Source organism: Nonomuraea phyllanthi (assembly GCF_006334985.2).
In the GTDB taxonomy this organism is placed as follows: Bacteria; Actinomycetota; Actinomycetes; order Streptosporangiales; family Streptosporangiaceae; genus Nonomuraea; species Nonomuraea phyllanthi.
Map to the genome: position 1 here is coordinate 400,071 of NZ_VDLX02000003.1, position 115,343 is coordinate 515,413.

The window sequence follows — 115,343 nt, forward strand, 5'->3', positions numbered from 1 at the left end:
AGGGCGGGCAGGGCGGGCGGCACGAGCACCGCGGACTCCTCGTCCGTCACCGGCCGCTCGACCTCGGCGAACGCGCCGTCCGGGCCGCGCACGATCACGCCGGTCTCCACCCCGTGGGTGAGCGTGTGCCGGTCGCGGGCCTGCAGGCCGAGGCAGATCCGCCGCGCGATCACGAACCCCAGCACGGGCCCCGCCAGGACCAGCACCCGGAAGATCCAGGTGGTGGTGTACAGCGAGATGTGGAAGGCCGAGGCGAGCACGTCGTTGCCGCCCGCCATCCAGAGCACGCCGTAGTAGACGATCCCCGCGACCCCGAGCCCCACCCGCGACGGGACCTCGCGCGGCCGGTCGAGGAGGTGGTGGATGGCGTGGTCGCGGGTGATCCACCGCTCCAGGAACGGGTAGAGGGCCAGCCCGGTGAACAGCAGGCCCGGCGCCGCCAGGGCGGGGATCAGCACGCTCATCGTCACCGTGTGCCCGAATACGGTGAGCTCCCACGGCGGCATGATCCGCAGCGCGCCCTCCAGGAAGCCCATGTACCAGTCGGGCTGGGAGCCCGCGCTGATGGTGCTGGGCGCGTACGGGCCGTACAGCCAGACGGGGTTGATCTGGAACACGGTGGCGAGACCGGCCACCACCGCAGTCACCCACAGGAAGAACACCGTCGTCTTCGCCAGGAACGCCGGGAAGAACGGCGCGCCCCGCACCACGCCGTCGTGCAGCCCCTTCGCCCTGAACTGGGTGTGCGTCTGCCGCCAGGTCAGCACCACGGCGTGCAGCGGCAGGAGCAGGAGCAGCAGGCCGGGGATCAGCAGGACGTGCAGGCTGAAGAGCCTCGCTATGATGTCCGCGCCGGGGAACTCGCCGCCGAACAGGAACATCGCGAGGTACGTGCCCACCAGCGGGACCGAGATCGTCACCCCGTGCAGGATCCGCAGCCCGGCGCCGGACAGCAGGTCGTCGGGGAGCGAGTAGCCGAACAGCCCGTTGAACATCACCAGCACGAACAGCGCCACGCCGATCAGCCAGTTGAGGTCGCGGGGCTTGCGGAAGGCGCCGGTGAAGAAGTTGCGCAGCAGGTGGATGACGATGGCGCCGAGGAAGACGAGCGTGGCCCAGTGGTGCATCTGCCGCATCAGCAGGCCGCCGCGCACCTCGAAGGTGATGTCCAGGGTGGACGCGTACGCCTCGCTCATCTTCACGCCGCGGAGCGGGGCGTAGGCGCCGTCGTAGAGGACCTCCTGCATGCTCGGTTTGAAGAAGAAGGTGAGGAAGACCCCGGTGATCAGGACGATCACGAAGGCGTACAGGGCGATCTCCCCCAGCAGGAAGGTCCAGTGATCAGGGAAGACCTTGCGCATCGCCTTCTTGAGGAACCCGGCTCCGCCGAGCCGGTCGTCGAGTGCCTTGGCCAGTGAGCTGCCCTTCATCGCCATCCCGCCTACGCATGGTTCGTCATGTCACCCACATGACGAAATGCGATGAGGATTTGTGACGTCAGGCGAAGCGTTCGACGGTGACCGGGATCGGGCCCCGCTCGCGTACGGCCTGCCGGTGGTGCTGCAGCAGATTCCCGAGCGCCGGGCCGGCCTCGTGGGCGGCGGTCACGTCCACGCACCACGCGATGCCCGCGCCGATCCGGCGCAGCTCCCAGGTGCAGCCGCCGCCCGACGCCCGGCCGGGCACGCGCGGGTCGCCGGTGGGCTCCAGCCGCAGGGCCGCGCGGGCCTGGGCCAGCCCGTCCCCGTGGAAGTCGCCGGCGAACAGGATGCGGTAGCGGCGCGCGTCCGGCGTGGTGCCGAGGTCGAGCGGGGCGGACGCGGGCAGGGCCTGGCGGTGGCGGAAGTGCGCGCGCAGGTGCTCCTCGGCGGGGAGTTCGCCGCCGCCGAGCCGGGCGTACGCCCGCGCCGCGGCGCTCCGGTCCACCGCGCTCACCCGCGCGCGGAGCGCCGCGTCGGAGCGCACCTCGCGGCTCAGCCCGGGCGCGCTGGACCAGGGGACGTCCGGGGCCCACACGGCGCTGTCGATGCCGGCGGCGGTGTGGTCGTCGTGGAGCACGAACTCCTCCACCAGGATCCGGGCGTCTGAGATCAGGTAGTAGTCCACCCGTCCCATGATGGCGGCGGGCCGGCCGTTCCTTTGCATGGCCGTGGCAGTTCGGGGCAGAAGCCCTCGGGATCACCAATCGACGGTCTAGTCTGAAATCTACCTATTTGTCAGGCACGGGAGGCATCGGCGATGCGGAACGGCCGGACCATACTCGTCAGCACGTTCACGGCGGCGCTGCTCCTCGCCGCCGGATGCACGTCGGGTGGCACGGGCACCCCGGACGGCTCGGGCGCGCAGCCCGGGAAGACCCAGGAGCAGGGCCCGGTGGCCAAGCTGTCGATCACGCCTGCCGACGGCGCGGAGAAGGTCCGCCCGGACACCGGGATCAGCGTCAAGGTCACCGGCGGCAAGGTCACCGGGGTGACCGTCGAGGACGCCAAGGGCCGGAAGGTGCGCGGGAGCGCCGGCGCGGACGGGACCTGGCGGCCCCGGTGGCCGCTGCGGCCCTCGACCGCGTACACGGTGAGCGCGCAGGCCACCGGCACGGACGGCAAGCAGGTCACCGCGCGGTCCGCGTTCACCACGCTCAAGCCGAAGCGGGTGCTGGAGAGCGGCATGGCGCCGCTGGACGGCGAGAAGGTCGGCGTCGGGATGCCGGTCCAGCTCCTGCTGTCGAAGCCGGTGACCGACCACGACCACCGCGCCGCGATCGAGCGGGCGCTGGTCGTGCGGATGTCCGAGCCGGTCGAGGGCGCGTGGAGCTGGGTGAGCGACCGGCAGGTCCAGTTCAGGCCGCGCGAGTACTGGCCGGTCGGCGAGAAGGTCACGGTGGTCGCGCACCTGGCCGGGCTGCGGGCCGGGCGCGACCTGTGGGGCACCAAGGACCGCAGCCTGACGTTCACCGTGGGCCCCGAGCACATCACCAAGGTCAGCAACGCCACCCACCAGGCCGTCGTGCGGGAGAACGGCAAGGTCGTCAAGACCATCCCCGTCAGCCTGGGCAAGCCGGGCGACGACAGCTACTCCGGCATCATGATCGCCCAGGAGAAGTCCGAGGAGACCATCATGGACTCCGCCACCATCGGCAAGCCGGGCGAGTACCGCATCCGTACCAAGTGGAACGTCCGCATGACCTACAGCGGCACGTTCTTCCACGCCGCGCCCTGGTCGACCGGCGCGCAGGGCAGCCGCAACGTCAGCCACGGCTGCGTGAACGCCAGCCCGGCCAACGCCCGCTGGTTCTACGAGTTCACCCAGCGGGGGGACATCATCGAGGTGACGGGGACGTCGCGGAAGCTGCAGTTCGGCAACGGGCCGACGCCGTGGGCCAAGTCGTGGGAGGACTGGCTGGCGGGCAGCGCCCTGGGCAAGCCGGTGAACGGGTAGGCACCGGGTGAGTCCCGGCGTCCTCGCTCGTCGTGACGCAGACTGAAGGTGTCATCGCCGTCGAGGGAAGGCGTCGTGATAGAGCGTGCCGAATGACGGAACCGGGCGGGGGCTGATCCGGCTGCCCGCCGTGGCCCTGTGGCTGCTGGTCTGGGTGCTGAACGTCTACGAGTTCATGCTGACGTTCTAGCCCGCTCCGGCAGCCCGCGCGTCGCGATGCCGCCGTGGCACGCGCCCGATGATCACTCGCCCGAGGAGGGCGATCCGGAAGCCTCGCCGCCCAGGCCGGCGAGCCGGGCGAAGGACTCCTCGACCACCTCCGGCAGCCTGGCCGGGTCGTCGGCCACCCGCATCGCGGTGTAGAGGCAGGCCAGCGACACCTGCGTGGCCAGCGTCGCCGCCTCCGGGGTCGCGCCGTGCTCGGTCAGCACGTCGACGATCATGGCTGCCTCCTGCTGCTGTTTCAGCAGCAGCCGCGCCATCAGCTCGGGATGGCGGCGCAGCAGCCGGGCGTGCACGGCCGACCGCTCGGGCGCGGCCGTCCAGCCGGTGAGGCCCTCGCGGGTGGCCGCCCTGATGGCGCCGAGCGCGTCGGCCAGCGAGTCGCCGATGGGCGCCCGCCGCTCGGCCTCCCGCCGCAACGTGCCGACCAGCGCCGCGATGGTCCGCTCGTCGTCGGCGAACACGACCTCCTGCTTGTCGCCGAAATAGCGGAAGAACGTCGTGCGCCCGACCTCGGCCCGCTCCGCGATCTCCGTCACGGTCACGTCGTCGAACCCGCGCTCGCCGAACAGCTCGTAGGCGGCCGCGATGATCGCGTTTCTGGCCTTCTGCCGCTTGCGTTCCTGGAGTGACTCGGCCGGCATGCCGCCAGTCTATCCCGATGGAACTCGATACAGTATGGTACTCAGTACCTACAGGAACCGAGTTCGGCAAGAGACGTGCCGGGGACCGGTGGCCGGGCTGCCGCCCCGAGGCATGAGCCAAGGAGGCTGACACATGGAAGAGCAGTCACAGGACGACGGAGTGTCGCGCCGCGGCTTCCTGCTGACCTCCGCCGCCGCGGCGGCGCTGGCGGCGACCGCGGAGAACCCGCGCCCGGCGGCGGCCGCCGCCACCGCCGCGCCCGCAGAGGTCGTGGAGGTCGCTCTGGAGGTGAACGGCAAGGCGCGCACGCTCGCCCTCGACCCGCGGGTCACGCTGCTGGACGCGCTGCGCGAGCGGCTCGACCTGACCGGCACCAAGAAGGGCTGCGACCGCGGCCAGTGCGGCGCGTGCACCGTGCACGTGGACGGACGGCGGGTGCTGTCGTGCCTCACGCTCGCGGCCGGCCTCGGCGGCAAGGCCGTGACCACCGTCGAGGGGCTGGCCGAGGGGGACCGGCTGCATCCGGTGCAGCGGGCGTTCGTGGCGTGCGACGGGCTCCAGTGCGGGTTCTGCACGCCGGGGCAGGTCATGTCCGCCGTCGCGCTGATCGAGGAGGGGCACGCGGGGTCGGAGGCGGAGATCCGCGAGTACATGTCCGGAAATATCTGTCGTTGCGGTGCGTATCAGCAGATCGTGCAGGCGGTGCGGATGGCGAAGGAGGAGGCGTGATGCGGCCGTACACGTACGCCGCCGCGCGCAGCGTGGGCGAGGCGCTGGAGCGGGCCGGAGACGGATCCGCCTACCTGGCGGGCGGGACGACGCTGGTCGACCTGATGAAGCTGGAGGTGGTCAGCCCCGCGCACGTCGTCGACATCACCGCCGTGCCGCTGCGCGGCATCCGGCGCGGTCCCCGGGGCCTGTTCATCGGGGCCATGGAGCGCATGGCGGACGTGGCCGGGCACCACCTGGTCGCGGAGCCGTACCCGGTGGTGGCCGAGGCGCTGCGCCAGAGTGCCTCCCCGCAGATCAGGAACATGGCCACCATCGGCGGCAACCTGCTGCAGCGCACCCGCTGCGGCTACTTCCGCGACCCGGCCACCCCCTGCAACAGGCGCGAGCCCGGCTCGGGCTGCCCGGCCGTCGACGGGCACAACCGCTCGCACGCCATCCTCGGCACCAGCGACGCCTGCGTCGCCACCCACCCCAGCGACCTGGCCGTCGCGCTCACCGCGCTCGACGCCCGGCTGTCGCTGCGCGGCGCGGGCGGCGAGCGCACGCTACGGCTGGCCGACTTCTACCGGCTGCCCGGCGGCACCCCGCACCTGGAGAACGAGTTACGGCCCGGGGAGCTGATCACGGGCGTGACCGTGCCCGCGCTGCCGTGGGCGCGCAGGTCCACGTACGTGAAGGTGCGCGACCGCCGATCCTACGAGTTCGCGCTGTGCTCCGCCGCCGTCGCCGTGCACGTGAAGGGCGGCGTGATCCGCGAGGCCCGCGTCGCGGCGGGCGGCGTGGGCACCAGGCCGTGGCGGCTGCCCGCCGTCGAGGAGGCGCTGAGGGGCCGCCCGATGCGGACGGAGACGTTCGAGGCCGCGGTGGCGCACGCCGCCGACGGGGCCAGGCCGCTCGCCCGCAACGCCTTCAAACCGGCGCTGCTGCGCCGCACCATCGTCCGCGCACTCGTCCACCTGGCAGGCTGACATGGCACGACCTTCGATGGACCGGATCGACGCCCGCGCCAAGGTCACCGGCGCGGCCAGATACTCCGCCGATCACAAGCTGCCCGGCATGGTCCACGGGCACCTGGTGACCAGCACGATCGCCAGGGGTCGCGTCGTCTCGATGGACCTGGACGCCGCCCGCGCCGCCGGAGGCGTGGTCGAGATCTACACGCCCGACCACCGGCCGGCGTTCCAGGGTGCGCTGACCGGGCTCGCCGCCGTCTTCGCGGAGACCCGGCCCCCGCTGGCCGACCGCGAGGTCCACTACCACGGCCAGATCGTCGCGCTGGTCCTCGCCGAGACCGTCGAGCAGGCCCGCGACGCCGCGGCGCTGATCAGGGTGACGTACGAGGCGCAGCCCCCGAACTCCTCCTTCGAGGACGCCAAGGAGCACGCCGTGAGCCCGCCCAGCGTCCCCGGGCTGCCGCTGGGGGTGCCGATCAAGGAGCCGGAGAACGTGGACATCAAGGCCGCGCTGGCCGCCAGCGAGGTCACGATCGAGCGCACCTACGAGATCCCGCCCAGGCACCACTCCATGATGGAGCCGCACGCGGCCGTGGCGGTCTGGCAGGACGGCAGGCTGACGATCTACAGCGGCACGCAGGGGCCCGCCGCGCACGCGATGGAGCTGTCCGGGGTGCTCGGCGTGGAGCAGGCCGACGTGCACGTGATCAGCCCGTACGTGGGCGGCGGCTTCGGCGGCAAGGCGTTCACGTGGGCGCCCGCCATGCTGGCCGCCGCGGCCGCCAGGGAGCTCGGCCGCCCCGTCAAGGTGGTGACCGGCCGCGAGCAGCTCTTCACCGTGACCGGGCACCGGGCGGCGTCCTCGCAGACGTTCGCGCTCGGCGCGCGCAGGGACGGTCGGCTGAACGCGATCGAGCACGCCACGATCAGCCAGAGCCTGGGGGAGGACCCCGGCTACCGCACCACCCCCAAGTACTACGCCGCGCCGAACGTCCACATCAGCATGAAGATCACCCCGGGCCTCGACCTGCCCACCGCCACGATCATGCGCGCACCGGGAGACGAGTCCGGCTCCTTCGCGCTGGAGTGCGTGATGGACGAGCTGGCCGAGGAGCTCGGCATGGACCCCATCGAGCTGCGCATGCGCAACTACCTGGAGTCGACGCTGAAGGGGAAGCTGCCGTACTCCAGCAAGCACCTCGACGAGTGCTACCGCGTGGGCGCCGAGCGCTTCGGCTGGAGCCGCCGCGGCGAGCGCCCGGGCGCGGTCACCGACGGTGAGTGGCAGGTCGGCATGGGGATGGCGACCGCCGTCCTGGACGCAGGGCGGGCGCCCACGACGGTGCGGGTGGCCTTCCGCCCGAACGGCACCGCCACCGTGGGCAACGCCACCTCCGACGCGGGCACCGGCATGTGGACGGTCATGGCCATGACCGGGGCCCGCGCCCTGGGGCTGCCCGCCGACCGGATCAGGCCCGCGCTCGGCGACTCCGCGCTGCCCTTCGCCGGTTCCAGCGACATCTACGGCGCGGTCGGCTCGGCCGCCACCGCGACCGTGACGCCCGCGATCCTGACGGCCGCGCGGGAGGCGATCGCGAAGCTGGCCGAGCACGCCGCCACGGCTGAGGGCTCGCCGCTGCGCGGCGCGGACGACGTCCGGTACGCGGAGGGCAGGCTGACCGGAGGCGGGAAGGCGGTCACGTTCGGCGAGCTGCTCACCCTGACCGGGACGGCGGAGGTCGGCGCGCAGGGGACCAGCGCGGATCTGGACACGACGCACGCCTACGCCTCGTACGCCGCGCACTTCTGCGAGGTCAGGGTCAACCGGTGGACCGGCGAGCCGCTCCTGTCGCGGTTCACGACCGTGGTGGACGCCGGCGCCATCCTCAACGCGAAGACCGCGCGCGGCCAGATCACCGGCGGCGTGCTGTTCGGGCTGGCCGCGGCGATGTGCGAGGAGGGCCGGGTCGAGGGCGCCACCGGCCGGATCTCGAACGCCAACCTCGCCGACTACCTGCTGCCCGTCAACGCGGACACGGTCGAGTTCGACGTGCACTTCCTCGACCACCCCGACACCCGGCTCAGCCCGACGGGGGCGCGCGGCATCGGCGAGCTCGGCACGGTCGGGGCCGCCGCCGCCTTCGCCAACGCCGTCCACAACGCCACCGGCAGGCGCGTCAGGACCCTGCCCATCACCCCCGACAAACTGCTCGCCTGACCCGATAGGGGAGACTCTCACCAGACTCGTCTGATGAGAATGAGGAGCAGGCATGCACATCGTACGGTTCGTCAGCCCCCTGACCGACGCGCCCGCGGTCGGCGTGGACGACGGCGAGCGGGTGGTGGAGCTGACCGGCGTCACCACCGTGGCCGAGCTGCTGCGGCTGCCGGTCGAGGGGCTGCGGGAGCGGGTGGACGGGGCGGACGGTCCCGAGCACCCCTCCGGGTCCGTGCGCAAGCTCGCGCCCGTGGACGGGCTGACGGAGGTCTGGGCGGCCGGGGTGACGTACCGGCGCTCGCGCGAGGCGCGGGTGCTGGAGAGCGAGCGCGCCTCCGACGTGTACGAGCTGGTCTACGACGCCGAGCGGCCCGAGCTGTTCTTCAAGTCGGTGGCCTGGAAGGTCTCGGGCCACGGCGGGCGCATCGCGGTGCGCTCCGACTCGGAGATCGACGTGCCCGAGCCGGAGCTGGGCCTCGTGCTGAACGCCGCCGGCGAGATCGTCGGCTACACGGTGGTCGACGACGTCAGCTCGCGCACGATCGAGGGCGTCAACCCGCTCTACCTGCCGCAGGCCAAGATCTACCTGGGCGCGTGCGCGGCGGGCCCGGCGATCAGGCCCGCGTGGGAGGTGCCCGACCCGTACGCGCTGGACATCACGCTCAGCATCGCCAGGGACGGCGAGACGGTCTGGGACGGCAAGGCGTCCACCTCGCAGCTGAACCGGCGTCTGGACGACCTGGCGGGCTACCTCTTCCGCGCCGACGTCTTCCCCGACGGCGCGGTGCTGGCCACCGGCACCTGCCTGGTGCCCGACCTGCCGTTCACGCTGCGGGACGGCGACGCGGTGACGATCGGCATCTCCGAGATCGGCACCCTGACCACCACCGTGGTCAGGGGCCTGGAGGCGATGCGCGGCTAGCCCCGCTCCGTCACGGCCATCTCGCCGAGCTCGGACCAGCCCTCCTGCGGGACGGTGGTGTTGACGATGCGCGGCGTCTCGGCGAGGTGGGGCGGCAGCGTCTGCTGGGCCTGCTTGAAGTGGTCCGACTGCACGTGCGCCGCCCCGGCCGCGTCGTCGCGGAACGCCTCCACCAGGACGTATTCGGCCGGGTCGTCGAGGCTGCGCGACCAGTCGAACCACAGGCAGCCCGGCTCCGCCCGGGTCGCCGCGGTGAAGTCGGCGGTGATCTCCGGCCAGCGGTCGGCGTGTTCGGGCAGGACGCGGAACTTCGCGGTAATGAAGATCATCGGGCTTGACTCCTTGGGTGCGTGTAGGCCGACTCTATCGATGCGGCCGCCGTACGAGGTCCATGGCAAAGTGGTGGGGGAGGCTCTCCGGAGCCCGGGCTTTCCAGAATTTCCTACCAAATGCGTGGGACAATGGGAGGGTGAGTCTGGACAGGATCCGCGCGTCGAGCGCCCGAGCCGATTCCCCGCTGGCCGCCGCCGTCCTGGCGGGCGAGTGGATCCGGTCCGCCGCGGCCGACGACGAGCACGGCAGGCGCTGGGCGGCCAATCCCGACCGGCGCGACGGCTCGGCGGTCACCCCCGAGCCCTGGTCGCTCTACTCGGGGGCCTCCGGCATCGTCCTGTTCTTCCTGGAACTGGCCGCCGCCACCGGCGAGGAGGCGTACCTGGAGGACGCCGCCGCCGGGGCGCGCCGGCTCGCCGCCACCTGGCGCGAGCAGGGCGACCTCAGCCTCTACCACGGGCTGGCCGGCACGATGCTCGCGCTCATGGAGGCGGGCTGGGCGCTCGGCGAGGGCGGCTTCGAGTCCGAGGCGGCGGCCATCGCCGACCTGATCGTCCGCAGGGGCCGCGAGTCCGGCACCGGAAGCGTCGGCTGGTCGCGCGATCCCGCCCAGCGGGGCGAGGGCGGCATCATCCTCGGCCTGCTGCGGGCCGCCGCCCACCTCGGCGTGCCCGCGTACGAGGAGGCGGCCGTCGAGGCCGGGCTGCGCATCGCCCGGCTGCCGGTCCCTGGCCACCAGTTCGGCGACTGCGCCGACCTGCCCGTGGACGCCGTCACGCCCGGCTTCCTGGCCGGCACGTCCGGGACGGCGTTCCTGCTCGCCCGCCTGTACGGAGTGACCGGCGACGAGCGGTTCCTGCTCGCCGCGCGCAGCGGGGCGGCCTTCGTCCGCGAGGTCAGCGTCGTGACCGGCGGCTGCGCCGTCGTGCCGCACCACGTGCCGCACGCCCGCGGGCTGCACTACCTCGGCTTCTGCTCCGGCTCGGCCGGTGTGGCCAGGATGTTCTACGAGCTGCACCGCGTGGGCGGCGACCCCGGTGACCTGGAGTGGGTGGAGCGCCTGGCCCGCGGCGTCGTCAAGAGCGGCGTGCCGCGGCGCCGCACCGAGGGCTACTGGGACGTGGCCTGCCAGTGCTGCGGCACCGCGGGCCTGGTCGAGCTGTTCGTGGGGCTGTGGGCGGCGACGGGGGAGCGCGACCACCTGGAGTACGCCCGGCTGCTCGCCACCGACCTGATCGGCCGGGCCACCGGCGATGACGGGCGCGGCTACCGCTGGTACCAGGCGTACCGGCGGCTGCGGCCGCGCGAGGTGAGCGCCGACACCGGCTACATGGTGGGCGCGGCCGGCATCGGCGCCGCGCTGCTGCACCTCGACGCGGCGGGCCGGGGCGACCGGCCGCGCCGCGTCATCCTGCTGCCCGACAACCCGTTCCCGGTCATCCCGCTGCCCACGTCCGCGCTGCGCTGAACCCCGTCCGCCCGCGCCGTCGTCCACCCATGAGTGATTCATGTATATCTGGTAGGAAATATTGACTTCATGGCCCGGGGATCGTAGTTTCGTGGTCATGGGCCTCCACCTGACCACGCGCCCGCACGTGGACTTCGGTCACGTCGCCAGCGCGCAGTGTCGCTGATCACGTATCGCTGACCCGCTCTCCCTCCCTCCACCAGAGGATCATCGTGATCAAAATCAGTCATGCCCTCCTGGCCGTCGTGCTGTCCGCCGCGCTGGCGGCCTGCGGCGCCGCCCGGGCCGAACCGGGACAGGGCGAGGTGAAGGTGCTGCGCTACCAGGGCAGCGCCGGCAACGTCACCTTCCCCGAACTGGCCGAGGAGCTCGGCTACCTCGGCGACGTCAAGCTCAAGTGGATCGGCAACACCACCTCGGGCCCGCAGGACATCCAGGCTGCGGCCACCGGCCAGACCGACTTCGGCGGCGCGTTCGACGGCGCCGTCGTCCGGCTCAAGGCCGCCAGAGCCCCGATCAAGGCCGTGATCGGCTACTACGGATCCGACAAGGACACCTTCAACGGCTACTACGTCAAGGACGACAGCCCGATCAGGACCGCCCGCGACCTCATCGGCAGGAAGATCGGCGTCAACACCCTCGGCGCCCACCACGAGGCCGTCATCAAGGAGTACCTGCGGCGCCAGGGGCTGACGCCCGAGGAGATCGAGCAGGTCCAGCTCGTCGTCATCCCGCCGGTCAACACCGAGCAGGCGATCCGCCAGGGCCGGCTCGACGCCGGCACGCTCGGCGGGGTGCTGAGGGACAAGGCGCTCGAACGCGGCGGGCTGCGGCCCCTGTTCACGGACGTGGAGCTGCTCGGCCCGTTCACGGCCGGCTCCGTCGTCCTGCGCGAGGACTTCATCGCCGCCAACCCCGGCACCGTCAGGACCTTCGTCTCGGCGTACGCCAGAGCCATCGAGTGGGCGCAGACCCGCTCCCGCGACGAGGTCATCGCCACGTTCCGGCGGATCATCGCCAAGCGGGGCCGCAACGAGAGCGACGACAACGTGCGCTTCTGGAAGAGCACCGGCATCGCCGCCAAGGGCGGCGTCATCTCCGACCAGGAGTTCCGGACCTGGATCGGCTGGCTGGAGCGCGAGGGCGACATCGAGCCCGGCCAGGTCGAGCCGGACGACCTCTACACCAACCAGTTCAACCCCTTCGCCGCCGGGAGCGGGTCATGACCAAGATCAGCATCCGTGACGTGAGCAAGACGTTCCAGGTCAGGGACGACCCCGAGCCGTTCACCGCCCTCGCGGGCACCGACCTCGACGTGCGCGAGGGCGAGTTCCTGACGCTCGTCGGCCCGAGCGGCTGCGGCAAGTCCACCCTGCTCGACCTCATCGCCGGGCTGACCGCGCCGACGTCCGGCGAGATCCGCATCGACGGGACGCCGGTCACCGGGCCAGGGCTCGACCGCGGCGTCGTCTTCCAGCAGTACGCGCTGTTCCCCTGGCGTACGGCCCAGGCCAACGTGGAGTTCGGGCTGGAGGCCAAGGGCGTGCCGCGCAAGGAGCGGGCGCGGCGGGCCCGCGAGCACCTCGCGCTCGTGGGGCTGGCCGGGTTCGGCGAGCGCTACCCGCACGAGCTGTCCGGCGGGATGCGGCAGCGGGTCGCCATCGCCCGCAGCCTCGCGTTCGACCCGGACGTGCTGCTCATGGACGAGCCGTTCGCCGCCCTCGACGCGCAGACCCGCGAGTCCCTCCAGGAGGAGCTGCTGCGCGTCTGGGAGCACACCGGCAAGACCGTCGTGTTCATCACGCACGGCATCGACGAGGCCGTCTACCTCGGCGAGCGGGTCGCGGTGATGACCTCGCGGCCCGGCCGCGTCAAGGAGGTCGTCGACGTGCGCTTCGACACGCGGGAAGGCGACCTGCGGGCGCACCCGGCCTTCGGCGAGTACCGGCACCACGTGTGGAGCCTGCTGCGCGAGGAGGTCGCGGCGGCGCAGGTCCAGGAGCGGGAGGTGGCGACCTCCCATGGCTGATCAGAAACTGCTTCCCGGGGACGTGCACTGGTACGACCTCCCCGACGAGGCCGCCGACGCCCCCGACGACGCCGCGAACCTGCCCGGCGGGGCCGCGGACGTGCCGGAGGAGCGGCCGCGCCGGCGCCTGCCCGGCCGCTGGCTCCGGCGGGCGGCCACGAACTCCACCGCCATCCTGCTCCTCCTCGCCGCCTGGGAGGCGCTGCCCCGGCTCGGCGTGCTGGACCCCGTCTTCGTCCCGCCGCTCTCCGAGGACCTCGTCGCCTGGTACGACCTGCTCGTCACCGGCCGGCTGCCCGAGCACCTCGGAGCCTCCGTCGCCCGCTCGCTGGCCGGCTTCGGCCTGGCCATCGTGCTGGCGATCCCGCTCGGCCTGCTGATCGGCTGGTACCGGCCGGTCGCCGACTTCCTCACCCCGCTGCTGGAGCTGTTCCGCAACACCTCGGCGGTGGCGCTGCTGCCGGTGTTCACGCTGATCCTCGGCATCGGGGAGACCACGAAGGTCACGTTCGCGCTGTACGCGTGCGCCTGGCCGATCCTGCTCAACACCATCAGCGGCGTGAAGACCGTGGAGCCGCTGCTCATCAAGTCGGCCAGGTCGATGGGCCTGGGCCCGGCCGGCCTGTTCCAGAAGGTGATCCTGCCCGCCGCCGTGCCGACCATCTTCACCGGGGTGCGGCTGGCGGGCGCGCACTCGATCCTCGTCCTGCTCTTCGCCGAGATGGTCGGCGCCAAGGCCGGGCTCGGATACCTCATCCTCGACACCCAGTCCAGCTTCCGGATCCCCGACATGTACGCCGGGATCATCACGATCTCCGCGCTGGGCGTGCTGTTCAACCTGCTGCTGGTCGGCGTCGAGCGCCGCTTCTCCACCTGGAGGACCACATGACGAGAAAGCTCCACCTCAACGCCTTCCTCATGGGCGTCGGCCACCACGAGGCGGCCTGGCGGCACCCGCGGACCGAGCCCGCCCGCCTCACCGACGTCCGCCACTACCAGGAGCTCGCCCGGATCGCCGAGCGCGGCACGCTCGACTCGGTCTTCCTCGCCGACGGCGTCGCGCTCAACGGCAACGTCGGCCACAACGCGCTCGGCGGGCTCGAACCGCTGACCCTGCTGTCGGCCCTGGCCGCCGTCACCGACCACATCGGGCTCATCGCGACCGTGTCCACGACGTACAACGAGCCCTTCCACGTGGCCCGCAAGTTCGCCTCGCTCGACCACATCAGCGGCGGCCGGGCCGGCTGGAACATCGTCACCTCCGCCGGCGAGGCCGAGGCCCGCAACTTCGGCGTGGTGCGGCCCTCCCACGCAGACCGGTACGCCAGGGCCACCGAGTTCCTGGACGTCGTGCGGAAGCTGTGGGACAGCTGGGAGGACGACGCGATCCTGGGCGACCGCGCCGCCGGCCGCTACGCCGACACCGGCAAGATCCACCCGATCGACCACGCCGGCGAGCACTTCGCGGTCAGCGGGCCGCTCAACACGTCCCGCCCGCCGCAGGGCCACCCGCTCCTGGTCCAGGCCGGGTCGTCGGAGGACGGCAAGGAGTTCGCCGCCCGCCACGCCGAGGCCGTGTTCACCGCGCAGCAGACGCTGCGGGAGGGCCAGGAGTTCTACGCCGACCTCAAGCGCCGCCTCGCGTCCTACGGCCGGCGGCAGGAGGACCTGCTCGTCCTGCCGGGCATCTCGCCGATCATCGGCTCGACCGAGCGCGAGGCGCTGCGGCTGGAGAAGGAGCTGGAGGAGCTCATCGTCCCGGCGTACGGGCTGGCGCAGCTGTCCACCATGACCGGCATCGAGCTGGACGAGGACGCGCTGGACAAGCCCCTTCCCGACGTGCCCGCCGAGACGGAGGGGGCGCAGAGCCGCCGCAAGCTCGTCGTGGATCTCGCCAGGCGCGAGAACCTCACGGTCCGGCAGCTCATCGGCCGCCTGGCGGGCGGGCGCGGGCATCGCGTCGTCGCCGGCACGCCGGAGCAGATCGCCGACCAGTTGCAGGAGTGGTTCTTCTCGGGGGCGGCCGACGGGTTCAACGTCATGCCGCCGATCCTGCCCGCCGGGCTGGGCGACTTCGTGGACCACGTGGTGCCGGAACTGCGGATCAGGGGCCTGTTCCGGCACGAGTACGAGGGCCGTACCCTCCGCGAGAACTACGGCCTGGCCAGACCCGCTTCCCGGTACGCCTCCGGGCGGGAGGCGGTGGTGGCGCGATGAGCATCGTGACGCTGGCCGGCAACCCGCGGCCCGGCTCCCGCACGCTGTCGGCGGCGGTCGCGGCCGCCCAGGCGGTCGGCCGCCGCCTCGGGGCCGGACCCGGCTCGTACGGCGTCGTGGACCTGTCGGGCCTCGGGCCGCACCTGCTCGCGCCTGGCACCCACGCGGACCTCCAGGAGGCCCTTGACCTGGTCGCCGGGGCCGCCGTGCTGGTGGTGGCGAGCCCCACGTACAAGGGCACCTACACGGGACTGCTGAAGGCGTTCCTCGACCGGCTGCCGCCGGGCGCGCTGGCGGGCCGGGCGGCGCTGCCGCTGCTCGTCATGGGCGACGCCAGGCACGCCCTGGCCGTGGAGGTGCACCTGCGGCCGTTGCTGGTGGAGCTGGGCGCCGCCGTCCCGACGCCGGGGCTGGCGCTGCTGGAGTCGCAGCTTCCGCAGGTCGAGGATGTGCTGGCGGAGTGGGCCGACCGGGTGGCCCCGCAGGTGGCCGGCGTGCTGAAGGAAGAGGCGCTCTCATGACGGCGACCGCGGACGCCGGCCAGGTGAACTCCGGCAGGGCCCGCGCCAGGCGGGCGGGCGCGGGCCGGGCGAAAGCCGGGCGGGTGGACACCGGGCGGGTGGACGCGGGGCGGGTGGACGCTGACGGCTTCCGGCGCGCGCTCGCCGTGCACGCCGCCGGCGTCGTCATCGTCACCGCCCAGTCCGGCGGGATCCCCGTCGGGCTCACCGCCACCTCCTTCTCCTCCGTCAGCCTGGAGCCGCCGCTGGTCTCCTTCTACGTCGACCGCTCCTCCACCACCTGGCCGTCGCTGCGTGCGGCCGGCCACTTCGCGGTCAACGTCCTGGCCTGCGACCAGGCCGACCTGGCCGCCAGGTTCGCCCGCAAGGACGTCGACCGGTTCGCCGAGCCCACCCGCTGGCGCCCCGGCCCCCTCGGCGCGCCGCTGCTGCAGGACGTCTCCGCGCACCTCGTCTGCCTGCCGTACGAGACGGCGGACGTCGGCGACCACATCCTGGTCGTCGGGCTGGTCGCCGAGGCGAGGGTGCACGGCCCCGGCCGTCCCCTCCTCTACCACCAGGGCCGCTTCGGCCGCTTCATCGCCCACCCCTGAGGTCGCCACGGAACACGGCTGAGGCCCGGTGCGCGCGCACCGGGCCTCAGCCGAGAGTTCCAGGAGATGTCCTAGTAGATGCGGTACTTGCGGCCGCAGTTGTCGAACTTGCCCGCCCAGCAGGTGAACGTGTACACCTTGCGGATCCCGCGCCCGTTCCAGGCCCCGACGACCTTGCCGTCGAACGAGCGGTTGAACCGGTGCCAGGAGCCGTTCTGGTAGTACTCGAACCACACCCAGCCCTTCTTCCCGCCGCGCCTGTCGACGCCGTACCACTTCGTGTAGACCTTGCCGCCGCTCTGCCACGTCCTGCCGAAGGTGTACGCCTTGTGGTCGCTGGAGAAGACCTTGCCCCAGCTGTGGCCGGTGGAGTTCGTGGCGGCCTGCGCGGCCGGGGTGAGCGCGATGCCGGTGAGCGCCATCGAGCCGGCGAGGGCGGTGATCGCGAGGGTCTTGCGCATTGGGAATCCTCCCCGTTGTCGGTGCGCCGGGTGGTCCGGCACCAGGGACGTTACGGAGAGCCGGGACGATTATCTGTGGACAAATCCGCACCCGGGATGTGATTGATGACGTACTCCCATCGGGGCAGGTCCCGCACGCGTGAGGGCGGGCCGGGGAGCGCGGATCCCCGTACGGGTACGCTTCATTACCGGCCCGTACGCCACGAGGAAAGGACACCGCCGAATGCCACACGCGGCGCGGCCCACGGTCACGCTGCACGACGTGGCGGCGGCGGCCGGGGTGTCGGTCTCCACGGCCTCCAGGGTCCTCGGCGGCAGCACGCGGAAGGTCGCGCCCGAGTACGAGGCCCGGGTGCTGGCCGCGGCGGCTGCCCTGCGGTACACGGTGGACGCCTCCGCCAGGGCGATGCGCCGGGCGAGCGACTCGATCGCGCTCATCGCCGACGACCTCACGACGCCGTCCATGGCCATGATCGTGGCCGCGATGGAGCGCGAGGCCCGCACGGCGGGCGCCTTCGTCACGGTCTCGTCCACGATGGCGGCCTCGGAGCGGCAGTTCGAGACGGTCCGGCTGCTGCGCGCGCTGCGGCCGCGCGCGCTCGTGCTGACCTCCAGCCGTGCCATGGCCAACGCCCTCGGCGGGCGGCTGCTGAAGGAACTGGTCTCGTACGAGCGCGAGGGCGGGCGGGTCGTCATCGTCGGCGAGACCGACATGCCGTTCGACGCGATCGGCGTCGACGACCACGGCGCCGGTGAGGTGATGGGCGCGTTCGTCGCGCGGACCGGGCACCGGCGGGTGGTGATCCTCGGCGGGGTCCCGGAGTCGCGCAACATGCCCCTGCGCACCGCCGGGTTCGTGGCCGGGCTGCGCGCCGGCGGGCTCGCCGAGCGGGACATTCGCGTCGTCCACGGCGAGACCAGCCGGCAGGCGGGGTTCGACGCGGCGCGACGGCTCGCCGAGGAGGGGCTGGACGGCGCGGAGGCGGTTCTCGCGGTCAACGACATGGTGGCCATCGGCGCGATGTCGGGCTTCCGCGCGGCCGGCCTGTCGGTTCCCGGGGACGTCTCCGTGACGGGGATCGACGACATCCCGCTGGCCGGTGACGTGACGCCGCGCCTCACCACCGTGGCGCTCCCGCTGGCGCGGGCGGGGGCCGAGGCCATCCGGTTCGCGCTGGAGAAGACCGGCACGGGCAGGCGGCTCACGCTCGAAGGCCGGCTCGTCGTCCGCGACAGCACGCGGTAACGGCGCTCCCTCACCCCGCGCGCCGCGATCCCTCCTGTCGCGGACGTCGCCGGCCCCGGCTCGGGTCGCCGATCCTTCCGTGCGGGCCCGCTCGGGCGGGTCACAAGTCGGTCATATCCGGGGCCGGCGCTCTTGACGCCTCCGTAACGGCCGTGCCAACCTGCGGAATACGTTTTCCCATGGAATACGTTTTCCCGCCTCGACGACAGGAGGTCATGTGTGAGCGCCATCGGCGAGCTCCAGCGCATGCGCAAGGGCAGCCGCGGACCCCTCGGCGGAGGAAGGCGCGACAACAAGGCCGCCTTCGTGTTCCTGGCCCCGTGGTTCGCGGGCCTGCTGTTCATCACGGCGGGCCCGATCGCCGCCTCCTTCGTGCTGGGCTTCACCGACTACAACCTGATCCAGCCCCCGACGTTCAACGGCCTGGACAACTTCGCCCGCATGCTCACCGACGCCCGCCTGCACAAGGCGCTCGGCGTCACGCTGATCTACGTCGTCGTCTCCGTCCCGCTGCAGCTGGGCGCCGCCCTGGGGCTGGCGCTCCTGCTCGACAAGGGGCTGCGCGGGCTGGCGTTCTACCGGTCGGCGTTCTACCTACCGTCGCTGCTCGGCTCCAGCGTGGCCGTCGCGGTGCTGTGGCGGCAGATCTTCGGCGCCGACGGCCTGATCAACCAGCTGCTGGGCATCGAGGGGCGGGGCTGGATCTCCGACCCCGACACGGCGCTGTGGACGCTGATCATCCTGAACGTGTGGACGTTCGGCGCCCCGATGGTCATCTTCCTGGCCGGGCTGCGCCAGATCCCGAGGATGTACTACGAGGCCGCGGCCACGGACGGGGCGGGGAAGTGGACGCAGTTCAGGAGCATCACGATCCCGCTCCTGTCACCGATCGTCTTCTTCAACCTGGTCCTGCAGATCATCCACGCCTTCCAGTCGTTCACGCAGGCGTTCGTGGTCTCCGGAGGCACCGGCGGGCCGTCCGACTCCACCCTCTTCTACACGCTCTACCTGTACCAGCGCGGTTTCGGCAACTTCGACATGGGCTACGCCTCGGCACTCGCCTGGCTGCTCCTGGTGATCATCGCCGGCATCACCGCCGTCAACTTCTGGGCCGCGAAATTCTGGGTCGTCTACGATGATTGAACTCCGCAAGCTGGTCAAGCACGTCGGGCTCATCCTGCTCGCACTGGTGATGCTCTATCCGGTGCTGTGGATGGTGGTCAGCTCGCTGCGCCCCGACAACGAGATCTTCCGCCGCCCCGGCCTCATCCTCGACGGCCTCCAGGTGCAGAACTACGGCACCGGCTGGACCGCGCTGGTCTCGCCGTTCGGCCACTACCTGCTCAACTCGGCGATCCTCGTGCTGGCCTGCATCATCGGCAACCTGGCGTCGTGCTCGATGGCGGCCTACGCCTTCGCCCGGCTCGACTTCACCGGTAAGCGCCTGTGGTTCGCCATCATGCTCGGCACGATCATGCTGCCGATCCACGTGATCATCGTGCCGCAGTACATCATGTTCTCCCAGCTCGACTGGGTGAACACGTTCCTGCCCCTGGTCGTGCCCAAGTTCCTGGCCACGGACGCGTTCTTCGTCTTCCTCATGGTGCAGTTCATCCGCGGGCTGCCGCGCGAGCTGGACGAGGCGGCCAGGATCGACGGCTGCGGCCACGCGCGGATCTTCCTCCGCATCATCCTGCCCCTGATGCTCCCGGCCCTCGCCACGACGGTGATCTTCACCTTCATCTGGACCTGGAACGACTTCTTCAGCCAGCTCATCTACCTGACGGACCCGGAGATGTACACGGTGCCGGTGGCGCTGCGCTCGTTCGTGGACGCGACCGTCTCGACCTCATGGGGCTCCATGTTCGCCATGAGCGTGGTCTCCCTGGCCCCCGTCTTCCTCGCCTTCCTCGTCGGCCAGCGCTACCTCATCCGGGGCATCGCGACCACCGGCGGCAAGTAATCCCCCGTAGAGGAGTCATCATGCGACGCACAGCCCTCGCCATGGCGGCGGTGTTCGCGCTCAGCGCCTGCGGCAGCGGCGGCAGCGCGAGCCAGGAGCTCTCGAAGGACCCCGTCACGCTCCGCTTCACGTGGTGGGGCGCGGACGAACGGCACAAGCGCACCCAGCAGGTCATCGACCTGTTCGAGAAGAAGTACCCGAACGTCACCGTCAAGGGGGAGTTCAAGGACTGGAACGGCTACTGGGAGAGCCTCGCGACCACCGTGGCGGCGAACGACGCGCCGGACATCATCCAGATGGACGAGCTCTACCTCTCCTCGTACGCCGAGCGCGGCGCCCTGCTCGACCTCGGCACCGCGTCCAAATACCTGAAGACGGCCGACTTCGACAAGTCCGCGCTGGACACGGGCGTGGTCAAGGGCAAGCAGTACGCGCTGCCCGTCGGCCTGGCCACGTACGCGATCGTCGCCAACACCGACCTGTTCGACAAGTTCAAGATCAAGCTGCCGGACGACAGCGCGTGGTCCTGGGAGGACCTGAAGAAGGTCGGCGACGAGGTGTCGAAGGCGGGCGGCGGCAAGGTCACCGGCTTCCAGTCGCTGGGCTTCGACGCGGGCGGCATGAACATCTGGATCAGGCAGGCGGGCGCGTCCCTGTTCGACGAGAGCGGCAAGGTCGCCGTGCCGCCGGAGGTGCTGACCTCGTACTGGACCTATGTCAGGGACCTGGCCAAGCAGGGGGTCACGCCGCCGCCGTCGGTCACCATCGAGCGGGCGAGCGCCTCGCTCGACCAGTCGGGCACGGCCACGAACACGTCGGCGCTCGCCACCTGGTGGAACACCCAGCTCAGCTCGCTGGCCACGGCGAGCGGCTCCAAGCTGAAGCTGCTGAGGATCCCGGGCGAGGCGCAGGCCACGTCGCCCGGCGCGTACTTCAAGCCCTCGATGTACTGGTCGGTCTCGTCGCGCACGCAGCACCCGGCCGAGGCGGCGCTGTTCGTGGACTTCCTGGCCAACAGCGAGGAGGCGGCGAACATCATGCTGACCGACCGCGGCGTCCCCGCGAACAAGAAGATCCGCACCGCCATCACCCCGAAGCTCACGGAAACGGATAAAGCCGCTGCGGAGTACCTGGACACCACCAAAGTGGGCCCGGCCCCTAGAGTGACCCCGAACGGCGCCAGCAACCTCGAAGCCATCATCAAGCGGCACACCGAAGAGGTGCTGTTCGACCGGCAGACGCCGGAGCAGGCGGCCACCTCGTTCATCGCCGAGCTGCAGGCCGAGATCGACGGCGCCTGACGTACCCCCACAGAGGAGCATCATCTTGACACAACGCAACTACCGGGCCGCGATCGTCGGAACCGGCGCGATCGCCCACGCCCACGCCCAGGCCGTCCTCGGGTCCGGGCGGGCGGAGGTCGTGGCCGTGGCCGATGTGGACGCCGGCCGGGTGAGCGCGTTCGCCGAGAAGTACGGCGTGCCGAGCGCCCACGCGAGCCTGGACGACCTGCTGCGCAAGGAGGAGGTCGACCTCGTCCACCTGTGCACGCCGCCCAAGCTGCACACGCCGCTGGCCGTCGCGTGCCTGGAGGCCGGGGTCACGGCGCTGGTGGAGAAGCCGCCGACGCTCTCGCTCGCCGAGTTCGACACGCTGATCGAGGCCGAGCGCCGCTCGACGGCGCACGTCGCGACCGTGCTGCAGCACCGGTTCGGGGCGGGCGCGCTGCGGCTGCGCCGCCTCCAGGAGGCGGGGGAGCTGGGCCGCCCGCTGCTGGCCACCTGCGACACGCAGTGGTTCCGCGACGAGGAGTACTACGCGGTCCCGTGGCGCGGCACGTGGGAGTCGGAGGGCGGCGGGCCCACCATGGGGCACGGCATCCACCAGTTCGACCTGCTGTTCTCGGTGCTCGGCCCCTGGAGCGAGGTCACCGCCGTGGCCGCCCGCCAGGCGCGCCCGGTCGACACCGAGGACGTCTCCATGGCGCTGGTGACGTTCGAGAGCGGCGCCGTGGCCTCGATCGTGAACTCCGTCGTGTCCCCGCGGCAGACCTCCAAGCTGCGCTTCGACTACGAGCGCGCCACCGTCGAGCTGGAGCACCTGTACGGCTACACCGACGACGACTGGACCGTGACCCCGGCGCCGGGCCAGGAGGCGGTGGCCGAGCTGTGGGCGCGCGGGCACGGCACGGCGTCGAGCGGCCACTCCGGCTGGCTCGCCGCCGTCCTCGACGCGCTCGACCGGGGCGAGGCGCCCCCGGTGACCACCGAGGACGCCCGCCGCACGATGGAGTTCATCGCCGCGCTGTTCGCCTCCGCCTTCACCGGCGAGCGCGTGCGGGCCGGGCAGATCACCGCCGACAGCCCGTTCGCCGCGCGGATGGACGGCACGGGCGCACCCTGGGAGAAGGTGAGGAACCCGTGACCCTGCGGGCCACCCATGTGCTCGACCGCTCGATCACCGTCGCGGCGGGCGAGACCGACCTGTTCACCTACGTCTACCGGCCCGACACGCCGGTGCTGGAGTCGCCCAAGCCGTACCTGCACCCGATCCGCACCCTCGGCGGCGCGCCCGTGTCGCTGTTCAGGCCGCACGACCACGTCTGGCACAAGGGCATCGCCTGGTCACTGCCGCACGTGGGGGAGCACAACTTCTGGGGCGGGCCGACGTACGTGCACGGGAAGTTCTACGTGCAGCTCGACAACAACGGCAGCGCGACCCACCGCGAGATGACCGCGCTGTCGGCCTCCGGCGACAGGGCCGAGGTCGCGCACACGCTCGGCTGGACCTCGCAGGCCGGAGCGCCGGTCATCGAGGAGCGGCGCTCGCTGGCCGCGCGGGTGGTGGACGAGGCGACGTGGGCGCTGGTGTTCGACACCGAGATGACGAACGTGTCGGGCGGCTCGCTCGCGTTCGGCTCCCCGACCACGAAGGGCCGCGAGAACGCCGGGTACGGCGGGCTGTTCTGGCGCGGGCCGCGCTCGTTCACCGGCGGGACCATCCAGTCGCCGGGCGGGGCGGGCGGCGACGAGCTGCGCGGCACGCGCGCCGAGTGGTTCGGCTTCCGCGGCAGGCACGACGAGACCGGCGAGCACTCGACGGTCGTCATGGTGGACGCCGCCTCGAACCCGCAGCATCCGCCGCAGTGGTTCGCCCGCAGCGAGGAGTTCGCCTGCCTGTGCCCGGCGCCGTTCTTCAGCGAGGAGCTGGAGCTGCCGGACGGCGAGTCGCTGCGCTTCCGGTACGCGGTCGTGATCGCCGACGGCGACCGCGGCGAGGAGGGCACGGAGCTGCTGGCCAAGCAGGGACGGGCGGTGCTGGCATGACCTTCCCCGGAGGCACCTCGGTCAGCCGGCTGTCGGTCTACTCGGGCAGCCCGTGCGCCGACGGCCTGGAGGGCGGCACGCCGCACCTGCACACGGCCTCCACGGAGGCGTACGTGGTGGTCGGCGGGCGCGGCACGCTCCAGACGCTCGACGTGAACGGGCTGCGCGAGAGCCCGCTCAGCGCGGGGACCACCGTGTGGTTCACGCCCGGCACCATTCACCGCGCGGTCAACCTCGGAGGGCTGGAGGTCGTGGTCGTCATGTCGAACGCCGGGCTTCCCGAGGCGGGCGACGCGGTCATGACGTTCCCGCCGGAGGTCGTCGCCGACCAGGACCGCTACCAGCAGGCCGCCGCCCTGCCGGCCGAAGGGGTGGAGGAGGCCGTCCGGAGGCGGCGGGAGCTGGCGGTCGAGGGGTTCCTGCGCCTCGCCGACGCCGCCCGCCAGGGCGACCTGGACCCGCTGCAGCGCTTCTACGACAGCGCCGTCGCCCTCGTCCGCCCCAAGGCGGCGGCCTGGCGCGCCATCTGGGAGGACACCGTGGCCAGGGAGACCGGCCGCACGGCCGGGATCCTCGACGCCCTGGAGCGCGGCGACGGCGCGCACCTGCGGGGGTCCGCCCTGATGGAGAGCCCGCCGGAGGAGCGGTGGGGCATGTGCGGCCACCTGCGCGCCCACGACGTGGCTCACCCCGTCGTCCACACCCCGTAGCGAATCGCCTCCCGGCGCGCCCGCCTCCGCCTCCGCAGAGGAGAGGCGCGCCGGCACACCCCCCAGGAGCCCGGACATGCCCTCGATCCCGCGCGTGCTCACAGCCGCCGCCATGATCCTGACCCTCGCCCAGCCCGTCGTCGCCGCGCAGCCCGCCACGGCGGAGGCCGGCACCACCTACTACGTCGACGCCACCGGCGGCGACGACTCAGCCTCGGGCCTCGACGAGGCGCACCCCTGGAAGAGCCTGGAGAAGGTGAACGGCACCACCTTCCGCCCCGGCGACCGCGTCCTCCTGCGCGCCGGCCGCACCTGGACCGGCGGGCTGTGGCCCAAGGGCTCGGGCGAGAGCGGCGCCCCCATCACGGTCGACAGGTACGGCGAGGGCGGCAAGCCCCGCATCGACGGCGCGGGCGAGGTCGGCGACGCCGTCCGGCTGTTCAACCAGGAGTTCTGGACCATCCGCAACCTGGAGGTCACCAACGCGGTCCCGCCGACGGGCATCCCGGGCGAGAACCTGCGCGACCTGCGCGGCATCCACGTCTCCGGCGACAACAGCCAGACCCTCGACGGCTTCGTCATCGACGCCGTGGACGTGCACGACGTCACCGGCCAGGTCAACTGGATCGGCGGCAGCACCGACAACAACGCCCCCGGCGTGCGCTTCCAAACCGGCTGGGACGGCTCGAAGAAGACCGGCGGCATCGTGTTCGACACGACGGTGCCCGACATCCACAACCCGCCGGACCGGGCGACCGTGCTGAACGACGTGGTGATCGAGAACTCCACCGTCGCCGACACCTCGTTCGCCGGGATCGTCGTCAAGCAGTACACCGGGGACGGCAGGAACGAGGCGGGCGAGACGATCGCCACGCCCACCGGCTGGGGCACCAGGAAGAGCGCGGACGACCCGGCCTTCACCCCGCACACGAACATCGTCATCAGGAACAACCACATCACCCAGGCGAACACCGCGTACGGGTGCAACGGCATGTACCTCACCAACGTGCGGGGCGCGCTGGTCGAACACAACGTCGTCCACCGCGCGGGCACCTCCGGCATCGAGTCGTACTACTCCGACGACGTGACGTTCCAGTTCAACGAGGTGTACGAGACGCAGCAGAAGGCCGGCGGCGCCGACTCCAACGGCATCGACCCGGACAAGGGCACCACCCGGCACGTCGTGCAGTACAACTACCTGCACGGCAACGGCGACGGCGTGCTGCTGTGCCAGTTCGGCTTCGGCGACGCCGTGGTCAGGTACAACGTGATCGCGAGCAACACCCGCTACCAGATCTACCTGCACTCCGACCGGGCCGCGACCGCCAAGGTCCACAACAACACGATCTACAACGACAAGAGCGACCACCTCATCTACGGGTACGGCAGCTACCTCGAATCCCGCTACGACATCACCGGCAACGTCCTGTACTCCACGCGCCCCGCCACGCTGACGACCAGCCCGACCATCGCCTACGACCACAACCTGTACGGCGGCGCGGACCTCGCGGTGCCGGCCGGCGACGAGGCCGCCGTGGTGGCCGACCCGCTGTTCGTCAAGGCGCCGCTCGACGGCCCGTACGGCACGCCGGAGACGGGGCCGCGCCTCGACACCGCGTACGGGCTGCGCGTCTCCTCCGGCTCGTACGCGATCGACGCGGGCGAGGAGGCCGACGGCAACGGCGGCCGCGACTTCGCCGGCACCCCGCTCTACAACGGCGGCCCGGACATCGGCGCCTTCGAGTACGTCACCGCCGAGGGCGCCACGACCGAGTCCCTGACCGGCACGGTCCGCACCCCCTCGGGCGCCCCCGTCAGCGGGGCGGCCGTCGCGGCGTCGGGCAGGAGCGCCACCACCGGCCCCGACGGCCGCTTCGCGATCAGGGACCTGCCGTTCGCCGAGGACGTCGAGGTGACCGCCACCAGGAACGGCTACGCGCCGGCCACCGCGACCGTGGACGTGCGGCCCGGCAACACCGCGACCGTCCACCTGACCATGGCCTCGACCAGCACCGTCGGCTCCGTCACCGGGCGCGTCCTGGACCAGGCCGCCCGGCCGCTGCCCGGCGCGACCGTCACCGTCAAGGACGGCGACCAGGCGCTCGGCACCGCGACCAGCGGCCCCGACGGCGGGTTCACCGTCGAGGGCGTCCCGGTCGGGGAGGGGTACGCGCTCCGCGCCGCGGCCGGCGGGTACGTGACGGCGGGCCGGGAGGGGCTGGCGGTGGAGGCGGCCACCGCGACCGACGCCGGCGCGCTGCTGCTCGTCCGTCCCGTGCCCGACTACGTGGCCGTGCACGACTTCGACGACCTGCCGACGGGCCCGCTGACCGGCGGCGACGGCCTCACCGTCAGCAGCGCGGGCGGGAGCGTCGAGGTCACGGGAGACAAGAGCTTGAAGCTGACCCGTACGACCAACAGCGGCAGCACCAGCGTCTCCCAGAAGTTCGCGCTCAAGGGCGTCGTGACCGTCGAGGCGCGCGTCATGAGCGAGAAGCCCTACACCTCCGGCAACCACTGGTGGGGCGTCCCCTACATCAGGAACGCCGCCGGCCAGAACGCCGTCAGCATCGCCTTCACCAAGGACTCCATCGTCGCCTACGCGGGCACGACCACCCGCACGGTCGGCGCGTACGAGCCGGGCCGCTGGTATCACGTCGCGGCCGTGATCGACACCGTCAACCAGCGGTTCGACCTGCTCATCGACGGTCGCACGGTGCTCGAGGGGGCCGCGTTCAGGACCGCGATGGACAGCGTGGCGCAGGTCGACTACTACGCCAACAGCAGCAACTACGGCGACATCGACCTCGACGACATCCGGATCGCCCAGGGCGTCGGCCTGGCCCGCGACGACGCCGCCCTGCTCAGCCTCGACACCGACCAGGGCGCGCCGGTGGACGGCGTGCTCGACGTGCCCGCCGGGGTCGGCGAGGTCGAGGTGACGGCCGTGGCGCGCAGCCCGTTCGCCAGATCCGTGGGCATCGCCGGCGAGCGCACCGAGGGCCCCCAGGCCACCCGCACGATCACGCTGGACGAGGAGGGCGCCGAGGTGCCCGTCGTGGTCACCGCCGAGGACGGCACCGAGGCCACCCACACCCTCACCATCCGGCGCGGCCCGCTCGCCCGGGACACCACGCTGACCGCGCTCGTCCCCGACGCGGGCACGCTCGACCCGGCGTTCGACCCCGGCGTGCGCGCGTACGCGCTCACCATCCCGGGGGACCGGGTCGCGTTCACCCCGACCGCGCTCAACCCGAAGTCGGCCATCACCGTGCAGGGCCGGGCGGTCGAGAGCGGCGCGGCGTCCCCGGCCATCCAGGTGCCCGTCGGCGACACCGACGTCGCCGTCAAGGTCGTGTCCGAGGACGGCACGGCGGACGCCACGTACACGATCAGGGTCACCCGCCCCGAGCCCGAGCTGCCGCAGGACGGCGCCACCGCACCGCCCGCGCGGGCGGTGCTCTCGACCACGAGCGGGTGGCGCGACGGGCTGCACGACGGCACGTACGACGTGACCATGAACCTCTGGTACGGCGTCAACGCCGGCGTGTTCGTGCTGTACGAGAACGGCGAGGAGATCGCCAGGCGCGAGCTGACCCCGAAGACGCCGTCGGCGCAGAAGGCGACCGTCGCCGTCACCGGCCGCACGAACGGCACCTACGTCTACACCGGCGAGCTGCTGAACCAGGCCGGACGCACCGCCACCACCTCCGCGAAGGTCGTCGTGACCGACGCGAACCCCGCCGAGCCGGTGCTCAGCTCCGACAACTGGGACGGCGACGGCGACTACACCGTCCGCATGAACCTGTGGTGGGGCACCAACGCCACCTCCTACCGCCTCTACGAGGACGGCGTGCTGATCGACTCCCAGCCGCTCGCCGCCGCCACCCCCGGCGCGCAGAGCGCCGCCACCGTGCTCACCGGCCGCCGGGCGGGTGAGCACACGTACGTGGCCGAGCTGGCGAACGCGGCGGGCGTGACGAGGAGCGACCCGCTCACCGTGGTGGCACAATGACCGCCATGGAGCACGGGTCCACGGCCCCGCCGACCCTCCACGACGTCGCCAGGGAGGCGGGCGTGTCCGTCGCGACCGCCTCCAGAGCGCTCAACGGCAGCGCGCGCAACGTCCGCTCGGAGAACGCCCGCCGGGTGCGGGCGGCGGCGGCCAAGCTCAACTACGAGCCGCACCTGTCGGCGCAGGCCATCGCCAAGGGCTCGACCAGGACGGTCGCGCTGGTGGTGCGCGACGTGGCCGACCCCTACTTCTCCTCCATCGCGGCCGGGGTCGCGCAGGCGGCGGAGGCGGCGGGGCTCATCGTCACCATGGCCGTGGCCGACGGCTCGTCCGAGCGGGAGCTGGAGATCGTCCGCACGCTGCGCGGGCAGCGGCCCCAGGTCATCATCGTCGCGGGCAGCCGGGTCGAGGGCGCCGGCACCAGGGGCGTGCTGATCGAGGAGCTGGAGGCGTACCGGACGGCGGGCGGGCGGGTCGTCATGATCAGCCAGCGGGACCTGCCGTTCGGCACCGTCGCCGTCGACAACCACGGCGGGGCCCGCGACCTGGCGCGGGCCCTCCTGGAGGCCGGCTACCGCCGCTTCGCCGTCCTCCACGCGCCCGGCTCGCTCCGGACGTCGCGGGAGCGCCACGACGGCTTCCGCGCCGGCCTCCGCTCGTGGCCCGGCGCGGGCCCGGCCGGGGTGGCCGAGCCGGTCGCGATCGAGACGGCGTTCACCCGGGCCGGCGGCTACGACGCGGCGCGCAGGCTGGTCGAGCGGGGGATCGAGGACGTGGAGGCGGTGTTCGCGGTCAACGATGTGATGGCGATCGGCGCCATGACCGCCTTCCGCGACGCCGGCGTGATCCCGGGCGCCGACATCGCGGTGGCGGGGTTCGACGACATACCGTCGGCGCTGGACGTCGTGCCCGCCCTCACCTCCGTGGCGGTGCCGCTGCGGGAGGCGGGTCTGAGCGCCATGCGCCTGGCGCTCACGGACGAGGCGGACGCGCCGGACGTACGGCTGGCCGCCCGCGTCGTCCTCCGCGAGAGCACCCCGCCCCGGCAGGCCGGGCGGCGGTAAACGGCGTGCGGGAGGGCGCGGCCGGGCAGCATGATCGTGGCATGGGCTATGAGGAGCTGATCGAGGAGGCGCTGGCCACCCCGTTCGAGGGCTGGGACTGGTCGGCCTTCCACGGCCGCATGACCGGCGCCGACGACCTGCCGTGGGGCTACGAGCGCCTGGTGCGCGAGCGCCTCCCGGGCACGGCCTCCCTGCTCGACCTCGGCACAGGCGGGGGCGAGCTGCTGGCGTCGCTGGCCCCGCTCCCGCCGCGCACCGCCGCCACCGAGGGCTTCCCGCCCAACCTGCCGGTGGCCCGCCGGCGCCTGGAGCCCCTCGGCGTCGAGGTGGCCGAGCACACCTCGGCCTTCCCCGGCGGCTCGTTCGAGCTGATCACCAACCGGCACGAGTCGTACGAACCCGGCGAGATCCGCCGTCTCCTCGCCCTGGGCGGCACCTACGTCACCCAGCAGGTCGACGGGCGCGACATGGAGGAGCTCAACGCGGCCTTGCAGGGGCCGCCCCACGAGGACCGCGACTGGCGCCTCGGCACCGCCGCGGCCGCGCTCGCCGAGGCCGGGCTCGACGTCACCTGGCGCGCGGAGGCGGGCTACCCGGTCACCTTCCACGACGTCGGCGCGCTGGTCCGCTACCTGCGGGTGGTGTCGTGGCAGATCCCCGGCTTCACCGTCACCGCGTACGAGGACCGCCTCCGTGCCCTGCACGACGGCATGGAACGCGGCCGCCCGCTGACGGCGACCGCCCGCCGCTTCGCCCTCACCGCCCGGCACGCCGGGGAGTGAGGGACGGAGGGTGCCAATCTTGCACCCGAGGTCAAGAGATCGACGCCCGCGAGTGACTTTTCCCATCCGGCCCGCACCCCGCGCGGTGGCCCGCCGCCGTCGAGGGATGCGAGGCTGCCCGCGGAACCATCCGCAGTGCACTGGAAGGAGTGCGGCATGACCCAGGACGCCGGCCGTGTCGAGGCCAAGCGGATCAACGATCACGTGGAGCTCGTCCACGCCGACAACCCGGACACGGTGCTGGAGGTCCCGCGCCGCGACTGGGAGCCGTTCATAGCGGCGGTCAAGTCCGGCGCGTTCGACCTCGAGACGCTCAACCGGCAGGCGGCGGAGAGGGTGGCCTGACCTTCCCCGCCGCACCGTAAGGGCGCCCGCTCCCAGCGCAGTGGAGCGGGCGCCCTCGCCTGCGGGCCCCGCCCGTCTAGGGGAGCTGCAGCTCGGCGAACACCCCGCGGTGGTCGGTCCTCGGCACGTCCACGATCTCGACCCGCCGCACGGCCACCCGCCGGTCGGCCAGGACGTGGTCGATGGTGATGAAGGGCTTGATCCCCCGGTTCGGCCAGGTCGGGATCAGCCCCTTGCCCACCTGGTCGGCCGCGTCCACGTAGCCGCGGCCGAGCAGGTCGCGGAAGGCGCGGTGGTCGAGGCTGGCGTTGAAGTCGCCAGCCAGCACCCGCACCGTCGTGGGGGACGGCGAGGGGAGGGCGCGCAGGGCGGTGTTCCACTCCGCTTCCATGCGGCCGAGCGGCGGGTTGGGGTGCACGGCCACGAACTCGACCTTGCCGCCGCCTGGCAACGTCACGGTGGCGGCGGGCATGTTGTGCCCGATCGGCGTGAACAGTCCGGTCAGCTCCGTCACCGGGTGCTTGGAGAAGATGCCGCTGCCGGTCGCGCCGAAGTCGGGTTGCAGCACGCGGTACGGCATGAGCTCCTTCAGCCCGGCCGCGTCCAGCCGCTCCACCTCCGCCCAGCTGAGCTCCAGCGCGCTGAACACCTCGACATCGAGCCTGCGTACCAGGTCGACCACGGTCTGGGCGTCGCCCCTGGTGAACAGGTTGACCGACAGCACCCGCAGCGCCGGGCCCTTCGCCGGCGGCTGCTCCGCGCCGAACGCCCGCGGCGCCACGACCGAGACCATCACGGCGCACACCAGCGCCGCGGCGAGCGCGGCCGGGCGGTTGCGCCTGAGCAGCGCCAGCAGCGCGGTCAGCGCCGCCAGCACGGCCCCGATGGGCGTCACGGTCATGAGCTGGGTCGGGAACGAGCCCGCCTCCAGGCCGGCGACCCTGACGACGGCCCACAGAGCCAGCAGCGTGACGACCGTCCAGGACAGCCAGCGCCTGCGACGCCTGCGCGGCGCCGACGCGGGGCCGTCCGCCGCGGGCGGCTCCTGCTCGACCGTCGCGCTCACTCCGCCGAGTTGATCCACATTTGAACTTTAAACCGCTGTGGAACGTGCCGCAGCGCGCTCTCGGCCCGCTCTCAGCGGGCTCTCAGCTAAGCGGGACGCCGGCGCGCCGGAGCGGATCTCAGCGCTTGCGGCCGACGCCCGCGTACATCCAGGCCGGCGAGTCGGGGAACAGCGGCGTGTCGTGCCACTCCGACACCGCCACCAGCCCCGGCTCCACCAGGTCGAACCCGTCGAAGTAGCGGGCGATCTGCTCGCCCGTCCTCGGCGTCCTGTGCATCGCCTGGCGGCTGGTGGCCGCGAGATAGGCGTCCGTGGTCTCCTTGGGGGCGAGGTCCAGCGTCAGGTGGCTGAGCACGAGGTAGCTGCCCGGGGCCAGGGCGTCGGCGTACGCCTTCACCAGCCCGGCGGGGTCGTCCTCGTCGGCGATGTGCATGAGGATCGCCACCATCACGAGCCCGATCGGCTGGGTGAAGTCGAGCGTGGCGCGCACGTCCGGGTGGTCGAGGACGGCGCCCGGCTCGCGCGCGTCGGCCTCGATGTAGGCGGTCCTGCCCTCCGGCGTGCTCGTCAGCAGCGCCCTGGCGTGCGTCATCACGATGGGGTCGTTGTCGACGTAGACCACCCGGGCGTCCGGCGCCTCCGCCTGCGCGACCTCGTGCGTGTTGCCCTGGGTCGGGATGCCCGTGCCGAGGTCGAGGAACTGGCGGATGCCGAGCCGCGTGAGATGGCGCACCGCCCGGCCGAGGAAGGCCCGGTTGTTCCTCGCGCTCTCGCGCACGCTCGGGACCGCCGCCAGGGTCTGCTCGGCCACCCGGCGGTCCGCCTCGAAGTTGTCCTTGCCGCCCAGCCAGTAGTCGTAGACGCGGGCCGAGTGGGGGATGTTGGGGTTGATGCCGTGGGGTGCGGTCACGTTCACGATCTTATGGCATCGCCTCCGGCCGGGCACGTGCTCCCGAAGGCCCCGAACGGGACCTCCGGGAGATCGAGGACGGACCGGTCAGGTGCCGGTGACGACGTCGAGGCGCCACGCGCTCAGCACCCCGGCCGTGGCGTGCGAGGGGGCGAGGTCGCTCACCCGCAGCGTCCACCCGCCGCCGGCCGGCTGCCCCACCAGCGGCGTCACCGCCGACGGCGGCTCGGTCGCGTACTCCAGCAGCTTCGAGGTGTCCAGCGCCGCGCGGTGCGACAGGACGATGCGCCGCCCGGTCGGCGAGTGCAGCACGATCCGCAGGTCCTCGGGGTGGCTGTGGTCGAGGTCGATGAGGACCTTCAGCGCTCGTACGGTGCCCTCGGCCTCGATCGTGATCGTGTCGGCCACGCCGTGCGGGTCGCTGTCGGGGATGCGCAGCGCCGGGCGCGACACGGAGCCGAACGTGGCGCCGTTCACCCCGGCGGGGCCCGCCCTGAAGCGGACGGTCCCGCCCGGGTCGCTGATCCCCGACAGGGTCAGCCCCGACTCGGCCCCGCTCCACAGGAGGCTGGCCGGCACGGTCGAGTGCGAGAGCGCGGTGCCGTCCACCCGGCCGTACAGGTCGCGGCTGTCGCCCGCGTTCAGGTTGTTCTCCAGGTCGAGATGGCCGTCGGCCTGCAACAGCGCGATCTGGTAGTGGTGCAGCGGCGTGCCGTCCTGCAGCTCGTTGGAGCCGCGCGTGTCGCAGTGGTAGACGGCCAGGCCGGCGGCCGGCAGGTGCAGGTCGAAGCCGAGCTTGGAGCGGTTCTCCACGAGGAAGTACTCCTCGTCCGCGCCGGTCGAGTAGCGGAACACCCTGCGGTAGTCGCCGTGCCCGGCCTCGAACACGCCGCCCCGGTTGAGGTCCACCTTCTCGGTGCACCAGCCGGCCAGGTCGCGCAGGTACGCGCACACGGGCGCGGGCGTCCTGCCGCCGTCGAGGTGGTTGCCGGCGCTCATCAGGCAGTACATGCCGAGCCCCGAGCTGGCGAAGTCGTCGCCGTCGCGGCGGCCGTAGTCGTACAGGTCGGGGAAGCGGCACAGGAGGTGGCCCGCCTCGTGGCAGAACGTGCCGATCGTGAGCTGGTCCGGGCCCTCGCCCATGCTCGTCACCATGTAGAAGTGGGTGCGCATGGCGCCGAACTCCAGCTCGACGACGCTGTTGTGCGGCCACAGGATGCTGTCCTTGACGTACTGCGTCCGGCCGGCGTACATGACGATCAGGGCGTCCACGACCTGCTGGCCGAGCGAGTCGTAGCGGGTGAGGTCGACGCCGGAGTCGACGGCCGCGCGCAGTGCCTCGGGCACCAGCACGTCGTGGTTGTCGGGGTTGGCGTAGAAGGTGATGTCGTGGCTCATCCGGAACGGGCCCACGACGTCGTTGGTGAAGTCCAGCAGGCCGCCCGACACGGTGCGGTAGTACTCGTTGACCGAGCAGGCGTTGCCGTTCTCGTGGTAGCCGGGGGCGTTGAGCAGCGCGTCCACCTGCGGCCGGGTGACCGTGGTGGCCTGGTCGGGGAAGTCGACCAGGATCGTCAGGCCGCGCACGGCGCCGGCGCTGAGCCTGCGGCCCTCCAGCAGCCCGCCCTTCGGGCCGAACGTCAGCTCCGAGTCCCGCGCCGCCTCGGCCGAGAGCGTGCCGGGCCGGCGCCGCCGGTGCGCCCGCGCCATGGCCGGGCCCGGCTCGCGCAGGTGGCGCGGCACGCCGGCGGGCGGCTCGTGGGAGTCGACCCGCAGGCCGGTGGACCGGAACCGCCCGTCCTTCAGGTCGGCGTAGCAGTAGGCGCCGGCGGAAGGGTCGTAGACGGCGGTGTGGCCGTCGGGGGTCTCGTAGCGGGCGTAGTGCTCGTCGCCGTACACGACGAGCCGCACCTGCTCGCCGTCCTCCTGGGTGAAGGTCAGTGTCTCTCCGAATATGGCGCTCATCCGAGGCCTCCCATGTCCGGTGGGGAGATTCCCCCCGATCGTCACGGACCGCCGGGCGCGCCGCCTGAGTACCCCGCTACTCAACCCTTTTCCGCCGTGGGTGAAGTGGTTATGCCGTGGGCGATGCGGGGCTGCCGCCGGTCGCGGCGCGGGGCATGGTGAACGAAGACGTACGGCCTGGAGGAAGGGTGGTGGCACGGGTGATGGCGGTGACGGAGGTCCCGGGGGCGGGGGAGTGGCTGGGTGCGGAGCTGCGCGACGGCGATGCGTGGAAGGTCCGGCTGACGGAGGCGCACCGGCGAGAGGTCCTCGCCGCCGTCCACGAGATCAACCGGACGGGCGGCGCGGGCAGCGAGACCGGTCAGGGCGCGCTCGAAATGTCGCCGGAGAGCTTCCCGCTGCCGGCCCTCGCCCCGATCCTGCACCGGGTCCGCGACGAGCTCATGGACGGCCGCGGCTTCGTCCTGATCCAGGGAGTGCCGGTCGAGGAGCTGACCGAGCGGCAGTGCGAGGCGGCGGCGCTCGGCCTCGCCTGCCACGTCGGCGGCATCGTCCCGCAGGGCGCCGAGCGGGCGCCGCTGATGCACGTGCGCGACACGGGCGCCGACCCGTCGCGGTCACGCACGAAGAGCTTCCAGCACAGCGCCCGCCTCGGCTACCACAGCGACCCCACCGACGTGGTGGGGCTCCTCTGCCTGCGCCCGGCCAGATCCGGCGGGCTCAGCTCCGTCGTCAGCTCCGTGGCCGTGCACAACGAGCTCGTCCGCACCCGCCCCGACCTGGCCGAGCTCCTCTACCAGCCGTGGTGGCACGACCGGCGCACCGGCGACGGCCCCGACAGCTTCTTCACCAAGCCGATCTGCACCCGCCGCCCCGACGGAGGCATCTCCATCGCGTACGGCCCCGACTACCTGCGCTCGGCCCAGCGCGGCGCCGGCGTCCCGCCCTTCACGCCCGCGCAGGAGGAGACCATGGCGCTCCTCGACGACCTGACCAACGACCCCCGCTTCGCCCTCACCATGGACCTGCGACCGGGCGACCTGCAACTCCTCAACAACCACGTGACCCTGCACAGCCGCACCGCCTACGACGACCACCCCGAGCCGCACCGCCGCCGCCACCTGCTCCGCCTCTGGATCACCATGGCTCGAGCAGGTGTCAGCGCCGTGTGCTGTCGAGCTCAGCAGGGTCGAACCTGACCGGGAACGGCTCCGTCAGGTTCGCGACGGTGCCGGCCTTGTATGCGGTCGGCGGGTCATAGCGGTCGCCGTTGAGTTCGTAGGCGTAGAGCGCCGGACCTTCTCCCAGCTCAATTCGCCAATAAGCGGGAATGCCCGCCAATGCGTATGCCGAGGCTTTGAGAGTCCTGTCCTTCACCTGGGTGCTCGGGCTGACCACCTCTATCGCGAGCAGGAGCTCGTCCGGGGCGAACATGAGGTGATCGGTATGCATCGACTCCTCGGTGGCGACGACGAAGTCAGGGATGTAGAAGTCCTTGTCCGTAATTCGCAGATTGACGGTAGACAGGAGCACCAGCCCGGGCGGCGCAGCTTTGTCGAGTATGCGCTGGAGCTGGTAGATGACAAGTTGGTGCAGCTTGGTGGGGGCAGGACTCACCAGTAGGCTCCCGTTGCAGAGCTCGTAGCGGTTCCCGTCGTCCGGGAGCTTGAGGAGGTCGTCGACTGTGTACGGTGGCGCGGGCAGGACAATCGTGCGCCTCGCCGGTTCGATCGTCGCCATCAGGGTCACCCACCAAGTATCGGGAATCTCGCCCTCGCTCACATGCTACTTGCCCGATTTCCGTCACCTGAAGTGACGGAGCCACCACGGCTCCTGGTTGAAAGTTTCAGTTCGGCAAGGCGTGGACTGGAAAGCCCTTTCCGCTGCTCATCCGGGTCGGCGCCGTGACGCTCGACGCCCGCCCGGCGCATTGACAGGACCCGTTATTTGTGCGGACTCGGCCCGTCAGATACCGTCGCGACGCGGAGCGCTCTCATCACCGGACCCCCCGACCGGAAACACGGAGATCGCACTATGCCCCACGTCAAAACCCGTCCCTGGACGCGGCGCGTCCTGGCCCTGCTGCTGGGCACGGCGATGCTCATCACCGTCCCCCTGGCCGGCTCCGCGTCGGCGCACGGCTCGGTCGTCGACCCCGCCTCCCGCAACTACGGCTGCTGGCTGCGCTGGGGAAGCGACTTCCAGAACCCGGCCATGCAGCAGCAGGACCCCATGTGCTGGCAGGCGTGGCAGGACAACCCCAACGCCATGTGGAACTGGAACGGCCTCTACCGCGACAACGTCGGCGGCAACCACCAGGCCGCCATCCCTGACGGCCAGCTGTGCAGCGCCGGGCAGACCCAGGGCGGCCGCTACCGCTCCATGGACACCCCCGGCCAGTGGAAGATGACGAACCTCGGCTCCACGTTCGACATCAACCTGACCGACCAGGCCCGGCACGGCGCCGACTACATCCTGGTGTACATCACGCGCCAGGGCTACGACGCGGTCACCAGCCCGCTGAGGTGGAGCGACCTGGAGCTCGTCCGCGAGACGCCCCGGTACGCGCCCAACGGCACGTACATGATCAACGACGTCAACCGGGGCTCGCGGACGGGGCGCCACGTGGTCTACACGATCTGGAAGGCGTCGCACATGGACCAGACGTACTACTTCTGCAGCGACGTCAACTTCGTCTGAGCCCTGTACGCCCGGGGCGCGCGCGCACGAGTCCCGCCACCTCCCCCGCCCGGCCGCCGATGACAGGCGGCCGGGCGCCGTGCCGGGAGGCGCGGCGCGGTCTACGAGTGCGCTCCGGCCGGGGCGGCGACCGAGGTGGCGCCGACACCAGCGCGTCCAGCGCGCTGACCGTGATGGTCACGAACGTGCGGCTGACCGACGTCGAGCTGCTCCAGGTCGGCCGGCCTGGGACACCGTCCTGCGCGCGGCGGGGTAGCCCGGTGCACGTCTTCCCCGGCCCGCGCGGGTACGTCTCGCCCACCCCGTACGCCACCGACCCGGCCGTGCCGATCCGGGACTACGCGGCCGTGCACGTGACGGGCCCGGGTCGAGCTGATCGTGGACGCGATGGACGTCGTGGAGCGCACGGTCGAGGTGCTGGAGTCGCTCCGCTCGCCGTCCTGGGAGCCGACCCCCCGCGTCGCGCGGGAGGTTCGCCGCCCTGTTGCCGGGGGTAGTGGCCTTTCGGGTGCACGTGCATACCGAGAAGAGCATGTTCAAGCTGAGCCAGGACATCGACGCCGAGCGGTACGCGCGCGTCCGCGCCTCGTTCACGGCCGACAACCCAGGGCTCGCCGACCTGATGGATGGTTCATGACTTTCCCCACCTTCACGTCCACGCAGATCGACCCCCGCGCCCGTGGCAAGGAGCTCGGCACGCTCCGCCGCCGGGCGATCCTCGCCAACCTCACCGGCTACTCCGACCTGTTCGCCGTCGCGGGCGCCACCCCGGCGCAGGTGCGGGCGTGGGGGGAACGAGCGCTCGAACGCAGCGCGGATTGGGCGCCGCACCTGGCGGAGGAGATCGCAGGGATCGCGGCGGGCGCCGGCCTGGAGCCCTGGCAGGTCTCGGTGGTCAACGCGCGCACCGAGATCCTGGCCGCCATCGACGCGACCGGCGAGGGAGAGTGCTCCACCTCCGTAGTGCTGCCCGGCTCCGGGCGGCCGCCCCGCACGGTGCAGACGTGGGACTGGCACGACCACCTGCGCGACGCGCCCATGCTGTGGGAGCTGGAGCCGCGTCCGGGGCACGTCGTGCGCACGTTCACCGAGGCCGGGGCGCTGGCCAAGATCGGCGTCAACACGGCGGGGCTCGGCGTCCACTTCAACATCCTGCGCCACGACTCCGACAGCGCCGACATCGGCGTGCCGGTGCACCTGATCGCCCGCAGGATCCTCGACGACGCCGCCACGGTCGAGGAGGCCGCCGGCATCGCGCGCTCGGCCACGGTCTCGGCGTCCACCGTCATCACGGCGGTGACCGCGTCGGGGGCGGCGTCGATCGAAATCTCCCCGGCCGGCGTGTCCGTCATCCCGCAGGGGGAGGACGGCGTGCTCCAGCACTGCAACCACTTCCTCGACCCCGCGCTGGCGAAGGGCGAGCGGCACGCGACCGACCGGCCCAGCACGTACGCCAGGTTCCAGCACCTGCGTGCCCACACCGAGGCCCTGAGCAGCGACGACCACACCACGAGGGCGCTGGCCATGCTCAGCCACGGCCCCGACGACGCGCCCGTCTGCGCCCACCCCGACCAGACGCAGCCCATCAACCAGCGGTGGGAGACCGTCGCGACCATCGCGCTCGACCTGCCCGCCGCGCGGCTGCGGGTGCACCAGGGCGGGCCGTGCCAGGTCACCGAGGCGACCTGGCAGACGTTCTGACCTGGTGGAACGCGGAGATCCCGGTGAGCGCCTCGACTCAGCCGGGGCCGGGGCTTCGGCTCAGCCGGTGACGACGCGGCCGGCCTGGACGACGTGGCGCAGGCGGGCGGGGTCGGCGAGGACGCCGATGTCGGCCAGCGGGTCGCCGTCCAGCACCAGCAGGTCGGCGTGCGCCCCCACGGCCAGCGTGCCGAGCTCGCCCGCCATCCCCACCAGCTCCGCCGCCCCCACGGTGGCGGCCCGGAGCACGTCGATCGGCCGCTGCACCTCGGCCCGCAGCCGGAACTCGTGGTTCTGGTGCCGGTGCATCCCGCCGAGCAGGTCCGTCCCGTACGCCAGCCGCACCCCGCCCCGGGCGGCCCGCTCCAGCGCGACCAGGCCCGCTTCGAGCACCTCGTCCACCTTGCGCCAGCTCGCCGCGGGCAGCCCGAAGGCCAGGCCCTCCTCCTTGAGCGCCCAGTACGTCACCAGCGTCGGCACGAGGTACGCGTCGTGCCGCAGGAACAGCTCGACGCTCGTGTCGTCGATCAGGTTGCCGTGCTCGATGGAGCGCACGCCCGCCTCCAGCGCCCGGTTGACGGCCCTGGCCGTGTAGGCGTGCGCGGCGACGTACCGGTTGGCCGCGGTGGCCTCCTCGACGGCCGCGCGCAGCTCGTCCATCGAGTACTGGGTGGAGTCGATGCGGTCGGTGGGGGAGGCCACGCCGCCGGAGGCCATGAGCTTGATGTGGTGCGCGCCCTTGCGCAGCTCGTCGCGGGCGGCGGCGCGGATCGCGTCCACGCCGTCGACGACGCGGCCGACGCCCGCGCAGCACGGGTGGTCGTCGAGCAGGTGCTCGCCCCGGCCGCGGAAGTCGGCGTGCCCGCCGGTCTGGCTCAGCCCCTTGCCGCAGAACAGCAGTCGCGGCCCCCGGATCAGGCCCTCCGCCTGGGCGTCGGCCAGCCCGAAGTCGGCGCCGGAGGCGTCGCGGACCGTGGTGAAGCCCCGGTCGAGCATCTCGCTCATGATGCGGGCGCTGTGCGCGGCGACGTACGAGGGCGACATGGAGCGGAGCGAGCCGAGGTCCGCGCTGGAGGCGGTGACGTGCACGTGCGCGTCGATCAGGCCCGGCACCACGCGGGCGCCGGCGACGTCGATCACGCGCGTGTCGTCCGGCGCGCTCAGGCGCGGTCCCGCCTCGACGACGCGGCCGTCCTCGCAGCGCAGGTCGCCCTCGGCGTACTCGCCGCTCGCCACGTCGAGGACCAGGGCGTCACGCAGCAGCAGGCCGCTCACTCGCCACCTCCGCGAAGCGCCGGTACGGCGAGCGGGGCCAGCGACCGGGCCACCGCCACCGAGTCCTCGTCGTAGCTGCCCTCGGCGTCGAGGATGTTCAGCACGCCGAGCACCTCCTCTCCGTGAACCACGGGAACGTTGATGACCGACCCGCAGCCGAGGCTCTCGATCAGCTCGTGGTCGGCGAAGATCTCCCGCACGGCGGCCCGGTCCCTGCCGAGGTACGGCTCGCGCCCCTCGACGCACCGCGCCAGCCAGCCCTGGGCGACCTCCACGGTCTTCTCGCCGCCCACCGGGTACTGCTCGGGATGGCTGCTGTGGACGCGGCGCAGCGCGCGCCGTTCCGGCACCCAGGCCAGGACGGTGAACAGCCGCACTCCCACCTCCCGCCGCACCCGGTCCTCGAGCTCGGTCAGCACGGTCATCGGCTCGCCTCCTTGGCCGGTTCGGTCAGTTCCTCAAGTGATCGCCCGGCCGTGGCCAGGCCGAACGCGACCACGCACACCACCCCGGCCACCAGCACCGCCGTCGTCAGGCCGAACACGCCGCCGAAGCCGAGGCTCGCCGCCGACAGCCCGATGATCGTCGGAGCCAGGATGCTGCCGACCCGCCCGAACGCGCTCGACAGGCCCGTCCCGGTGGCGCGGATCCAGGTGGGGAAGACCTCGGGGGTGTACGAGTAGACGCCCGCGTACGTGCCGTTCAGGAAGAACGACAGCACCGCGCCCGCGAGCGTGATCGTCACGGGGGTGTCCATCTGCGACAGCCAGAACGCGCTGACCGCCGAGCCCGACAGGTAGATCGCGATGGTGTTCTTGCGGTCGAGCCGCTCCGACAGCCAGGCGGCCGAGAAGTAGCCGGGGATCTGCGCCAGGTAGATGATGATGGAGAACTCGAAGCTCTTGGTCACCGTGATGCCGCGCTGCACGAGCAGGGTGGGGATCCACGAGAAGAAGCCGTAGTACGAGAACGTGATCACGAACCACACCAGCCACGTGACCGCCGTGCGCCGGGCCATGACCGGGCTCCACAGGAAGCGCAGCGCGCTGAACAGGTTGACCTTGGCGGAGCTCGCGGCGGGCTCGACGGCCTGCTCGGGCACCGGCGGGAGCGGCAGGCCCGTGGCCCGCTCGACCTTGCGCTCCAGGCCGGCGACCACCGCCTCGGCCTCGTCCACGCGGCCTTGCTGCAGCAGGAAGCGCGGCGACTCGGGCAGCGAGCGCCGCCACCACAGGAGCAGCACGATCGGCAGCGCGGTGACCACCTGCGCGATCCGCCAGCCGCCGTCCATGGTCGGAACCACGAACCGCCCGATCAGCGCCGCCGCCACGAACCCGAACGAGAAGAAGCCGGCCAGCGCCCCGATGAACCACCCGCGCCGGTTGGCCGGCACGAACTCCGACAGGAACGGCGCGATGATCGCGCTCTCGGCGCCCGCGCCCGCCCCGGCCAGCACCCTGGCCGCCAGGAACACCTCGTAGTTCGGGGCCATCGCGGCGATCACGGAGAAGACGGCGTAGAAGGCGAGCGCGTACATCATCACGTTCTTGCGGCCGATGCGGTCGCCGAGCAGGCCCGCGACGGTCGCGCCGAACAGGAAGCCGAACGGGGTCGCGGAACCGATGAAACCCAGCTGGCCGTTGGACAGGTTCCAGGCGTCCTGCGCGCTCGGGAGCAGGAACGCGACCACGGCCGAGTCCATGCCGTCGAAGGTGTAGCCGAGGCCGCCGATGAGGAGGAGTACGTAGTGGGGGCGGCTCAGCGGGAGCCGGTCCAGACGGGCCAACAAGGTCATCAAGAACACCTTTCCCCAGGTCGTGGCCCTTCAAGTCAATTGCGAAGCAACATATAGTGCGAAATATCCGAAATGCAATAGCCTTTGCAGGACGGCGGGAGGACACTTGGAGCGTGAGCCGTGACAGAGCGTGCTACGGACGACTTCGAGGCATGGCTGCGCGCCCGCCTGCCGGCGCGCGGGCTGCGCGGCAAGTCGGCGGCCGTGGTCGAGGTGCTGCTCTCCCAGCCGCGCCGGGCGTCGTTCGGCTCCGCGGGGGAGCTGGCCCAGCTCGCCGGCGCCAACGTCGCCACGGTGACGCGCACGGCGCAGGCGCTCGGATTCGCCGGGTGGCCGGCGCTCCAGCAGGAGCTGCGCGCCCGCTACCTGTCCTCGCTCAGCGCCGGGCAGGTCGCCGCCGAGCACCGGGGCACCGGCACGCCCAGCTCCCGCTCGCTCCGCCGCGACCTGGACAGCCTCGCGCTGCTCAACCGGCGCCTGGACGAGGGTGTGCTGCTGACGATCGCCGAGGCCATCGCCGCCGCCCGCCGTACGGTGATCGTCGCCGACGGCAGCTACGCGGCCGTCGGGCTCGCCCTCGCCCACAACGCGCGCCTGGCCGGCTACCCCGTCACCGCCGTGACCCACGGCGACGCGGAGCTCGCCAACTCGGTGGCCGCCATCGGGCCGGGCGACGTGCTCGTGGCGATCAGCTTCTGGCGGCTGTACGAGAGCACGGTCCTCGCCGCCAACCTGGCCCGCTCGCGCGGGGTGCGGGTGTTCGCCCTGACGGACGCGGCCAGCCCCGCGCTGGCCGACGCGGCGGAGGAGGTGGTGATCGTGCCGGCGGAGGGCGAGGCGTTCTTCCCGTCGCTGACGGCCGGCATGGCGGTCGCCCAGGCCCTCGTCACCCAGCTCGCCGCCGTGGACCCGGTGCGTACGGGCGCCTCGATCGAGGCGGCGGAGGCCATGTGGACCCGCTTCGGCCTCCTGCACCGCCGGCCCGCCGCTCCTCAGACGTGAGCGCTCATTCGCGCCGCGGCACCACCGGGCCGCCTCCGGACTCCAGGTACGGCAGGCCCCTGCCCTGGCCGCCGTCCGTGGTGAACCGGCTCGGCCGTCTCGGACGGGCCGGAGCCCTGCGAGGGGGCCGTCATCGCGGCGTTCGCAGGCGGCCCCGGACTGGGCCTGTCGTCGGCCTTGTCCGCCTGCATGAGCACGACCGACGGCCCGTGGTCACAGCCAGCTGGCGCGGACGCTGTCAGCTCCTTCAGCGTCGCCCGGCACGGTGGCGAGGGTGCCGGAGCGGACGTCGCCGAGCAGGCGGCTCACCGTGTCGACGATCTCCGGGGCGCGCTCCCGCAGGCCCGCCACGTCGGCCGGGCTGACCTCGTCGCGGGAGACCCCGGCCGCGTCGAGGACGCCTTCGAGGTCGGCCAGCCGCTCGCCGAGCCACTTCAGCGGCTCGCCGGACAGCTCCTTGTCGAAGACCCGCCGCCCCGGCTCCCACCCGTGCAGCGAGGGGTGGTGGTGGGTGCGGTCGAAGCTGCCCGGCGTGCCGGTGACCGACTCCAGCAGGTCGACCCGCCACAGCGGCCGATCGACCGTGATGGGGCGGGCCGAGTAGATCGAGCCCTTCAGCTCGCCGGGCTCCAGCCTGCGCAGTTCGAGGCGCACGCCCCGCTCGGCTCCCTCCTGGCCGGCCTCCGGGTTCGGGTCGACGAAGTAGATGTCGCTCACGGCCACGCCGATCCGCTCGAAACCGAAGAGGTAGAGCACCGGGAACCACTTCCTTCGTGTCAGGGTTCGGGAGAGTTCGGGGTGAACGTACCCATCTCAGGCCCTGACCGACCGTGCCGGGCCGCCGTCGCCGCCCGTCCGGTACGGGACCCGCGCCGCCCGGCCGCCCCGGCCCAGCAGCAGCGTGCCCAGCCACATGAGCGCCAGGCCCACGGCGGCCAGGGCGGCCTCCGCGCCGGTGCCGAACACCCCGACGGCCAGAGCCTTCTCCGCGCCCGTGCCGAGCATCCCGGCGATCAGGGCCGTCGCCGCGCCGGCGCCGAACATCGCGGCGGCCAGCACCACCATGCCTAGGGCCGTCACCGCCACGCTCACGACCGTGACCCGCCCCAGCGCGGCCAGGACGACGGCCAGCGCGACCAGGGCGCCGAAGAACGCCTGCGCCGGGATCCCGTACACGACCGCCTCGAATCCCGCGCCCGGCCCGCCGGCCAAGCCCGCGCCCGGCGCGAAGGCGAAATCGGCGCCGGCCGCGACCGGCTCGCCCGCGAACCCGGCGTAGAGGCCGATCCCCAGGCGGGCGACGGTGGCGGCCAGGCCCAGCAGCGCGACCCCCGCCGCCGCCTCCACGGCCACCCGCCGCCATCCCCTCACCGGCCCCGCCAGGCGGCGCAGGCCCACCGTCATGACGCCGAACATGAGGTACCCGGCCAGGCAGGCCACGTACGTGGCGGTCCACCAGGGGCCGCCCACGACGTCGGCGCCGGTGGGGCGCATCAGGAGCCAGCCGGCCAGCAGGGCGGCCGGCGCGGCGGTGAAGGAGAGCTGCGTGAGGCGGTTCATGCGGCCACGATGCCCTCTCGGGCGCAGGCGGCCCATCGGTGATCGTCCCTGAGTTTCCCCTGATCCGTCCCGGTGCGAGGGGCTGCCGGCCCGGGCGCGCCGTCAGGAGAAGTACCGCAGCCAGACGTACGCCCACGCCATCAGGATGCTCAGCGCGGTCACCACGATGCCGTACCGGGTGAACTGCCAGAACGAGATCCGGTGGCCGGTGCGGGCGGCGATGCCGAGCGCCACCACGTTGGCGCTGGCCGCCACCGCCGTGCCGTTCCCGCCGAAGTCCGCGCCCAGCGCGAACGCCCACCACAACGCCTGCCCCACCCCGGGGTCCGGGGCCGCGGCCACGACGCCCTCCACGATGGGGGCGGTCGTGGCGACGTACGGGATGTTGTCGAAGAAGGCGCCCAGCACCCCCGAGCCGAAGAGCAGCGCGGTGGCCGCGAGGAAGTAGTCGTCGCCCAGCGCGCCCAGGGCCCACGTGCCGGCGGCGGCGATGACCCCGGTGTGCACCAGGCCCGCGACCATGACGAACAGCCCCATGAAGAACACCAGCGTGGGCCACTCGACCTCGCGCAGCACCTCCGGGACGTCCGCCCGCGAGACCAGCAGCATGACCCCGGCCCCCACCAGGGCCACGATCGACGGCTCGACGTGCGCCACGGCGTGCAGCCCGAACCCGGCGACGACCCCGCCGAGCACCACCAGGCAGCGGACGAGCAGCCGGGGGTCGGTGATGGCCCGCCGCTCGTCCAGCGACATCACCTCGGCGGCGCGCGCCGCGTCGTAGTGGAACGAGCGGCGGAACAGCACCCGGGTGAACAGGACGAACGCCACGAAAATGACCACCACGATCGGCGCCATATGGACCACGAAGTCGTTGAACGTCAGCCCCGCACGGCTGCCGATGATGATGTTGGGCGGGTCGCCGATCAGCGTCGCGGCGCCGCCGATGTTGGAGGCGAGGACCTCCGCGATGAGGTACGGCTGGGCGGGCACGCGCAGCCGGTCGCACACCATCACGGTGACCGGCGCGACCAGCATGATCGTGGTGACGTTGTCGAGGAAGGGCGAGGCGACCGCGGTGATCACCATGAGCATGACCATCAGCCGGTACGGCCTGCCGCGCGACCGCTTGGCGGCCCAGATCGCGAGGTAGTCGAAGACCCCCGTCTGCTTGACGATCCCCACGATGATCATCATGCCGAGCAGCAGGAAGATGACGTTCCAGTCGATGCCCTCGTGCTCGGAGAAGAACACGCCGGCGCCGGGGACCAGGCCGAGGACCGCCATGAGCCCGGCGGCCACGAGCACCACCTTGACCTTGTCGGCCTTCTCGGTGGCGATGAAGAAGAACGCGACCAGGAAGATCGCGAGGGCGACGGCAGCGCTCATCCGTCACGCCCCGGCGGCCCCGGCGGGGCGGCGGGGCATGAGGGTACGGAAAAGGGTGTGCGAGACACGACGACCTCCGGAGTCGGATCGGAATTCGGCTGGCGAGCCGCCGCTCCGTGACGATCGCCTCGTCGCGCGCGCCGCGCCGGGCCGTTCCTCGTACGGGCGGCGGCTCCGGCCCAGTCTCCTCACCCGGCCGTGAACGGCACCATCGGGTCCAGCACCCATATGGGGAGGGACGGAACATGTACCGGCATCGCGCAGGATGGGGGTCGGGCCGCATGGACAGCGGCACCCGGCGACGAAGAGGCTGGTGAAATGAGCGACGGGGCGATGGCGATGGCGAGGAGGAGGCCGCGGACGCCGGCACAGGGGCTGTTCCGGCGGCTGTTCCTGATCAACGGGCTGGTGTTCACGGCGGGCATGGCCGTGCTGGCCGTCGCCCCCGTCACGGTGTCCGCGCCGGTCCTCCTCACCGAGCTGCCGGTGCTGGTGGTGGGCCTGGCGCTGATGCTCGCCGCCAACGCGATCCTGCTGCGCCGCAGCCTGGCGCCGCTCAACGCGCTGACCACGCTCATGCAGCGGGTGGACCTGCTGCGCACCGGCGACCGGCTCACCGACAGCGGCAACAGCGACCTCACCCATGTGATCGCCACGTTCAACGCGATGCTCGACCGCCTCGAAGCCGAGCGGAGCGAGAGCAGCGCCCACGCCCTGGCCGCCCAGGAGGGGGAGCGTCAGCGCATCGCCCGGGAGCTGCACGACGAGATCGGCCAGAGCCTGACCGTGGTGCTGCTGGGCCTGAAGCGGGTGGTCGACCGCGCCCCGGCCGCACTCAAGGAGGAGCTGCACGGGGTGCAGGAGACCGTACGCGCCAGCCTCGACGAGGTCCGGCAGGTCGCCCGCCGGCTGCGGCCCGGCGTGCTGGAGGATCTCGGGCTGCACGCCGCGCTGAATGCCCTGAGCAGCGACGTCTCCCAGTCGAGCGGGATCCACGTGGCCCGCTCGCTCCAGCACGACCTGCCCGAGCTGGGCGCGGAGGTGGAGCTGGTGCTCTACCGGATCGCGCAGGAGAGCCTCACCAACATCGCCCGGCACGCCCGCGCGACCCGGGCCGAGCTGTCGCTGGCGGCCGAGGGCGGGCGGATGACGCTGCGCATCGCCGACGACGGCCGGGGCGGGGCGCGCCAGGACGGGGCCGGGATCCGGGGGATGCGCGAGCGCGCCCTGCTCATCGGCGCCCGCCTCACGGTCGACTCGCCGGCCGGCGCGGGCACCCGTGTCCACCTGACGATCCCCCCGCCGACCGGCCCCCCGCCGACCGGCCGCGCGTCAACCGGCCGCGCGTCCACGGAAGGGGGACGGGACCGGTGAGCCCCGCCAAGACCCGGATCCTGCTGGCCGACGACCACGCGCTGGTCCGCCGGGGGCTGCGGCTGATCCTCGACGCCGAGCCCGACCTGGAGGTGGTCGCCGAGGCGGCCGACGGCGCCGAGGCCGTCGCGGCCGCCTCCGAGGACACCGTGGACCTGGCCATCCTGGACATCGCGATGCCGCGCATGACCGGCCTCCAGGCGGCCCGCGAGATCTCCCGCCGCGCGCCCGGCATCCGCATCCTGATCCTGTCCATGTACGACAACGAGCAGTACTTCTTCGAGTCGCTGAAGGTCGGCGCCTCCGGGTACGTGCTCAAGTCGGTCGCCGACCAGGACCTGCTGGAGGCGTGCCGGGCCACCATGCGCGGCGAGCCGTTCCTCTACCCCGGCGCGGTCACCGCGCTGATCCGCGACTACCTGCAGCGCTCGCGCGAGGGCGAGCGCATGCCCGAGAGCATCCTCACGCCCCGGGAGGAGGAGATCGTCAAGCTGATCGCGGAGGGCAACTCGGCCAAGGAGATCGCGGAGACGCTCGTCATCAGCGTGAAGACGGTGGACCGGCACCGGGCGAACATCCTGCAGAAGCTCGGCATGCGCGACCGGCTCGACCTGACCCGCTACGCCATCCGCGCCGGCCTCGTGGAACCGTGATCCTCAGCTGGGGGCCTCGGCGCGCTCACCGTTGATCCACACGTTGCGCAGGACGAGGTCCTTCACGTCGCGCACGACGTCCTCCTCGGTCATCTCCTGGAACACGCTGTCCGTCACCCGCACCCCCCTGATGGGGTTGTCGGGGTTGCCGATCAGGTTGAACGCCCGGGGCGCGCGGCCGGCCCGCAGGCGCCGGATGTCGATGTCGCCCACGTCGGGGAAGTACGGTCCCGTGTCCTTGTTCTCGTAGTTCAGCGCCACCTCGATCACCGCGTCGGCCGCCTGCCCGACCTCGATGTCCCTGAAGTAGATGTCCTTGACGTAGCCGCCGCGATCGGGGTTGGTCTTGATGCGGACCGCGCGCTCCAGGCGGGCGCTGCTCATCTCGCAGTTCCAGGCGAAGACCCAGCGCACGCCGCCGGTGGTCTCGCTGCCGATGGTCACGCCGCCGTTGCCGTCCCGCATGACGCAGGAGTCGACGAGCACGTTCTCGGAGGGCGCGTCGACGCGGCGGCCGTCGGCGTTCTTGCCCGCCTTGATCGCCACGCAGTCGTCGCCGGTGTTGAACTCGCAGCGTTCGATGAGCACGTCCACGCACGACTCGGGGTCGCAGCCGTCGTTGTTGGGGCCGTTCGGGCTGTCGACGGTGACCTCGCGGATGGTCACGTTGGTGCACAGGACCGGGTGGATGTTCCACATGGGGGAGTCCTTGACCGTGACGCCCTCGATGAGCACGTTGCGGCACCGGTAGAGCTGGATCAGGTTGGGCCGCAGGTGGTGGCCGTCGCCGAACACCCGCTCGGCCACCGGCACCCCCTCCTCGGCCATGGCCGCGAGCAGGGTCTTGTCGGGCTTCTCAGTGGGCGGCGGGTCGCCCGACCAGTCCCACCAGTGCGTGGCGTCGGCCTGCCCGTCGAGCGTGCCGCTGCCGGTGATGGCGACGTTCGTCCGCTCGTAGGCGTAGACGAACGGCGAGTAGTTCATCAGCTCGATGCCCTCGTACCTGGTGTACACGACGGGCAGGTAGTCGGCCGGGTCGCGGCTGAACCTGATCGTCGCGCCCTCCTCCAGGTGCAGCTCGACGTTGTCGGCCAGGTGGATCGCGCCGGTGAGGTACGTGCCCGCGGGCACGAGCACGCGCCCGCCACCCGCCGCGGCGCACGCCTCGACGGCCTGCCTGAAGGCGTCGGTGCACATCGTGGTGCCGTCGCCGACGGCCCCGTGGCCGGTGACGGGGAAGGTGCGGCGCGGGAATCGGGGCGGCCTGATGCGCCGCCTGATCCGCGGCACCCTGGCCCACGGCGAGGCGCCGGGGCCGAGCGCGGCGCCGGCCGTGGCGCCGGTCGTGGCGCTGCCTGTGGTGCCGGCCGTGGCCGCGTCCGCGCGGCCGGCCAGCTGGGGCGCCAGCACCGCGCCCGCGGCCGTGCCGGCCGCCGCCGCGAGGAATCTCCTGCGGGTCCGGTCCATCGTGTTTCTCCTATCGAGGGGGCTGTCCGTGAGCCATGGAGATGCCGCGCCGCTCGACCAGGGTGTGCTCGCCGACCTGGTACGGCTCGACCCGGCGTACCGCCGTGTAGAAGTGGTGGGGGCGCCCGTCGCGCGAGACGAGCGCGGGCTTGTGCGCGTAGGTGTCGTCGGCGGAGCCGGGCGGCCCCACGTCGATGAGGATCTCGCCGCTCTTGTGCCAGGTGCGCAGGTCACGGGAGACGGCGTAGCTCTCGCGGGCGTGCCCGTCGAAGGAGAGCCCGAAGTAGAACATCACCCACCAGTCGCCGTCGCGCAGCACGCACGGGTCGGAGGCGAACCGCTCGTCGAACTCCCCCTCGCCGCCGTGCGGCACGACGGGCCCCGGCTCCGGGCGCTCCCAGCGTTCGAGGTCGGGGGAGACCGCATAGCCGATCTGCTCGCGCCAGCCGTCGTAGGTGCGGTTCTTGGCGTTGTAGAAGCAGTAGTAGAGGCCGTCGTGGCGCATCAGCCACGACTTGTACAGGCCGCCCCGCTCCCACGCGCCGCCGTCCTGCGGGCGCAGCACCGACCCGACGTCCTCCCAGGTACGCAGGTCGTCGCTGGCGCAGAACCCGATGATCGCCGCGCCCATCTCCATGCCGGGCTCCGGATAGGCGTGGTACGTGCCGACCGCCCGCCCGTCCAGCCACGTCACCTGGCCCGCCGAGCCGAGCCGGTTGTCGCGCACGATCGAGGTGAGCGCCGCGTTGTAGCCCCGGTACGGGTGGCCGGGGTCGCGCGGCAGGATCACCTCGCCGGGGCTCCACGTCACGAGGTCGGCCGAGCGGCTGAGCGCGGTCTGGTAGCCGGTCCCGTCGAAGCCGACGTACGTCATGAGGTACTCGCCGCCGTCGGAGCAGACGAACGGGCAGTCCACGAAGAGGCTGTCGAACCGGCCCGGCTCCCGCGACGGCCCCACCAGCAGCCGCCCGGCCTTGTACGGCGTGCGGATCCGCGCCGGATCGTACCCGCCGGTCATCGCCCCGCCCGGAACGCCCACTGCCCGGCGGGCACCTCGTACGCGCGGGTCCCCAGCCGGACCGCCCCCTCGGGCACCGCGTGCCGGTCGAGCCCCAGGTCAGGCCCCAGATTCGGCAGGCGCACCTCGGCCGACGAGCCCGGAGGAACCGCCACGTCCAGCGCGTACTCCCCGTCGCCGCGCGTCCAGGACACCGCGACCTTCCCGTACGGCGTCTCGGTGCTCGCCCGCACCGACTCCAGGTCGCCCGGCGCGGCCGGCTCGATCAGTAGCCTGCGGAAGCCGTTCGAGCCCGGCGCCTGCCCGATGCCGGCCAGGCCGCGGTAGAACCAGGACTCGATCGCGCCGAGCATGTAGTGGTTCTGCGACAGCCCTCGCGTCGGCCCGTCCCACGCCTCGGTGAGCGCGGTGGCGCCGTGGCGTACCTGGTAGCCGTAGCTGGGATGCAAGGTCGAGGTGGCGAACCGCCACAGCGCGTCGTGCCGGCCCGCGCGGCCGAGCACCCGGAACAGCGCGGGCAGCGCGATCTCGCCGACCGTGATGCCGCCGCCCGCCACCTCCTCGGCGATCCGGTCCAGCGCGGTCTCGTCGGTGGCGACGCCCATGTCGAGCGCGAGGATCTGCGACGCCTGGCTGCCGCTCTCCGGGAACGTCCCGGCGAACGCGGCGGTGATCTGGTCGCACAGCGCGCGGTAGCGCTTGGCGTCGTCGTCGCGGCCGAGCACGCCGGCCACGCGGGCCATCGTGTGCGCCGCCCGCCAGTAGCCCCAGGTCGACACCAGCGGCACGGGCGTGGAGGGGTCGAGGCCGATCCAGTCGCCCAGCCCGTGGCTCAGGATGCCGCCGTCGGCCTTGCCGGTGAGGTAGTCGACGTAGCGGCGCATCGCGTCGTAGTGGGTCTCCATCGCCGACCGGTCGCCGTACCAGCGGTAGAGCTGCCACGGGATGCGGACGATCGCGCCGCCCCAGTTGGGGTCGTCCCTGAACGGCGCGTCGAACACGAGGAACTCGGGCGCGATGTCCGGCACCAGCCCGTCGTCCGTCTGCGCCTCGGCGATGGTGACCAGCAGCTCGCGGTAGTAGGCGGCGACGTCGTAGTTGTAGGCCACGATGTCGAACAGCAGGTGGGTCTGCTCCAGCCAGCCCAGCTTCTCCCGGTGCGGGCAGTCGGTGAGCACGCTGTACATGTTGCCGCGCACGGCCCGGTCGATGATCGTGTGGATGTCGTTGACCAGGCCGTCCGAGGTCTCGAACGAGCCGGTGGGCGGGTTGTCGGCGCGCAGCACCAGCGCCGTCACGGCCTCCGCGCCGACGTGCTCGGGCAGGCCCTGCACCTCGACGTAGCGGAAGCCGTCGTAGCGGAAGCGCGGGTGCCAGGTCTGCGGCCCGTCCTTGGTCACGTACGTGTTGAAGATGGGCGCGCCGGTCGTGGGCTTCGACTGCACCACCCGGCCGTACGCGTCGAGCTGGTCGCCGGGCACCAGACGCAGGTAACGCCCGGCCGGCAGGTCGAGGCTCAGTTCCGCCCACCCGGCGACCACCGTGCCGACGTCGAAGACCGGCGTGCCGTCGGTGGCGACCAGCTTGGCGGTCGCGGGCAGGCGCTCGGTGACCCTGATGGGCGGGCAGGCGCGAGAGCGCAGCACGTCGGGCGCGTCCGGCCGGACGGCGACGGGCCGCCACCCGGCGGGGGCGCGGCGGGCGTCGTGGTCCTCGCCGCCGTACCAGTGCGAGCGCACGGTCGGGCCCTCGGCGGCCCGCCAGTCCGCGCCCGTGACGAACCGGTCGTCCGTGCCGTCGGCGTAGCCCACCTCCAGCTGCGCGATCGCCATGGGGGCGCGCTTGGAGCCGAAGAACTTCATGTAGCGGTCCTGGTGCGGGAACACGTGCGCGATGCCGGGGCCGAGCTCGACGGCGAGCGTGTTCGCGCCGTCCCGCAGCAGGCCCGTCACGTCGTGCGTGGCGTACACGACCCGGCGGGTGAAGTCGGTGTACGGCGGCTCCAGCACGGCGTCGGTGACCGGCGCGCCGTTCACCGTCGCGACGTACACGCCGAGCCCCGCGACGTGCAGCCGGGCGCGGGCGACCGGCTTGGCCAGGGTGAACTCGCCCTGGAGGAGCGGCAGCGGCCGGCCCTCGCCGGCGCGCGGATCGCCCTCGTCGTACCAGTCGGGGTGGGTGATCCAGGCGGCCGTCCAGTCGTCCGGGGCCAGCAGGCCGAGCTCGAAGCGGGCGTCCTCGCTCCAGCCCGACCACGTGCCGTCCGCGTCGCGGACCCGCACCCGCCAGGTCGCGGCCGTGCGGCTGGTCAGCGGCCGCCCGGCGTACGCCACGCGCTGGTCGGCCGACTCCACCTCGCCGGAGTCCCACAGCCCCGGCTCCACCCGCACGTGGTAGGCGGTCTGTGCCCCGGTGCCGGTCAGCTGCCAGCTCAGTGTCGGGCGGGTGATCTCGATGCCGAGGGGGTCGGTCAGGTCGCACGTTCGCAGGTTCGTCACCATGGCATGGGCTCCAGGTCAGGTGATTTTGATCATGTACGCGGCCTTGGTGGGCGGGTCGGGAGGCAGGTCGGCGCGGAGCGCGTCGGCGTCCAGCCGCCAGGTGAGCGGGCCGTGGCCGAGGAGCTCGACCCTGGCCGGGCGGCGCTTCAGCAGGCCCGCGCCGGTGCCCAGGCTCGTGATGACGGCGGTGCGGTCCTCCGGCCAGGCCAGCAGCGTGGCGTACACCGTGTCGCCCCGGCAGGTGAAGCGGACGTCGCCCGGCTGGTAGGCGCGGTCGGCCTCGTTGTAGCCCTCGTAGCCCTTGGTCTCGCCCAGGCCCGTCGTGCCCTCGGCGGCGCGCAGCCAGGGCGTCGTGCCGTACACGCCCTCGCCGCACACGCGCAGCCACTCGCCCACCTCTCCCAGCAGCGCGCGGGCCCGGTCGTCGACGGTGCCGTCGGCGCGCTGGGGGACGTTGAGCAGCAGGCAGCCGTTCTTGCTGACCACGTCGATCAGCGTGTGCAGGACCTGCTGGGACGTCTTGCGCTGGTGGAACATGGGGTTGTCGTCGGAGCAGTCGAACCACTCGCCGTCGCTGGTGTCGAACTGCCACGGGTGGGCCTGCGCGGCGTCGAGCTGGCGGCGCTCGCAGTCGAGCACGACGGCCGTGCGGTCGGCGTCGGGCACCTCCTTGAGGGTCACCAGGCCGCCGGTCGGGCACGTGTTGTAGTAGTGGGCGAGCAGGTCGAGGCCGCCCGTGCTGATCGGTTCCGACTCGACCACGCTGCCCGCGCCGAACGGCAGCCGGCCGTCGTCCAGATAGACCAGGTCGGGGCGGTAGCGGTCGAGCGCCTCGCGGACGCGGGCGTAGAACCGGTCGGCGACCTCGGGCGGGGGCTTGGCGCCCGGCTCGTGCCTGGGCGGGTAGAGCTCGGCCGGGTCGAGGCCCTCCCACCAGGTGCCCGTGCCGTCGCTCCTGGTCAGCACGCCGTCGTGCGGCCGGCCCGTGTCCTGGTCGGTGCCGTGCGCGACGTCGAGCCAGCGCCACGTCCAGTTGTTGTGGAAGCTGAGCCCGAACGGCAGCCCGGCCGCGCGGGCCGCGCGCTCCCACGCGCCGACGATGTCGCGCTCCGGGCCGAGGCGGGCGGCGTTCCAGCCGTGCAGGCTCGAGTCCCACAGGTCGAAGTTGTCGCAGTGGGTGGCCAGGGCGACGAAGTAGCGGGCGCCGCTGCTGACGTACAGGTCGATCAGCTCGCCGGGATCGAAGCGCTTGGCGCGCCAGCGGGGGAAGAGGTCCTTCGCGCCGCCCTGGCCGAAGTAGGCGCGGTGGTGGGCCTGCTGGCGCCCGGCCCGGGTGCGCTCCCAGGGCTCGGACCAGGGCTGCATGCCGTAGAGGTGGCGCGCGTACCAGTCGCCCGAGCGGGCCACGGACTGCGGGCCCCAGTGCGACCAGATGCCGAACTTGGCCTCCCCGAACCACGCGGGCACGCGATGACGGCGCAACGACTCCCAGTCCGGCAGAAACCCGTTCAATGGCCGCACCTACCTTATTGAAACGTTTTACCTATGATATATTTATTCAGCCTCTGTTGTCAATGCATTCACCGCTTCCGGCCGCAGGGATGGCCAGGGTGGATCACGCCGTATAGGGTTAAAACGTTTTGTCTCGGAGGGGAACTTTCGGATGGTCGATTTCCACGAGGACCCCGGGCCGGGCACCGGGCGGCGGGCCGCGCGGGCGGACTTCCTCTCCGACGCGCCGCGCCTGTCGCTCAACGGCCGGTGGCGGTTCCGGCTCTCCGCCACCGCCCAGGGCACCGGTCCCGGCCTGCCCGACCCGGAGCTCGACGACTCCGGCTGGGACACGATCCGGGTGCCGTCGCACTGGGTGCTGGAGGGCCACGACCGCCCCCTCTACACCAACACCGCCTACCCGTTCCCCATCGACCCGCCGCGCCTGCCCGACGACAACCCCACCGGCGACTACCGCCTGCGCTTCGACCTTCCCGACGACTGGCCCCAAGGTTGGGCAGGTGGCCGGACCGTGCTGCGGTTCCAGGGGGTCGACTCCTGCGGCACGGTGTGGCTGAACGGCACCCTGCTCGGCCACTCCAAGGGCAGCAGGCTGCCGTTCGAGTTCGACGTCACCGAGGCGGTCAGGCCGCGCGGCAACCTGCTCGCCGTACGCGTGCAGCGCTGGTCGTCCGGCAGCTACCTCGAAGACCAGGACATGTGGTGGCTGCCGGGCGTCTTCCGCGACGTGGAGCTGCTGTCGCGGCCCGCCGGCGGCATCGACGACTTCACCGTGAGCGCCTCCTACGACGCCTCCGACGGCTCCGGCGCCCTCCTCGTCACCGCCGACGCCCCCGGCCTGGTCGAGGTCCCCGCGCTGGGCGTCGCCGTCCCGACGGGCGATCGGGCCGCCGTCCCGCACGTCCAGCCGTGGAGCGCGGAGCGTCCGCGCCTCTACCGCGGCACCCTGACCGCCGCCGGCGAGACGATCGAGCTGGCGATCGGCTTCAGGAGCGTCGAGATCGCCGGCGGGCGGCTGCTCGTCAACGGCGCGCCCGTGCTGTTCCGCGGCGTCAACCGGCACGAGCACCACCCCGAGCGCGGGCGCGCGCTCGACCGCGACACCATGATCCGCGACATCGAGCTGATGAAGCGGCACAACGTCAACGCCGTCCGAACCGCCCACTACCCGCCGCACCCGGAGTTCCTGCGACTCTGCGACGAGTACGGCCTGTGGGTGGTGGACGAATGCGACATCGAGACACACGGGTTCATCTACGCCGGCTGGGAGGGCAACCCGCCCGCCGAGCCGATGTGGCGCGAGGCCCTGCTCGACCGCACCCGGCGCATGGTCGAGCGCGACAAGAACCACCCCAGCGTCGTCATCTGGTCACTGGGCAACGAGAGCGGCAGCGGGGCGGCGTTCGGCGACATCGAACGGTGGATCCGCGAGCGCGACCCGAGCAGGCCGCTCCACTACGAGCGCGACCCGAGCTACCGCCACTCCGACTTCTACAGCCTGATGTACCCGTCGCTGGACGACCTGGAGCGCATCGGGCAGCGCAAGGAGGAGCCGCCGGAGGGGGTGGCGGCCGAGTCGCCCGACGACGTGCGCCGTCGCGGCCTGCCGTTCCTGCTGTGCGAGTACGCGCACGCCATGGGCAACGGGCCCGGCTCGCTGGCCGACTATCAGGCGATCCTGGAGTCGTACGAGCGGTTCTGCGGGGCGTTCGTGTGGGAGTGGATCGACCACGGGCTGGCCGGGCCGGGCGGGACCTTCCTGCACGGCGGGGACATCGACTACGAGCCCAACGGCGGCCGGTACTGCCTCGACGGGCTGCTCTTCCCCGACCGCACGCCCTCGCCGGGGCTGGCCGAGCTGCGCAAGGCCATCGAGCCCGTCGGCATCACGGTGGAGGCGGGGGAGGTGGCCGTCACGAACAAGTACGACACCGTCGATCTCGGGCACCTGGAGTTCCGGTGGCGAGTGGAGGTTGACGGGATCCCTGCCGGTCATGGCGGGACGCTGGCCGTGCCCCCGTGCGGGCCCAGGGAAACGGCACGGGTGCCGATGCCCGAGGCCGAGGTCGCGAGCGAGGGCGAGACGTGGATCACGATCGAGGCCGTGCTCGCCACCGCCACCCGCTGGGCTCCCGCCGGACACGTCATCGCCTTCACCCAGACCCGCCTCGGCACCACCCCCCACCACCGCCCCCCGCTGCCCGCCACCTCGACCGGGCGCCCACGAGCCCTTGACGGGCTGCGGCTGGGGGAGGCCGTGTTCGACGCGCGGACCGGGCGGCTGGTCCGGCTGGGCGGCGTCGAGCTGACCGGCCCGGTGCTCGACGTGTGGCGCGCCCCCACCGAGAACGACCGGGGCCAGGGCCCCAGGAACGCGCTGGCCGCCGACTGGGAGGCCGTCGGTCTCGACCGTTTCCTGCACAGGACCGGCGACGTCGAGCGCCCCGACGACCGCACGCTCGTCGTCCACGGCAGGAGCGGCCCGGCCACCCGCACCCTCGGCTTCCGCACCACCTACACCTGGCAGCGGCGGGACGGCGCGCTGCACCTGCGGATCGACGCCGAGCCCGTCGGCGACTGGCACGACACCGCGTACGGCCATCTCACGGTGAGTCCGCCGCGCATGGGTGCCAGGTTCTCGCTGCCCGGCGGTTACACCGACGTCGAGTGGTTCGGCCTCGGCCCCGGCGAGTCGTACGCCGACAGCCGGGCCGCCGCCCGCGTCGGCCGGTTCGCGCTGCCGATCGACGCGCTGCAGACCCCGTACGTCGTCCCGCAGGAGAACGGCAACCACGTCGAGACCCGCTGGCTGGAGCTGCGTGGCCCGGGGCTGCCGGCCCTGCGCGTGGACGGCGAGCCGCACCTGGACTTCACCGCCCGACGGTGGACGAGCGAGGCGCTCCAGGCCGGGCAGCTGCTCGACTCCGGCCGCGTCTGGCTGAACCTCGACCACGGCCAGCAGGGAGTCGGCAGCGCCTCCTGCGGCCCCGCCCTGCCCGAGCGCTACCGGGTGCCGGTCCGGCGGCACTCCTGGTCGATGACGCTGAGCGCCTGAGAGAAAGGTGACCGCATGACGGAACCGAGCACGTTCGACTTCTGCCCCTGGCTGTTCTGGGACCACGCGACCGACGAGGACCGCCGCGCCCAGGAACGCCACCTGGAGGAACTGCGGGCGAGGGTCGACATCGACGCGGCGGGGAAGGTGTTCGTCTCGCCGCTGGCCGCCGTGTACGCCGGCAGCCTGCGCATGGGCGACCACTGCTACATCGCCGCCCACGCGTACGTCACCGACGACATCGTCATGGGCGACGACTGCACCATCAACCCGTACGCGGTGGTGCGGGGGAACGTCGTGCTCGGCGACGCCGTACGGGTCGGCGCGCACACGTCCCTGCTCGGCTTCAACCACTCCACCGCGCCGGACCGCCCGGTCTTCCGCCAGCCGATCACGTCGAAGGGCATCAGGATCGGCGACGATGTGTGGATCGGGTCGAACGTGGTGGTCCTCGACGGGGTGACGATCGGCGACCACGCCGTCGTCGGCGCGGGCGCGGTCGTCACCAAGGACGTCCCGGCCTGGGCCATGGTCGCGGGCAACCCGGCCCGCCCCATCCGCGACCGCCGCACTCCCTCCACCCCCGCCCCTTCCCGTCCCGCGCCGGACCTGGAGGAGCGGCTCGCCGCCTTCGCCGCCCGTGCCAGGGAGCAGGCGGCGGACGTGCTCGGCCGCTGCTGGACGGGGGAGCGGTACGTCGACCGCCCCGACGCCCCGCCGACCGTCCGCGCCTGGTGCGACGCGGTCGAGATCGCCGACCTGCTGCTGGACGGCCCGCCCCCGACCCCGGCGCGGGAGGAGATCGTCGCGTTCCTCCGCGACCGCCAGGACCCGGACACGGGCCTGGTGCCGGAGCTCGGCGCCGAGGGCACCCCGGAGCTGGAGGGCGTCACCGCCTACCACGTGCTCTGCGTCGGCTACGCGCTCGACCTGCTCGGCACCCGCTTCGAGCACCCCGTCCGAGCCGTCCACGACCTCACCTCGAAAGACCTGACCGCGGCACTCGACGCCCTCGACTGGGACCGCCAGGCCTGGACGTCGGGCTCGGTGGTGGACGCCATCGGCACCGGTCTCTACCGCAACCTCGCCGGCTTCGGCCTGCGCGGCGACCTCGAGACCCTGTACGGCTGGCTGCTCACCCGCTGCCGCCAGACCCACGGCATGTGGGGCGAACCGGACGCGGACGCGGGCTGGCTGATGGTGGTCAACGGCTTCTACCGGCTGACGAGGGGCACGTACGCGCAGTTCGGGCTGCCGCTGCCGTACCCGGAGCGGGCCGTCGACACCGTGCTCGCCCAGGCCGCCGACCCCCGCTACTTCGGCCCCGGCACCGGCAACGCCTGCAACGTGCTCGACGTCATCCACCCGCTGTGGCTGCTGGGCCGCCAGACCCGGCACCGCCGCGCGGAGGGCGAGGCGTGGGCGAGGGAGCACCTCGTACGGGCGCTGGGCGGCTGGCAGGACGGCGCGGGCCTCAGCTTCGCCCTGTCCCGGGGCAGCGGCGCGCAGCGCACCCCGGGCCTGCAGGGCACCGAGATGTGGCTGGCCATCATCTGGCTGCTGGCCGACCATCTCGGCGTCTCCGGCGCCCTCGGCTACCGCCCCCGGGGCATCCACCGCCCCGAACCGGCGATCCACCTTCCGGCCCGCTGACGTACGGGCGGATCAGGCGGTCCCGTGATCTCAACCAGGAACAGGCCCTAACGGCCGCACTGGGGGCACTGGATGTCGTGTCCGCCCGCTGCGAGTCCCTTGCCGTGGATGCCGTAGGGAACCAGGACCATCTGAAGCCGTCCGCAGGCGCACCGGCTCCAGACCACGATGCCCTCGCTGGTGGTGTGCTGGGAAACGATGGTGTTGGTGTTCATGACAGCAGGATGACCCTGGACGACCGTTGCCGTCTATTGCACGTTTTGCGGGTGGAGTGTGCAAAATGGTTTCATGATTGACCTGCGCAGGCTTCACATGCTCCGCGTGGTGCACCAGCAGGGCACGGTCACTGCGGCCGCTGAGGCCCTGCACCTCACCCCGTCGGCGGTCTCCCACCACATGCGCGAGCTCGCGCGCGAGCTCAAGATCCCGCTGCTGGAGCCGCAGGGTCGCGGGATTCGGCTGACCCCGGCCGGGCGGCTGCTCATCGACCACGCCGACGTGCTGCTGGCCCGCTGGGAGGAGGCGCAGGCGGAGCTGGAGTCCTACCGGGCGGGCATGACCGGGCCGCTGCGCATCGCGGGCTTCACCACCGCGATCAGCGGCCTGATCGCCCCCGCGGCCGGACGGCTGCGGCACAGCCATCCCGATCTCCTGGTACAGGTGCGCGAGTGCGACTCCGCGGAGAGCCTGGACCTGGTGGTGGCGGGCGAGGTGGATCTGGCCGTCGTGGAGCCCATCGAGGGCGGGCCGCCGCCGGACGACGCGCGGTTGGAGCAGAGCCCCCTGCTGGAGGAGCCGCACATCTTGCTGGTGCCCGCCGAACACCCGCTGGCGCGGGCGGAGTCGGTGCGGCTGGAGGACGCGGCGGCAGAGAACTGGATCGTCGCCGACCCGGGCACCTGCGACCACGCCCGGCGGGTGCGCGTGCTGTGCGCGGCCGCCGGGTTCTCACCGCGGATCGTGCACAGCGCCATCCACTGGCCGGCGATCTGGTCGCTGGTCGGGAACGGGCTGGGCGTCTCGCTGGTCCCGCGGCTGGCCGAGGGCCCGGCGGGCCAGGCGGCGGCCGTGGCGCGGGTGCCGGTGTCGAGCGAGAGCATGCCGACGCGGCGGATCCTCACCTGCGTGCGCCGGGGCAGCCGGCGGAACCCGCTCATCGACCTCGGGATACGGGCGCTGGAGGGGGTGGTGCGCGACCACCGATCCACCTTCCGGCCCGCTGACGTACGGGCGGATCAGGCGGGCGCGACGGCCCTGGTCACGGCTGCTCGGCCGGGTCGGCGGGGGCGAGGCGGGCGAGACGCTCCTTGATGCTCGCGACGTCGACGCCCCTTTCGTCGGTCTGGTCGGTGCCCAGTTCGGTCAGGATGGCGAGGGCCCGGGTCCAGTCGTGGCGGGCTCGGCCGGGCTGTCCGAGCGCGACATGAGCGTGAGCGAGGCCGTCGTGAGCGCGGGCCTGATCGCCGGGCTGGTCGAGGTCCGAGGCAAGTGCGAGTGCCTGGCCGTGGCTGACGAGGGCCTGGTCCGGCCGCCCGCAGTCGTGCTGCAGCCGGCCCAGGGAGTGGACGGCCTCGAACTGCCAGTTGCGGTTGCCGATCTCGCGGGCGAGGGCGAAGGCGTGCTGGTAGCAGTCACGGGCCTGCTGGTGCCGTCCGCCGGCCCGGTGCAGGTCGCCCAGCGCGGTGAGGCTGTCGAGCTCGCCGAGCCGGTGCTCGGTGTCGCGAGCCAGCTCCAGGGCCCGGGTGAAGCAGTCCGTGGCCGCCTCGTCCTCTCCCCGGGTGAGGTGGACGTGGCCGAGCCCGAGCAGCGTGCGCACCTCACCCGTGCGGTGCCCGATCGTCCGGGCGATGCCGAGAGCCTGCCGCAGATTGTCGAGGGCCTGCTCGTGCTGCCCCATCACCCGGTGGATGTGGCCGGAACCTATCAACGCGTCCAGCTCGCCGGTACGGTGCCCGATCGCGCGGCTGATGTCCAGCGCCCGCGTGAAGTGCTCGGCCGACTCCGCGTACCGTCCGCGGACCGCGTCGAGCATCCCCAGGGTGTTCAGGGCGCGCAGTTCGCCTGAGCGGTGTTCGATGCCGCGGGCGATGGCGAGGGCCTGGGTGGTGTCGTGCATGGCCAGGTCGTAGCGGTTGTTCTGCCGGTGGCGGATCTCGCCGAGGGCGAGGAGGGCTTCCATCTCGCCGGTGACGTTCGCGGTGGCGCGGGCGGTGGCCAGGGCGCGGGTGTGCAGGTCCTCGGCCTCGGTGTAGTGGCCGCGGGTGCGCAGGCAGCGGTGCAGGGTGGCGGACAGGTACTGGACGTGGTCGGGGAAGCCGTGCTCGGCGGCGTGCCGGGCGAGGTCCAGGAGGTTGGCCAGTTCGGCGTCCAGCCAGCTGATGGCCGCCTCGGCGTCGGGGATGTCGGCGGCACCGGCGGCGCCGGCGGGTGGGTGCGGGCGGGTGTCGGCTTCGTAGGGGTAGAGGTGGCCCACGGCGATGGAGGCGGCCTGACCGTAGTGGACGAGCAGGCGCGTGACGGCGGCCTGCTGCTCGGAGGCGGACTCCTCGACGGTGGCCAGGTGCGCGGAGTGGGCGCGGATGAGGTCGTGGAACCGGTAGCGGCCGGGCGTGGGCTCGTGCAGCAGATGGCTTTCCAGCAGGTGGTCGAGAAGGGTGGACGCGTGGGCGGCCGTGGTGTCCAGGAGCGCGGCGACCGCGTCGAGGGCGATGTCGGCGCCGGGATGCAGACCGAGCAGACGGTAGGCGCGCTGGTCCGCCGCGGGCAGTTCGCGGTAGGACAGGTCCAGCGCGGCAGTGACGCTGCGCTGGCCGGCGCGGAGTTCGGCGAGCGGGTGCCGGTGCTCGTCCAGCCGGCGCAGCAGGTGGGTGACGGTCCAGGCGGGATGCGCTTTGAGGCGGGCCGCGGCCAGGCGGATGGCCAGCGGGAGCAGCCCGCACCGGTGCACCACCTCGGCCAGGGCCTGCTCGGAGGCGCCGGCCAGGCGCTGTTCACCGGCGGTGCCTGCGAACAAGGACACGGCGTCGGCCGGTGGCAGCACGTCGACGGAGATCGTACGGGCGCCGTCCAGGCCGATCAGCCGCCGCCGGCTGGTGATGAGGACCAGACAGCCTCCCGCGCCGGGCATCAGGGGCCCCACCTGCGCTTCGTCGGCCGCGTTGTCCAGCACGATCAGCATCTGACGCCCGGCCAGCACGCTGCGGTACATCGCCGCCCGGTCGTCCAGGTGCGGCGGGATGGCCTCCCCGGGCACGCCCAGCAGGGTCAGCATGCGGGTGAGCGTGTCCGCCGGGTCGGCGGCGCTCTTGCCGCGGGTGTAGCCGTGCAGGTCGACGAAGAGATGCCCGTCGGGGAAGCGAGGCGCCAGCTGGTGGGCGGCGTGCACGGCCAGCGCCGTCTTGCCGACCCCGGCCATGCCGTCGATCGCCGTGATCACCACCGTGGCCGCCTGGCCGATCTCGTCCAGCACGGCCAGCTCCCGGGCCCGGCCGACGAACGCCGCCACGTCGGCGGGCAACTGCCGCGGCGCCGGATGCGCCGGGGCCGGCCCGCCGTCGCTCACGGCAGGACCACCCTCGCTCACGGCCTGGGCCAGCAGGGAACGCTCGGCGCCGTCCAGATGGAGCGCCTCGGCCAGCGACCGTAACGAGGCGCTGCGCGGCCGCTGCAGCTCCCCGGCCTCCAACCGGCGGATGGTACGCGCGTTCAACCCCGCCAGCGCCGCCAGCTGCTCCTGGGTCAGCAACGCCCGCTCACGCCAGCCGCGCAACAACCCGGCCAGCGACGATCCCTGCTCCGCCGCGTTACCTGCCGAGGTTCCTGACGACATGACGTCATCTCCCGTGCCCGCCCGAGTGAGGCTCAAAGACTAGCCACACAACCCCGGGGACCGCAGTAGACAGCCGGGCTGGAGTCCTGAGACCGCCCGTGCGACAGCCGGTCCTGGACCTGAGGACCGGCCGCGATGCGGGCACGGCCTCATGGCGATCGGCTGGTCGTCGCGATCGGTTGCGGCAGGGGCAGGGTGACGGCGGCGGCCAGGGCCTGGTGGCCTGCGGCGCTGGGGTGGAGGTGGTCGCCGCTGTCGTGGTGGGGCAGCAGGCGGGCGGGGGCGGCGGGGTCGCGGAGGGCGGCGTCGAAGTCGGCCAGGTCGTCGAACGCGTCCCCGTGCCGGATGAACGCGTTGATCTCCTGCCGCGCCCGTTCGCCTTCCGGGGTGTGGTACTCCGCGCCCGCGTACGGCGTGAGCGTGCCGCCGATCATGCGCACCCCGGCCGCGTGCGCGGTGGCGGCCATGCGGCGGTACGCGGCGATGAGGTCGCCGGCCCGCGCGCCCGCGCCGAGGTCGTTGAGCCCGGCGAGCAGGATCACGGCGGCGATGCCCGGCTTGGTCAGGACCTCGGCGGCCAGGCGCTTCTCGGCGGCGAGGCCGGTTCCGGCGGTCAGCACCTTGCCGCCGGAGACGCCCTCGTTGACGACCGCGAGCGGCCATCCCCTGTCGGCCAGGAGGTCCACCCAGCCCAGGCCGGTCTCCGAGCCCACGCCCACGGCGAGCGAGTCGCCGAGCACTGCCACCGCGGACACAGAGGCGGGAGCGGTGACGGTCAGCGCGTCCAGCCAGTGCCAGACCGCCGCCTCGTCGATGTACGCCGCCCCGCTCTCGTCGGAGGCGTGGTCACCCGGGACCGACCGGTAGGCGGGGGCGCCGCCAGGCTCCGGCGCGGCGCTGGACGGTGGGCGAGCCGGGGCGGTGGCGCGGTTGCGGCCGGTCAGGGTGCCTGCCTCGCCGCGGACGTACAGGCTGATGGCGAGGCGGCGGCGGGGGAGGACCGGGCCGGGGAGCGGGTCGCTGAGGGCCGTCGTTCCCGGCGGGAGCGTCACCTCGGGGCTCCCGGCGAAGGTGAGCATCCGGTTCGAGCCCGGCTCCAGCGCCGCCCCCGCCCGGGGTACGCCCGCGTAGACGTGGCCGAACGTCACCGGCCGGTTCCCGAACGCGTTGGTCAGCCGGACGCGCAGGCCGCTCCCGCCCACGGTGGTCCGCACGACGTTGCGCACGGTCAGGTCACGCAGGCCGCCGCCGAGCCGTTCCGCGGCGGCGGCCCACGTGGTCACCTCTCCCACGTCGAGGTGTACGTGTACCGTCCGGACCCGATCCGGCACACCACCGCCGACCCGGTGACCTCCAGGGGCTCGATCGGTGTGCCGGATTCGCGTACCGACGACGGGTCCGTGGTGGGCACGTGGACGGTGGCGTGCGCGCCCGGCGGTACCTGCACCTCCAGCGTCAACTCACCGCCGGAGATCTGCCACCGGCTCGCCAGCCGTCCCAGCGGCGTGTCGTACGAGGCCGACGCCCACGTCAGCCGCCCCCCGGGCAGCGGGCGGACGAGCGGGCGCCGGTAGCCGACGGACCCCTCCTCCTGGCCGAGACCCGCGACCCCGCCGTACAGCCACTCGCCCACCGAGCCGAGGGCGTAGTGGTTGAAGGAGTTCATGGCGACGGGCCCGAACCCGTTCTCCTCCGTCCACCCGTCCCACCGCTCCCAGATCGTGGTGGCCCCCCGCTTGATCGAGTAGCCCCACGACGGGTAGCGGTCGTCGTGCAGCAGGTCGTAGGCGAGGTCCTGGTGCCCGTACGCGGACAGGACGGGACCGAGCAGCCCGACCCCGGCGAACCCGGTGGTCAGGCGGCCGCCCCGGCGCTCCAGGTCGGCCACCAGGTGGCCGACGGCGGCGGGCACGAGCGGCTCGGGGACGAGGCCGTGCGCGAGCGCCAGCAGGTAGCCGGTCTGCGTGTCGCCCGTGATCCGCCCGTCCGCCGACACGAACGCCGCCGCGAAGGCCGCGCCGATCCGCTCGCGCAGCGCCGCGTACCGGTCCGCCACGTCCTGGAGGCCCAGCACGGCGGCGGCCTTCGCGGTCAGGCCGGCGCTGAGCGCGAAGTAGGCGGTGGCCATCACCTCGCGCGTGGTGGTCACGCCCGCCTGGAGCCAGTCCCCGTAGTGGCTGCCGACCTTGTTCCGCCAGATCAGGTCGGGGTTGTGGCGTTCGACGTGGTCCACCCAGCGCCGCATGCTCGGCAGGCTGTCGCGCAGCACCCGCTCGTCCCCGTACACCCGGTAGAGGTGCCAGGGCACGACGGTGGCCGCGTCGCCCCAGCCGGGCGCGCCGTGCCGCTCGGTCATGACGTGCGGCACCACGTCCGGCACCGCGCCGTCCGCGGTCTGCGCGCACCGCAGGTCGGCCAGCCAGTTCGTGAAGAACGCCGCCACGTCCGCGTTGTAGCAGGCGGTGGGCAGGAAGACCTGCGCGTCGGCGGTCCAGCCGAGCCGCTCGTCCCGCTGCGGGCAGTCGGTGGGCACGGAGACGAAGTTGTCGCGCTGGCTCCACCGGATGTTGCTCATCAGCCGGCGCACCATGTCGTCGGAGCAGGAGAACTCGCCCGCGACCGGTGTCGCCGAGTGCAGCGCCCGCCCCACGAGGTCGAAGTCGGAGTGCCCGGAGACCTCGACGTAGCGGAAGCCGTGCACGGTGAAGCGCGGCTCGAACGTCTCCACCGGCTCCCCGGCGGCCACGTAGTGGTCGGTGGCCTCGGCCGAGCGCAGGTTGTCGGTGTACAGGCCGCCGCCGTCGTCGAGCGCCTCGCCGTGGCGCAGCGTGACGCGGGTGCCCGCCGGCGCGCCGCGCAGCACCAGGCGGACCCGGCCGGCGATGTTCTGCCCCAGGTCGACGATGGTATGGCCGCCGCTCGCCGGCTGGACGCCGACCGGCACCAGGTCCTCGGTCACCTGTACGGGCTCCGCCACCGTGGGCACGAGGACGTCGTGCGAGGTGTCCACGATCCGCGCCGGCGCCCAGGAGGAGTCGTCGAAGCCGGGCCGGTCCCAGCCGGGCCGCTCCAGGCGGGCGTCGTACCACTCGCCCATGAGCAGGTCGGCGTATCGGATGGGCCCGGTGCTCTCCCGCCAGCTCCCGTCGGTGCCGACGACCGTGCGGGAGCCGTCCTCGTGCTCGGCCACGATCTGGACCAGCAGCTCCGGCCGCTTCCCGTAGTGCTGCGCCTGCCGCCGCGAGTCCCAGCCGAGGCTGCCCGACCACCAGCCGTCCGCCAGGATCGCGCCCACGCAGAGGGGGCCGCCGTCCCCGGCCAGGTCCGTGACGTCGTACACCTGGTACGGCACCCGCTCCCGGTAGTCCGTCCACCCCGGCGTCAGCTCGTCGTCGCCCACTCGTGAGCCGTTGACGCGCAGCTCGTACAGGCCGCGCGCGCTCGCCACGACCCGCACGGCGGTCGCCGGGGGCAGGTCGAGCTCGCGCCGGAAGTAGCGGGGCGCGGGCAGGTGCGCGGTGCGGGCGCTGCGCGGCTCGCGGTCGTCGGTGGGCGGCTCGAACGGCGGCTCGGTCTCGGGGTCGTGGCCGATCCAGGCCGCCCGCCATTCGTCGGCGTGCAGCACCCCGGTGTCGAACCACGACGTGGCCGATCCGCCGCCCCGCACGTCGATCTGCCAGGTGTAGCGGGTGAGCGACTGCAGCGGCGCGCCCCCGTAGTCGGCGCCGTAGCCGGCGCTGACGTCCTGGCCCTCGACCCAGCCGCTGTCCCAGGCCGGGCCGCCGCGCGCGTGCACCCGGATCCGGTACGCGTCCTGCGCGGCGCCGCGCCGGTCGGAGGCGAGCCGCCAGCTCAGCCTGGGCACGGTCGCGCCGACGCCGAGAGGGGTGGCGCGGTGCTCGCAGCGCAGGTCGTACGGCGTCAGCGTGTCGCCGGAGGGCGGCTCCGCGAGGTTCCAGCTCACCACGTCCACTCCTTCGCGGGCCTGGCCAGGGTGTAGTCGCGCCGGGGCGCGGTCGGGTGGACCTTGCGCCCGCCGTACATCGGCCGTGCCGTCCCCTCGGGGCTGATCCCGATCACGTCGTCACCGCGCCATCTCACCTCGTACTCGCGGCCCGCCGCTTCCTCGGTGCTCGTCCTCTCCGGCACGGGGAAGGTGACGGTGACGCGCTCGCCCTTGCGTGGCGCGGGGATCGACAGGTAGCCGTCGGGCGCCCACACGCCGGTCCGGGTGCCGTCGAGGTCGCCGCTCTCGCGGGAGACGCGGACCTTGGCGTACCCGGCCCAGCCGGGCACCCGCATCCGCAGCTCCGGCAGGTCCTCGTGCACGTCGAGGTCCACGCGGCCCTCGTGGGGGAGGTGGCTGAGCACGGTGACCTGGCGGGTGGCCCGGGTCAGCAGCAGGTTGACCCGGGTCACCCGGTCGTCGGCGGTGACGATCGAGTTCCAGCCCCAGAACAGGCCGCGCACGCCGGAGCCGACACAGCACGCCTGCACGTCGGCGGTGTGGCCGCGACCCAGCTCGACGTCGCACACGTAGTCGTTGGGCGCGCCGTATCCGGCGAACGCGCCGAGCACGCGCTCGCCCACCCGTACGTGCGTGCTCCAGCCCGGCTCGTCGCCCGAGGCGTCGGGTGCGGACTCGACCCAGCTCAGGTCCGTGAGCTGCGACTCGACGAGGTGGTTGCGCAGGAAGCGCTCCACCACGCCCCAGTACGCGGTGTGCCCCGACCCGGCCAGCGTCGCGCCGGTGCCGATCAGGTCGACCAGGGAGCAGCTCTCGTGCTCGTAGCGCTGGTCGGCCAGGTCGCCGGGGGTCCAGCCGAACGCCGTGGCCTGGCCCAGCGCCCAGTCGTAGCTCCGGCGCACGAACGCGGTCAGCTCGTGGTCGCCGGTGTGGCGGGCGTAGCGGGCCAGGCCCTCCAGCGTGCCGAGCCGGGTGTGGAAGTGGCCGCTGCGGTAGGCGCGGGCCGGGTTGAAGCCGCCGTCCTCGTTGAAGACCCCGCTCTTCTCGACGATCAGCCGCGCGAACCACCCGCACAGCTCCAGCGCGTCCTCGTTGCCGGTGGCCTGGTGATAGCGGAGCAGCGGCATGATGAGCCGCCCGCTGAACGAGGCCGGGTCGGGCGCGAGGTGCAGCGCGATCGCGTTCGGGGACGGCCAGCCGTCCGGGGTGTACTCGGAGGCGGGGTAGAACCACACGTCCCGCTCCTTGATCGCGATCCGCTTGAGCGCGGCCACGTGCCGGTCGGCCAGCCTCCTCGCCTCGGGGTCGCCGTCGGAGACGTACCACGTCGTGAGCGACAGGAGCACGGCCCGCTGGTCGATGAGGTTGGCGTTCGGAGGCCAGCCCACCTCGGGGCGGGCCAGCCGGTAGCTCATCCCGTCGTCGCCGAAGAAGCCGATCAGCCGCCGCCTGAACCCCTCCTCGACCTCCCGCCACGCGTCCTTGCCGGTCATCTGCCTGGCGAGCAGGCAGGCGTCGAGGAGCCGTCCGTGGCTGGAGCCGTAGTCCCAGTCGCCGTGCCGCAGCACGGCGGGGCGGGCCAGCAGGTCGGCACTGAAGTACGGGATGCCGCCCATGTCCTGGTCCGGCAGCCCGGCCACCGCGTTCATCGCCAGCTCGGCCCGTTCTTCCAGCAACACCGTGTCGGGGATCTCAGGCATGGCCACCCTTTGACATAAATATTCACCTTTGCATAGATGTCCTCCTCAGCGTGCGTTGTCCCCCTCGCCGCGTCAAGGGAGCATATATATTCATCTATTGTTGGATATGTGAAGCTGCGGCAGGATGGATGGTATGAGTGATGATCGGATGTCTTCGGTCGTACGGCCCCGGCCAGGCGCGGCCGTCACGCTGAGCCCCGGGGCCGGCGGGCGGATCGGCGGCGGGTTCTGGGCCGCGCGGCAGCGGGTGAACCGCGAGGTCACGATCCCGCTGGGCGGCCGCCGGGTGCGGGAGTCCGGTGCGTTCGACAACCTCAGGCTGACGGGCGAGCACCGCGGCAAGGTGTTCGCCGACTCCGACGTCTACAAGTGGCTGGAGGCGCTCGCCTGGGAGCGCGGCCGGGCCGAGAGCGACGACCTGGCGGGGCCGTACAAGGAGGCCGCCGAGCTCGTCGCCGCCGCGCAGTGCCCCGACGGCTACCTGCACACCCACACCCAGCTCACCGGCCGCGCCCGCTACTCCGACCTGGCCTCCAGTCACGAGCTCTACTGCGCGGGCCACCTCATGCAGGCCGCCGTCGCGGGCAGCCGCGCCGTCGGCGACCGTACGCTGCTCGGCGTCGCCACCCGCTTCGCCGACCACCTCGTCAAGGACCTGCCGAAGGACGCCCTCGACGGGCATCCGGAGGTCGAGACGGGCCTGGTGGAGCTGTACCGGGAGACCGGCACCCGCTCCTACCTCGACCTGGCCGCCCGCATGATCACCGGCCGCGGCCACGAGCGCCTGCCGCTCAAGGGCCACCACGGGCCCGGCATCCGCCAGGACCGCGTGCCGCTGCGGGAGGCCGACGCGGTCGAAGGGCACGCCGTGCGCGCCATGTACCTCGCCGCCGGAGCCGCCGACGTCGCCGCCGAGACCGCCGACCAGGCACTGATGGAGGCGCTGGAACGGCAGTGGCTCGACATGGTGGCGACCAGGACGTACCTGACCGGGGGGCTCGGCTCCGTCTGGTACGGCGAGCAGTTCGGCGGCCCCCACGAACTGGCCCCCGAGACCGCCTACTGCGAGACCTGCGCCGCCGTCGGCAGCGTCCAGTGGGCCTGGCGCATGCTGCTCGCCACCGGGGCCGCCCGCTACGCCGACCTGATGGAGCGCACCCTCCACAACGCGGTCCTGCCCGGGATCTCGCTCGACGGCGACCGCTTCTTCTACGTCAACGCGCTGCGGGTGCGCGCCGGAGCCAACCCCGACGACCGGCGCGCCGCCGCCCGGGGCCGCCAGGACTGGTACGGCACCGCCTGCTGCCCGCCCAACGTCATGCGCCTGCTCTCCTCGCTCGACCACTACCTGGCCACCCATGACGACCAGGGCGTCCAGCTCCACCTGTACGCGTCCGGCACGATCCGGGCGGGCGAGGCGCTGCTGGAGGTCGAGACCGACTACCCGTGGGACGGACGAGTGGAGATCACCGTCCGGGAGGCGCCTTCGCGCCCATGGACGCTGTCGGTCCGGATCCCGGCCTGGGCCGACGGCGCGGGCGTGAGCTTGCAAGGGGGTGCGGGCCTGCGGGCGGACCCTGACGCCGTGCCGGCCGACGGAGCCGCCGTCCCGGGCGCCTACCACCGCATTCGGCGCACCTGGCGGGCCGGCGACCGGATCATCCTCGACCTCGGTGTGCGCCCCCGCCTCACGGCCGCCGTCCCCCGGCTGGACGTGGCCCGCGGCCAGGTCGCCGTCGAGCGCGGCCCCCTCGTCTACTGCCTGGAGCAGGCCGACCACCCCGGCGTCATCGTCGACGACCTGTGCGTGGCGGGGGCGGACCTGCGTGACGGGACGGCGGTTCCCGGACTGCCCGCCGAGGTGGTGCCGGTCACCGCGCGCGGCCGGGCCCACGTGCACCGGGAGGAGGACGGCGGCTTCCCCTACCGCACCGCCGCCGCTCCCCGGGAGTGGGAGCACGGGGGCCCGGTCGATCTCACGTTCGTGCCGTACTACGCGTGGGCCAACCGCCAGGTCGGCCCGATGACCGTCTGGGTGCCCATGCACTGACCCGTGATCTCCGGGCGCGCGCGGCCAGACCCACGGCCGTCGCCGCGCGCGGTTCATGCGCCGGCCGTACACCGTCCTGGTGTTCGTGTACCGGATGGTCGCGGGCTCGCCGGAGTTCGCCGTCTTCCGGCGCGCCGACGACGGGAACCGGCAGAGCGTGAGCGACGGCGTGGAAGAGGGCGAGGACCTCGTCACCGCGGCGCGGCGCGAGACCGAGGAGGAGACCGGCCTGCGCGACCTGGGCCCGTTGGTGTCCGGCGCCGATGAGACGGTCGTGTCAGGTTCCGTGCCCGGCCGGGCACGCCGCCATGCCGGTGTCCGCGTCCCCGGACGTGGTGCCGGTGCGATGGACGAGGACCACGGCCGCCAGGGCGACGGTCAGGCCGAGAACGCTCTGCGGGCCGAACGGTTCGCCGAACATGAGCGCTCCCCAGACCGCCGTGACCGGGGCCATGAGGAACATGAGCGTGTTGACCTTGGTGACCCCGCTACGCCGCAGGATGAGCCAGTACAGCCCGTACCCCCCGAAGGTCGGCAAGGCCACGAGCCAGATGATCGCGACCCAGAACGAGGTCGCGGTGGGCGGCGTGGCGGCCCCCGCCGTCATGGCCAGCGCGGTGAAGACGATGGCGCTGGTGGCGCAGTGGACGGTCATGGACACCGCGGGCGCGGGCCGCACGCGAGAGCGCCCTTCGAGGAACGTCGCCGCCACCAGCGACAGCATGCCGAGGAACGGGATGAGGTAGGCCCACCAGGCCGCTCCGGTGCCCGCCGCGGCATCGGCCGTGGTGACGAGGGCGGCACCGCCCACCCCCAGGCACAGGCCGGACCACTGCCTGCGCGAGACGTGCTGGTGCAGCACCGGCCCGGCCAGTGCTCCGGCGACGAGAGGCTGGACGCCGTCGATCAGGGCCGTGGTGCCGCTGGAGACCCCGAGCTCGATCGCGTAGTAGACGGTGAGGAGATAGCCGCTCTGCGACAGCACGCCGATCGCGGCCTGCCGCGCCACGTCCCGCAGCGCGACGCCCCGCCATGCCGCTCGGGACAGGCCGGCGGCGATGATCAGGGCGACGGCCAGCGGCAGGAAGCGCCACATCAGGACCGTGACCGCGGCCGCACTGCCCGCGCCCAGTTTGGCGCCGATGAAGCCGGAGCTCCAGCAGAGCACGAAGGCGATCGAGAGCAGGAGATTCACGGCCCATCCTTCGCTATACAGATCGGTATACTCGCCCGCTCACTATACAGATCGGTATACTTTCCGCCATGGGCACCACCGAGGGGCTGCGGCGGATCACGATGACACCTGCCGCTCGACGCGTCCTGGAGGCCGCCGGGAGGCTCTTCTACGAGCGTGGGATCCACGTCGTCGGCGTGGACCTGATCGCCGCCGAGGCCAGGGTGACGAAGAAGACCATCTACGACCGGTACGGCGGCAAGGAGCAGATCGTCGTGGAGTATCTCGCGGACCGCGACGAGCGCTGGCGGGCCTTTCTCGCCCGCTACGTGGACGCCGCGCCGCCGGCGTCGGCGGCGCGCATCCTGGCCGTCTTCGACGCCTCGCGCGCCTGGTCGGCGGCCTACGGCCCCAAGGGATGCAGCATGGTCAACGCGCACGCCGAGATCAGCGACCCGGCCCACCCGGCGTACCCGATCATCACCGGGCAGAAGCAGTGGATGCTCGCCCTGTTCACCCGTCTCGCCGGGGACGTCACCTCTGAGGGGGCCGGCGATCTGGGCCGGACACTCATGCTGCTCCACGAAGGGGCACTCGTCGCCCAGGGCCTGGGCGTCTTCGCCGATCCCATCGGCCAGGCCCGCCGGGACGCGGAGACCCTCCTCGCCGCCGCCGGCGCCTATCCCTGATTTCGGTCTAAAGTGAGAGATTTCATGACACAACACTCTGGTTCGACGTCTGACGAGCTGCCGACCGGTGGCGAGCGATCGGGTGTACGCATCCGCCGCGGTTCCGAGCGTGACGCGGAGGCCGTGCTCGCGCTCATCGACAGCGCTATCGCGTGGTTCGTCTCCATCGGAAACGTGCGGCAGTGGGGGACCGAGCCCTGGTCGGCTCATCCCGAGAGACGGGCGCGGATCACCGCCATGTGCGCCGAGCCGGGATCCTGGGTGGCGGAGGACGAGGACGGCCAGGTGCTCGGATCGCTCGTCGTCGGCGACGCGCACGATTACGTCCCGCCGATGGACGACGAGCTCTACGTCCGTCTCCTCGTGGCTGACCGATCCCCGCGCGCACGAGGTGTGGGACGCAGGCTCCTGGCCTTCGCCGACGAGCAGGCCCGCGGGCTCGGACGCGCCCGGCTCCGGGTCGACTGCTACGGGGGCGGCAGCGGCAAGCTGGTGAAGTTCTACGAGTCGTGCGGCTATCGCAGGACCGAGACGTTCTCGGTGGGCGAATGGCCGGGTCAACTGCTCGTCAGGGAGCTGACCGAGGGGCCCGCGTCTTCGGCATGATCGTGGCCAGGTCGTCCAGCGCGTTCGGGCGCACCACGTAGCGCGTGATCCCCCAGCGCCTTTCGTGGTCCTTCACGGCCGAAACGATCTCTTCCTCCGTGCCGACGAGCACGAAAGGCGCGGCCAGCACCTCCGCCTCGGTCATCTCGAGGTGCCGGGCGAGCTCCGCGACCGCGCGGCCGGCGTCGTCGGTGATCTCGAAGCGCTGGACGAGGGCTTCGAGGGAGGGAGGTGCCGCCCGCCCGGCGGCTCCTTCGGTGACGCTGTCCAGCTGTGCGCGCATCTCATGGGGGCGCCAGCGCACCGCGTGGTCGTGCCCGTCGCCGAGGGTCCGCCCGAAACCGGTGAGGCTGACCGTGTCGGCATGCGCGCCGGCCCAGCGCAGGAGGCGGGCGTTGCTCCCGCCGATGGTCAACGGAATCCTGGCCTGCACCGGTCTCGGCCTGTCCAGCCGGGCGGAGCGGGCCACCAGGTCCGGCGTGGCGACGTCGACCTCCTCGCCCTCCAGCAACGCCAGCACCGCCTCGGCGACGGCCACACACCGCCTGACCCTGTCGCCGGGGGCCGGGCGGGTGCGCCCGATCGCTTCCCACTCGGCGGGAGTGTGGCCGGCGCCCAGCCCGAAGCGGGCCCGGCCGCCGGAGAGCACGTCCAGGGTGGCGAGGTCCGAGGCGAGGTGGATCGGCTCACGGATGCCCGCGTTGGAGACGTACGAGCCAAGGCCGATCACCGAGGTGACCGACGCGGCCGCGGCGAGCGCGACGAACGGGGAGGCCGCGACGCCCGGATGGTCGGGGACGAGCAACGCGTCGAGGCCGATGTCCTCGCACCGCCGCGCGAGGCCCGTCCAGGACCCGACGTCGGCCACGTCTGCTTGCAGGGAGAAAGTCACCATCGACGTACCATGCCCCTTCGGAGCGGCTCAGCAGGCATCTTTCCGCTGTCGGCGGACCGGCGGCGGAGCGGTCGCGCCGCCGCCGGGCCGGATCCCCCTACTCCGGGGGCAGCGGCCAGGTGCCCGGCATGGAGATGTGCTCGTGCGTGATCGACCACCTGCCGCCCGACCGCCGGCAACACACGGTCGAGCGCAGCCATACCGCGCCCTGGACCCCGTTGTTGCGCGTTCCGCTGTCCACATGGAGCATGTGCGCGAACGCGACGTCCCCGCTCACCGCGATGCCGAGCTCGTGGGTTTCGAGGCCGATCTGGCCTTCGTACTCGTCGAACCACCGCGTGAAGTTGCGGCGGACCTCCGCGGACCCCACGAACCGGAGGGGCGGCACGACATCGAAATAGGCGATGTCCGGCGAATACAGTGACATGAGCTGGTCGATGTCCTTTCTCCTGCAGGCATCGACCCGGGCGTCCAGCAGTGCTCTGACTTCAGATTCGTACGACGTCATGGAATCCTCCTCGCCGGTCAGGCGGCGCGGCCGATCTTGAGTGCGGCGGCGGTGTCCACGGCCCGGCGGGCCTGGTAACGGACCGCTTCCAGGGCCACCTCGCCGGGCGGGCCGTCGCCGGCCACGTGGGAGGCGCCGTAAGGATTGCCCGACTTGAACTGGACGGGGTCGGTGTAGCCGGGCGGCACGACGATGCCACCCCAGTGGTAGAACGTGTTCGCCAGCGCCAAAATGGTCGACTCCTGCCCGCCGTGCGCGGTGTTGCTGGCGGTGAAGGCGGTGTACACCTTGTCGCTGAGCCTGCCCTGGAACCACAGAGGGCCGCTGGTGTCGATGAACGCCCTGAGCTGGCTGGCCGGGTTGCCGAAGCGGGTGGGGGTGCCGAACAGCACCACGTCGGCCCAGTCCAGGTCGTCGAGGGCGGCCTCGGCGACGTCCGCGGCGTCCTCGAGGTGCCGGCCCCAGGCCGGGTTGGCGGCGATCGCCTCCGGCGGGGCCGTCTCGGCGATCCTGCGCAGCCGCACCTCGGCGCCGGCCTTCTCCGCACCCTCGGCGGCGGCCCGCGCCAGGGCGTGCACGGTGCCGGTGGCGCTGTAGTAGATGATCGCGGTCTTCACGGGATCCACGGTCGGTCTCCTTCCTCAACGGGGTCTACCGGTACGACAAGGCAGCCCTCCGGAATGTCAGGCGGGGCTCTCACCTCACAGTTCGCCGGGCTGTCTTGTCGTAACTGGTGAGGGCATACGCGACCGAGGGAATCGACGAACCATGACCACTCCATCCGAGCCGGACCACGGCGCGGGTCCCGATACGAGCCTGGGCGCGATCATGCGCGAGCGGCGCCAGCTGATCAATCTCGCCTACCGGCTCCTCGGTTCACTGGCCGAGGCCGAGGACGCCGTCCAGGAGACCTACGCCCGCTGGTACGCCATGTCCCGGCAGGAACAGGAGGCCATCGAGTCTCCCGCCGCCTGGCTGACGAGGGTCGCCGGCCGCATCTGTCTCAACCTGCTCGGCTCGGCGCGGGTGCGGCGTGAGAACTACGTGGGCGCGTGGATCCCGGAGCCGCTGCCCGAGCCCTCGGAGTGGATCGGCGGCCGCCCGGGCGGCACCACCGCCGACCCGGCCGACCGCGTCACCCTCGACGAGTCCGTCAACATGGCCTTCCTCGTCGTGCTCGAAGCGATGACCCCGGCCGAGCGCGTCGCGTTCGTCCTGCACGACGTCTTCCAGTACACCTTCGCCGAGGTGTCCGAGGTCGTCGGACGGACACCGGCGGCCTGCCGCCAGCTGGCCTCCTCGGCCCGCCGCCGCATACGCGAATCGCGGCCGTCAGCGGCTCCGACAGCCCAGCAGGCCGGCCTCGTCAGGGACTTCGCGCAGGCATGGGAGGCCAAGGACATCGACGCCCTCATCGGCCTGCTCGACCCCGGCGTCGTGGCGACCGGTGACGGCGGCGGGCTCGCCAGCGCGACACCCCAGCCGATCGAAGGCGCCGCGCAGGTCGCGCGCTTCTTCGCCCATCAGGCCGCGATCCCCGATGTGACCCTCCTGGAGCGTACGGTCAACGGCCAGCCCGGCCTGGTGGCGCAGCAGCACGGCGTCACCGTGTCGGTGATGGCGTTCGAGACCGCCGGGGGCCGGATCACGCGCATCTGGGCGGTGCGGAACCCCGACAAGCTCCGCCCCTGGACGGCCGGTTGACGCCGGTTTGGGTGAGGCAGTGAAGCCCGACGGCGGTTTCATCCGTCCTCGGCGATGTCCACCGCATCCGGAAGCCGGTGAGCGCCGAGTCTCCGCGCCACCTCGTCCATCGAGCGGGGGCGGGAGCGCGGGTCGGCCGCGAGGCACTCGTCCAGCAGCGACTCCAGGCCGCCGAATGCGGGCACGCCCACGTCCGCGAAGCGGCGGCGGCGGTTCGCGGCGACAGCGGCAAGTTTGTCCTGGAACGGCACCGAGGCGTCGCGGGTCACCGCCGGCCCCTCGCCGTACCAGATCGGGGTGACGCCGGTGTAGAGGAACCAGATCACCGCGCCCAGCGCGTACACCTCGGTCCTGACATTCAGGGGGATGCGTTGCGAGCCGGCGCGCATGCCCTCCGCGGTCTCCGGCGGCATGAAGTGGAGCATCCCGCCGCCGTAGAGGGGCGCGGGGTCGTCGCGGCGTACGGCGGTCTCCAGGTCCAGGACGTGCCAGCGGCCGGAGGCGTCACGCAGGAAGTGGGCGGGCTGGACGTCGCCGTGGAGGTGGCCCCGCTCGTGCAGGCGGCCGAGGGCGTGCGCGATGCCCGCGGCCACCTCCAGCAGCGCGCCCCGGGCGCCTGTCGCGCGGGCCGGCGCGGTGGCGGTCCAGGCGGACTCGCCATCGATCCAGTCCTGCAGTGCCCAGACGAGCCCGTCACCGGTGGTGCCGTCGGCGACGTGGCGTTCGCCGAGCTTCCGCAGGAGCGCGCTCTCCCGCAGGAGCGCGGCGCCCCGCCGGGTGGCGACGGGGTCGGCCGCGGCGATGTCGACGGATTTGAGCAGCATGAGCCCGCCGTCCTCGCCGCGCACCACGATCGACGCGCCGCACCTGCCGGGCAGCGGGCGCACCGCCGTCAGCCCGCGCCCCGCCGCCGCGGTGACGCGCGCCACGGTCCGGGTCGCGGGACCCGTCGCGGGATCTGTTGCGGGGACTTCGGTCACGGGGCCGGGTCCACCGTGACCCTCCTGATCGACAGGTCCTCGACGTCCTGCGCCACGTCGGCCCGCAGCACCCCGGTGAACGTGCTGTCCCTGATCGCGACCTCGCGCAGCGGCTGCTCGGGGTAGCCCCGCAGCAGGTACGCGCTGCGCGTGCGGGCGCTGCGCACCCCCGTCACGTTGATGTTGCGGATCGGCGGCGGGTCGTCGCCGTTGTGCCCGTCGCCGTGGTACAGGTCGATGGAGACGGCCTCCTTGGTCAGCCCGTCGATCTCGACGTCCTTGACGAAGACGTTCTCCACGTAGCCGCCCCGCACCGAGTTCGTCTTGATGTAGAGCCCGAAGTAGAGCCCCTCACCGCCCCAGCGGCAGCGGCGGACGAACACGTTGCGGATCCCGCCGGTCGTGTCGGTCCCGATGGCGACGGACCCGTACCGGTAGCGCATGTCGCAGTCCTCGATCAGCACGTCCTCGCAGGGCACCCCGACCCGCCGCCCGTCGGGGCCGCGCCCGGCCTTGACGGCGATGCAGTCGTCCCCGACGTCGAACACGCAGCCCGAGATCACCACCGAACGGCACGACTCGGGGTCGCAGCCGTCGTTGTTGGGGCCGCGCGAGTGGATGGTCACGTTCCTGACCAGGACGTTCTCGCACCGTACGGGGTGGATCTCCCACATGGGGGAGCGCACGATCCGCACGCCCTCCACCAGCACGTTGCGACACAGGTACGGCTGGATCATGTTGGGCCGCAGGTGGTGCCCGGCGCCGAAGGCGCGCTGCTCGACCGGCACGCCCTCGGCGGCCATGCGCTGCAGCGCGTCCCAGTCCTCGGCCTCGTTCGGCATGCCGGGCCTCCAGCCGAACTCCGGCGTGCCCACCCACCACCACCAGTGCTCCGGCCCCGCCCCGCCGTCCAGGGTGCCCTCGCCGGTGATGGCGATGTTCTCCTGGCCGTAGGCGTAGACGAAGGGGGAGTAGTTGTAGCACTCGATGGCGGAGAAGCGGGTGTAGACGGCCGGGAGGTAGTCGGCCGGGTCGGTGCTGAACAGGATCGTCGCGCCGGCCTCGACGTGCAGGTCCACGTTGCTGAGCAGGTGGACGGCGCCGGTCGGGTACGTTCCCGGCGGTACCCGCACGTGGCCGCCGCCCGCCTCGTGGCAGGCCGCGATCGCCGCGCGGAACGCCTCCGTCCACACCTCTCCCGAGCCGAAGTCCGTGAGATCGAACCACCGGTCCGGGAACTCGGGCGGGCGCACCCGCTCGCGCAGGGCGTCCGCGTACCGCCAGGCCTCGTCCTCGTTCATGCCACCTTCCTCATGCGCAGCGCGTGGTAGAGGGGCAGGGCGATCACCCACGACGGGTTCCACGTGTTCGCCTCGCCCTTGCGCTGCCAGTTGGTCTGGAAGAATCCCTCGCCCTGCTCGCCGGGCACGTCGAAGCCCCAGTCGCCGGGCTCCTGGCAGATGCCCTGGCCCATGGCGTGCAGGATCGTCTCGGCCCTGGCGGCGTACCAGGGCCGGCCGGTCGCCAGGCCGAACTCCATCAGCTCGGAGGTCGGGAAGAACACGTCGAGATGGTGGTTCTGCACGCTCACCGACGGCCAGCCGCACGCCTGGAAGCCGCGCCGCTCGAACGTGCTGCCCTCGGCGAACTCCGGCGACCACACGTAGACGAACGTGAGCAGCCAGTCGGCCGCCACCTCCGCCCACCGCGCGTAGAGCTCACGCCCGGTCAGCCGGTAGAGCTCGAAGGCGGCCAGGAAGTAGGACATCCCGGCCTCCTTGTCCTCCCCGGAGGCGTCCAGGGTGGCGTGCGCGAACGGGCGCTCGAACGTGGCCGCGTGCAGCCGGTGGTAGCGGCCCAGCACCTCCTCGGCGCGGCGCAGCCACACCGGCTCCCCGCTCAGCCGGTACGCGCCCAGCATGGCCTGGACGCAGGGGATGCCCGCCGCGCTGACCATCGGCGAGAACGGCTGCCCGTCCGGTGTCCAGCCGTTCGGGACGATGCCCTCCTTCAGCCGGGTCCGCCAGAAGAGGGTCGCGGCGTCCTCCACGGCCTCCTCCCAGGCGGCCGGGACCGGCAGCCCCGCCTCCCTGAAGCGCAGCGCGATCGCGGCCAGGTCGGCGACCGTCTCACCGTGGGCGCGGCTGGAGACGAAGTCCGCGCCGCCCCTGCGGAACGACTCCCAGCGGTCCTCGTCCAGCAGGTAGCGGGCGTGCCGCAGGCCCTTCACCGGGGTGCCGCTGCCCTCGACGTAGAAGTCGGCGGCGCGGCGGGTGCGTTCCGGGCGGCCCAGCAGGGCCTCGCACAGGGCGAGCTTGAGGCACTGCCCGGTCCAGCCGTACAGGAACGAGCGGGGCCTGCGGTGGCGGGTGCCGGCGTAGGCGAGGTGGCCGCGGCCCTCCCAGCGGGCGTCCATGGCGTTGGCCTTGAGCCGGACGATGTCGTCGCGCTCCAGCGGGCGCGCCCCCTGGTCCTCGTGGTAGAGCCTCGTGTGCACGAGCTTCCTGAAGCCGAGGCCGCGCGGCTCGACCGGGCCCCAGTCCAGGGTGTGCCTGGTGCTGATCGACTCGCCGGGGGCGAGGGTCCGGTAGCCGATCGGGTCGTCGGCCACCTCGGCCTTGCTGACGTAGCAGACGTCGGGCTCGCCGTCGAACATGATCACGCCGGTCATGGCCGCCACGGTGAGGCCCGGCAGGACCCCGAGCGAGTCGTAGCCGACCGTGCCGTCCCCGTCGCGCCGGGCCTCCGGGTGCGCGAACAGGCTGACGTATTGGCCGTCCCACGCGGCGTTGACGGCGGGGATCGGCAGCCGGTCCTCCTCGCACACGAACCCGCCGCCCGGCTCGACGCGCGGCACCCGCCGGGCCGGGTCGGAGGACGGGTTGCCGTTGTAGAGCACGCCCGGCATGGTGAGGTTCGCGTCGGTGGTGGGCAGCGGCAGCAGGAGGCCCGCCGCCACGTCGCCCACCTCGTGCTCGGAGTCGTTGCGCCAGGTGGTGGCGAGGGAGAGCAGGCCGTCGGGGGTGAAGGCCAGCTCCAGGCGCGCGCCGAGCGGCCCGGCCGCGGCCGTCACCACCACGGCCTCGCGGCCCGGCGCCACCTCGACGGAGCCCGGGTGCTCGACCCGCCAGGGCCGCCCCGTGGACGCGGTCAGCATCCCGCGCAGCGGCGCCCGCAGGTGCGGGGCGGCCGCGCCACCACGGCGCAGCCGCACCTCCGGGCCGCCCTCGCCCGCCACCACCTCGACGACCTTCCCGCCCGGTTCGGACAGGACGGCGATGACCTCGGTCATGGGAGCCGCCGCAGCCGGACGGCCTGGCCGACCGTGCCGGGCAGCGGGACCGTCAGCGCCTCGCCCTCCAGCACGCCCAGCGGCGTGACCGTCATCTCCCACGTGTCGATGACCTCGGCCTCGTACCGCCCGGCGGGCACGCCGTACTCCCGCTGCGGGAAGCGGTGCTCGCCGCAGAACTCCAGGTAGAACTCGCCCGGCAGCTCCAGCATCGGCGCGTCCCTGTCCCGGTAGCGGGCCTCGGCGGGGATGCCGGCGACCACGCTGCGCAGCAGCGCCAGCCGGGGCACCGCCGCGCCCGCCAGCGTGCCGCCGTCCTCGGACCAGGTCAGCCCGTCGTCGTCCACGTACGACTCCCCGTGGGTGACGTTCCGGCGCCGCACCGCCCCGTCCCAGGCCATCGTCACCGCCTCCTCGGCGGTCAGGCTGTGCCATGGGTCATGCGAATCCCCCTCGAACCCGCACATGTCCATGTGCACCGGCAGGTGATGGTCGCGCGTCCGCACCCAGGCGTCGCGCGGGCTGCGCGCCCGCACGCTCCCGTGGGTGAAGGCCCGCCGCCACAGCAGCGGCGAGCCCGCCTCCACGGTGATCGACAGCGGATGGTGGCCGGGGTCCTCCTCGGCCACCAGGTGGGCCAGGCGTACCCAGTCGTGCTCGGTCAGGAACGGGAAGTCCCCGGGGGAGGAGCTCAGCGACCACCACACGTTCTCGTGCGGCGCCAGCCGCGGGACCACCTCCTCCAGGTAGCGCACCGCCGCGCCGAGGTCGGCGAGGCCGTCGCCGGGGTGCAGCAGCACCAGTTCGGCGGTCACGCCGATCCGGGCCAGCTCCGCCACCCGCTCCTCCAGCTCGTCGAGCGTGCACCTGGTCGCGAACGCCGCCATCCGCACCCGGTCGAAGGGCGAGGACTCCAGCGTCGCGAGCGTCTGCGCACGCCGCTTCTCGCCGTGCAGGTGCCATCCGAACGCCGTCGTGGCCATCAAGTGCGTGGCCATCAAGTGCGCGGCCATCAAGTTCATCGATCTCACACTCTCGTCAGTCGCAGCGCCAGGTACGGCCGGCGCGGCAGCCCGACCCGCACCCGGTCCCGGTGGACGCCGTCGACCGGGGTGACCGTCATGTTCCACGTGTCGATCAGCTCGACCGCGTACCCGCCGTCCGCCGGCAGGTCCACGGTGACGTGGGCCTGCTGCCGCCGCCCGAGGTAGCGCACGACCGTGCCGTCGCGGCGCTCCTCCATGATCCGGCGCAGGAACGCGATCCTCGGCGGGCTCTCCCCGAACAGCGCGCCGCCGTTGCCGATCCACGCCCGCTCCTGGAAGCCGGCCAGGGACTCGCCGTGGCCCACGTAGCCGCCGCGCGTCATGCCCTCCCAGAACCGGTCCATCAGCTCCTCGCCGGTGACGTTGCCCCAGCGCTTGCCGACGTTGCCCTCGTACGAGATCTCGTCGATCACCACCGGCTTGGGGCACTCCCGCAGCCAGGTGTCGGTGAGGGTGGCGTCCCAGTGCTGGATGCTCTGGTGCGTGATCCACGGCTTGGTGTTGTCGTAGATCCACGCCATCTCGTACATGCGCGTCCCGTTGTGGATCGACAGCAGGTGCCCGTACGGGTCCAGCCGCGCGATCGCGCGCAGGATGTCGTCCCAGTCGGCGACGGTCTTGGACCTGTTGAAGTCGTACTCGTTGGCGGCCGACCACCACACGTTGCGGTAGGCCGAGAGCCGGGCGATGACGTAACGCAGGTAGGCGTGGTCGGTCTCCCTGCCCATGTCCTCCACGCCGCGCACGCCGCCGTCGTACGGGTGGAAGAGGATCACGTCGGCCTCGATGCCGAGGTCGAGCAGGTCCTGGATCCTGGCCTCCAGGTGGCGGAAGAACACCGGGTTGAACCGGGTCTTGTCCAGCCCGTCCGGGTCCTGGCCGGCGAACGGCACCTCGGGCGGCGACATGGCGCCGGTCGGCAGGACGCACATGCGCAGCTTGTTGAACGGCGAGGCGGCGAGCGTGTCGAGCGTGCGCCGCTCGCGCTCCTCGTCCATGTCGTGCGTCCAGTGGTAGCAGGTCGTGCCGAACGGCAGGTAGGGGGTGCCGTCGGCGTACTCGAAGTCTTTTCCTGAAGCGTCTTTTCCTGAAGCGTCCTTTCCTGAGGCCCGCACGGGGCCGTGGTTGCCCTCGGAGGCGGGGGACACCTCGATGTCGCCCGAGTGCCCGTCGAGTTCAGGGACATTGCTCACGGTGGTGAAGTGCCACGGACCCACCGCGTCCGGCATGAACCGGACGCGGTAGACACCGTCACCGTCGTAGAAGCCCTCGGCCTCCACGATGCGGTTGCGGTACTGGTACCGGGCCGACAGGCGAACCTCCGCGAAGGGGTTGCCGTCAGCCGGCCCGGCCAGCTCGATCTCGTGGACGCCCCAGCGTTCCACGGTGGGGGAAATGGTTACCAGTCCTTTCCTGCGGCCGCCTGGGCCTTGATGTAGTTGGGGATGTCCTGCTGCTGGGAGAGGCTCAGCGCCTGCAGCGGCGTCCCGCCGTCACGCAGGATGTGCTGGCGGTAGACCGACCACAGCGGCAGGTCCCAGTACTCGGTGTTCTGGTAGTTCGAGATCGTGGCGTTCTCGCCCCAGTAGACGGCCGAGGTGTCGATGCCGGCCAGCTCGGGGATGGCCTTGCCGAAGCTCTGCACGACCTTGTCGGTCTCCAGGACCGCCTTGAGGCCGTGGCTGGAGAGCTCGGTCTGGCCCTCCTCGGAGACCAGCCACTTCACGATCTGCAGCGCCTGCTCCTTCTTGGGCGAGGAGGGCGGGATGAACGCGGCCCGCGTGTTCGGCTGGTACGTCGTCTCGGAGCCCCTCTTGAGCACCGGGATCGAGCTGACGCCGATGTCGACGCTCTTGGCCTGCTCAGCGAACGCGTCCTCGTCGCCGTCCTCGATGAACAGCTCGCTGCCGGCGTACATGTTCAGCCGCGACAGCGTGTCGACCGCCATGGCCAGGTGGCCCGGCTGGCTCATGTCGCCCTTGAAGAAGTCGGTGACGGTGGTGAAGTCGTTGCGCGGGATCTCCAGGAAGCGGTACAGGTTGTCGACGTACGTCTTCCAGGCGTCACTGCTGATGTCGACCTTGACGTCCTCGGGCTTGGGCTCCTCGCTCGTCGTCGGCAGGAACGGGTAGAGGCCGGCCTGGTTGAAGTCCAGGTACTGGTCAGGGTGCTGCATGTAGCCCTTGTAGTGATCAAGGCCGTCGTCCTTGGTCAGCTGCTTGGCCTTCTTGTACGCCTCGTCGTACGTCATGCCGGGCTTGGGGTACGTCACCCTGAACTTGTCGAAGATCTTCTTGTTGTAGAGCAGCACGTGCTCGTCGATGAAGAGCGGCACGGCGTAGATCCCGCCGTCGGAGCGCGACTTGGTCAGCTCCACGGTGGACTTGTTCAGCGTGTTCAGGTCGATGCCGACCCTCTGGAGGTCGGCGGTGAGGTCGCCGACCCAGCCCAGCGGCTCGAGGTCGCGGTCGATGCGGTTCTTCGGGTCCTCGATGACGATGTCCGGGGTGACCCCGGCGGCCTTGAGGTCCTCGTACCGCACCGGGTAGTCCCACGTCGCGTACTTGATCTTGACGTCGGGGAACGCCTCGCGCAGCTTGTTGCCGATGATCTCGTCGAAGACCCGGGTCGCCGCTCCCTGCTCGTTCTCGACGGTCGCCTCGAACGGCTTGTAGTTGGCCGCGAAGATGAACAGTTCGTCGTCGCAGACGCTGAACGGCAGGTCGTACCTGTTCGGCACGTCCTTGCAGGCGGCCGCGGAGGCGTTGGCGGCCGGGACGGCGGTGACGCTCAGCGCGAGCGCGAGCAGAGCGAGACCGCGGACCTGGTTCCTCATGAGTTCCCCTTCGCAGGCGCGTAACTGCACTGGCGCACGACATTGCGCCGGACGCCGTTCTTGAATTCGGTGATCGTGTGCTCGGGCCAGTTCGACAGCAGGCCGACCGCGTCGCGCAGGTACTCCTCGTTGAAGACGACGTGGCGGATGTTGTTGCGGTTGTAGCTGTAGACCATGTGGATGAAGCCGTCGCCGCTCTGCGTCATCACCGGGTAGGTGAACTGCGGCCCCGACTGCGCCTCCACGTCGACGCTGTTCTCCCAGGTCCGGCCCTTGTCGGGCGACAGCGACAGTCGCAGGGGAGAGCGGTGCTCGACCCAGGGGTTGTAGGCCAGCACGAGCTTGCCGTCGTTCAGCTTGAGCGCCGCGATCCGCGAGTTGGGGTTGCCGATCGGCTCGGCCACCGGGGCGCTCCAGGTGCGGGCGAAGTCGGTGGACTCGCTCTTGTAGATGGCGCCGTCACCGGTGCGCATGTACGCCACCAGGTGCCCCGGCTCGACCTCCACCACGGTCGGCTGGATCGAGCCCTCCGGCGTGCGGATCCAGCTCGCGTGGTCCTCGGGGTAGGCCTTCCACGTGCTCATGTCCTGGCTGAACACGTAGAAGCCCGAGCTGGAGCCGGCCTCGTCGTAGATGGGCAGCAGCACCTCGCCGTTGGACATGCGGATCGGGTTGGTGCCGGTCATCCACCCCCAGTCCGCGCGGATCACGGTGGGGTCGCTCCAGGTCTTGCCGCTGTCGTCCGAGGTGATGAGCCGGATCGGCGACTGCTCCCAGCCGTGCCCCTCGATCGTCACGAAGAACAGGTAGAGGCGGTTGCCGTCGGACCACAGCACGGGGTTGCCGTCGGCCTTCTCCGGCTCGTCGAACACCACCTCTGGCGCGGACCAGGTCTTCTTGCCCACCGCCAGGCGCGACATGTAGAGCGCCTGGTCGAGCGCGCCCTCCCGCTCGCCGCCGTAGTAGACCGTCAGCATGTCGCCGTTCGGCGCCTGCGCGATCCCGGCGGCGTGCACCTTGGGCACGTCGGGGTCGGGCGCGGCCACGTCCTGGCGGCAGGCGTAGGCGCCGGTGGGCTCCACCCGCACCGCGCCACCGTCGCCGTCGTCGATGAAGTACGACGGGACGGCCACCGCCGCGGCCAGCGCGCCGTATAAAAGGCTCTGCCGGATTCTCATGGCTGGTCAATCTCCAGATACTTGATGGTCTTCCGCAGGTAGGAGTAGGCGACGTGCAGGCGCTCGCCGCCGTCAATGACGCTCGGGTAGGAGTAGCCGAGCTCGTTCTGCCAGTACTCCGGGTCGGTGTCCTGCAACACCCGCCGGTGTGGCCAGCGGGCCCCGCCGTCCTCCGACACCGCGAGGACGAGCGGGGTACGGACCGCCTTCTTGCGCGGCTGCCCGTTCTTGTTCACCCATCTGAACTGGTCGCGCTCCAGGCTCGCGTCGTTGTAGACGAGCGCGAGCCTCCCGTCCTGGAGCCTCGTGAGCTGGACGGAGGAGTCGTTGTTCGGCAGGTCGGTCCGCTCCGGTGCGGTCCAGACCCGGCCGTCGGCCGAGGCCGAGGCGTGGATACGCCCCGCGCTCCGGTCCCTGAACAGCGCGAGCAGCCCGCCGGCGGGCCGTCGCGCGATGGTCATCTGCACCAGGTCGCCGCTGCCGGGCACCGGGTGCTCGTCCCAGGTGCGCCCGCCGTCCGCGCTGACCTTGACGACGCTGCGGTCGCCGGTGCTGGCGCAGTGGTAGGCGGGCAGCAGCCAGGTGCCGTCGTCCAGGATCACCGGCGGGTTCCTGATGAACGTCCCCGGCTCGGCGAAGAGCACGCGGGGCTCGCTCCAGGTTCGTCCCGCGTCCGCGGAGGTCCTGGCCACGACGTGGGCCGTCGTCTGGTCGTGCGGCAGGCTGGAGGTGTGCAGCAGCCACACCAGCCCGTCGCCGTCCTCGAACAGCACCGGGTTCTGCTCGCTGCGCTCCGGGTCGGCGGCGATCAGCTCCGGCGGCTCCCAGCGGTCGCCGGCCAGCCGCGACACCACCACGTTCGTGCCCGGGTCGCCCTCCTGGGGGCCGCTGAACCAGGTGCACAGCAGGTCGCCGCCGCGCGTGAGCAGCAGGTTGGCCGCGTGGTTGTCCGGGCCGTGCGGCGCGGGCAGCAGCGCCTCGCGCACCTTCGGCAGGGCCGCCGACGGGCGTACGACGCCGTCGAAGCGGGGGTCGCTCATGCCGACACCTCTCGTACGTCGGGATCGGGCACGCCGCGCAGCTCCAGTTCCTCGGCGAAGTGGCAGGCCACCCGCCGGCCGCCGACCTCGCGCAGCGGGGGCGCGTCGGTGCGGCAGGTCTCCTTGGCGTACACGCAGCGCGGATGGAACGGGCAGCCCGGCGGCACGTGCGCCGGGTCGGCGATGTCGCCCAGCAACTTGATCCGCTCCCGGTGCCGCTTGGCCGCCGGGTCCGGGTCGGGCACCGCCGACAGCAGCGCCTCGGTGTAGGGGTGCAGCGGCTTCGTGTAGAGGTCCTCGGTGGGGCCCTGCTCGACCACCTTGCCCAGGTACATCACCGCGACCACGTCCGAGACGTGCTCCACGATGCCCAGGTCGTGGCTGACGAACAGGTAGGCCAGGCCCGACTCCTCCTGCAGGTCCATCAGCAGGTTGAGGATCTGGGCGCGGACCGACACGTCCAGCGCGCTGACCGCCTCGTCGGCGACCACCAGCCGGGGCGACAGGGCCAGCGCCCGCGCGATGCCGACCCGCTGCCGCTGGCCGCCGCTGAAGGCGTGCGGGTAGCGGTTGGCGTACTCGGGGCGCAGGCCCACGCGCTCCAGCAGCTCGCCGACCCGGGCTTCGATCTCCTCCTTGGTGCCGTACCCGTGCACCCGCATCGGCTCGCCGATGATCTCGCGCAGGGTCTTGCGCGGGTTGAGCGACGAGTGCGGGTCCTGGAAGATCATCCGGACCTCCGACCGGTAGGTCTTCAGGTCCTTCTCCTTCAGCCCCGCCACGTCGATCACCGCGCCGTCCTGCTGCCGGTAGAGCATGCGCCCGCCGGTCGGGTCGTGCGCCCGCACGATGCAGCGCCCGAGCGTGGTCTTGCCGCAGCCGGACTCCCCGACCAGGCCGAGCGTGCTGCCCGGCTCGATGACCAGGTCGACCTCGTCCACGGCCTTCACCGCGCCCACCTGGCGGCCCAGCAGCCCGGTGCGGATCGGGAAGTGCTTGGTCAGCCCCTCGATGCTGAGGAGCGGTTCCGTGCTCACGATTCCTCCTCGTAGAGCAGGCAGGTGACCTCGCGATCGCCCACGGGCTCTCTCAACGGGACCCGGCGCGGCAGCACGGTGTCGCAGCGCCCGGCCATGACCGCGTCGCAGCGCGGGTGGAACGCGCAGCCCTCCGGCCGCGCGTACGGCGGCGGCACCATGCCCTTGATCGCCGTCAGCCGGGTCCGCGCGGCCCGCCCGAGCCGGGGCATCGAGCGCAGCAGCGCCTTCGTGTACGGGTGCCGGGGCTCGGCCAGCACCTGCTCGGCCCCGCCGTACTCGACGACCCGGCCCAGGTACATGACCGCCATGCTGTCGGCGACCTGCGCGGCCACCCCCAGGTCGTGGGTGATCAGCATGATGGCCATGCCGAACTCGTCCTGGAGGTCGCGCAGCAGCTCCAGGATCTGCGCCTGCGTGGTCACGTCCAGCGCGGTCGTCGGCTCGTCGGCGATCAGCAGGCTCGGCCGGCACGCCAGCGCCATCGCGATCATCGCCCGCTGCCGCATGCCGCCGCTCAGCTCGAACGGGTAGGCGTCCACCCGGCGCTGCGGCATCGGGATGCCGACCCGGTCGAGCATCTCGATCGCGCGGTTCCTGGCGGCGGCCTTGCCCACGTTCTCGTGCAGGCGGACCGCCTCGACGATCTGGCTGCCGATCGTGTGCACGAGGCTCAGCGAGGCCATCGGCTCCTGGAACACCATCGCGATGTCGTTCCACCTGATCTGCCGCAGCAGCTTGCGGTCCGCGCCGACCAGCTCGACCGGGCCGCTCTCGCGGTGCAGCGTGATCTTGCCGCCCTCGATCTGGCCGGGCGGGTCGACCAGGCGCAGGATCGAGCGCGCCATGACGCTCTTGCCGCACCCGGACTCGCCGACGATGGCCAGCGTCTCGCCCTTGCGCACGCGCAGGTCCACGCCGTCCACCGCGCACACCACGCCGTCGTCCAGCAGGAAGTGGGTGCGCAGGTCCTCGATCTCAAGCAGCACGTCGTCTGCGGCCACGCCGGAGCCCCCTATTGCTGTGTCGATGGTCGCGCTCACGGTCGCCCTCCGCGGTTACGCCAGAAGGGCTTCCTTCTCCGGGCTCGGCTCGCCGCTCCGTACGGATCGGCGGCGTCCCTGAGCCCGTCACCGAAGAAGTTCATGGCGACCACGACGATCACCACCGCGACGCCCGGGGCCAGCAGCCACGGCGCGTTGGCGACGACGCGCACGTTCTGGGCACCCTCCAGCAGCACGCCCCAGCTCACCGCCGGCGCCTGCAGGCCGAGCCCGAGGAAGCTCAGGCTCGTCTCGCCGAGGATCATGCTCGGGATGGCCAGCGACAGGGAGGCGATGATGTGGCTGGCGAACGACGGGATCATGTGCCCGAAGATGATCGACAGCCGGCCCACGCCGTCCAGCCGGGCGGCGGTGACGAAGTCCTCCTCGCGCAGCGACAGGAACCGCCCGCGCACGTCCCGGGCCAGCCCGGTCCACCCGATCAGCGACAGCAGCACCGTGATGGCGAAATATCGGGTCAGCGGCCCCCAGTCGGTGGGCAGCGTGGCCGACAGCGCCATCCAGAGCGGCAGCGTCGGGATCGCCATCAGGAACTCGATGACGCGCTGCACGACGTTGTCGACAGCACCCCCGAAATACCCTGATATACCGCCTATCAGCATGCCCAGTAAGAAGCTGGCCGCCACTCCCACAAGCCCGATCGACAGCGACACCCGGGCGCCGTGGATGAGCCTCGACAGCAGGTCCCGGCCGTTCTGGTCGGAGCCCAGGAGGAAGAACGGCCGGCCCTTGGTCACCGGGCCGATCAGGTGGACGTCGGACGGGATCAGGCCCAGCAGCTTGTACTCGTCGCCGTGCACGAACAGCCCGACCTCGGTCACCGTGGCCGGATCCTCGGTGTAGGTCTGCGCGTACGTCTTCGGGTCGCGCTCGGTCGTGTACCCGTACACGTGCAGGCCGTGCTCGCCGGAGAAGTGCAGGGCCTGCGGCGGCGCGTACGTCAGCGAGGTGTTCGCCGTCGAGCTGGACATCGGCGCGAAGAACTCCGCGAAGATCGCCACGAAGTACACCGGGATCAGGATCGCCGCGCCCACCATCGCGAGCCGGTGCTTGCGGAACTGCCGCCACATCAGCCGCCACTGCGGCAGCGTCCCGACTTCCTTCGTCCTGGGTCGCCTGAGAAACATGTGGCGCTACTCTCTCTTGTACCGTTTGCGAATTCGCGGGTCCCACCACGCCAGCGCCAGGTCGCTCACCACGGTCCCGATCACCGTCAGCACGCTGAGGATCAGGACGAAGCTGCCGACGAGATACATGTCCTGGTTCATGACGCCGCTGAGCAGCAGCGGGCCGCCGGTGGGCAGGCTCATGACGACCGAGACGATGGTCTCGCCGCCGATCAGGCCCGGCAGCAGCCAGCCCACCGTGCTGAAGAAGGGGCTGAGCGACATCCGCACCGGATACTTCAGCAGCAGCTTCCACTCCGGCAGCCCCTTGGCCCTGGCCGTGTGCACGTAGGGCCGGTAGAGCTCGTCGAGCAGGTTGGCGCGGGTCACCCGGATCATGCCGGCGGTGCCGGAGACCCCGATGACCACGATCGGCACCCACAGGTGGCCGAGCAGGTCCAGGACCTTGCCCAGGTTCCAGGCGGAGTCCTGGAACTCCGGCGAGAACAGCCCGCCCACGCTCGCCCCGAAGTAGCGGAACCCGATGTACATGAGGATCAGCGCCAGCATGAACTCGGGGACCGCCATCCCGATGAAGCCGAGGAAGGAGAAGCCGTAGTCACCCCAGGAGTACTGCTTGACCGCGCTGTAGATCCCGATGGGGAACGCGATCGCCCAGACCATGAGCAGGGAGCTGATCGACAGGATCGCCGAGAGCAGGACCCGCTCGCCGATGAGCGTGGAGACCGGTTGATTCCAGGCAAACGATTGACCGAAATCGCCGTGGAGGAGGATGGCGGAGATCCAGCGCCAGTACTGGACGAAGACCGGGTCGTCCAGGCCGTACCGCAGCCTGAGGTTGGTGATCTCCGCCGGTGTGAGGCTCTGCCCGCCCGCCTGCGCGTTCGCGATGACCGTCGAGACGTAGTCGCCCGGCGGCAGGTTGATGATGACGAACGTGACGATCGAGATCGCCCACAGCGTCACCACGACGTAGACGAGGCGGCGGCCCATGTAACCCAGCACGTCGACCCCTCAGAAGGAGTACTGCTCGGGCATGGTCGGCCCGGGGGTCACCTGCGCGTTCGCCATGGAGTCGGGCACGTTCTTGACCGCGTTGGAGACGATGCCGTACTCGTTCGGGTACGAGCTGATCCCGATCGCGTAGAACTGCTCCTTGGCGATGCGCGTGACCTCCTTGGCGTACTCCAGCGCCTTGGTGAAGTCCGGCTCATTGCGCATCTTGGTGAACACGTCGAGCTGCTCGCGCACCACCGCCGGCGGCTCCTCGCCCTGCTTGCCCTTGCTGCCGTACCACAGGGCCCAGCGGATGGCGTAGCGGGCGCTGCCGGAGTTGCTCGGCACGTAGTAGTGGTCGCCGCCCGTGCCGGTGATGATGTCGAAGTCGCTGCACGTGTACGTGGACGCCTGCGGGTTGTTGCCCATCGAGCGCTCGGTGTAGAGCGTGGCCGCGACCGGATCGACCCGCAGCCCGACCCCGACCGCCTCCCAGTGCTTCTTCACGAACTCCAGCGACTGCACGTGGTGCGGGAAGTCCGTGCTGGACATGATGGTGATGATCAGCGGCTTGCCGTCGGGGCCCAGGCGCTTGCCGGAGGAGTCCTTCTTCGTCAGCCCCGCCTTGTCCAGATACTCGTTGGCCTTGGCGACGTCGTACTCGGTGTGCTGCTTGGCGAAGTCCGCGTCGTAGAGGGCGTTGCTCTTGGAGGGCGCGGCCTGCCAGGGCTCGCCCTGGCCCGCGTACACGCCGTCGATGATCTCCTTGCGGTTGATCGCGTACGACAGACCGATGCGGAAGTCCTTCTTCCTGAACAGCTCGCGCAGGTCGTCGTCCTCGATCGTCTGGTTGAACTGGATGATCATCGTGTTGCTGAGCCGGCTCGGCACGTCGAACAGCCGGTACTTGCCCTTGGTCGCGTTCTGCGCGACCAGGGGTTTGTTCTCCGGGGTGTTGAAGTTGCGGAGCTGCATGGTGATCTCGCCGTTCATGATTTTCAGCAGCTCGACCTCGACGTCGCCGAGGACCTCCGACCTGAACCGGTCGATGTAGGGGAGCTGGCGCCCGTCCTGGTCGACCTTCCAGTAGTACGGGTTCCGCTCCGCCACCACCGCCGTGCCGTTGCCGATCGCGGTGGTGATCTTCCACGGATGCAGCGTGGGGATGTCGGGGTTGTGCGGGACGTCGTTCTTGTTCATGAACAGCTGGGTCCAGTCCTCCAGCTGCTGCTCCTTGGCGAGCTTGTCGGCGTCCGGGTTGTACTTCTTGTGGAACTGCTTGAGGTAGTGCTTGGGCAGCAGGAGCCCCGACGCGCCGCCACGCTCGAAGGTGGAGACCGCGATCTGGAACAGCAGGCCCGCCTTCGGCTCCGTGTAGACGAGGCGCGCGGTCCGCTCGTCCACCTTCTCGATCTTGGCCTTCTCCGTGGTGTTGCCGTTCAGGAAGAGGTCGTAGATGCCGGTCGTGTGCAGGTCGTGATAGGTCATCACGTCCTCGAAGGCGAACACGATGTCGTCGGCCGTGCAGGGCTGCCCGTCGGACCACTTCAGGCCCTCGCGCAGCCGGAAGACGTATTCCCGGCCGCCGTCCTTGACCTCGAACTCGGCCGCGTTGGGGATGATGTCGTCCGGGCCCTTCTGGCCGTTGGTGCCGGGCTTGAGCCGGACAAGGGGCTCGTAGGCGCACGTGTAGTACAGCCAGTCGATGTCGTCCTCGCCCACCATGGCCGAGTTCCACGTGCCGCCGTACGTGCCGGGCTCCTTCAGCGGCGTGACGACGAGCGGGTTCTTGGGCAGGCGCTCGGCCAGCGGCGGCAGCTTGCCGCTCTTGACCAGCTCGGCCAGCGCCGGCGCCTCCTTGGCCGAGGCGTCGGCGGCCTGCACGGCCTTGCCCGTGTCCGGGCTGGTCTCGAAGAAGCTGCATCCGGAGGCGGAGGCCGCCAGGAGGAGCATGCCTCCGCCGCGGAGCAGGTTCCTCCTCGTCATGGGAGGTTGGTAGGTCATGGGGGTGCTCCAGTTCTAACGATTGACCTTCACCTGGCTGAACACGGCCGTGGTGTAGGGGTGTACGCCGTTCGCCTCCTGGTTCCCGTCGACGGCGAGGCCGATGTAGAAGCGGCCGGTCCGCATCACGATGCGCTCGTAGCCGATGCGGTCCCAGTTCAGCGAGTTCTCGGAGATGAACGCCTCGAACTCGTTGTCGCCGGTCAGCAGGCTCCGGCAGACCAGGCGCAGCCAGTACGGCTTCTTGTCCAGCGCGTCCTCGCCGTCGTACGGCCAGAGGCCGACGCTGGGCTCCTTGCCGTTCGAGGCGACCCTGATGGCCTTGGCGCGCAGGCCCCCGCCGTCGTCGCCGCTCGCGGCGTATCCGATGCCGGCCATCATGAACGGCGAGTTCGGCGCGAGGTCCTGGCGGACCATGATGCCCGCCACGGCGTCGATGTGGCCGGTGCTGATGCTGTCCACCCGCGCGGTGATCTCGATGACCTCGCCCCGCTTGCTGAACCCGACGGCCTGGTGGGCGAAGTGGAAGGAGTCCTTCCAGCCGGCGATCTTCCCGGACCCCTTCAGCGTGAGCACGCCGTCCTTCAGCGCCGTGCTCCCGGGGATCGGCACCTCGCCGATGTCCTGGGCCTTCCACGGCTTGTGGGTCCTGGTGCGGGTCACGTGGATCGGCACCAGCGACGAGGTGGTCGCCGACCCCGTGCTGTCGGTCGCGCGGGCCGTCAGGTAGTAGGTGCCGTCCGTCGCGTCCGCCCAGGTCGCCTGGTACGGCGCCGCGGTGGCCTCGCCGATCTTCTCCTCGCCGTGGAAGAACTCGACCTTCGCGATGGACGCGCCGTCGAGCGCCTTGGCGTCGGCCTGGACGGTGATGGACTGCTTGTCCTTGGCCGCCGCGAACAGCTGGTCGATCGTGGGGGAGGTGATGGCCACCTGGGGGTTGCGGGCCCCGACGCGCTGGATGGAGTTCAGGTAGCGCTCCAGGTTCGTGTACCCGCTGCCGTCCACCGCCTTGGCGTCGTCGGCGCTCTCCGGGTTCAGCCCCTGCGCGGTCTCCCACTCGTCCGGCATGCCGTCGTGGTCGCTGTCGGCCGGGGCCGGCACCTCCGACGGCAGCGGCAGCCAGCCGCCCACGTCCTTCTGCGAGTTGATGTGGCGTCCCGTGCCGGTGCGCGCCTCGTTGACCAGCCGGGCGTCGATGGCGTCCCGCCGCGGCAGGATGGCCCCCGCCTGCTCCAGGACCGTCCCGAACGCCTCCGCCGGGGTCTGCTCCGTGATGCCGTTCTCGAACTCCGCCGGCTTCGGCATCAGCGTGATGCCGCCGATCGGGTAGGTGATGCCGAGGGTGTTGTCGGCCGTGATGTCGTCGTGGCCCTCGACCGTGTTGCCGCTGACGTACCACTGGCCGAACCGGCCGGGCGCCACGATCGTCCTCGCGATGTCGGGCTGCGTGTTCGGCCCGGGCTTGTAGTAGTTGCCCACGAGGTTGACGCCGTTGGCCCACTCGCCGCCGTAGCAGGAGGTGATCCCGGGGTTGTAGATCACGTTGTTGCGGTGGTCCACCACCATGCTCATGCCCTCGGTGAAGCTGAACCGCGGGTTGCGGCCGTTCTCGTGGATGAGCAGGTTGTGGTGGTACGTGATGGTGTCGCCGCCCCACAGGCCGCCCATGCCGTGCCGGCCCTTGGGGTGCACCGAGTTCACCAGGCCCTCGGAGATGATGCACCACTGGACCGTCACGTTGGTGTTGCCGTAGACGGAGAAGCACTCGTCCACGCCCCAGCTGAAGGAGCAGTGGTCGATGATGATGTCCCGCACGCCGCGGGCGCCGAACGTGTCGATGGGGGTGCCGAGCACGTCGCCGCCGCGGAAGCGCAGGTGGCGCAGGATGATGTTGTCGCCCTTGATCTGGGTCTCGTTGCCGGTGACGGTGATGCCGTGCCCGGGGGCGGTCTGGCCGGCGATGGTGAGGTTGGAGCCGGTGATGTCGAGGCCGCCCTTGATCCGGATGTTGCCGGAGACCCGGAACACGACCGTCCCGTCGGACTTGGCCACCGCCTCGCGTAACGACCCCGGGCCGTCGTCGTCGAGGGTGGTCACCTCGTACACCGCGCCTCCCCGGCCGCCGGTGGTGTACATCCCGGCCCCCTCGGCGCCGGGGAAGGCGGGCACGCCCTTCGCCCGCTCCTTCGCCGCGATCGTGGGGGTGGGGCTCGGGCTCGGCTTGGCCGCCACGCCCGACGTGCCCGCCCATGCCACAGCGGGCGGAACCAGGGCCGCCGACCGCACGAAAGCCCGGCGACTGAAATCTGATTGGCGATCGAAGCCAAGGGCCTCGGTCATGAGAAACGCTCTCTTTCCGCCCGAATAGACAGGGCTGTGCCGTCTTTCGGCACGACTCCGGACCACGCTGTCGCTAGGTGAGAATTTTTATTCAGCCATGAATGGAGTGGATTCATCACATCGTGAAGGACACGGTTGTGACTGTCAAGACCGCTTTCCAACGGAGCCAGACCAACAGGTAAACAACCCCAGCCCAGGGCCCGCCTCCACGCCCGGCCGCCGCCGGTCCGTGGCGCGCGACTTCGGGGTTCGGCGGTGCCGCCGCTCACTCCCCGGCACTTCCGGCGGGCCCCACCTGCGCCAGGGCATGACGAAGCCCCGGTTCGCCGTGGTGGCGCACCGGGGAGAGCCCCTTCCAGGGCGCGGGCGGGACGGGGGAGGGCGCGGCGCAGGCGGACGGCGCCCGGCCGGTGCGCCGTCCCGCCGTACGTCCTCGTCAGTCCTTGAGGAGTTGCTCCGCCACGCCCACGTCCGTGACGAGCGTGTTCACCCACCCTCCGAGCAGCGCCGCCCGGATCGCCGCCGTCTTGCGGCGGCCGCCCGCGATGGCGATGCGCCGGGGCACGCGCAGCAGGTCGGCCGCCGGGATGCCCAGGATGCGCTCCTCCAGGGGAGAGTCGACCAGCCGCCCCTCGGCGTCGAAGAAGCGCAGGCACACGTCGCCCACCGCCCCGAGCCCGCGCAGCGTCTCGAAGTCCTCCTCGGTGATGGCGTTGCCGCTGTCACGCAGCAGCGGCGACGGGTCGAGGCTCCCGATGCCGACGAGCACGGTGGTCAGCCGCGACCAGGCGTCCACCACCTGGCGGACGACCTGGTCGTCGGAGAGCGCCTGGCGGGCCACGGCGGAGCCGACGAGGCCGGGCGCGGGAAGGAAGACGGGCTCGGCGCCCGTGAGGTCGGCCAGGTGGGCTGCCAGGCGGGTGGCCTGGACCTGCGCGGACCCCTTGCCCACGCCGCCGATGAGCTGGACGACCTCCTCCGCCACCCGCACCGGACGGCGCTGCATGGCCTCCACGGTGGCGAGCAGGCTGGCGCTCCAGGACGAGATGCCGAGGTGCTCGCCGCCGATCAGGGTGGCGTCGAGGTAGGAGGCCCCCGCGGAGCCCAGCGCGGCCACCACGTCGTGGTTGTCGCCGGCGGCGTCCACGACGATGACCTGCTCCACGCCGAACTTGCGCTCGAGGTCCTCCTCCAGCAGCGCGTGCACGCCGCTGGGGACCACGACCACCGTGCGGACGATGCCGATCTCGGCGGCCTCCTTGAGCAGCCGCGACACCCGGGGCTGCGAGATGCGCAGCTGGGCGGCGATCTGCGGCTGGCGCACGCCGTGCTCGTGGTAGAGGCGCGCGACGCGTACGAGCAGCCGCATGCGCTCGGACTCCTGGCTGAGCCGGCGACCGCCGAACCTCAGGGCCTCGCCGCCGGAACGGCCCTTCTCGAACTGACTGTCAGCTCCCACGATCGCTGGCCTCCGCTTCGGCTCCGCCGCTCCTGCTGGTCCGGTGGCGAGCCCGGGCCACTGCCGAGTGCCATTCTGCTAGCGCGCGGTGGCGTTCGCGCGACGATAGGCCGGGCGTGTAGCGCCGGCCGTGGCGTGGCAGCCCGGACAGCTCCCGGCGGGACCATACACCCGATGCCGTGCCCGCCAGGTGCGCGACCCCCAGCGCCGACAGCTCCGGCCGCCGCGCGACCCGCACGGGGAGGCCGGTCACGTCGGCCTGCCACTGCATGAGGTCGGCGTTGGCGGTGGGACCGCCGTCGGCCAGCAGCTCGGTCACCGGCCCCGCCGCGTGCTCCATGGCGGACACCACGTCGCCGACCTGCAGCCCGATCGAGTCGACCGCGGCCCTGGCCAGGTCTTCCCTGCGGCTGTCGAGGCCGAGACCCGTCATGATCGCTTGGGCTCGGTCGTCCCACCACGGCGCGCCGAGGCCACCGAACGCTGGCACGATGTGCAGCCTACCCCGGCGGCCGAGGGTCGCGAGCCGGGCGACCTCCGCCGGCTCCGTCGCGAGCAGCCCGGCCAGCCACGTGACGGTCGCCCCGGCGGACAGGATGTTGCCCTCCAGCGCGTACGCGGGCCGCCCGTCGTCCCACCCGATCGTCAGGCACAGCCCGTCACCGGAGGGCGCGTCAGGCCCGCCGGAAGGCGCGTCCAGGCCGGGAGCGTCCGGCTCGGCGTGGCCGGTCAGGCCCATCACGGACGATCCGGTGCCGTACGTGACCTTGACCCGGCCGGGTTCGCCGGCCGCGTGCGCGAAGAGGGCCGCGTGCGAGTCGCCGAGCACCGCCCCGACCGGCACCCCGGCCAGGGACGGGTGGAGCGCCGCGGCGTCGGCGTGCGCCCCGCTGGACGGCACCACGCGCGGCAGCGTCCCGGCGGGGATCCCGAACAGGTCGAGCAGCTCGCCGCTCCACCGGCGCCGCCGTACGTCGAGCAGCTGGGTACGGGACGCGCTGCCGACCTCGACGACGTGCCCGCCGCCCATCTTGAACAGCAGCCACGAGTCCACCGTCCCCAGGCACAGGCCGTCGCGCGCCCGGTGGCGCGCCAGCAGCCAGGCCGCCCTGGACGCCGAGAACATGGGGTCGAGCGGCAGCCCGCTGATCCGGCGGACCAGGGGAGCGGCGCCGTCGGCGGCCAGCCGGGCGCACAGGTCGGTGCCCCTGCGGTCCTGCCAGCTCACCAGCGGGCCCAGCGGCTCGCCGGTGTCGCGGTCCCAGAGGATCAGCGACTCGCGCTGCACGCTCAGCCCGACCGCGGCCACCCGGCCCGGCGGGACTCCGGCCAGGCACCGCGAGACCGCCTCGCGCACGCTGCGCCACAGCTCCTCGCCGTCCTGCTCGACGCGGCCGGGCGCCGGGTGCCGGACGGGCAGGGGCGCCGTGGCGCTCGCCACCGGCTCGCCGCCGGCGTCCACGAGGATCGCCTTGGTCGCGCTCGTGCCCTGGTCGACCCCGAGGACGAGCGGCTCGGCCCTGGTCACGATCCCGCACCTCCAAGTGCCGGCGCGTCAGCTGTGGTCAAGGCCCAGCACCTCCAGGGCCGAGCGGGCGATGCCGTCGGCCGTGAGCTCGAAGTGCTCCAGCAGGAACTCCGGATCCCCGGTCGGCGCGAACGTACGGGGGCCGAGCAGCCGCATCGGCACCGGCCTGGTCGCCAGCACCACCTCGGCCACCGCCGCCCCCAGCCCGCCCGTGGGCACCGCCTCCTCGGCCGTGACCACCGCGCGCGTCTGCCGGGCCGCCGCCGCGATCTCCTCGCGGTCCAGCGGGGAGACGGTCGACACGTTCACCACCCGGGCGCTCACCCCGCGCTCGGCCAGCAGAGAGGCCGCCAGCAGCGCGCGGCTGACCATGGTGCCGGTCGCCACGATCGTCGCGTCCTCGCCCTCGCGCAGCCGCGACGCCCGCCCGTACGTGAAGGCGGGATCGTCGCCGGGCGGCGACACGTCCGGCACCGGGAAGCGCCCGATGCGCAGGAACACCGGCCCGTCCGTCCCGGCCGCCCACCGGATCGCCGCCCGCGTCTGCGCCGGGTCCGCCGGCACGACGACCGGCAGGTCGGCGATGGCGCGCAGCCACGACAGGTCCTCGGTCGAGTGGTGGGTGGGCCCGAGCGCGCCGTACGACAGGCCGGGGCTCATCCCGCACAGCTTGACGTTGGCCAGGCTGTAGGCCACGTCCGCCTTGATCTGCTCCAGCGCCCGCGCGGTCAGGAACGTCGCCGCCCCGCACACGAACGGCACGAGCCCGGCGTTCGCCAGCCCGGCTCCGACGCCGACCATGTCCTGCTCGGCGATGCCGACGTTGACCAGCCGGTCGGGGAACTCCTTGGCGAACGCGCCCAGCTTGCTCGACCCCACCGAGTCGTTGCACACGGCCACGATCCGGCTGTCGGCGTGCGCCAGCCGTACCAGCTCGTCGGCGAATGAGTCCCTGCAGTCGTACGTCTCCTCGACGATCAACGCAGTTCCTCGAGCGCCAGGCGGGCCTGCTCGGCGTCCGGCACCTTGTGATGCCACTCCACCCGATCCTCCATGAACGAAACCCCTCGCCCCTTGACAGTCCTCGCGATCACGCAGCGCGGCCGGTCGCCGCGCGGCGCGGTCAGGGCGTCGAGCAGCGCCAGGTGGTCGTGGCCGTCGACCTCGACCGCCTCCCAGCCGAACGCCCGCCACTTGTCCGCCAGCGGCTCCAGCCCGTTGGTGTCGCTGGTCCGCGCCCCCTGCTGCAGGCCGTTGCGGTCGACGACGGCCGTCAGCGAGGCGAGCCCGCGGTGCGCCGCCGTCATGGCGGCCTCCCAGTTGCTGCCCTCCTGCAGCTCGCCGTCGCCCAGCACCACCACGGTCCTGGCGGGCGACCCGCGCAGGCGCAGGCCGACGGCCACGCCGACGCCGACGGGCAGCCCGTGGCCGAGCGGACCCGTGCTGGTCTCGACGCCGGGCACCGCCCTGCGGCTCGGGTGGCCGTTGAGCGGCGACATCGGGGCGGCGAACGCGCGCAGCCGTTCCGCGGGGAAGTATCCGCAGGTCGTGAGCGTGGTGTAGAGGGCGACCGAGCAGTGGCCCTTGCTCAGGATGAGCCGGTCGCGGTCCGGCCAGCCGGGCCTGGCGGGGTCGATCCGCAGCACGGCGCCGTACAGGGTGGTGAGGATGTCGGTCACGGACAGGTCGCCGCCGGTGTGGCCGAGCCCGGCGCCCGCGATCGTGCTGATCACGGTGCGCCGGATGTCGCCGGCCAGCGCCGCCAGGGCGGCGGCCGCGGTGTCCCTGTCGGCGTGCGCCAGCCGGTCACGCAGCCGGCGCCACGCGCCGATGGCCTCGTGGTCGGGCAGCAGCAGCTCGCCGGTGGCCTGGGTGAGCGTCACGGGGCACACCCCTCGTGCGGGCGCGCCGGTGCCGGTGCCGATGCCGGTGCCGGCGCTGGTCGGGGCGTCGCGGTCAGATGGGGGAGCCTACGTCGCACGTGCCATCCCGATCGCCGACCACAGGATCTCCTGGGCGCCCAGCGCGTCCTGCCGCTCCTGTACGGCGCGCAGCTCGTCCAGGTCGATCCGGTCGCACACCTGCTCCAGCGCCCGGATGGTGCGGATGCTCTGGGACAGGGCGCGTACCGGGTCCTCCCTGAACGGGAACTGGTCGAGCAGGACCGGCGCGGTCCACCCGATCCGGCGCACGGCCAGCAGGTACTCGATGGTCTCGAACAGGTGCACCGACGCCACCGGCAGGTCGTCGTCCCAGCCGCGCCAGTTGTCGTTCAGCTCGACCGAGACCAGCCGGCCCCGCCGGTGCACGAGCTGCACCGCCTCGGCCGGCGTCTCGCCGGCCAGCAGGGAGTGGCCGAAGTCCATCACGATGCCGACGTTCGGCTGCCCTGCCTCCTCGATGGCGAGCAGGGTGCGGGCCGCGTCGGCGAGCGTGATGCGGACGCGCGGCTCCTTGGCCTTGTACTCGATGGCGAACTGCACGTCGGGGTGGGCCGAGGCCAGCTCCCCGATCGCGGAGACCGTCAGGTCCCACAGCCGCGCGTAGTCGGCCTGGCCCGGCATGTCGAAGCCGTCCTGGCCGGGCCAGAACTTCACGTAGTCGGCCCCGACCTCCCGCGCGACGGCGACCGCCTCGTGCACGCGCTCCATGGCCTGGCGGCGCACCCCGGGGTCGGGGTTGGTGAACGCGCCGCGGACGAACTCGCGGGTGTAGATGTGCGGCGTGATCGCCCTGGCCCGCAGCCCCCGCCGGGACAGCTCCCCGGCCAGCTCGGACGCCTTGGTGATGCCCTCGGCGAACGGCACGTTGATGTCGAGGCACTCCAGCCCGTCCACCTCGGCCGCCAGGTCGAGCATCTCCCGCATGGTGCGCGACGGCCCGTAGCCGTCGGTCGCGTACCGGTCGACGATCTGCCCGAACGCCCATATCCCGGCGCCGAACGTCAGCGCGCTCACGCCGCATCGCCCCTTCCGGCCGCGGACGCCGCTGGTGACCCCGTCATTGACGCCTCCTTCATGCCCGCGCCGCCGTCCCGGCGAAGGCCCGCAGTTTCGCGAAAAAGTCCTCGTGGATGAACCGGGCGTCGATGGTGTCGTAGACGCGGATCGGCCGGTTCGGGTGAGAGAAGTCGTGGGTTCCGTCGTGGCGGAAGTTCGGCGCCGGGCGCTCGGTCCACGTCCCGCAGTCGGGGTGCAGCATCACCCCGACCGCGGGGGAGTCGCCCAGCACGCGGAACTCGATCGAGCCGCCGTGCTGCTGCTCGTTCCACTCGACGAGCTGGCGCACCAGGTATTCGCCGATCTCGCCGTACGGCGCGACCTTCTGGTCGAGCTCGGCGTACCCGACGGCCGTCAGCCGGTACGTCGGCGCCGGGATCTGGAAGACCCGCAGCTCCGAGGAGAACACGAGGTTGGCCGCCACGATGTCGTTCGACAGGTTGAACTCGGGCCGGCCGGTCTGGGGGCCGCGGCCGTCGTACCCGCCGCCGCCGATCCAGACCACCGTCACGTCCCGCTCGGCGATGCGCGGCTCGATGAGCAGCGCATCGGCCATGTCGGTGAGCGGGCCGAGGAAGGCCACGTAGAGCGGCTCGGGCACGTCCCGCATGGCCTCCTCGACGATCAGCTCCGCGCCCGGCGACCGGACGGGCGTCCCCACGTCGGGCAGCGCGTACGGCGCCCCGTCCTCGACCCTGACGGTGCCGTCGAGCTTCGTCAGCCGCAGCAGCAGCTCGATCTCCGCGCGGCTCTCCTCCAGGCTCGACCGGGTGCGGCGGTTGCCGAAATGCGCGGCGATCAGACCGCGTATGTCAAGACTGGGTGAGAGCAGCGCGTGAACGATGGCGAATTGATCGTCCGCCTCGTTCTTGGCATCGGTGTTGACGATGACCCTGCGCCGGTGGGAAAAGGTCCTGCCCGCCATGGACGGCCTCCGACTGAATATCTATTCAACAGTGTATCTATATTCCCGATATTATGTTGTTACATTTGTCGTGTCAAGATCCCAGAGGATCACCGACAGCGCGTACGGCGAGATGGTGTGGTCGTCGTGCGTGGCGTCCTCCAGGAGGTCCCAGCGCCCCTGATCGGGCCGGCCGCCGGCGAGCAGCGCCACCCGGTCGCGCACCGGCGCCTGATAGACCCGGTGCGAGACGCCGTTGAAGCAGCACTCGTCGAACCGGTTGAGGATCTGCAGCTGCCCGCGCCCCCGGCCGACGGACGCCAGCACGTACATGTCGAGGAAGTCGTCCGACGTGCCGGCGGTGGCGGCGGCGTAGAAGCCGGGGAACGACGCCTTCGTCTGCTCGAAGTCGCCGGTCGTGGGGCTCGGCTTGGGGGAGGCGGCGCGCAGGAAGAACGGCAGCGACCCGGCCGTGGGGTAGCTGCGGGTGACGCGCGGGTCGAGCGCCGAGTACACCGTCGTCGTCCAGCCGCCGCCCGACAGGCCGATCATCTCCACGCTCTTCGGCCGGTACGTGGCCTGCGCGTAGTTGAGCGTCACCGTCAGCGGCTCCAGGAAGAACGTCAGCGTCGAGAACTCCTCGCTCTCCCAGGGCGGCAGCTCGCGGTGCGACGGGTTGGGCAGCAGCGTGGCGGGATCCTTCGGGTCGGCGATCTGCTGCTGGTTCCAGTGGTGGAACGGCATCGCGTACGCCATCACCCGGTAGCCGCGGTCGAGCAGGGCCTGCACGGTGCGGAGCATGGTGTCGAACGGCTCGCCGTGGCCGTTGTGGTAGAGCGCGAGCCGCCGGTTCCAGGCGCGCTGCGGGACGATGTCGTACACCTTGGCCGACACCTGGTAGCGCAGCGGCACCGTCAGGCGGTCGATCCTGCGCACCCCGGTCAGCGAGGCGAAGTCGGGCGCGTCCACGCCCTTCTCCACCGTGGGCAGCGAGGTGGGCAGGCCGGCGCCCTTCCAGATGTAGCCGGCCATGGCCGCGCGCCGGGCCGCGATGTCGTCGGCCGAGTGCATGGCGATGAGAGGTTCGATGTCGACCCCGGCCGCGGCGGCCGGGAGCGTCTTGTACTCCGGGCCGAATCTGGCGGCGATCTCCTGGTTGACCGGTGCCACCGGCCGGGGGGCCGCCTTGCCGCCGTGTCCGGCGGGGCCGTCCGCCAGGGCGGGGCCCGCGACCGCGCCGACGACCGTGCTCGCGGCGACCGTCGCCCCGAGGCCGCCCAGCATCCCGCCGATCAGGGCGCGCCTGCTCGCCGGCTTGCCCGTTCCGTTCATGCCCTGCGTCTCCTTCACTTTCGGCCCCTTCACTGTCGGTGGTGGCCCGGCTCGGGATCCCAGCCGCCCAGGACGAACGAGGGATCGCTCCACTGCGCCGCCTCCGCGGCCGAGAGCTGGCGGGAACAGGGCAGGCGGGAGGAGGTGTCGATCGGGTCGCCGTTCAGGTCGGTGCTGCCGTACTCCCAGAAGGAGAGGTTCGGCGCCTGCGCGCAGTCGTTCGGGTCGATGCCCCAGCCCACCGGGGCGATGTGGCCGTCCATCGCGGTGTCGATGAAGACCGTCTGGCTGTGCGTGAACCGCCACACGGCGCTGCGGCTCAGCAGCACCGAGCCGTCCGGCACGCCGGGGGCGCGCGTCAGCCGGGTGCGGACGAACACCGTGCCGGGCCGGGTCGCGTCGTTGCGGCTCTGCGAGATGTAGCCGCCGTCGGTGGACTCCAGCACCGAGTCCTGGATGAACACCGTGCCGGTGCCCCACACGAAGTCGGTGTCGCCGCTGATGTGGCTGTCGGTGACGAAGCCCTTGCCCTGGAGGCGCAGGGTGTCCTGGTTGCTGCGCAGGTCCACGTGCTCCAGCGCGATCCGGTCGTTGTTGCCCCGGAACGCCTCGGCCTGCGAGCCGCCGTCGGGCGTCGTGTTGTGCACCGTGAGGTCGCGCAGCCGGAAGTCGGCCGCGTCCACCCCGAACGACGCCCGCCAGCAGTTGTGCAGGTCCGAGGTCTCCAGCACGCGGCGCGGGCACACGTCGGCGGGGCCGCCGTCGCTCAGCGCCTTGTCGCCGTTGCGCAGGTCGTTGTTGGGGTACCGGATCACGGTCCGGCCCGGCCCCGCGCCGCGGACGGTGAGGTGCGGGCGGTCCTCGCGCACGTACACGATCTCGGTGTAGACGCCGGGGCGCACGTCGATGGTCACGGGCCGCGTGTTGCCGGTCGGGACGGCGTCCACGGCTCCCTGCACGGTGCAGAAGTCGCCGGTGCCGTCGGCGGCGACCGTGAGGTGGCGCCCCTTGCCGGCCCTGTGCTTCGTGGTTCTGAATCGCCAGCCGTCGCCCTCGCCGTCGAAGCCGGTGAACACGCCGGGATCGACGGTGACGACGTATTCCTGGCCGTACTCCAGCTGCCGGTGCAGGTAGACGCTCGCCGTGTCGCCGTCGATCATGATCGATTCGTACGAGAAGTCGTGCGGCAGGCCCGTGTCGGAGATCGCGCTGCCGATGTTCTTTCTGTCCGTCCTGGCGGTGGCCGCCTCGATGCGGTCGGCGAGCGTGCCGTCCGCGCGGCGCACCTCGATCGCTCCGGAGGAGCCGAGGGTCGGGGGAGTCGGGAATTTGATCGTCAGGGGCGCGTCGACGCAGGTCGCGCCGCCCCGGCCGGGCACCGAGAACGTCGGCTCGTCGCCGGTGGCCGCCTGTGCCGCCGTGGTCGGTAAGGCCAGCGCGACCGCGGCCATGAGCGTCGTGAGGGTTGCCTTCACATCCACCTCTCATCAGCGAATGGATAGTTGGATGTGAATAGATATGTATCTCTCTCGACGGGCGCGGTCAAGACCGCCAACATGGTCTGTGTGATCGCGCGCGTCATCTTCGACACCGACATCGGCTCCGACGTGGACGACGCGCTGGCGCTCGCCGTCCTGCTCGGCTCGCCCGAGGTCGACCTGCTGGGCTGCACCACCGTCTACGGCGACACGCTGCTGCGGGCGCGCCTGGCCAAGCGCTTCGCGCGGCTGGCGGGGCGGTCACTGACCGTCGTCCCGGGCGCCGCCGACCCTCTCACCGCCCGGCCCGTCTGGTGGGCCGGGCACGAGGGCGCGCTCTTCCCCGACCTCGGCGACGAGCAGGTGGACGACGGCGACGCGGCGGCGTACCTGATCGATCGGGTGAGCCGCGCGCCCGGCCAGGTGGACGTGGTGGCGGTCGGGCCGCTCACCGACCTCGCCCGCGCCATCACCGCCGCGCCCTCGTTCGCCCGGGACGTACGGCGACTGTGGATCATGGGCGGCCGGTTCGACGGCCCCGAGCCCGAGCACAACTTCCGCAGCGACCCGGAGGCGGCGGCCGTCGTCTTCGGCTCCGGAGCGGCCATCACGGTGACCGGCCTGGAGATCACCACCCAGGTCCGGCTGGGCGCGGCCGACGTCTCGGCCATCGGGGCGGCGGGCCCGCTCGGGTCGGCGCTCAAGGCGGAGATCGAGCAGTGGTGGCGGGTGCGCAACACCGAGTGGAACAACCCGCACGACCCCATCGCGGTGCTGACCCTGCTGGCGCCCGGCCTCTTCACGTCCAGTCCGGACGGGCGGGTCACGGTGGGGGGCGACGGGTCGAGCGCGTTCTCGCCCGGGGGCGGCCGCACCCGGATCATCACCTCGGCCCGCACGGGCGAGGTGGCCCGCGAGATCGTCCGCCGGATCGTGGCCGCCGCCCCCTGACCGCGCCGCCCGGAGGCCCTATCTCGTGATCAGGGCGTGCCGGGCAGACGGGCCTCGCCGTACGGGAGGAGCCGGACCGGGCCCATGAGCCCGTACGGCCGCCGGGGCAGGCCGCCGTAGACGGCCGGGTCCGCCACCCTGAGGCGGTTGCCGAGCGGGGTCGCCACCTCCACCTCGATCGTGTTGGTGCCCCGCCGCACGTAGGGTCCCACGTCCACGACCGGGTCCAGCAGGTCCACCGGGGGCAGGGGGCGGCCGTTGACGCGGACCCGGCAGGTGTCGGTGACCGCGCCGAGGTCCAGGTACGCCCCGCCCTCCAGGCTGACCTCCGTGCTGTAGACCCCGATGCCGGATACGTCGGCCAGGTCGGGAATGTCGGACCAGGGGGCGAGCCGGTCCAGGGACAGCGGGTGCGTGAGCGGGCCATCCGGGCGGACGTCCGTCACCTTCAGCCGCCACGACGACAGGTTCACCGGCTCGGGGACGGCGCCGATGACCGCGGTGGCCGTCCGGCCGCCGGAGAGCGTGGTCGTGTACGCCCCGGCGCGCGAGGCCCGCGCCACCAGCGATCCCTTGCCGAACCTGACCAGGTCCGCGTCCGTCGCGGTGGCGTGGGGCGCGTGCGCGGCCCCGGTGCCGAACAGCCCCGGACGCCCGATGGCCACGACCCGGGCCTGGCCCGGTCGCAGGGCCACGCGCAGGCGGATCCCGTCGCCGTCCTCCGCGTACAGGGCGATGCGCTCGGCGCGGCCGGTCCACGGGTCGAGGAGGTACGGGACGCCGTCGCGGGCCGTACGGGCCAGCGTGACCTCGTGGTCGACGGCGGTCACCGGCGGCTTGGGGTTCTCGACGTGCTTGCCGTTGCACAGGTAGTAGTAATCCACCTCCCCGGCCACCCGGCGGGCTGTGAGCAGGGTGGAGGCCGTGGCGTACCGGACGTCGGGGCGCACGCCGAGGGCGGCGAGCGCGGCGGGGACGTCGGTCTGGTCGGCGACCACGCGGACGGTGGGCTCGGCCAGGAGGCCGGCGACGACCGCGCGGAGGCGCTCGTTCTCGCCGTCCCCGGGAACGCCCGGCACCGAGGCCGCCTCCCACGCGCCGAGCAGCACGATGGGGAGCCCGTCCCGGGCGTACTCCAGCAGCCGCTCGGCCGTCGGCACCGTCATCGTGCGTTCGCCCGCGTAGAACTTGTCGCCCTCCACGAACAGCGCCTTGTACGCCGGGCCGGACGGCGCCAGGCGGCCGGACGAGACGCGGGCGGCGGGCAGGTCGAGGAGGGGCGGGCTGACGAACTGGTGGGTCCACCCGGTGGGGACGCCGCTCGCGGTGAACCAGGAGGCCCCGAGGCCGGTCTTGGTGTATCCGGTCTGCCGCAGCACCGCCACGTCGGCACGTGGCGCGCCTTCGCGCATGATCTGATGAATTCGCGCGAAATATCCAGAAACGTCGGTGATGTGGTGCCAGGTGGGCTGGCGCGGACCCCAGGACTCGGAGTACCCGGCGGTCCCGCCGTACGGGGTGAAGGCGGCGAAGCCGGGCCAGCCGGCGCCGGGCGCGGTGGCGTAGGAGAAGCCGTGCAGCACGGTCTGGTTGAGCCCCGCCGCGTACGCGCCCCCCATCGTGCTCAGCAGCTTCGTCCAGGTGGTCGTGTACGCCCCGCCCGCGTACGCCCCCGCCTCGCACGACAGCACCTCGTGCCCGGCCAGGTCCCTGCCCCCGGCCAGGCAGCGGTAGTCGTCGAGGTTCTTGAACCCGAGCGACTCGCCCTCCGGCACGTCCAGGACGGCCGCACTGGCGATCGCGTCGGTCCGCAGCCCGTACGGCTGCGCCCGCAGCTCCAGCCCGAGCGAGTGGGCCCAGTCGCGCAGCATCGTGAAGTGGTGCTCGTTGAACAGCTCGGACACCGTGTCCCAGTAGTCCTTACGGGCGTGCCGGGTGAGCGCGGCGTCGTACGCGAAGACCGGGTCCTCGTCCGCCAGCACGATCACCGGCAGCAGGGGTGTGAGGGGATGGCCGCGCCGCCGCCCGAACTCGGCGAGCATCCCCGGCGTCCACGGCAGCCCGCCCGCCTCGATCTCGATGGAGTCCTCGAACAGAGCGCCGCCCGACCGCTTCAGCAGCCCTCGGACGGCCGGGGTGAGCAGCCGGGACTCCCAGAAGTCGATCACCGCCTGGGTGCCGGCCCTGCTGAAGTGGTCGACGACGTACGCCTCGGGCGCGGTGTGCGGGCCCGACTCGGGGCGCTGGCCCGAACCGCGCTCCCAGTACGCGATCAGCACCCACTCGCCCTCGGCGGGCGCGGTCCAGCTCACGGTCGTGCCCGTCACCGGCACCTCCCGCACGGAGGCCGGGTCGAGGCCGGTCTCGTCGCGGGTGGAGTTCGCGGTGTCGATCCTGGCCGCCTGGACCAGCAGCAGCGTGCGCGCGGGGCGTCCCTCGACGGCGGGTGGCGGGGCCTCGCCCGTGTACGTGGCGCCCGCGGCCACGGTCACCGAGCCGTGCGCCAGCTCCTTGACCGCGGCCGGGCTCTCGGGGGTGATCGTGGGGACGGCGGCGGGCCAGGACGGTCCGATGGTGAGGTCGATGGTCAGGCCGCGCCTGGCCGCCTGGTCGAGCGCGGCCTCGACGGCGGCGTTCCAGGCGGGGGTGCCCCAGCCATGCCCGACCGGATCAAGTACTGATTTGTCGGAAATGCTGTGGTGTACCGCTGCGATCTCCGCCCCGCCGAAGCCGGCGTCCGCGAGCTGGTCCACCTCCCGCCTGATCTCGGCGGGATCGACGTGGGCGTCGGGCCACCACCAGCGCACCCTCGGCCGGACGGCCGCGCGCGGGCGCGCGAACCAGCCCGCCCCCGGCGCGGTGGCGGCGGACGCGGGCTGGGTGGAGAGAGCGAGAGCGGTGGTGCCCAGGACGAGGAAGGTCCGGCGCGTGAGGTCATACACGATGCGCTCCAGGGGGTGCCTGAGAGGGGGCGGGGCCCGGCCGGGGAGGCCGGGCCCCGTATCGCGTCAACTCGGGATCGGGTACGGGAACGAGCTCGTCACGCCGATCTTGTCGTACTCCATCTTCGAGGCGTCGAAGCCGTCCGCCCAGTTGGCGTTCGTGACCTCGTTGCACTGGTAACTCTGGTACTTGTCGTCGGTCACCTGGCCGACCTCGATGTTCTCGAACGAGAACCCGCAGCCGCCGGCGTCCATGTGCACCCCGCGCGTCCCGCTGTCGGGCATCGACGCGTCGGGGATGACGTCGCCGATCACGACCTGGGAGACGTGGTTGGTGATCGGGTGCGGGTCGGTGTTGCTGACGCCGTAGGTGTAGAAGGCGCCCATGTCACCGCTGTCCAGCCCCGCCTCCTCGATGCGGAGATATTTGAACACGTTGCCGTGCGCGTACCCGTCGCCGTCCTTGACCTCGGGGCGGACCTCCAGGCTGACGCCGTAGCGGGCGCTGTGCTTGACGACGGTGTGGCTGACCTCGTTGTTCCCGGTGTTCATGAGCTCGACCCCGGAGGCGTCCCCGGGCACCAGCTCGCCGATGTGGTGGATGTAGTTGTCGGTGAAGACGTTGTGGCCGGCGACGTCGCCCTCGCCCGGGTACGGCCCCTCGACCTTGATGCCGTCGGCGCCGACGTTCTCCAGCAGGCTGTCCGACACCTTCACCCGCTCGTTGGCGAACAGCAGGTAGACCGCGGTGAAGCCGGTGTCGGAGATGTGCAGCCGGGTCAGGTCGATGTCGCGGGTGTTGGTCAACGTGATCATGCCGAACCGGTTGCGCGGCATCTCGATCTGCCGGTCGTACTCGGGGTACCTGTGCACCTCGCCGGAGTCGCCCGCGCTGATCCAGCCGTTGCGGTACCAGCTGACGAAGTCGCTGTACTGCAGGGCCAGCCCGTCGAAGGCCACGTCGTGCACGCGCTTGCCGGGCGAGGAGCCGGCGAGCGAGATGATGGTCTTGACGGTCGGGGCCACGACCTTGTCGATGGAGCCCTTGGGCCAGTAGTAGACCTCGCTGTTGGCGAAGTCGAAATAGTACTCACCCGGCTGGTCGAGGAAGTCCAGCGAGTTCTGCAGGAAGTAGCGCGAGCCGCCGCGGCTGTTGACCAGGGCGTAGCGCGTCCAGTACTCCAGGGTGAGCTGGTTGTCGTCCCACGACGGGTTCTGGATCGGGACGGTGTCGGTGAACCAGCTCCAGCTGCCGCCCGACCAGACCATCACCTGCGCGTTGTCGAGGTTCCAGCTCTTGTCCCAGTCACCCGGGTAGGAGTAGAGCCACTGGTGCACGGCCTCCTTCTCCGGCTCCTTGAGCTTGGAGGTGAGGTAGGGCGCCCACACGTCGTCGGACCTGCGGTTGGGGAAGCGGGCCGTGGTGGCGCGGACGCCGTCCTCGAAGAGGGTGTAGAAGTTCCGGTCGACCTTGGTCTTGTAGATGCCGTCCTTGTACTTCTCCCAGCCGGTCACCGGCCTGGCGCCCAGCAGGCGGGCCCTGCCCGGCCCGTCCGCGCTCCGGTAGACGATCTTGTGGCCGTTCTCGCCCGAGTCGGCCTCGGTGAACTCGATGGTCTCGTCGACGACGTAGTCACCGGCCTTGACGTTGACCACGATGTCGCACTTCTGGTTCTTCTTCTTGGCCCTGACCTGGTCGCGGGCGTACGCGATCGTCTTCCACGGGTGCTGGGCGTTGCCCGGTCCGCTGTCGGTCCCGTCCGGCGCGACGGTGAACTCGGCCGGCTCGCAGGGCGCCTCGGCGTCGGCGGCGGGGGCGACGAGGAGCGCCGCGAGCACCACCGCCGCCGTGGTCACGACCTTCACTGGGAGGCCCCGGGGATCGGGTACGGGAAGGCGCTGGTCACGCCGATCTTGTCGTACTCCATCTTCGAGGCGTCGAAGCCGTCGGCCCAGTTGGCGTTGGTGACGTCGTTGCACTGGTAGCTCTGGTACTTGTCGTCGCTGACCTGGCCGACCTCGATGTTCTCGAAGGTGAAGCCGCAGCCGCCCGCGTCCATGTGGACGCCGCGGGTCCCGCTGTCGGGCATGGCCCCGGCCGGGTCGTTGATCACGTCCGTGATCACCATCTGCTTGACGCTGTTGTCCTTGAGGTGCGGCTCGGTGTTGCTGACGCCGTAGGTGTAGAAGGCGCCCATGTCGCCGCTGTCGAGGCCCGTCTCCTCCAGCTTGATGTACGAGAAGCTGTTGTTGCGGGCGTAGTTGTCCTCGTTCTTGACCTCGGGACGTACTTCGAGGCTGATGCCGTAGCGGGCGCTGTGCTTGACGTTGATGTTGCTGATGGTGTTGTTGCCCGTGCTCATCAGCTCGATGCCGGCCGCGTCTCCGGGGACCAGCTCGCCGACGTGGTAGATGTAGTTATTCGAAATGGTGTGATGCCCGGAGATGTCGCCTTCGCCGGGGTAGCCACCCTCGACCTTGATGCCGTCGGCGCCGATGTTCTCCAGCAGGCTGTCCGACACCTTCACCCGCTCGTTGGCGAAGAGCATGTAGACGCCCATGAACCCGCTGTCCGACAGGTGCAGCCCGGTGAGGTCGATGTCGCGGGAGTTGGTCAGCGTGATCATGCCGAACCGGTTGCGCGGCATCTCGATCTGCCGGTCGTAGACGGGGTACTTGTGCTCGTAACCGGAGTCGCCCTCGCTGATCCAGCCCGCGCGGTACCAGTCCACGAAGTCGGAGTACTGCAGGGCCAGCCCGTCGAAGGCCACGTCGTGCACGCGGTCGTCGGGCGAGGAGCCGGCGAGCGAGATGATGGTCTTGACGGTCGGGGCCACGACCTTGTCGATGGAGCCCTTGGGCCAGTAGTAGACCTCGCTGTTGGCGAAGTCGAAGTAGTACTCACCTGGCTGGTCGAGGAAGCGCAGCGTGTTCTGCAGGAAGTAGCGCGAGCCGCTGCGGCTGTTGACGAACGAGTAGCGGGCCCAGTGGTTGAGGGTGAAGAAGTTCTTGCGGAAGTCGGCGCCGCCGAGCGGCACGGTGTCGGTGAACCAGCTCCACGAGCCGCCCGACCAGACCACGACCTGCGCGTTCTTGTCGAAGTCGGCGTCCCACTCCTGCGGCACGTCCTCCGGCTTGAAGTACAGCCACTGGTGCACCGCCTCCTTCTCCGGCTCGCCCAGCACGGAGAACAGGTACGGCGACCACAGGTCGTCGCTGGTCCTGTTGGGGTAGCGGGCGGTGGTGGCGCGGGCGCCGTCCTCGAAGAGGGTGTAGAAGTTCCGGTCGACCTTGGTCTTGTAGATGTGGTCGTCGTACTTCTGCCAGCCCGTCAGGGGCTTGGCCCCGAGCAGCCTGGCCTTGCCGGGGCCGTCGGCGCTGCGGTAGATGATCTTGTGGCCGTCCTGGCCCGAGTCCTCCTCGGTGAAGGTGATCGTCTCGTCGACTACGTAGTCACCCGCCTTGACGTTGACCACGATGTCGCACTTCTGGTGGTGCTTCTTCTTGTCCCGGAGCTGGTCGCGGGCCTGCTCGATCGACTTCCACGGGCGCCGCTCGCTGCCGTCGCCGCGGTCGTCCCCCGAGGGGGAGACGTAGTAGTCACACGTGTTCTTCGCTGCGGTGGCCGTGCTCGGGGCGGCCGTGCTCGGGGCGGCGAGGCCGCCGACGAGTAAGACGACCGCGCCCAGGGACTTGAGGATCACTGGCTCTCCTTTACGTTCCGCCACCGCTCGTACTCGGCGCGGGTTTCGGGGGTGAGTGGGTAGTAGTCGGAAAGCGCCCCGCCCTCCTCGATGCGGGCGCGGCTGTAGCGCTCCCACTGCTCGTGGTCGGCGGCGGCCTCGAGCACCGCGGCGGCGCGCCGGCGCGGCACCACCACGGCGCCGTCGTCGTCGGCCACGCACAGGTCGCCGGGCAGCGCGAGCGCGCCGCCCACGGCCACCGGCACGTCGTACGCCCACGGGAACAGCTCCGCCTGCGAGGCGTAGTGCGGGGTCGCGCCCGTGCTCCAGATCGGCAGGCCGATGCCGCTCACGCGGGGCAGGTCCCTGATCCGGCCGTCCACGACGATGCCCGCGCCGCCCTTCTTCTTGAAGTAGCGCACCAGCATGTCGCCGAAGCAGCCGGTGTAGGCGCTGCCGTACGCCTGCACGAGGAGCACGTCGCCGGGCTCGATCGTCTCCAGGACGGCCCAGAGCGCGGTGTGCCGCTCGACGTACTCCTGGCCGAGGCCGGAGGCGATGTCCTCGCGCTGCGGCATGAACTGCAGCGTGCGGACCCGGCCGGCGATCTTCTGGCCCTGCGCGATGGGACGGGGTCCCTCGATGAAGGTCCGCCGGATGCCCTGGCCGTGCAGCTTGGCGCAGGCGGTGGCCGAGCTGACCCGCGACAGACCCTCCACGACGACGGGATCGGGTTCGGCGGGCAGCGGCCCGCGAACAGGCAGATCCCAGATGGCGTCGTCCATGTATCTCCTCAGTGGTTCTGGTGTGACGGCGTGCGGGCGCGCGCGGTCCGGTGGTCCCGTGTGACCGCGTGCGGACGCGTCTCAGTAGTGCTGATGTGACGGCGTGCGGGCGCGCGCGGTCGTGTGCAGGTCGAGCCGGATGCGGCGGCCGGGCGGCAGCTCCACGAGCAGGCGCGGGCCGTCCACCGCCACCTCCTGCTCCGACTCGGTGATGGGGGGCGAGGTGTAGGCGCGCGGGTCGCCCGGGTAGCCGTCGCCGCCGCGGGTGACCACCGCGCGGTCGATGCGGTGCTCGCCGAACGCGCCCGCCTGCACCACGACCCGCCTCGTGCGGGTGAGGCCCAGGTTGACCAGCTCGACGCGGGTGCCGCCGGGGCGGACCGAGTCGACCAGCGCGGCCACGTCGCAGGGCAGGCCGGGGCGGTGGCGGTCGGCGTCGAAGTAGGCCAGCCGGGTCGGCAGCAGCCCGCCGTTGTAGAGCACCTGCGGGGTGCCGGTGACCAGCTGCAGCAGCGCCTCGGTGAGCACCGGGTTGAGCCGCTGCCAGTGGTGCACGTGGATGGTGGACAGGTCCGCGCGGTCGTCGGCGACCAGCGCCAGGCGCCGCTGCACCTGCCCGAGCGCGGTGGAGAGCATGGCCTCGGGGAAGCCCGGGTTGGCGCCGCGCAGGAACTCCAGCCAGGGCGCCTCGTGCCCGGCCTCCTCCTTGTTCCTGAACGGGCGCACCGTGGCCCAGTCGTAGCCCGACGCCGCGCGTACCCGGTCGATGCGGCCGGCGTCCGCGCTCGCGAGCGACGTGTGCCAGAGCCACACCGGCAGGCCGAGCTGCGGCGGCTGGAAGTCGAACCAGCCGTGGTCGTCGTGCCGGTTCGGCACCAGCATGGTGGGCTTGCCCGCCTCGTCGCCGAGCTCGGCCAGCCAGCGGTCGCTGATGCTCATGTCCGTCTCGGTCAGGCCGGCCTGGACGGCCCTGTCGTACACGACGTCCAGCGGGTCGCGGCCGATGGCCAGCGCGGCGTCGTCGCCGGTCAGCAGGTGGGCGTTGACGGCGGCGATCGCGGCGGCGGCGCCCACGCTGTAGAGGCCGTGCGGCCACTGCCAGCCGTAGTTGCCGCCGTACCAGCGGCCGCCGTGCAGCTCGCCGACCTTGCCGGACGGGCCCACGTTGTCGGGCAGGATCCCGCCGTTGGCCTCCGCGCGGCGCTGCCAGGCGCCGATGTAGCGCAGCGCCCAGTCGCGGTAGCGGTCGTCGCCGTCGTACAGCCAGGCGTTGACCGCCAGGCTGGTCGCGGCCAGGTTGACGGCCACGTCGCCGCGGCCGATGCGCTCGCTCATGGCCGCGCCCATGCGGGCGGCGTTGCTCGGGTCGGCCAGGTCGTCCCACTCGTCGATGCCGGGCAGGTCGCGCAGCGGCAGGCCGAACGGCCGCATGCTGGTCAGGTCGGTGTGGTAGGAGGCCCACTCCCACTGCAGGCCGTAGCGGGGGCCGCCGGCGCCGTTGTGCGGGGCGCGGATGATGTCGTGGCGCTCGTCGTAGTTGGCGGAGCCGGGCAGGTAGAGATCGGCGAAGCGGCGGGCGCGGTCACGGAAGCGCTCGTCGCGCGGGTCGGCGGCGCAGATGCCGTAGAACAGCAGCATCGACTCGCCCTGGTGGAACCAGTCGTAGCCGCGCTCGTACTCGTCCACCAGGTAGCCCAGCTCGGTGAGCTGCGCGGTCACGCCCTCCCAGTGGTGCTTGGCGGCGTCCAGCAGGTCGTCGGCGCCGCCGAGCTGGTAGAGCGTCGGCCAGTTGAAGAACGCCTCGTAGAAGTCGTCGGCGCCGTCGCGGTCGGCGGCGGGGCCGTGGTAGATGAGCCGGCCGTCCGGCCCGCAGTAGCGGGCGGCGAACGCCCGCCAGGCCTCGTCGAGCGCGTCGAACAGCCTGCGCTCGAGCACCGCCCAGGTCGGCGGCACGCCGAGGGGGACCGTTGCCGTGATCTCGCGCATGTTCACCCTTTCGTTGCTCCTGCGGTGAGGCCGCTGATGATGTGCCGTTGCATGAAGACGAAGAAGACCAGCAGGGGGGCGATGGCCAGCAGCAGCGTCGGGAAGACCACCGTGTAGTCGGTGGAGTACTGGCTGACCGCCGCGTAGACGCCGGTCGTCACGGTGTACAGGCCGCTGCCGGGGCCGAGGATGATCTGCGGGTTCACGAAGTCGTTCCACACCGAGAAGGTGTTCAGGATGACCATCGTGGCGACCGCGGGCTTCATCAGCGGGAAGACGATCCGCCAGAACGTCCGCAGCCTGCCCGCCCCGTCCACGGCCGCCGCCTGGTCGAGCACGGCGGGGATGGTGGCGATGTAGCCGGCGTACAGGAAGATCGAGAACGGTAGCGTCAGGACGGTTTCGAACAGCACGAACCCCCGGATGGTGCCCATCAGG

General features: G+C 71.9%; 94 protein-coding genes and 1 pseudogene (2 of these 95 cut by a window edge). 39 read left to right on the plus strand and 56 right to left on the minus strand.

Annotation, left to right across the window (positions count from 1 at the left end; all coding sequences use genetic code 11):
• Both qcrB and FH608_RS10715 read right to left on the minus strand, forming a co-directional pair.
• Positions 1–1,430 carry the 5' portion of a cytochrome bc1 complex cytochrome b subunit gene (gene qcrB, locus FH608_RS10710; RefSeq protein ID WP_226899267.1) on the minus strand. 82 nt of this gene lie to the left of the window's left edge, so only the first 1,430 of its 1,512 coding nucleotides appear in the window; the start codon lies at positions 1,428–1,430; its stop codon lies off the left edge, out of view.
• Positions 1,431–1,497: 67 nt separating this feature from the next.
• The gene (locus FH608_RS10715; RefSeq protein WP_139630260.1) at positions 1,498–2,106 is read right to left on the minus strand and encodes a hypothetical protein; all 609 of its coding nucleotides are present in this window, start codon (positions 2,104–2,106) and stop codon (positions 1,498–1,500) included.
• Between the two features lie 132 nt (positions 2,107–2,238).
• Here FH608_RS10715 and FH608_RS10720 point away from each other — a divergent pair, with 132 nt between their 5' ends.
• A complete protein-coding gene (locus FH608_RS10720; RefSeq protein WP_139630261.1) occupies positions 2,239–3,435 on the plus strand; it encodes a L,D-transpeptidase in 1,197 nt (398 codons plus the stop codon).
• Positions 3,436–3,677: 242 nt separating this feature from the next.
• Here the strand turns inward: FH608_RS10720 and FH608_RS10725 are convergent, their stop codons facing one another.
• Positions 3,678–4,301 carry a TetR/AcrR family transcriptional regulator gene (locus FH608_RS10725; RefSeq protein WP_139630262.1) on the minus strand — a complete coding sequence of 208 codons (624 nt, stop codon included), beginning with the start codon at positions 4,299–4,301 and terminating at the stop codon, positions 3,678–3,680.
• A 133-nt stretch (positions 4,302–4,434) separates the two neighbouring features.
• On the opposite strand from FH608_RS10725, the gene FH608_RS10730 reads away from it, so the two are divergent.
• The 4 genes from FH608_RS10730 to FH608_RS10745 are packed head-to-tail and all read left to right on the plus strand — an operon-like array spanning position 4,435 to position 9,127.
• Positions 4,435–5,031: a (2Fe-2S)-binding protein gene (locus tag FH608_RS10730; protein WP_139630263.1), complete on the plus strand. Its 597-nt coding sequence runs from the start codon at positions 4,435–4,437 to the stop codon at positions 5,029–5,031.
• On the plus strand, positions 5,031–6,002 hold the full coding sequence (locus FH608_RS10735) for an FAD binding domain-containing protein (protein ID WP_139630442.1): 972 nt from the start codon (positions 5,031–5,033) through the stop codon (positions 6,000–6,002). Before FH608_RS10730 ends, FH608_RS10735 begins: the two co-directional genes overlap by 1 nt.
• 1 nt (position 6,003) lies before the next feature.
• Positions 6,004–8,205: a xanthine dehydrogenase family protein molybdopterin-binding subunit gene (locus FH608_RS10740; RefSeq protein WP_226899269.1), complete on the plus strand. Its 2,202-nt coding sequence runs from the start codon at positions 6,004–6,006 to the stop codon at positions 8,203–8,205.
• A gap of 52 nt (positions 8,206–8,257) precedes the next feature.
• Entirely contained in the window at positions 8,258–9,127 is an 870-nt protein-coding gene (locus tag FH608_RS10745; protein WP_139630264.1) for a fumarylacetoacetate hydrolase family protein, read from the plus strand.
• Here the strand turns inward: FH608_RS10745 and FH608_RS10750 are convergent.
• The gene (locus FH608_RS10750) at positions 9,124–9,456 is read right to left on the minus strand and encodes a putative quinol monooxygenase (RefSeq protein WP_139630265.1); all 333 of its coding nucleotides are present in this window, start codon (positions 9,454–9,456) and stop codon (positions 9,124–9,126) included. The genes FH608_RS10745 and FH608_RS10750 overlap by 4 nt on opposite strands.
• Positions 9,457–9,596: 140 nt before the next feature.
• On the opposite strand from FH608_RS10750, the gene FH608_RS10755 reads away from it, so the two are divergent.
• The 7 genes from FH608_RS10755 (at position 9,597) to FH608_RS10785 (ending at position 16,288) form a co-directional block, all read left to right on the plus strand.
• Positions 9,597–10,928: a lanthionine synthetase LanC family protein gene (locus tag FH608_RS10755; protein WP_139630266.1), complete on the plus strand. Its 1,332-nt coding sequence runs from the start codon at positions 9,597–9,599 to the stop codon at positions 10,926–10,928.
• Between the two features lie 212 nt (positions 10,929–11,140).
• On the plus strand, positions 11,141–12,154 hold the full coding sequence (locus tag FH608_RS10760; RefSeq protein WP_226899271.1) for an ABC transporter substrate-binding protein: 1,014 nt from the start codon (positions 11,141–11,143) through the stop codon (positions 12,152–12,154).
• Positions 12,151–12,957: an ABC transporter ATP-binding protein gene (locus tag FH608_RS10765; protein ID WP_139630267.1), complete on the plus strand. Its 807-nt coding sequence runs from the start codon at positions 12,151–12,153 to the stop codon at positions 12,955–12,957. Before FH608_RS10760 ends, FH608_RS10765 begins: the two co-directional genes overlap by 4 nt.
• Positions 12,950–13,846: an ABC transporter permease gene (locus FH608_RS10770; protein ID WP_139630268.1), complete on the plus strand. Its 897-nt coding sequence runs from the start codon at positions 12,950–12,952 to the stop codon at positions 13,844–13,846. Before FH608_RS10765 ends, FH608_RS10770 begins: the two co-directional genes overlap by 8 nt.
• A complete protein-coding gene (locus FH608_RS10775; protein ID WP_139630269.1) occupies positions 13,843–15,174 on the plus strand; it encodes an LLM class flavin-dependent oxidoreductase in 1,332 nt (443 codons plus the stop codon). The genes FH608_RS10770 and FH608_RS10775 overlap by 4 nt, the downstream gene beginning before the upstream one ends.
• Entirely contained in the window at positions 15,171–15,695 is a 525-nt protein-coding gene (locus FH608_RS10780; protein ID WP_139630270.1) for an NADPH-dependent FMN reductase, read from the plus strand. The genes FH608_RS10775 and FH608_RS10780 overlap by 4 nt, the downstream gene beginning before the upstream one ends.
• Complete coding sequence (locus FH608_RS10785) at positions 15,692–16,288, plus strand: flavin reductase family protein (RefSeq protein WP_139630271.1); 597 nt, start codon at positions 15,692–15,694, stop codon at positions 16,286–16,288. The genes FH608_RS10780 and FH608_RS10785 overlap by 4 nt, the downstream gene beginning before the upstream one ends.
• Positions 16,289–16,359: 71 nt before the next feature.
• Here FH608_RS10785 and FH608_RS10790 read toward each other — a convergent pair whose 3' ends face one another.
• Positions 16,360–16,749 (minus strand): hypothetical protein, encoded by a 390-nt coding sequence (locus FH608_RS10790; RefSeq protein ID WP_139630272.1) that lies wholly within the window; start codon positions 16,747–16,749, stop codon positions 16,360–16,362.
• Between the two features lie 223 nt (positions 16,750–16,972).
• On the opposite strand from FH608_RS10790, the gene FH608_RS10795 reads away from it, so the two are divergent.
• The 11 genes from FH608_RS10795 to FH608_RS10845 all read left to right on the plus strand — a co-directional run bounded on the left by FH608_RS10795 (position 16,973) and on the right by FH608_RS10845 (position 30,200).
• Positions 16,973–17,995, plus strand: coding sequence for a LacI family DNA-binding transcriptional regulator (locus tag FH608_RS10795; RefSeq protein ID WP_139630273.1), 1,023 nt, complete (start codon positions 16,973–16,975; stop codon positions 17,993–17,995).
• A 246-nt stretch (positions 17,996–18,241) separates the two neighbouring features.
• Positions 18,242–19,138: a carbohydrate ABC transporter permease gene (locus tag FH608_RS10800; RefSeq protein WP_139630445.1), complete on the plus strand. Its 897-nt coding sequence runs from the start codon at positions 18,242–18,244 to the stop codon at positions 19,136–19,138.
• Positions 19,131–19,958 (plus strand): carbohydrate ABC transporter permease, encoded by an 828-nt coding sequence (locus FH608_RS10805; RefSeq protein ID WP_139630274.1) that lies wholly within the window; start codon positions 19,131–19,133, stop codon positions 19,956–19,958. The genes FH608_RS10800 and FH608_RS10805 overlap by 8 nt, the downstream gene beginning before the upstream one ends.
• Positions 19,959–19,978: 20 nt before the next feature.
• Positions 19,979–21,259, plus strand: a complete 1,281-nt coding sequence (locus tag FH608_RS10810) for an ABC transporter substrate-binding protein (RefSeq protein WP_226899272.1) — start codon at positions 19,979–19,981, stop codon at positions 21,257–21,259.
• A gap of 25 nt (positions 21,260–21,284) precedes the next feature.
• Entirely contained in the window at positions 21,285–22,382 is a 1,098-nt protein-coding gene (locus tag FH608_RS10815) for a Gfo/Idh/MocA family protein (RefSeq protein ID WP_226899273.1), read from the plus strand.
• Positions 22,379–23,284 carry a DUF6807 domain-containing protein gene (locus tag FH608_RS10820; RefSeq protein WP_139630276.1) on the plus strand — a complete coding sequence of 302 codons (906 nt, stop codon included), beginning with the start codon at positions 22,379–22,381 and terminating at the stop codon, positions 23,282–23,284. Before FH608_RS10815 ends, FH608_RS10820 begins: the two co-directional genes overlap by 4 nt.
• The gene (locus FH608_RS10825) at positions 23,281–23,994 is read left to right on the plus strand and encodes a cupin domain-containing protein (RefSeq protein ID WP_139630277.1); all 714 of its coding nucleotides are present in this window, start codon (positions 23,281–23,283) and stop codon (positions 23,992–23,994) included. The genes FH608_RS10820 and FH608_RS10825 overlap by 4 nt, the downstream gene beginning before the upstream one ends.
• A 76-nt stretch (positions 23,995–24,070) precedes the next feature.
• Positions 24,071–28,009 carry a carboxypeptidase regulatory-like domain-containing protein gene (locus tag FH608_RS10830; RefSeq protein ID WP_139630278.1) on the plus strand — a complete coding sequence of 1,313 codons (3,939 nt, stop codon included), beginning with the start codon at positions 24,071–24,073 and terminating at the stop codon, positions 28,007–28,009.
• A gap of 5 nt (positions 28,010–28,014) precedes the next feature.
• On the plus strand, positions 28,015–29,073 hold the full coding sequence (locus FH608_RS10835; protein ID WP_193318343.1) for a LacI family DNA-binding transcriptional regulator: 1,059 nt from the start codon (positions 28,015–28,017) through the stop codon (positions 29,071–29,073).
• Between the two features lie 41 nt (positions 29,074–29,114).
• On the plus strand, positions 29,115–29,855 hold the full coding sequence (locus FH608_RS10840) for a class I SAM-dependent methyltransferase (protein WP_139630280.1): 741 nt from the start codon (positions 29,115–29,117) through the stop codon (positions 29,853–29,855).
• Positions 29,856–30,011: 156 nt separating this feature from the next.
• A complete protein-coding gene (locus FH608_RS10845; RefSeq protein WP_139630281.1) occupies positions 30,012–30,200 on the plus strand; it encodes a hypothetical protein in 189 nt (62 codons plus the stop codon).
• A gap of 76 nt (positions 30,201–30,276) precedes the next feature.
• Here FH608_RS10845 and FH608_RS10850 read toward each other — a convergent pair whose 3' ends face one another.
• The 3 genes from FH608_RS10850 to FH608_RS10860 all read right to left on the minus strand — a co-directional run bounded on the left by FH608_RS10850 (position 30,277) and on the right by FH608_RS10860 (position 34,141).
• Entirely contained in the window at positions 30,277–31,284 is a 1,008-nt protein-coding gene (locus FH608_RS10850; protein ID WP_226899275.1) for an endonuclease/exonuclease/phosphatase family protein, read from the minus strand.
• Positions 31,285–31,384: 100 nt separating this feature from the next.
• Positions 31,385–32,176, minus strand: a complete 792-nt coding sequence (locus FH608_RS10855) for an SAM-dependent methyltransferase (RefSeq protein WP_139630282.1) — start codon at positions 32,174–32,176, stop codon at positions 31,385–31,387.
• Positions 32,177–32,263: 87 nt separating this feature from the next.
• The gene (locus FH608_RS10860) at positions 32,264–34,141 is read right to left on the minus strand and encodes a M6 family metalloprotease domain-containing protein (protein ID WP_139630283.1); all 1,878 of its coding nucleotides are present in this window, start codon (positions 34,139–34,141) and stop codon (positions 32,264–32,266) included.
• Between the two features lie 191 nt (positions 34,142–34,332).
• On the opposite strand from FH608_RS10860, the gene FH608_RS10865 reads away from it, so the two are divergent.
• Positions 34,333–35,340, plus strand: coding sequence for a TauD/TfdA family dioxygenase (locus tag FH608_RS10865; protein ID WP_139630284.1), 1,008 nt, complete (start codon positions 34,333–34,335; stop codon positions 35,338–35,340).
• On the opposite strand, the gene FH608_RS10870 is transcribed toward FH608_RS10865, so the two are convergent.
• On the minus strand, positions 35,300–35,881 hold the full coding sequence (locus FH608_RS10870; RefSeq protein WP_226899319.1) for a Uma2 family endonuclease: 582 nt from the start codon (positions 35,879–35,881) through the stop codon (positions 35,300–35,302). The two genes, FH608_RS10865 and FH608_RS10870, sit on opposite strands and share 41 nt — an antisense overlap.
• 294 nt (positions 35,882–36,175) lie before the next feature.
• Between FH608_RS10870 and FH608_RS10875 the strand changes: the two genes are divergently transcribed.
• From FH608_RS10875 to FH608_RS10880, 3 genes are all read left to right on the plus strand, one after another.
• Positions 36,176–36,841 carry a lytic polysaccharide monooxygenase auxiliary activity family 9 protein gene (locus FH608_RS10875; protein WP_139630286.1) on the plus strand — a complete coding sequence of 222 codons (666 nt, stop codon included), beginning with the start codon at positions 36,176–36,178 and terminating at the stop codon, positions 36,839–36,841.
• Between the two features lie 173 nt (positions 36,842–37,014).
• A complete protein-coding gene (locus FH608_RS54315) occupies positions 37,015–37,338 on the plus strand; it encodes an FMN-binding negative transcriptional regulator (RefSeq protein WP_394367670.1) in 324 nt (107 codons plus the stop codon).
• A 136-nt stretch (positions 37,339–37,474) separates the two neighbouring features.
• Entirely contained in the window at positions 37,475–38,542 is a 1,068-nt protein-coding gene (locus tag FH608_RS10880; RefSeq protein ID WP_139630287.1) for a C45 family autoproteolytic acyltransferase/hydolase, read from the plus strand.
• 60 nt (positions 38,543–38,602) lie between these two features.
• Here the strand turns inward: FH608_RS10880 and FH608_RS10885 are convergent, their stop codons facing one another.
• From FH608_RS10885 to FH608_RS10895, 3 genes are read right to left on the minus strand one after another with little or no spacing between them, the layout of a single operon-like run.
• Positions 38,603–39,817 carry a metal-dependent hydrolase family protein gene (locus tag FH608_RS10885; protein ID WP_139630288.1) on the minus strand — a complete coding sequence of 405 codons (1,215 nt, stop codon included), beginning with the start codon at positions 39,815–39,817 and terminating at the stop codon, positions 38,603–38,605.
• Positions 39,814–40,242, minus strand: a complete 429-nt coding sequence (locus FH608_RS10890) for a GAF domain-containing protein (protein ID WP_139630289.1) — start codon at positions 40,240–40,242, stop codon at positions 39,814–39,816. The genes FH608_RS10885 and FH608_RS10890 overlap by 4 nt, the downstream gene beginning before the upstream one ends.
• Positions 40,239–41,612: an MFS transporter gene (locus FH608_RS10895; protein WP_139630290.1), complete on the minus strand. Its 1,374-nt coding sequence runs from the start codon at positions 41,610–41,612 to the stop codon at positions 40,239–40,241. Before FH608_RS10895 ends, FH608_RS10890 begins: the two co-directional genes overlap by 4 nt.
• A 120-nt stretch (positions 41,613–41,732) precedes the next feature.
• Between FH608_RS10895 and FH608_RS10900 the strand changes: the two genes are divergently transcribed.
• Entirely contained in the window at positions 41,733–42,614 is an 882-nt protein-coding gene (locus tag FH608_RS10900) for a MurR/RpiR family transcriptional regulator (RefSeq protein WP_139630291.1), read from the plus strand.
• Positions 42,615–42,827: 213 nt separating this feature from the next.
• On the opposite strand, the gene FH608_RS10905 is transcribed toward FH608_RS10900, so the two are convergent.
• From FH608_RS10905 to FH608_RS10915, 3 genes are all read right to left on the minus strand, one after another.
• Positions 42,828–43,370, minus strand: a complete 543-nt coding sequence (locus tag FH608_RS10905; RefSeq protein ID WP_139630292.1) for a hypothetical protein — start codon at positions 43,368–43,370, stop codon at positions 42,828–42,830.
• Positions 43,371–43,427: 57 nt separating this feature from the next.
• Positions 43,428–44,174 (minus strand): hypothetical protein, encoded by a 747-nt coding sequence (locus FH608_RS10910; RefSeq protein WP_139630293.1) that lies wholly within the window; start codon positions 44,172–44,174, stop codon positions 43,428–43,430.
• Positions 44,175–44,276: 102 nt separating this feature from the next.
• The gene (locus FH608_RS10915) at positions 44,277–45,563 is read right to left on the minus strand and encodes an ArsB/NhaD family transporter (RefSeq protein ID WP_139630294.1); all 1,287 of its coding nucleotides are present in this window, start codon (positions 45,561–45,563) and stop codon (positions 44,277–44,279) included.
• Between the two features lie 318 nt (positions 45,564–45,881).
• Between FH608_RS10915 and FH608_RS10920 the strand changes: the two genes are divergently transcribed.
• Positions 45,882–46,937, plus strand: a complete 1,056-nt coding sequence (locus tag FH608_RS10920; protein ID WP_139630295.1) for a sensor histidine kinase — start codon at positions 45,882–45,884, stop codon at positions 46,935–46,937.
• A complete protein-coding gene (locus FH608_RS10925; protein WP_139630296.1) occupies positions 46,934–47,590 on the plus strand; it encodes a response regulator in 657 nt (218 codons plus the stop codon). The genes FH608_RS10920 and FH608_RS10925 overlap by 4 nt, the downstream gene beginning before the upstream one ends.
• Positions 47,591–47,593: 3 nt before the next feature.
• Here the strand turns inward: FH608_RS10925 and FH608_RS10930 are convergent, their stop codons facing one another.
• Genes FH608_RS10930 through FH608_RS10945 form a run of 4 tightly spaced genes read right to left on the minus strand, consistent with a single transcriptional unit; the run spans position 47,594 to position 54,088 of the window.
• A complete protein-coding gene (locus FH608_RS10930) occupies positions 47,594–49,057 on the minus strand; it encodes a glycoside hydrolase family 28 protein (RefSeq protein WP_139630297.1) in 1,464 nt (487 codons plus the stop codon).
• 10 nt (positions 49,058–49,067) lie between these two features.
• Positions 49,068–50,075, minus strand: coding sequence for a glycoside hydrolase family protein (locus FH608_RS10935; RefSeq protein WP_193318344.1), 1,008 nt, complete (start codon positions 50,073–50,075; stop codon positions 49,068–49,070).
• Positions 50,072–52,576, minus strand: coding sequence for a family 78 glycoside hydrolase catalytic domain (locus FH608_RS10940; RefSeq protein WP_139630299.1), 2,505 nt, complete (start codon positions 52,574–52,576; stop codon positions 50,072–50,074). The genes FH608_RS10935 and FH608_RS10940 overlap by 4 nt, the downstream gene beginning before the upstream one ends.
• A gap of 15 nt (positions 52,577–52,591) precedes the next feature.
• Positions 52,592–54,088, minus strand: coding sequence for an alpha-L-fucosidase (locus tag FH608_RS10945; RefSeq protein WP_193318345.1), 1,497 nt, complete (start codon positions 54,086–54,088; stop codon positions 52,592–52,594).
• A gap of 151 nt (positions 54,089–54,239) precedes the next feature.
• Between FH608_RS10945 and FH608_RS10950 the strand changes: the two genes are divergently transcribed.
• Together FH608_RS10950 and FH608_RS54145 are read left to right on the plus strand one after the other, a co-directional pair.
• Entirely contained in the window at positions 54,240–57,143 is a 2,904-nt protein-coding gene (locus FH608_RS10950; protein WP_139630301.1) for a glycoside hydrolase family 2 TIM barrel-domain containing protein, read from the plus strand.
• Between the two features lie 15 nt (positions 57,144–57,158).
• Complete coding sequence (locus FH608_RS54145) at positions 57,159–58,796, plus strand: acyltransferase (RefSeq protein ID WP_139630302.1); 1,638 nt, start codon at positions 57,159–57,161, stop codon at positions 58,794–58,796.
• 47 nt (positions 58,797–58,843) lie between these two features.
• On the opposite strand, the gene FH608_RS51385 is transcribed toward FH608_RS54145, so the two are convergent.
• Positions 58,844–59,011: a hypothetical protein gene (locus FH608_RS51385; RefSeq protein ID WP_193318346.1), complete on the minus strand. Its 168-nt coding sequence runs from the start codon at positions 59,009–59,011 to the stop codon at positions 58,844–58,846.
• Between the two features lie 73 nt (positions 59,012–59,084).
• On the opposite strand from FH608_RS51385, the gene FH608_RS10960 reads away from it, so the two are divergent.
• A complete protein-coding gene (locus FH608_RS10960; protein WP_226899277.1) occupies positions 59,085–60,107 on the plus strand; it encodes a LysR family transcriptional regulator in 1,023 nt (340 codons plus the stop codon).
• Here FH608_RS10960 and FH608_RS10965 read toward each other — a convergent pair.
• From FH608_RS10965 to FH608_RS10980, 4 genes are all read right to left on the minus strand, one after another.
• Entirely contained in the window at positions 60,055–62,625 is a 2,571-nt protein-coding gene (locus FH608_RS10965; protein ID WP_139630303.1) for an ATP-binding protein, read from the minus strand. The genes FH608_RS10960 and FH608_RS10965 overlap by 53 nt on opposite strands.
• Positions 62,626–62,774: 149 nt before the next feature.
• The gene (locus tag FH608_RS10970; protein WP_139630304.1) at positions 62,775–63,908 is read right to left on the minus strand and encodes a GDSL-type esterase/lipase family protein; all 1,134 of its coding nucleotides are present in this window, start codon (positions 63,906–63,908) and stop codon (positions 62,775–62,777) included.
• Positions 63,905–66,589 (minus strand): alpha-L-rhamnosidase, encoded by a 2,685-nt coding sequence (locus tag FH608_RS10975; protein ID WP_139630305.1) that lies wholly within the window; start codon positions 66,587–66,589, stop codon positions 63,905–63,907. Before FH608_RS10975 ends, FH608_RS10970 begins: the two co-directional genes overlap by 4 nt.
• On the minus strand, positions 66,586–68,292 hold the full coding sequence (locus FH608_RS10980) for a glycoside hydrolase family protein (RefSeq protein ID WP_226899278.1): 1,707 nt from the start codon (positions 68,290–68,292) through the stop codon (positions 66,586–66,588). The genes FH608_RS10975 and FH608_RS10980 overlap by 4 nt, the downstream gene beginning before the upstream one ends.
• Positions 68,293–68,425: 133 nt before the next feature.
• Between FH608_RS10980 and FH608_RS10985 the strand changes: the two genes are divergently transcribed.
• Both FH608_RS10985 and FH608_RS54320 read left to right on the plus strand, forming a co-directional pair.
• The gene (locus FH608_RS10985; protein ID WP_226899279.1) at positions 68,426–70,342 is read left to right on the plus strand and encodes a glycoside hydrolase family 127 protein; all 1,917 of its coding nucleotides are present in this window, start codon (positions 68,426–68,428) and stop codon (positions 70,340–70,342) included.
• Positions 70,343–70,397: 55 nt separating this feature from the next.
• A pseudogene (locus FH608_RS54320) lies at positions 70,398–70,568 on the plus strand (NUDIX domain-containing protein); the annotation flags it as partial.
• A gap of 51 nt (positions 70,569–70,619) precedes the next feature.
• Here the strand turns inward: FH608_RS54320 and FH608_RS10995 are convergent.
• The gene (locus FH608_RS10995; RefSeq protein WP_139630307.1) at positions 70,620–71,537 is read right to left on the minus strand and encodes a DMT family transporter; all 918 of its coding nucleotides are present in this window, start codon (positions 71,535–71,537) and stop codon (positions 70,620–70,622) included.
• Between the two features lie 68 nt (positions 71,538–71,605).
• Here FH608_RS10995 and FH608_RS11000 point away from each other — a divergent pair, with 68 nt between their 5' ends.
• Together FH608_RS11000 and FH608_RS11005 are read left to right on the plus strand one after the other, a co-directional pair.
• Complete coding sequence (locus tag FH608_RS11000; RefSeq protein WP_139630308.1) at positions 71,606–72,205, plus strand: TetR/AcrR family transcriptional regulator; 600 nt, start codon at positions 71,606–71,608, stop codon at positions 72,203–72,205.
• A gap of 24 nt (positions 72,206–72,229) precedes the next feature.
• Positions 72,230–72,811, plus strand: a complete 582-nt coding sequence (locus FH608_RS11005) for a GNAT family N-acetyltransferase (RefSeq protein ID WP_139630309.1) — start codon at positions 72,230–72,232, stop codon at positions 72,809–72,811.
• On the opposite strand, the gene FH608_RS11010 is transcribed toward FH608_RS11005, so the two are convergent.
• From FH608_RS11010 to wrbA, 3 genes are all read right to left on the minus strand, one after another.
• Complete coding sequence (locus tag FH608_RS11010) at positions 72,774–73,706, minus strand: LLM class flavin-dependent oxidoreductase (RefSeq protein WP_139630310.1); 933 nt, start codon at positions 73,704–73,706, stop codon at positions 72,774–72,776. The two genes, FH608_RS11005 and FH608_RS11010, sit on opposite strands and share 38 nt — an antisense overlap.
• Positions 73,707–73,803: 97 nt before the next feature.
• Positions 73,804–74,214, minus strand: a complete 411-nt coding sequence (locus FH608_RS11015; protein ID WP_139630311.1) for a YybH family protein — start codon at positions 74,212–74,214, stop codon at positions 73,804–73,806.
• A 17-nt stretch (positions 74,215–74,231) separates the two neighbouring features.
• Positions 74,232–74,840, minus strand: a complete 609-nt coding sequence (gene wrbA, locus FH608_RS11020; RefSeq protein ID WP_139630312.1) for an NAD(P)H:quinone oxidoreductase — start codon at positions 74,838–74,840, stop codon at positions 74,232–74,234.
• Between the two features lie 142 nt (positions 74,841–74,982).
• On the opposite strand from wrbA, the gene sigJ reads away from it, so the two are divergent.
• Positions 74,983–75,918, plus strand: coding sequence for an RNA polymerase sigma factor SigJ (gene sigJ, locus FH608_RS11025; RefSeq protein WP_139630313.1), 936 nt, complete (start codon positions 74,983–74,985; stop codon positions 75,916–75,918).
• A 38-nt stretch (positions 75,919–75,956) separates the two neighbouring features.
• On the opposite strand, the gene FH608_RS11030 is transcribed toward sigJ, so the two are convergent.
• The 22 genes from FH608_RS11030 to FH608_RS11135 form a co-directional block, all read right to left on the minus strand.
• The gene (locus FH608_RS11030) at positions 75,957–76,898 is read right to left on the minus strand and encodes a protein kinase family protein (protein WP_139630314.1); all 942 of its coding nucleotides are present in this window, start codon (positions 76,896–76,898) and stop codon (positions 75,957–75,959) included.
• Entirely contained in the window at positions 76,895–78,199 is a 1,305-nt protein-coding gene (locus FH608_RS11035; protein WP_139630315.1) for a glycoside hydrolase family 28 protein, read from the minus strand. Before FH608_RS11035 ends, FH608_RS11030 begins: the two co-directional genes overlap by 4 nt.
• Positions 78,196–80,190: an AGE family epimerase/isomerase gene (locus FH608_RS11040; protein ID WP_226899281.1), complete on the minus strand. Its 1,995-nt coding sequence runs from the start codon at positions 80,188–80,190 to the stop codon at positions 78,196–78,198. Before FH608_RS11040 ends, FH608_RS11035 begins: the two co-directional genes overlap by 4 nt.
• The gene (locus tag FH608_RS11045) at positions 80,187–81,212 is read right to left on the minus strand and encodes a DUF5605 domain-containing protein (protein WP_139630316.1); all 1,026 of its coding nucleotides are present in this window, start codon (positions 81,210–81,212) and stop codon (positions 80,187–80,189) included. The genes FH608_RS11040 and FH608_RS11045 overlap by 4 nt, the downstream gene beginning before the upstream one ends.
• 5 nt (positions 81,213–81,217) lie before the next feature.
• Positions 81,218–82,621, minus strand: a complete 1,404-nt coding sequence (locus FH608_RS11050; RefSeq protein ID WP_226899283.1) for a DUF5060 domain-containing protein — start codon at positions 82,619–82,621, stop codon at positions 81,218–81,220.
• A 14-nt stretch (positions 82,622–82,635) separates the two neighbouring features.
• The gene (locus FH608_RS11055; RefSeq protein ID WP_139630318.1) at positions 82,636–84,072 is read right to left on the minus strand and encodes an ABC transporter substrate-binding protein; all 1,437 of its coding nucleotides are present in this window, start codon (positions 84,070–84,072) and stop codon (positions 82,636–82,638) included.
• Complete coding sequence (locus FH608_RS11060) at positions 84,069–85,250, minus strand: sialidase family protein (RefSeq protein WP_139630319.1); 1,182 nt, start codon at positions 85,248–85,250, stop codon at positions 84,069–84,071. Before FH608_RS11060 ends, FH608_RS11055 begins: the two co-directional genes overlap by 4 nt.
• Complete coding sequence (locus FH608_RS11065; RefSeq protein WP_139630320.1) at positions 85,247–86,290, minus strand: sialidase family protein; 1,044 nt, start codon at positions 86,288–86,290, stop codon at positions 85,247–85,249. The genes FH608_RS11060 and FH608_RS11065 overlap by 4 nt, the downstream gene beginning before the upstream one ends.
• Positions 86,287–87,327 carry an ABC transporter ATP-binding protein gene (locus FH608_RS11070; RefSeq protein ID WP_226899285.1) on the minus strand — a complete coding sequence of 347 codons (1,041 nt, stop codon included), beginning with the start codon at positions 87,325–87,327 and terminating at the stop codon, positions 86,287–86,289. Before FH608_RS11070 ends, FH608_RS11065 begins: the two co-directional genes overlap by 4 nt.
• Positions 87,324–88,370, minus strand: coding sequence for an ABC transporter ATP-binding protein (locus FH608_RS11075; protein ID WP_226899286.1), 1,047 nt, complete (start codon positions 88,368–88,370; stop codon positions 87,324–87,326). The genes FH608_RS11070 and FH608_RS11075 overlap by 4 nt, the downstream gene beginning before the upstream one ends.
• Positions 88,367–89,518 (minus strand): ABC transporter permease, encoded by a 1,152-nt coding sequence (locus tag FH608_RS11080; protein ID WP_139630321.1) that lies wholly within the window; start codon positions 89,516–89,518, stop codon positions 88,367–88,369. Before FH608_RS11080 ends, FH608_RS11075 begins: the two co-directional genes overlap by 4 nt.
• A 6-nt stretch (positions 89,519–89,524) precedes the next feature.
• Positions 89,525–90,523 carry an ABC transporter permease gene (locus FH608_RS11085; RefSeq protein ID WP_139630322.1) on the minus strand — a complete coding sequence of 333 codons (999 nt, stop codon included), beginning with the start codon at positions 90,521–90,523 and terminating at the stop codon, positions 89,525–89,527.
• 9 nt (positions 90,524–90,532) lie between these two features.
• The gene (locus FH608_RS11090; protein WP_193318347.1) at positions 90,533–92,500 is read right to left on the minus strand and encodes an ABC transporter substrate-binding protein; all 1,968 of its coding nucleotides are present in this window, start codon (positions 92,498–92,500) and stop codon (positions 90,533–90,535) included.
• A gap of 33 nt (positions 92,501–92,533) precedes the next feature.
• Entirely contained in the window at positions 92,534–94,774 is a 2,241-nt protein-coding gene (locus tag FH608_RS11095) for an Ig-like domain-containing protein (RefSeq protein ID WP_139630324.1), read from the minus strand.
• 520 nt (positions 94,775–95,294) lie between these two features.
• Positions 95,295–96,317, minus strand: a complete 1,023-nt coding sequence (locus tag FH608_RS11100) for a sugar-binding transcriptional regulator (protein WP_226899288.1) — start codon at positions 96,315–96,317, stop codon at positions 95,295–95,297.
• Positions 96,307–97,845, minus strand: a complete 1,539-nt coding sequence (locus FH608_RS11105) for an FGGY family carbohydrate kinase (RefSeq protein WP_139630325.1) — start codon at positions 97,843–97,845, stop codon at positions 96,307–96,309. Before FH608_RS11105 ends, FH608_RS11100 begins: the two co-directional genes overlap by 11 nt.
• A gap of 27 nt (positions 97,846–97,872) precedes the next feature.
• Positions 97,873–98,826 carry a transketolase family protein gene (locus tag FH608_RS11110; protein ID WP_139630326.1) on the minus strand — a complete coding sequence of 318 codons (954 nt, stop codon included), beginning with the start codon at positions 98,824–98,826 and terminating at the stop codon, positions 97,873–97,875.
• Positions 98,823–99,728: a transketolase gene (locus FH608_RS11115; protein WP_226899290.1), complete on the minus strand. Its 906-nt coding sequence runs from the start codon at positions 99,726–99,728 to the stop codon at positions 98,823–98,825. The genes FH608_RS11110 and FH608_RS11115 overlap by 4 nt, the downstream gene beginning before the upstream one ends.
• Positions 99,729–99,815: 87 nt before the next feature.
• Positions 99,816–100,802: a sugar phosphate isomerase/epimerase family protein gene (locus FH608_RS11120; RefSeq protein ID WP_139630327.1), complete on the minus strand. Its 987-nt coding sequence runs from the start codon at positions 100,800–100,802 to the stop codon at positions 99,816–99,818.
• 58 nt (positions 100,803–100,860) lie between these two features.
• Positions 100,861–101,769, minus strand: coding sequence for a nucleoside hydrolase (locus FH608_RS11125; RefSeq protein WP_139630328.1), 909 nt, complete (start codon positions 101,767–101,769; stop codon positions 100,861–100,863).
• 51 nt (positions 101,770–101,820) lie between these two features.
• The gene (locus tag FH608_RS11130) at positions 101,821–103,098 is read right to left on the minus strand and encodes a hypothetical protein (protein WP_139630329.1); all 1,278 of its coding nucleotides are present in this window, start codon (positions 103,096–103,098) and stop codon (positions 101,821–101,823) included.
• 11 nt (positions 103,099–103,109) lie between these two features.
• Positions 103,110–104,555 (minus strand): pectinesterase family protein, encoded by a 1,446-nt coding sequence (locus FH608_RS11135; RefSeq protein ID WP_139630330.1) that lies wholly within the window; start codon positions 104,553–104,555, stop codon positions 103,110–103,112.
• Between the two features lie 90 nt (positions 104,556–104,645).
• Here FH608_RS11135 and FH608_RS11140 point away from each other — a divergent pair, with 90 nt between their 5' ends.
• Positions 104,646–105,509: a nucleoside hydrolase gene (locus tag FH608_RS11140; protein WP_139630331.1), complete on the plus strand. Its 864-nt coding sequence runs from the start codon at positions 104,646–104,648 to the stop codon at positions 105,507–105,509.
• Between the two features lie 29 nt (positions 105,510–105,538).
• Here FH608_RS11140 and FH608_RS11145 read toward each other — a convergent pair whose 3' ends face one another.
• From FH608_RS11145 to FH608_RS11170, 6 genes are all read right to left on the minus strand, one after another.
• Positions 105,539–108,451 carry a glycosyl hydrolase gene (locus FH608_RS11145; RefSeq protein WP_226899292.1) on the minus strand — a complete coding sequence of 971 codons (2,913 nt, stop codon included), beginning with the start codon at positions 108,449–108,451 and terminating at the stop codon, positions 105,539–105,541.
• 66 nt (positions 108,452–108,517) lie between these two features.
• Complete coding sequence (locus FH608_RS11150) at positions 108,518–110,317, minus strand: right-handed parallel beta-helix repeat-containing protein (RefSeq protein WP_139630333.1); 1,800 nt, start codon at positions 110,315–110,317, stop codon at positions 108,518–108,520.
• Positions 110,314–112,155, minus strand: coding sequence for a right-handed parallel beta-helix repeat-containing protein (locus FH608_RS11155; protein WP_193318348.1), 1,842 nt, complete (start codon positions 112,153–112,155; stop codon positions 110,314–110,316). The genes FH608_RS11150 and FH608_RS11155 overlap by 4 nt, the downstream gene beginning before the upstream one ends.
• Complete coding sequence (locus FH608_RS11160; RefSeq protein ID WP_139630335.1) at positions 112,152–112,919, minus strand: RraA family protein; 768 nt, start codon at positions 112,917–112,919, stop codon at positions 112,152–112,154. Before FH608_RS11160 ends, FH608_RS11155 begins: the two co-directional genes overlap by 4 nt.
• An 81-nt stretch (positions 112,920–113,000) precedes the next feature.
• Positions 113,001–114,905 carry a hypothetical protein gene (locus FH608_RS11165; RefSeq protein ID WP_139630336.1) on the minus strand — a complete coding sequence of 635 codons (1,905 nt, stop codon included), beginning with the start codon at positions 114,903–114,905 and terminating at the stop codon, positions 113,001–113,003.
• A gap of 2 nt (positions 114,906–114,907) precedes the next feature.
• A protein-coding gene (locus tag FH608_RS11170; protein ID WP_226899293.1) for a carbohydrate ABC transporter permease crosses the window boundary here: on the minus strand, positions 114,908–115,343 show its 3' portion. It continues 371 nt past the right edge of the window; only the last 436 of its 807 coding nucleotides appear in the window; its start codon lies beyond the right edge, outside the window — the gene reads right to left on this strand; its stop codon occupies positions 114,908–114,910.

Bases quoted from the DNA above. Each gene is read 5' to 3' on its own strand.
- FH608_RS10720 (WP_139630261.1), top strand. From the start codon at position 2,239: ATGCGGAACGGCCGGACCATACTCGTCAGCACGTTCACGGCGGCGCTG.
- FH608_RS10725 (WP_139630262.1), bottom strand. From the start codon at position 4,301: ATGCCGGCCGAGTCACTCCAGGAACGCAAGCGGCAGAAGGCCAGAAAC.
- FH608_RS10730 (WP_139630263.1), top strand. From the start codon at position 4,435: ATGGAAGAGCAGTCACAGGACGACGGAGTGTCGCGCCGCGGCTTCCTG.
- FH608_RS10735 (WP_139630442.1), top strand. From the start codon at position 5,031: ATGCGGCCGTACACGTACGCCGCCGCGCGCAGCGTGGGCGAGGCGCTG.
- FH608_RS10740 (WP_226899269.1), top strand. From the start codon at position 6,004: ATGGCACGACCTTCGATGGACCGGATCGACGCCCGCGCCAAGGTCACC.
- FH608_RS10745 (WP_139630264.1), top strand. From the start codon at position 8,258: ATGCACATCGTACGGTTCGTCAGCCCCCTGACCGACGCGCCCGCGGTC.
- FH608_RS10750 (WP_139630265.1), bottom strand. From the start codon at position 9,456: ATGATCTTCATTACCGCGAAGTTCCGCGTCCTGCCCGAACACGCCGAC.
- FH608_RS10765 (WP_139630267.1), top strand. From the start codon at position 12,151: ATGACCAAGATCAGCATCCGTGACGTGAGCAAGACGTTCCAGGTCAGG.
- FH608_RS10770 (WP_139630268.1), top strand. From the start codon at position 12,950: ATGGCTGATCAGAAACTGCTTCCCGGGGACGTGCACTGGTACGACCTC.
- FH608_RS10775 (WP_139630269.1), top strand. From the start codon at position 13,843: ATGACGAGAAAGCTCCACCTCAACGCCTTCCTCATGGGCGTCGGCCAC.
- FH608_RS10780 (WP_139630270.1), top strand. From the start codon at position 15,171: ATGAGCATCGTGACGCTGGCCGGCAACCCGCGGCCCGGCTCCCGCACG.
- FH608_RS10785 (WP_139630271.1), top strand. From the start codon at position 15,692: ATGACGGCGACCGCGGACGCCGGCCAGGTGAACTCCGGCAGGGCCCGC.
- FH608_RS10790 (WP_139630272.1), bottom strand. From the start codon at position 16,749: ATGCGCAAGACCCTCGCGATCACCGCCCTCGCCGGCTCGATGGCGCTC.
- FH608_RS10795 (WP_139630273.1), top strand. From the start codon at position 16,973: ATGCCACACGCGGCGCGGCCCACGGTCACGCTGCACGACGTGGCGGCG.
- FH608_RS10800 (WP_139630445.1), top strand. From the start codon at position 18,242: ATGCGCAAGGGCAGCCGCGGACCCCTCGGCGGAGGAAGGCGCGACAAC.
- FH608_RS10805 (WP_139630274.1), top strand. From the start codon at position 19,131: ATGATTGAACTCCGCAAGCTGGTCAAGCACGTCGGGCTCATCCTGCTC.
- FH608_RS10810 (WP_226899272.1), top strand. From the start codon at position 19,979: ATGCGACGCACAGCCCTCGCCATGGCGGCGGTGTTCGCGCTCAGCGCC.
- FH608_RS10825 (WP_139630277.1), top strand. From the start codon at position 23,281: ATGACCTTCCCCGGAGGCACCTCGGTCAGCCGGCTGTCGGTCTACTCG.
- FH608_RS10830 (WP_139630278.1), top strand. From the start codon at position 24,071: ATGCCCTCGATCCCGCGCGTGCTCACAGCCGCCGCCATGATCCTGACC.
- FH608_RS10835 (WP_193318343.1), top strand. From the start codon at position 28,015: ATGGAGCACGGGTCCACGGCCCCGCCGACCCTCCACGACGTCGCCAGG.
- FH608_RS10840 (WP_139630280.1), top strand. From the start codon at position 29,115: ATGGGCTATGAGGAGCTGATCGAGGAGGCGCTGGCCACCCCGTTCGAG.
- FH608_RS10845 (WP_139630281.1), top strand. From the start codon at position 30,012: ATGACCCAGGACGCCGGCCGTGTCGAGGCCAAGCGGATCAACGATCAC.
- FH608_RS10860 (WP_139630283.1), bottom strand. From the start codon at position 34,141: ATGAGCGCCATATTCGGAGAGACACTGACCTTCACCCAGGAGGACGGC.
- FH608_RS10870 (WP_226899319.1), bottom strand. From the start codon at position 35,881: ATGGCGACGATCGAACCGGCGAGGCGCACGATTGTCCTGCCCGCGCCA.
- FH608_RS10875 (WP_139630286.1), top strand. From the start codon at position 36,176: ATGCCCCACGTCAAAACCCGTCCCTGGACGCGGCGCGTCCTGGCCCTG.
- FH608_RS54315 (WP_394367670.1), top strand. From the start codon at position 37,015: ATGGTCACGAACGTGCGGCTGACCGACGTCGAGCTGCTCCAGGTCGGC.
- FH608_RS10880 (WP_139630287.1), top strand. From the start codon at position 37,475: ATGACTTTCCCCACCTTCACGTCCACGCAGATCGACCCCCGCGCCCGT.
- FH608_RS10890 (WP_139630289.1), bottom strand. From the start codon at position 40,242: ATGACCGTGCTGACCGAGCTCGAGGACCGGGTGCGGCGGGAGGTGGGA.
- FH608_RS10895 (WP_139630290.1), bottom strand. From the start codon at position 41,612: ATGACCTTGTTGGCCCGTCTGGACCGGCTCCCGCTGAGCCGCCCCCAC.
- FH608_RS10910 (WP_139630293.1), bottom strand. From the start codon at position 44,174: ATGAACCGCCTCACGCAGCTCTCCTTCACCGCCGCGCCGGCCGCCCTG.
- FH608_RS10915 (WP_139630294.1), bottom strand. From the start codon at position 45,563: ATGAGCGCTGCCGTCGCCCTCGCGATCTTCCTGGTCGCGTTCTTCTTC.
- FH608_RS10920 (WP_139630295.1), top strand. From the start codon at position 45,882: ATGAGCGACGGGGCGATGGCGATGGCGAGGAGGAGGCCGCGGACGCCG.
- FH608_RS10930 (WP_139630297.1), bottom strand. From the start codon at position 49,057: ATGGACCGGACCCGCAGGAGATTCCTCGCGGCGGCGGCCGGCACGGCC.
- FH608_RS10935 (WP_193318344.1), bottom strand. From the start codon at position 50,075: ATGACCGGCGGGTACGATCCGGCGCGGATCCGCACGCCGTACAAGGCC.
- FH608_RS10940 (WP_139630299.1), bottom strand. From the start codon at position 52,576: ATGGTGACGAACCTGCGAACGTGCGACCTGACCGACCCCCTCGGCATC.
- FH608_RS10950 (WP_139630301.1), top strand. From the start codon at position 54,240: ATGGTCGATTTCCACGAGGACCCCGGGCCGGGCACCGGGCGGCGGGCC.
- FH608_RS54145 (WP_139630302.1), top strand. From the start codon at position 57,159: ATGACGGAACCGAGCACGTTCGACTTCTGCCCCTGGCTGTTCTGGGAC.
- FH608_RS51385 (WP_193318346.1), bottom strand. From the start codon at position 59,011: ATGAACACCAACACCATCGTTTCCCAGCACACCACCAGCGAGGGCATC.
- FH608_RS10960 (WP_226899277.1), top strand. From the start codon at position 59,085: ATGATTGACCTGCGCAGGCTTCACATGCTCCGCGTGGTGCACCAGCAG.
- FH608_RS10965 (WP_139630303.1), bottom strand. From the start codon at position 62,625: ATGTCGTCAGGAACCTCGGCAGGTAACGCGGCGGAGCAGGGATCGTCG.
- FH608_RS10980 (WP_226899278.1), bottom strand. From the start codon at position 68,292: ATGCCTGAGATCCCCGACACGGTGTTGCTGGAAGAACGGGCCGAGCTG.
- FH608_RS10985 (WP_226899279.1), top strand. From the start codon at position 68,426: ATGAGTGATGATCGGATGTCTTCGGTCGTACGGCCCCGGCCAGGCGCG.
- FH608_RS11000 (WP_139630308.1), top strand. From the start codon at position 71,606: ATGGGCACCACCGAGGGGCTGCGGCGGATCACGATGACACCTGCCGCT.
- FH608_RS11005 (WP_139630309.1), top strand. From the start codon at position 72,230: ATGACACAACACTCTGGTTCGACGTCTGACGAGCTGCCGACCGGTGGC.
- FH608_RS11010 (WP_139630310.1), bottom strand. From the start codon at position 73,706: ATGGTGACTTTCTCCCTGCAAGCAGACGTGGCCGACGTCGGGTCCTGG.
- FH608_RS11015 (WP_139630311.1), bottom strand. From the start codon at position 74,214: ATGACGTCGTACGAATCTGAAGTCAGAGCACTGCTGGACGCCCGGGTC.
- sigJ (WP_139630313.1), top strand. From the start codon at position 74,983: ATGACCACTCCATCCGAGCCGGACCACGGCGCGGGTCCCGATACGAGC.
- FH608_RS11035 (WP_139630315.1), bottom strand. From the start codon at position 78,199: ATGAACGAGGACGAGGCCTGGCGGTACGCGGACGCCCTGCGCGAGCGG.
- FH608_RS11040 (WP_226899281.1), bottom strand. From the start codon at position 80,190: ATGACCGAGGTCATCGCCGTCCTGTCCGAACCGGGCGGGAAGGTCGTC.
- FH608_RS11045 (WP_139630316.1), bottom strand. From the start codon at position 81,212: ATGAACTTGATGGCCGCGCACTTGATGGCCACGCACTTGATGGCCACG.
- FH608_RS11055 (WP_139630318.1), bottom strand. From the start codon at position 84,072: ATGAGGAACCAGGTCCGCGGTCTCGCTCTGCTCGCGCTCGCGCTGAGC.
- FH608_RS11060 (WP_139630319.1), bottom strand. From the start codon at position 85,250: ATGAGAATCCGGCAGAGCCTTTTATACGGCGCGCTGGCCGCGGCGGTG.
- FH608_RS11065 (WP_139630320.1), bottom strand. From the start codon at position 86,290: ATGAGCGACCCCCGCTTCGACGGCGTCGTACGCCCGTCGGCGGCCCTG.
- FH608_RS11080 (WP_139630321.1), bottom strand. From the start codon at position 89,518: ATGTTTCTCAGGCGACCCAGGACGAAGGAAGTCGGGACGCTGCCGCAG.
- FH608_RS11090 (WP_193318347.1), bottom strand. From the start codon at position 92,500: ATGACGAGGAGGAACCTGCTCCGCGGCGGAGGCATGCTCCTCCTGGCG.
- FH608_RS11125 (WP_139630328.1), bottom strand. From the start codon at position 101,769: ATGGCGGGCAGGACCTTTTCCCACCGGCGCAGGGTCATCGTCAACACC.
- FH608_RS11160 (WP_139630335.1), bottom strand. From the start codon at position 112,919: ATGGACGACGCCATCTGGGATCTGCCTGTTCGCGGGCCGCTGCCCGCC.
- FH608_RS11165 (WP_139630336.1), bottom strand. From the start codon at position 114,905: ATGCGCGAGATCACGGCAACGGTCCCCCTCGGCGTGCCGCCGACCTGG.